This is a genomic window from Stenotrophomonas sp. PD6 (genome assembly GCF_049199305.1).
GTDB lineage: Bacteria > Pseudomonadota > Gammaproteobacteria > Xanthomonadales > Xanthomonadaceae > Stenotrophomonas.
Genome location: NZ_JBLZQD010000007.1, coordinates 88,154 through 194,963 on the forward strand (window position 1 = coordinate 88,154; position 106,810 = coordinate 194,963).

The 106,810-nt window shown below is 67.3% G+C and carries 87 protein-coding genes, 1 tRNA gene and 2 pseudogenes; 20 read left to right on the plus strand and 70 right to left on the minus strand.

Annotation, left to right across the window (positions count from 1 at the left end):
- Nucleotides 1-173 precede the first annotated feature (173 nt).
- Nucleotides 174-2,237, minus strand: a pseudogene (locus tag ACOZHM_RS11900) (ATP-binding protein); the annotation flags it as partial.
- Between the two features lie 107 nt (nucleotides 2,238-2,344).
- On the opposite strand from ACOZHM_RS11900, the gene ACOZHM_RS11905 reads away from it, so the two are divergent.
- Nucleotides 2,345-2,902, plus strand: a complete 558-nt coding sequence (locus ACOZHM_RS11905) for a 1,2-dihydroxy-3-keto-5-methylthiopentene dioxygenase (protein WP_421569470.1) — start codon at nucleotides 2,345-2,347, stop codon at nucleotides 2,900-2,902.
- A 3-nt stretch (nucleotides 2,903-2,905) separates the two neighbouring features.
- Nucleotides 2,906-3,604 (plus strand): acireductone synthase, encoded by a 699-nt coding sequence (gene mtnC / locus ACOZHM_RS11910; RefSeq protein WP_421569471.1) that lies wholly within the window; start codon nucleotides 2,906-2,908, stop codon nucleotides 3,602-3,604.
- A 231-nt stretch (nucleotides 3,605-3,835) separates the two neighbouring features.
- Here the strand turns inward: mtnC and ACOZHM_RS11915 are convergent, their stop codons facing one another.
- From ACOZHM_RS11915 to ACOZHM_RS11940, 6 genes are all read right to left on the minus strand, one after another.
- Nucleotides 3,836-6,463 carry a beta-mannosidase gene (locus tag ACOZHM_RS11915; RefSeq protein WP_421569473.1) on the minus strand — a complete coding sequence of 876 codons (2,628 nt, stop codon included), beginning with the start codon at nucleotides 6,461-6,463 and terminating at the stop codon, nucleotides 3,836-3,838.
- A 25-nt stretch (nucleotides 6,464-6,488) separates the two neighbouring features.
- A complete protein-coding gene (locus ACOZHM_RS11920) occupies nucleotides 6,489-7,682 on the minus strand; it encodes an AGE family epimerase/isomerase (protein ID WP_421569475.1) in 1,194 nt (397 codons plus the stop codon).
- Nucleotides 7,679-8,677, minus strand: coding sequence for a carbohydrate kinase family protein (locus ACOZHM_RS11925; protein ID WP_421569477.1), 999 nt, complete (start codon nucleotides 8,675-8,677; stop codon nucleotides 7,679-7,681). The genes ACOZHM_RS11920 and ACOZHM_RS11925 overlap by 4 nt, the downstream gene beginning before the upstream one ends.
- Nucleotides 8,678-8,684: 7 nt before the next feature.
- Complete coding sequence (gene fucP / locus ACOZHM_RS11930) at nucleotides 8,685-9,995, minus strand: L-fucose:H+ symporter permease (protein WP_421569478.1); 1,311 nt, start codon at nucleotides 9,993-9,995, stop codon at nucleotides 8,685-8,687.
- 44 nt (nucleotides 9,996-10,039) lie between these two features.
- A complete protein-coding gene (locus ACOZHM_RS11935; protein WP_421569480.1) occupies nucleotides 10,040-11,110 on the minus strand; it encodes a LacI family DNA-binding transcriptional regulator in 1,071 nt (356 codons plus the stop codon).
- Between the two features lie 73 nt (nucleotides 11,111-11,183).
- Nucleotides 11,184-13,646, minus strand: coding sequence for a GH92 family glycosyl hydrolase (locus ACOZHM_RS11940; protein ID WP_421569481.1), 2,463 nt, complete (start codon nucleotides 13,644-13,646; stop codon nucleotides 11,184-11,186).
- A gap of 551 nt (nucleotides 13,647-14,197) precedes the next feature.
- Here ACOZHM_RS11940 and ACOZHM_RS11945 point away from each other — a divergent pair.
- On the plus strand, nucleotides 14,198-17,275 hold the full coding sequence (locus ACOZHM_RS11945; RefSeq protein WP_421569483.1) for a TonB-dependent receptor: 3,078 nt from the start codon (nucleotides 14,198-14,200) through the stop codon (nucleotides 17,273-17,275).
- Between the two features lie 80 nt (nucleotides 17,276-17,355).
- Here ACOZHM_RS11945 and ACOZHM_RS11950 read toward each other — a convergent pair whose 3' ends face one another.
- From ACOZHM_RS11950 to hisS, 14 genes are all read right to left on the minus strand, one after another.
- Nucleotides 17,356-18,096 carry a copper homeostasis protein CutC gene (locus ACOZHM_RS11950; protein WP_421569484.1) on the minus strand — a complete coding sequence of 247 codons (741 nt, stop codon included), beginning with the start codon at nucleotides 18,094-18,096 and terminating at the stop codon, nucleotides 17,356-17,358.
- On the minus strand, nucleotides 18,093-19,091 hold the full coding sequence (locus ACOZHM_RS11955) for a N(4)-(beta-N-acetylglucosaminyl)-L-asparaginase (protein ID WP_421569486.1): 999 nt from the start codon (nucleotides 19,089-19,091) through the stop codon (nucleotides 18,093-18,095). Before ACOZHM_RS11955 ends, ACOZHM_RS11950 begins: the two co-directional genes overlap by 4 nt.
- A gap of 58 nt (nucleotides 19,092-19,149) precedes the next feature.
- Nucleotides 19,150-20,154, minus strand: a complete 1,005-nt coding sequence (locus tag ACOZHM_RS11960) for a glucokinase (protein WP_421569631.1) — start codon at nucleotides 20,152-20,154, stop codon at nucleotides 19,150-19,152.
- A 172-nt stretch (nucleotides 20,155-20,326) separates the two neighbouring features.
- A complete protein-coding gene (locus ACOZHM_RS11965) occupies nucleotides 20,327-21,925 on the minus strand; it encodes a calcineurin-like phosphoesterase C-terminal domain-containing protein (RefSeq protein WP_421569488.1) in 1,599 nt (532 codons plus the stop codon).
- 90 nt (nucleotides 21,926-22,015) lie between these two features.
- Nucleotides 22,016-22,639, minus strand: coding sequence for a bifunctional phosphoribosyl-AMP cyclohydrolase/phosphoribosyl-ATP diphosphatase HisIE (hisIE, locus tag ACOZHM_RS11970; protein WP_421569490.1), 624 nt, complete (start codon nucleotides 22,637-22,639; stop codon nucleotides 22,016-22,018).
- On the minus strand, nucleotides 22,629-23,405 hold the full coding sequence (gene hisF, locus ACOZHM_RS11975) for an imidazole glycerol phosphate synthase subunit HisF (protein WP_421569492.1): 777 nt from the start codon (nucleotides 23,403-23,405) through the stop codon (nucleotides 22,629-22,631). Before hisF ends, hisIE begins: the two co-directional genes overlap by 11 nt.
- Nucleotides 23,399-24,133, minus strand: a complete 735-nt coding sequence (hisA, locus tag ACOZHM_RS11980) for a 1-(5-phosphoribosyl)-5-[(5-phosphoribosylamino)methylideneamino]imidazole-4-carboxamide isomerase (protein WP_421569494.1) — start codon at nucleotides 24,131-24,133, stop codon at nucleotides 23,399-23,401. Before hisA ends, hisF begins: the two co-directional genes overlap by 7 nt.
- Complete coding sequence (hisH, locus tag ACOZHM_RS11985; protein WP_421569496.1) at nucleotides 24,130-24,732, minus strand: imidazole glycerol phosphate synthase subunit HisH; 603 nt, start codon at nucleotides 24,730-24,732, stop codon at nucleotides 24,130-24,132. Before hisH ends, hisA begins: the two co-directional genes overlap by 4 nt.
- A complete protein-coding gene (gene hisB, locus ACOZHM_RS11990; protein WP_421569498.1) occupies nucleotides 24,729-25,802 on the minus strand; it encodes a bifunctional histidinol-phosphatase/imidazoleglycerol-phosphate dehydratase HisB in 1,074 nt (357 codons plus the stop codon). Before hisB ends, hisH begins: the two co-directional genes overlap by 4 nt.
- Nucleotides 25,799-26,887 carry a histidinol-phosphate transaminase gene (gene hisC / locus ACOZHM_RS11995; RefSeq protein ID WP_421569499.1) on the minus strand — a complete coding sequence of 363 codons (1,089 nt, stop codon included), beginning with the start codon at nucleotides 26,885-26,887 and terminating at the stop codon, nucleotides 25,799-25,801. The genes hisB and hisC overlap by 4 nt, the downstream gene beginning before the upstream one ends.
- Complete coding sequence (gene hisD, locus ACOZHM_RS12000) at nucleotides 26,884-28,179, minus strand: histidinol dehydrogenase (protein ID WP_421569501.1); 1,296 nt, start codon at nucleotides 28,177-28,179, stop codon at nucleotides 26,884-26,886. Before hisD ends, hisC begins: the two co-directional genes overlap by 4 nt.
- Nucleotides 28,176-29,087 (minus strand): ATP phosphoribosyltransferase, encoded by a 912-nt coding sequence (gene hisG / locus ACOZHM_RS12005; RefSeq protein WP_421569503.1) that lies wholly within the window; start codon nucleotides 29,085-29,087, stop codon nucleotides 28,176-28,178. Before hisG ends, hisD begins: the two co-directional genes overlap by 4 nt.
- Before the next feature lie 11 nt (nucleotides 29,088-29,098).
- Nucleotides 29,099-29,425, minus strand: coding sequence for a YerC/YecD family TrpR-related protein (locus ACOZHM_RS12010; protein WP_421569504.1), 327 nt, complete (start codon nucleotides 29,423-29,425; stop codon nucleotides 29,099-29,101).
- A gap of 991 nt (nucleotides 29,426-30,416) precedes the next feature.
- Nucleotides 30,417-31,814, minus strand: coding sequence for a histidine--tRNA ligase (gene hisS, locus ACOZHM_RS12015; RefSeq protein WP_421569506.1), 1,398 nt, complete (start codon nucleotides 31,812-31,814; stop codon nucleotides 30,417-30,419).
- A 140-nt stretch (nucleotides 31,815-31,954) separates the two neighbouring features.
- Between hisS and ACOZHM_RS12020 the strand changes: the two genes are divergently transcribed.
- The gene (locus tag ACOZHM_RS12020) at nucleotides 31,955-32,698 is read left to right on the plus strand and encodes a Crp/Fnr family transcriptional regulator (RefSeq protein ID WP_421569508.1); all 744 of its coding nucleotides are present in this window, start codon (nucleotides 31,955-31,957) and stop codon (nucleotides 32,696-32,698) included.
- Nucleotides 32,699-32,811: 113 nt separating this feature from the next.
- Here the strand turns inward: ACOZHM_RS12020 and thrC are convergent, their stop codons facing one another.
- From thrC to ACOZHM_RS12045, 5 genes are all read right to left on the minus strand, one after another.
- On the minus strand, nucleotides 32,812-34,101 hold the full coding sequence (thrC, locus tag ACOZHM_RS12025; RefSeq protein WP_421569510.1) for a threonine synthase: 1,290 nt from the start codon (nucleotides 34,099-34,101) through the stop codon (nucleotides 32,812-32,814).
- Nucleotides 34,102-34,133: 32 nt separating this feature from the next.
- A complete protein-coding gene (locus ACOZHM_RS12030) occupies nucleotides 34,134-35,069 on the minus strand; it encodes a homoserine kinase (RefSeq protein WP_421569511.1) in 936 nt (311 codons plus the stop codon).
- Nucleotides 35,066-37,588: a bifunctional aspartate kinase/homoserine dehydrogenase I gene (gene thrA / locus ACOZHM_RS12035; protein ID WP_421569512.1), complete on the minus strand. Its 2,523-nt coding sequence runs from the start codon at nucleotides 37,586-37,588 to the stop codon at nucleotides 35,066-35,068. The genes ACOZHM_RS12030 and thrA overlap by 4 nt, the downstream gene beginning before the upstream one ends.
- Before the next feature lie 351 nt (nucleotides 37,589-37,939).
- Nucleotides 37,940-38,887 carry a DMT family transporter gene (locus ACOZHM_RS12040; RefSeq protein ID WP_421569514.1) on the minus strand — a complete coding sequence of 316 codons (948 nt, stop codon included), beginning with the start codon at nucleotides 38,885-38,887 and terminating at the stop codon, nucleotides 37,940-37,942.
- 69 nt (nucleotides 38,888-38,956) lie between these two features.
- Nucleotides 38,957-39,685, minus strand: a complete 729-nt coding sequence (locus tag ACOZHM_RS12045; protein WP_421569516.1) for an AraC family transcriptional regulator — start codon at nucleotides 39,683-39,685, stop codon at nucleotides 38,957-38,959.
- A gap of 177 nt (nucleotides 39,686-39,862) precedes the next feature.
- Between ACOZHM_RS12045 and ACOZHM_RS12050 the strand changes: the two genes are divergently transcribed.
- Nucleotides 39,863-40,339 carry a GNAT family N-acetyltransferase gene (locus tag ACOZHM_RS12050; protein WP_421569518.1) on the plus strand — a complete coding sequence of 159 codons (477 nt, stop codon included), beginning with the start codon at nucleotides 39,863-39,865 and terminating at the stop codon, nucleotides 40,337-40,339.
- A gap of 15 nt (nucleotides 40,340-40,354) precedes the next feature.
- On the opposite strand, the gene ACOZHM_RS12055 is transcribed toward ACOZHM_RS12050, so the two are convergent.
- From ACOZHM_RS12055 to kdsA, 11 genes are all read right to left on the minus strand, one after another.
- A complete protein-coding gene (locus ACOZHM_RS12055; protein WP_421569520.1) occupies nucleotides 40,355-40,582 on the minus strand; it encodes a hypothetical protein in 228 nt (75 codons plus the stop codon).
- A 216-nt stretch (nucleotides 40,583-40,798) separates the two neighbouring features.
- Nucleotides 40,799-41,248 (minus strand): PA2169 family four-helix-bundle protein, encoded by a 450-nt coding sequence (locus tag ACOZHM_RS12060; RefSeq protein WP_421569522.1) that lies wholly within the window; start codon nucleotides 41,246-41,248, stop codon nucleotides 40,799-40,801.
- Nucleotides 41,249-41,771: 523 nt separating this feature from the next.
- Nucleotides 41,772-42,491 (minus strand): molecular chaperone, encoded by a 720-nt coding sequence (locus ACOZHM_RS12065; protein WP_421569524.1) that lies wholly within the window; start codon nucleotides 42,489-42,491, stop codon nucleotides 41,772-41,774.
- A 5-nt stretch (nucleotides 42,492-42,496) separates the two neighbouring features.
- The gene (locus ACOZHM_RS12070) at nucleotides 42,497-43,849 is read right to left on the minus strand and encodes a fimbrial protein (RefSeq protein ID WP_421569526.1); all 1,353 of its coding nucleotides are present in this window, start codon (nucleotides 43,847-43,849) and stop codon (nucleotides 42,497-42,499) included.
- Nucleotides 43,846-46,455: a fimbria/pilus outer membrane usher protein gene (locus ACOZHM_RS12075; RefSeq protein WP_421569528.1), complete on the minus strand. Its 2,610-nt coding sequence runs from the start codon at nucleotides 46,453-46,455 to the stop codon at nucleotides 43,846-43,848. Before ACOZHM_RS12075 ends, ACOZHM_RS12070 begins: the two co-directional genes overlap by 4 nt.
- Nucleotides 46,439-47,188, minus strand: coding sequence for a molecular chaperone (locus tag ACOZHM_RS12080; RefSeq protein WP_421569529.1), 750 nt, complete (start codon nucleotides 47,186-47,188; stop codon nucleotides 46,439-46,441). The genes ACOZHM_RS12075 and ACOZHM_RS12080 overlap by 17 nt, the downstream gene beginning before the upstream one ends.
- Nucleotides 47,189-47,269: 81 nt before the next feature.
- Nucleotides 47,270-47,806: a fimbrial protein gene (locus ACOZHM_RS12085; RefSeq protein WP_421569531.1), complete on the minus strand. Its 537-nt coding sequence runs from the start codon at nucleotides 47,804-47,806 to the stop codon at nucleotides 47,270-47,272.
- 154 nt (nucleotides 47,807-47,960) lie between these two features.
- Nucleotides 47,961-48,233, minus strand: a complete 273-nt coding sequence (locus ACOZHM_RS12090) for a DUF2845 domain-containing protein (protein WP_421569533.1) — start codon at nucleotides 48,231-48,233, stop codon at nucleotides 47,961-47,963.
- Between the two features lie 302 nt (nucleotides 48,234-48,535).
- Entirely contained in the window at nucleotides 48,536-50,035 is a 1,500-nt protein-coding gene (locus ACOZHM_RS12095; RefSeq protein ID WP_421569535.1) for a KAP family P-loop NTPase fold protein, read from the minus strand.
- 220 nt (nucleotides 50,036-50,255) lie between these two features.
- A tRNA-Arg gene (locus ACOZHM_RS12100) sits at nucleotides 50,256-50,332 on the minus strand.
- 124 nt (nucleotides 50,333-50,456) lie between these two features.
- Nucleotides 50,457-51,302, minus strand: coding sequence for a 3-deoxy-8-phosphooctulonate synthase (gene kdsA / locus ACOZHM_RS12105; RefSeq protein ID WP_421569536.1), 846 nt, complete (start codon nucleotides 51,300-51,302; stop codon nucleotides 50,457-50,459).
- 118 nt (nucleotides 51,303-51,420) lie between these two features.
- On the opposite strand from kdsA, the gene ACOZHM_RS12110 reads away from it, so the two are divergent.
- From ACOZHM_RS12110 to ACOZHM_RS12150, 9 genes are all read left to right on the plus strand, one after another.
- Nucleotides 51,421-52,953, plus strand: a complete 1,533-nt coding sequence (locus tag ACOZHM_RS12110; protein ID WP_421569537.1) for an aldehyde dehydrogenase family protein — start codon at nucleotides 51,421-51,423, stop codon at nucleotides 52,951-52,953.
- The gene (locus tag ACOZHM_RS12115) at nucleotides 52,953-53,777 is read left to right on the plus strand and encodes an SDR family NAD(P)-dependent oxidoreductase (RefSeq protein WP_421569539.1); all 825 of its coding nucleotides are present in this window, start codon (nucleotides 52,953-52,955) and stop codon (nucleotides 53,775-53,777) included. Before ACOZHM_RS12110 ends, ACOZHM_RS12115 begins: the two co-directional genes overlap by 1 nt.
- Before the next feature lie 87 nt (nucleotides 53,778-53,864).
- Nucleotides 53,865-54,149 (plus strand): DUF4190 domain-containing protein, encoded by a 285-nt coding sequence (locus tag ACOZHM_RS12120; RefSeq protein WP_421569541.1) that lies wholly within the window; start codon nucleotides 53,865-53,867, stop codon nucleotides 54,147-54,149.
- A gap of 7 nt (nucleotides 54,150-54,156) precedes the next feature.
- The gene (locus tag ACOZHM_RS12125) at nucleotides 54,157-54,927 is read left to right on the plus strand and encodes a class I SAM-dependent methyltransferase (protein WP_421569543.1); all 771 of its coding nucleotides are present in this window, start codon (nucleotides 54,157-54,159) and stop codon (nucleotides 54,925-54,927) included.
- Nucleotides 54,928-54,936: 9 nt separating this feature from the next.
- Nucleotides 54,937-55,992, plus strand: a complete 1,056-nt coding sequence (locus ACOZHM_RS12130) for a quinone-dependent dihydroorotate dehydrogenase (protein ID WP_421569545.1) — start codon at nucleotides 54,937-54,939, stop codon at nucleotides 55,990-55,992.
- Nucleotides 55,989-57,038, plus strand: a complete 1,050-nt coding sequence (murB, locus tag ACOZHM_RS12135) for a UDP-N-acetylmuramate dehydrogenase (RefSeq protein WP_421569547.1) — start codon at nucleotides 55,989-55,991, stop codon at nucleotides 57,036-57,038. The genes ACOZHM_RS12130 and murB overlap by 4 nt, the downstream gene beginning before the upstream one ends.
- A 32-nt stretch (nucleotides 57,039-57,070) precedes the next feature.
- Nucleotides 57,071-57,958, plus strand: coding sequence for a DMT family transporter (locus ACOZHM_RS12140; RefSeq protein ID WP_421569632.1), 888 nt, complete (start codon nucleotides 57,071-57,073; stop codon nucleotides 57,956-57,958).
- 146 nt (nucleotides 57,959-58,104) lie between these two features.
- Nucleotides 58,105-58,452 (plus strand): helix-turn-helix domain-containing protein, encoded by a 348-nt coding sequence (locus ACOZHM_RS12145; protein WP_421569548.1) that lies wholly within the window; start codon nucleotides 58,105-58,107, stop codon nucleotides 58,450-58,452.
- On the plus strand, nucleotides 58,449-59,756 hold the full coding sequence (locus ACOZHM_RS12150) for a type II toxin-antitoxin system HipA family toxin (RefSeq protein WP_421569550.1): 1,308 nt from the start codon (nucleotides 58,449-58,451) through the stop codon (nucleotides 59,754-59,756). Before ACOZHM_RS12145 ends, ACOZHM_RS12150 begins: the two co-directional genes overlap by 4 nt.
- Nucleotides 59,757-59,763: 7 nt before the next feature.
- Here ACOZHM_RS12150 and ACOZHM_RS12155 read toward each other — a convergent pair whose 3' ends face one another.
- The 6 genes from ACOZHM_RS12155 to ACOZHM_RS12180 form a co-directional block, all read right to left on the minus strand.
- Nucleotides 59,764-60,789: a phosphotransferase enzyme family protein gene (locus ACOZHM_RS12155; protein ID WP_421569552.1), complete on the minus strand. Its 1,026-nt coding sequence runs from the start codon at nucleotides 60,787-60,789 to the stop codon at nucleotides 59,764-59,766.
- Nucleotides 60,790-60,901: 112 nt separating this feature from the next.
- Complete coding sequence (locus ACOZHM_RS12160) at nucleotides 60,902-63,103, minus strand: hypothetical protein (protein WP_421569554.1); 2,202 nt, start codon at nucleotides 63,101-63,103, stop codon at nucleotides 60,902-60,904.
- Nucleotides 63,100-64,311: a helix-turn-helix domain-containing protein gene (locus ACOZHM_RS12165; protein ID WP_421569556.1), complete on the minus strand. Its 1,212-nt coding sequence runs from the start codon at nucleotides 64,309-64,311 to the stop codon at nucleotides 63,100-63,102. The genes ACOZHM_RS12160 and ACOZHM_RS12165 overlap by 4 nt, the downstream gene beginning before the upstream one ends.
- A gap of 92 nt (nucleotides 64,312-64,403) precedes the next feature.
- Nucleotides 64,404-64,928: a hypothetical protein gene (locus tag ACOZHM_RS12170; protein ID WP_421569558.1), complete on the minus strand. Its 525-nt coding sequence runs from the start codon at nucleotides 64,926-64,928 to the stop codon at nucleotides 64,404-64,406.
- A 155-nt stretch (nucleotides 64,929-65,083) separates the two neighbouring features.
- Nucleotides 65,084-65,608 (minus strand): helix-turn-helix transcriptional regulator, encoded by a 525-nt coding sequence (locus tag ACOZHM_RS12175; protein WP_421569560.1) that lies wholly within the window; start codon nucleotides 65,606-65,608, stop codon nucleotides 65,084-65,086.
- Nucleotides 65,609-65,632: 24 nt separating this feature from the next.
- Nucleotides 65,633-65,878, minus strand: coding sequence for a hypothetical protein (locus ACOZHM_RS12180; protein ID WP_421569562.1), 246 nt, complete (start codon nucleotides 65,876-65,878; stop codon nucleotides 65,633-65,635).
- A gap of 250 nt (nucleotides 65,879-66,128) precedes the next feature.
- Here ACOZHM_RS12180 and ACOZHM_RS12185 point away from each other — a divergent pair, with 250 nt between their 5' ends.
- Nucleotides 66,129-69,245, plus strand: coding sequence for a discoidin domain-containing protein (locus ACOZHM_RS12185; RefSeq protein ID WP_421569564.1), 3,117 nt, complete (start codon nucleotides 66,129-66,131; stop codon nucleotides 69,243-69,245).
- Nucleotides 69,246-69,278: 33 nt separating this feature from the next.
- On the opposite strand, the gene ACOZHM_RS12190 is transcribed toward ACOZHM_RS12185, so the two are convergent.
- The 9 genes from ACOZHM_RS12190 to ACOZHM_RS12230 form a co-directional block, all read right to left on the minus strand.
- Nucleotides 69,279-70,247, minus strand: coding sequence for an ABC transporter substrate-binding protein (locus tag ACOZHM_RS12190; protein WP_421569566.1), 969 nt, complete (start codon nucleotides 70,245-70,247; stop codon nucleotides 69,279-69,281).
- Nucleotides 70,248-70,269: 22 nt separating this feature from the next.
- The gene (locus ACOZHM_RS12195) at nucleotides 70,270-72,009 is read right to left on the minus strand and encodes an amino acid ABC transporter permease/ATP-binding protein (protein WP_421569568.1); all 1,740 of its coding nucleotides are present in this window, start codon (nucleotides 72,007-72,009) and stop codon (nucleotides 70,270-70,272) included.
- Complete coding sequence (locus ACOZHM_RS12200; RefSeq protein WP_421569570.1) at nucleotides 72,006-72,551, minus strand: GNAT family N-acetyltransferase; 546 nt, start codon at nucleotides 72,549-72,551, stop codon at nucleotides 72,006-72,008. The genes ACOZHM_RS12195 and ACOZHM_RS12200 overlap by 4 nt, the downstream gene beginning before the upstream one ends.
- Nucleotides 72,548-73,759 carry a M20 aminoacylase family protein gene (locus ACOZHM_RS12205; protein ID WP_421569572.1) on the minus strand — a complete coding sequence of 404 codons (1,212 nt, stop codon included), beginning with the start codon at nucleotides 73,757-73,759 and terminating at the stop codon, nucleotides 72,548-72,550. The genes ACOZHM_RS12200 and ACOZHM_RS12205 overlap by 4 nt, the downstream gene beginning before the upstream one ends.
- A gap of 10 nt (nucleotides 73,760-73,769) precedes the next feature.
- Nucleotides 73,770-75,113 carry an LLM class flavin-dependent oxidoreductase gene (locus ACOZHM_RS12210; protein WP_421569574.1) on the minus strand — a complete coding sequence of 448 codons (1,344 nt, stop codon included), beginning with the start codon at nucleotides 75,111-75,113 and terminating at the stop codon, nucleotides 73,770-73,772.
- An 18-nt stretch (nucleotides 75,114-75,131) separates the two neighbouring features.
- On the minus strand, nucleotides 75,132-76,127 hold the full coding sequence (locus ACOZHM_RS12215; protein ID WP_421569576.1) for an MsnO8 family LLM class oxidoreductase: 996 nt from the start codon (nucleotides 76,125-76,127) through the stop codon (nucleotides 75,132-75,134).
- A gap of 12 nt (nucleotides 76,128-76,139) precedes the next feature.
- Complete coding sequence (locus ACOZHM_RS12220; RefSeq protein ID WP_421569578.1) at nucleotides 76,140-76,502, minus strand: DUF3088 family protein; 363 nt, start codon at nucleotides 76,500-76,502, stop codon at nucleotides 76,140-76,142.
- 160 nt (nucleotides 76,503-76,662) lie between these two features.
- On the minus strand, nucleotides 76,663-77,235 hold the full coding sequence (gene msuE, locus ACOZHM_RS12225) for an FMN reductase (RefSeq protein ID WP_421569580.1): 573 nt from the start codon (nucleotides 77,233-77,235) through the stop codon (nucleotides 76,663-76,665).
- A gap of 11 nt (nucleotides 77,236-77,246) precedes the next feature.
- Nucleotides 77,247-79,802 (minus strand): TonB-dependent receptor plug domain-containing protein, encoded by a 2,556-nt coding sequence (locus tag ACOZHM_RS12230; RefSeq protein ID WP_421569582.1) that lies wholly within the window; start codon nucleotides 79,800-79,802, stop codon nucleotides 77,247-77,249.
- A 169-nt stretch (nucleotides 79,803-79,971) separates the two neighbouring features.
- On the opposite strand from ACOZHM_RS12230, the gene ftrA reads away from it, so the two are divergent.
- The gene (gene ftrA, locus ACOZHM_RS12235) at nucleotides 79,972-80,961 is read left to right on the plus strand and encodes a transcriptional regulator FtrA (protein WP_421569584.1); all 990 of its coding nucleotides are present in this window, start codon (nucleotides 79,972-79,974) and stop codon (nucleotides 80,959-80,961) included.
- A 5-nt stretch (nucleotides 80,962-80,966) separates the two neighbouring features.
- Here ftrA and ACOZHM_RS12240 read toward each other — a convergent pair whose 3' ends face one another.
- The 3 genes from ACOZHM_RS12240 to ACOZHM_RS12250 all read right to left on the minus strand — a co-directional run bounded on the left by ACOZHM_RS12240 (nucleotide 80,967) and on the right by ACOZHM_RS12250 (nucleotide 83,182).
- Nucleotides 80,967-81,467 carry a hypothetical protein gene (locus ACOZHM_RS12240; RefSeq protein ID WP_421569586.1) on the minus strand — a complete coding sequence of 167 codons (501 nt, stop codon included), beginning with the start codon at nucleotides 81,465-81,467 and terminating at the stop codon, nucleotides 80,967-80,969.
- Nucleotides 81,468-81,552: 85 nt separating this feature from the next.
- Nucleotides 81,553-82,140: a TetR/AcrR family transcriptional regulator gene (locus ACOZHM_RS12245; protein ID WP_421569588.1), complete on the minus strand. Its 588-nt coding sequence runs from the start codon at nucleotides 82,138-82,140 to the stop codon at nucleotides 81,553-81,555.
- 88 nt (nucleotides 82,141-82,228) lie between these two features.
- A complete protein-coding gene (locus ACOZHM_RS12250; RefSeq protein ID WP_421569590.1) occupies nucleotides 82,229-83,182 on the minus strand; it encodes an AraC family transcriptional regulator in 954 nt (317 codons plus the stop codon).
- Nucleotides 83,183-83,255: 73 nt separating this feature from the next.
- Here ACOZHM_RS12250 and ACOZHM_RS12255 point away from each other — a divergent pair, with 73 nt between their 5' ends.
- Nucleotides 83,256-84,119 carry an oxidoreductase gene (locus ACOZHM_RS12255; protein ID WP_421569592.1) on the plus strand — a complete coding sequence of 288 codons (864 nt, stop codon included), beginning with the start codon at nucleotides 83,256-83,258 and terminating at the stop codon, nucleotides 84,117-84,119.
- A gap of 86 nt (nucleotides 84,120-84,205) precedes the next feature.
- Here ACOZHM_RS12255 and guaA read toward each other — a convergent pair whose 3' ends face one another.
- From guaA to ndk, 12 genes are all read right to left on the minus strand, one after another.
- Nucleotides 84,206-85,771, minus strand: coding sequence for a glutamine-hydrolyzing GMP synthase (gene guaA, locus ACOZHM_RS12260; RefSeq protein WP_421569594.1), 1,566 nt, complete (start codon nucleotides 85,769-85,771; stop codon nucleotides 84,206-84,208).
- A gap of 111 nt (nucleotides 85,772-85,882) precedes the next feature.
- Nucleotides 85,883-87,340 carry an IMP dehydrogenase gene (guaB, locus tag ACOZHM_RS12265; protein WP_421569633.1) on the minus strand — a complete coding sequence of 486 codons (1,458 nt, stop codon included), beginning with the start codon at nucleotides 87,338-87,340 and terminating at the stop codon, nucleotides 85,883-85,885.
- Between the two features lie 118 nt (nucleotides 87,341-87,458).
- Nucleotides 87,459-88,334, minus strand: coding sequence for a bifunctional methylenetetrahydrofolate dehydrogenase/methenyltetrahydrofolate cyclohydrolase FolD (gene folD, locus ACOZHM_RS12270; RefSeq protein WP_421569596.1), 876 nt, complete (start codon nucleotides 88,332-88,334; stop codon nucleotides 87,459-87,461).
- 166 nt (nucleotides 88,335-88,500) lie between these two features.
- Nucleotides 88,501-90,327, minus strand: a complete 1,827-nt coding sequence (locus ACOZHM_RS12275) for a monovalent cation:proton antiporter-2 (CPA2) family protein (RefSeq protein WP_421569598.1) — start codon at nucleotides 90,325-90,327, stop codon at nucleotides 88,501-88,503.
- Between the two features lie 165 nt (nucleotides 90,328-90,492).
- Complete coding sequence (gene moeB, locus ACOZHM_RS12280) at nucleotides 90,493-91,632, minus strand: molybdopterin-synthase adenylyltransferase MoeB (RefSeq protein WP_421569600.1); 1,140 nt, start codon at nucleotides 91,630-91,632, stop codon at nucleotides 90,493-90,495.
- A gap of 123 nt (nucleotides 91,633-91,755) precedes the next feature.
- Nucleotides 91,756-93,153 carry a ribosome biogenesis GTPase Der gene (der, locus tag ACOZHM_RS12285; RefSeq protein ID WP_421569602.1) on the minus strand — a complete coding sequence of 466 codons (1,398 nt, stop codon included), beginning with the start codon at nucleotides 93,151-93,153 and terminating at the stop codon, nucleotides 91,756-91,758.
- A 12-nt stretch (nucleotides 93,154-93,165) separates the two neighbouring features.
- Entirely contained in the window at nucleotides 93,166-94,374 is a 1,209-nt protein-coding gene (gene bamB / locus ACOZHM_RS12290) for an outer membrane protein assembly factor BamB (RefSeq protein ID WP_421569604.1), read from the minus strand.
- Nucleotides 94,374-95,012 (minus strand): YfgM family protein, encoded by a 639-nt coding sequence (locus tag ACOZHM_RS12295; protein WP_421569606.1) that lies wholly within the window; start codon nucleotides 95,010-95,012, stop codon nucleotides 94,374-94,376. Before ACOZHM_RS12295 ends, bamB begins: the two co-directional genes overlap by 1 nt.
- A 59-nt stretch (nucleotides 95,013-95,071) precedes the next feature.
- Complete coding sequence (locus ACOZHM_RS12300) at nucleotides 95,072-95,938, minus strand: helix-turn-helix domain-containing protein (protein ID WP_421569608.1); 867 nt, start codon at nucleotides 95,936-95,938, stop codon at nucleotides 95,072-95,074.
- Nucleotides 95,939-95,944: 6 nt separating this feature from the next.
- Nucleotides 95,945-96,742: a type IV pilus biogenesis/stability protein PilW gene (gene pilW, locus ACOZHM_RS12305; protein ID WP_421569610.1), complete on the minus strand. Its 798-nt coding sequence runs from the start codon at nucleotides 96,740-96,742 to the stop codon at nucleotides 95,945-95,947.
- On the minus strand, nucleotides 96,729-97,934 hold the full coding sequence (rlmN, locus tag ACOZHM_RS12310; RefSeq protein WP_421569611.1) for a 23S rRNA (adenine(2503)-C(2))-methyltransferase RlmN: 1,206 nt from the start codon (nucleotides 97,932-97,934) through the stop codon (nucleotides 96,729-96,731). Before rlmN ends, pilW begins: the two co-directional genes overlap by 14 nt.
- Before the next feature lie 10 nt (nucleotides 97,935-97,944).
- Nucleotides 97,945-98,370: a nucleoside-diphosphate kinase gene (ndk, locus tag ACOZHM_RS12315; protein ID WP_038688788.1), complete on the minus strand. Its 426-nt coding sequence runs from the start codon at nucleotides 98,368-98,370 to the stop codon at nucleotides 97,945-97,947.
- A 230-nt stretch (nucleotides 98,371-98,600) separates the two neighbouring features.
- Here ndk and ACOZHM_RS12320 point away from each other — a divergent pair, with 230 nt between their 5' ends.
- The 3 genes from ACOZHM_RS12320 (at nucleotide 98,601) to ACOZHM_RS12330 (ending at nucleotide 102,967) form a co-directional block, all read left to right on the plus strand.
- A complete protein-coding gene (locus ACOZHM_RS12320; protein ID WP_421569612.1) occupies nucleotides 98,601-99,266 on the plus strand; it encodes a TetR/AcrR family transcriptional regulator in 666 nt (221 codons plus the stop codon).
- A gap of 100 nt (nucleotides 99,267-99,366) precedes the next feature.
- Nucleotides 99,367-101,739, plus strand: a complete 2,373-nt coding sequence (locus ACOZHM_RS12325; RefSeq protein WP_421569613.1) for a 3-hydroxyacyl-CoA dehydrogenase/enoyl-CoA hydratase family protein — start codon at nucleotides 99,367-99,369, stop codon at nucleotides 101,737-101,739.
- A 19-nt stretch (nucleotides 101,740-101,758) separates the two neighbouring features.
- Nucleotides 101,759-102,967, plus strand: coding sequence for an acetyl-CoA C-acyltransferase (locus ACOZHM_RS12330; RefSeq protein WP_421569614.1), 1,209 nt, complete (start codon nucleotides 101,759-101,761; stop codon nucleotides 102,965-102,967).
- A gap of 132 nt (nucleotides 102,968-103,099) precedes the next feature.
- Here the strand turns inward: ACOZHM_RS12330 and galU are convergent, their stop codons facing one another.
- The 3 genes and pseudogenes from galU to ACOZHM_RS12345 all read right to left on the minus strand — a co-directional run.
- The gene (gene galU / locus ACOZHM_RS12335; RefSeq protein WP_421569615.1) at nucleotides 103,100-103,984 is read right to left on the minus strand and encodes a UTP--glucose-1-phosphate uridylyltransferase GalU; all 885 of its coding nucleotides are present in this window, start codon (nucleotides 103,982-103,984) and stop codon (nucleotides 103,100-103,102) included.
- Nucleotides 103,981-105,888, minus strand: coding sequence for a polysaccharide biosynthesis protein (locus ACOZHM_RS12340; protein ID WP_421569616.1), 1,908 nt, complete (start codon nucleotides 105,886-105,888; stop codon nucleotides 103,981-103,983). The genes galU and ACOZHM_RS12340 overlap by 4 nt, the downstream gene beginning before the upstream one ends.
- 16 nt (nucleotides 105,889-105,904) lie before the next feature.
- Nucleotides 105,905-106,672 (minus strand): annotated as a pseudogene (locus tag ACOZHM_RS12345) (lipopolysaccharide biosynthesis protein); the annotation flags it as partial.
- Between the last annotated feature and the right edge of the window lie 138 nt (nucleotides 106,673-106,810).

Consider the following 106,810-nt stretch of genomic DNA (forward strand, 5'->3'; position numbering starts at 1 on the left):
CCCGCTACTTGTGGGCCCCCCCCCCCCCCCCCGCCCCCGCCGCGGGGGGGGGGCCGTCCGCCGCCTACACCCGCCCCCCGGGGGTTTTCTCCCCCCACGGTTGTAGAGCGGACTGTTAGTCCGCTGGCGTGGCATGCAGCGGACTAACAGTCCGCTCTACCCGTCCGATGACCTTACAGCCGCGCGTCCACCAACACCCGCGCGATCGCCTGCTCCAGCAGGTCGCCGGTGACCGGCTTGCGCAGGAAGCCCTGTATGCCGGCATCGCGCACCTGCTGTTCAACCCCCGGGTCGGTGCGCGCAGTCACGGCAACCAACGGCATCTCATAGCCCTGGTTGCGCAGATGCCCGGCCAGCTCCATCCCGCCCAGCCCCGGCAGGTCCAGGTCCAGCAAGGCCACGTCGAACGGCCCATCGCTCACCTCGCGCAACGCCGCCAGCGCGTGCCCGGCATGCACCACCTGGTGCCCGCGCGCGCCCAGCAGACCCACGATCACGCTCGCGACCGTCGCGTCGTCCTCGACCAGCAGGATGCGCAGCGGCGGCAATGGCTGCCCTTCGGACACGCCGGCCGCGCCCACCGTGTCATCGGCCATCTGCAGCGGCAACGGCAGGGTGACGCTGAAGCGTGTCCCTACCCCCAGCTGGCTTTCCACGCCGATCTGCCCCTGCATCGCCAGCGCCAGCTCGCGGCAGATCGCCAGGCCCAGGCCACTGCCGCCATACTGCGCCGCCGTGCGCGCGCCATCGGCCTGTTCAAACCGGCGGAACAAACGCTGCTGCTGGTCGGCGCTGATGCCCGGCCCGGTGTCGGAGACCTCGAAGTACACCCCGCGGTCCGGCGCCAGCGCACGCACCTTCAGGCGTACCTCGCCATGGCCGGTGAACTTCACCGCGTTGCCCAGCAGGTTGAGCAGGATCTGCCGCACCCGCACCGCATCGCCCACGCTGCAGATGCCCGGCGGCAGCCCATTGTCGACCACGAAACGCAGCTGCTTCTGGCCGGCCAGTGCCGCCATCAGCATGCACACGTCGTCGATCACGCCCTGCAGCGGGAACGGCTGCACCTGCAGCTGCAACCGCCCCGACTCGATCCGCGCCAGGTCCAGCGCATCGTTGACCAGATGCAGCAGGTGCTCGCCGGCGTGCCGGATCGACTCGGTGTAGCCGCGTTGCTCCGGGCTCAGCGGCGAACTCAGCAGCAGTTCGCTCATCCCCAGGACGCCGGTCATCGGCGTGCGTACCTCATGGCCCAGGTTGGCCAGGAAACGGGTCTTGGCGGCCGATGCCTGCTCGGCCAGTTCCTGCTTGTGCACGGCCAGCTGGTAGGCATGCCGGCGCTGCAGGCGACGCCGGTACAACCAGGCGAACAGACTCATCAGCAGCAGCGCAACCGAGGTCAGCACCAGCAGGCCCGACAGGCTGCGCCACCACGGCGGCTGCACACGGAAATCCAGTACCTGCACCCGTGACCAGACCAGGTCGGCCGAGCGCGCCTGCACTTCAAGCCGGTAACGCCCCGGTGGGAGGCGGGAAAACACGCGTTCGCCGCCCGGGCCCACTTCCACCCAGTCCGGGTCGTAACCGGCCAGGCGGTAGCGGTAGCTGTTGGACGACGAATCGGCGAAGGACAACAACCGCGCCACGATGCGCAGGTCGCGATCGGCGTCGGCGATCTCCAGCGGGGCCAGGTGGGTCAGGTCGAGCACGCGTTCGCCACGGCGCACCTCCACCCGCTCGATCACCAGCGGCGCGCGCCGGGTGGCAGGCCGCACCTGGTCCGGGTCGAACAGCACCACGCCGGCCGGCGTACCCCCTGCAATGTGCCCGCTGGCGGTACGCACCAGCGTGTTGCGGCGGAATTCCTGGCTCGGCAGACCGTCGCGCACGCCGTACTGGCGGACGCTGCCCTGCTTGGCATCCACGCGGATCAGGCCGCGCGCGCTGGCGGCCCACACGATGTCCTGTGCGTCCACCACCAGCCCCGTCGCCGACAGTTCCGGGTAGCCGGCCGCTCCACCCACCATGCCCAGCCGTTCCAGCTGGCTGCCATTCCAGCGGTATCGGGTCAGCCGGCCTTCCTCGGAGACCCAGACACTGTCGTCATTGGCGCGCGCCATGGCCAGGACGCTGGTGGCCGTGGCGCCGCGCAACGGCTCGAAGGTCGCACGCGTGGACACCCAGCGCATCAGTCCCTGGCTGGTGGCCAGCCACAGCTGGTCCTGCGGCCCGCACAGCAGGCCCTGCACCAGTTGCCCGGCGGGGGGGGGGGCCGGGGGGGGGGGGGCCGGCCCCCCCCCGCCACTACACACTAGTATCCCCCCTCGCCGTTCAAGCTGCCGCCATGAGCCGACTGCGCATTTACGACCACCATCTTCCCGACGCCCCGCTGCTGGATACCCAGGACGGCGCGCGGATTGCCGATGAACTGCAGAAGATCGGCGTCACCTTCGAGCGCTGGCAGGCTGCCCATGAGGTTGCCCCGGGCGCCAGCCAGGACGAGGTCTTCGCTGCCTATCGCAGCGACATCGACCGCCTGGTCGCCCAGCACGGCTTCAAGAGCGTGGACGTGGCCTCGATCGCCCCGGACAACCCTAACCGCGCCGAGCTGCGCAGGAAATTCCTGGACGAACACTTCCACAAGGAAGACGAAGTCCGCTTCTTCGTCGCCGGCTCCGGCCTGTTCACCCTGCACGTGGACGACAAGGTCTACGAAATCGAGTGCGTCAAGAACGACCTGATCGCCGTGCCGGACGGCACCACCCATTGGTTCGATATGGGCGATGAGCCCAGCTTCGTCGCCATCCGCTTCTTCACCGAGCCGGATGGCTGGGTCGGCCACTTCACCGGCACCGACATCGCGCAGAAATTCCCCCGCTACATTCCGACCAAGGCGTCCTGATCCATGCCCCACCCCACCGTCATCCTCACCGACATCGAAGGCACCACCAGCAGCATCTCGTTCGTCAAGAACGTGCTGTTCCCATATGCGCGCAAGGCGCTGCCGGCGTTCGTCGCCGCGCATGGCCAGCAGCCGCAGGTGCGTCGCTGGTTGGATGCGGTGGCGGTGGAGATCGGCGGCGCCTGCCAGGACAGCCTGATCGTGGAAACCCTGCAGGGCTGGATCGACCAGGACCGCAAGCACACCGCGCTGAAGGCGTTGCAGGGCATGATCTGGGAAGACGGCTACCGCAACGGCGACTACAAAGCGCACTTCTATCCGGAAGTGGCGGCCGTGCTGAGCGGCTGGCATGCCGAAGGCAAGCCGCTGTACGTGTATTCGTCCGGTTCGGTGCCGGCGCAGAAGCAGTTCTTCGGTTTCAGCGAGGCCGGCGACCTGACCGGACTGGTGTCGGGTTGGTTCGACACCGAGATTGGGGGCAAGCGTGAGGCTGACAGCTACCGCAACATCGTCACCGCCATCGGCGTGCCGGCGGGGCAGATCGTGTTCCTGTCGGATGTGGTCGAGGAGCTGGATGCCGCCCGCGAGGCCGGCCTGCAGACCCGTCTGTTGGATCGGTTGGACGATTACCCGCTGCCGCGCACCGGCGAAGCCACGCACGGTCATGATCGGGTGGAGAATTTCCTGCAGATCACGCTGTAAGCGAGTCCGCGCGATCGATATCCGCACCTCGCAGGAACGACATCGGTAGGGTCGGTTCCCAAACGACTGCCGATAGCGGCCGCGACCTCTTTAACGCATGACCTTCGGCGGAGAGGCATCTCCGTTTGAGGTCATGCGTCCCAGCGTCGATCAGCGATGCGTGCAGTCGTTTGGGAACCGACCCACCGATCCCCATCCGGCCCGTCCATGCATCCAGCACCGCGCCGGCGGTTACCGACTTGTCATCGCATCCGCCACCGAGCGGATCCGCAGCGCCTTGCCCAACGTTTCCAGATCGGCATCTGCCTTCACCTTGATCCGCACCGGGTCACCCGGCACCAGATCGATGGCGTTGTCGTCCAGCGTGGCATCCATCCCGTCGAACGCTACCCACACCCCGCGCGCCAGCTGCGCCGCCCTCAGCTCCAACACGGTGTCATCGCCGTCCTGCACCCAGCGGCTGTCGACCTGCACCTTCGGCAGCTGCATGTCCTTGGCCGCCGCAAAATAGACCACCTGCTGCGACAGCACCCGCGTGCCCTCGAGCAGCTCCACCACCGCCACCGTGCGGGTCGGATCGGCGTTGCCCAGCAACTGCGCATCGGTGAAACGCCCAACGTCCAACGCCGCCAGCGCGGGCACCGTCACCGCATGCTGTTGCTTCGATACGAGGCGGCCATCCACATCCATCACGCGCACCCGCCACTGCGCCTTGAGCGGCTGCTGCAGATCGTTCAACAGGCTGATCCGGGTCGTGCCCTCGTCACGCAGTGCCGCTACCGCATGGTCGGCGAAGAAGCGCTTTGCATGGAAATGCAGTGCCTTCCAACGGCCGGCGTAATCGATGCTCGACCACGACGCGCCCGGCCACACATCGTTGAGCTGCCAGTACAGCGAGCCCATCGTGTACGGCCGCGACGCACGGTGGTGCAGCGCCGCCAGCGCGATGCCCTCGGCCTGCATCACCTGGCTCAGATACACGAAATCCGGGAAGTCGCGCGGCGTGCCGAACTCACGCTCCACGTACTGGAGCAGCCGCTGATTGCCCTCGCCCGCCATGAACTTCTGGTGCGCGCGCACGGTGTCGCTGTCCACCCTGAGCTCGTCCGGCGGAATGATGCCCTCCAGCGTGCGCAGCACCGGCCAGGCCTGCAGGCCGTATTCGGACATGAAGCGCGGCGTCTCGCGCAGGTACGCCTGCACCGGCAGCGCAGGATTGCCCCACACCTGCCAGTAGTGCTTGTCGCCGCGCGTGGAATCATTGGCCACCGTATCCAGGTCGTTGCTCGGCGAGCTGGACCAGTACGGCACGCCCAGCCCCTCCTCGGCCACCACCTGGCGCAGATCATTGCCGAACAGGTCCACGTAGCCCTGCCAGACCCGCGCAGCGAAGGCGGGGTCAGCGGCTTTCAGGTCGCGGCCATGGCCCCAGTCCTTCCAGGCCGTCTCTTCCTCGTTGTTGCCGCACCACAGCACCACGCTGGGATGCGCGCGCAGCCGGCGCACATTGTCGCGCGCTTCGGCCACCACATTCGCGCGGAACGCCGGATCGTAGCCGGGCTGCATGCCGCCGCCAAACATGAAGTCCTGCCAGACCAGCAGGCCCAGTTCGTCGGCGATATCGAAGAACACCTGGTCTTCGTAGTAGCCGCCGCCCCAGTTGCGCAGCATGTTCATATTGGCGTCGCGGGCGGCGGTCAGTTCGCGACGGATGCGCGCCGGATCGACCCGCGCGGGGAACATGTCGAACGGGATCACATTCGCGCCCTTGGCGAAGATCGGCACGCCATTGATGACGAAGGCGAAGCCCTGCCCGCCCTTGGCGTCGTTCTCGCGCCGCAGTTCCACCGTGCGCAGGCCCGTGCGCATGCGGTACTCGGACGCTTCCGTTGTACCGGCGTCCACCACCACCTGCACTGTGTAACGCGCCTGCTCGCCGTGGCCCACCGGCCACCAGCGACGCGGGCGGTCCAGCGTGACCGGCACCGACACCACCTGCTGGCCGGCACGCAGCGCGGCCGTCCGTTCCACCGTGGCGGCCACACGCCCGTCAGGATCGATCACGGAGATGCTGAGCGGCACGCTGCGCGCAGCGGCGCTGTCCACGTCCACCTCAACCTTCAGATCCGCACGGCGCGCATCCAGCGTCAGCGTCTGCACGGCAACATCGGTGATCCGCTGCGCGTTCCAGCTCTCCAGCTGCACCGGACGCCAGATCCCGGCCGTCACATAACGCGGGCCCCAGTCCCAGCCGAAGTGATACCCCGGCTTGCGCACGAAGTTGCCGACCATCGCATCGCGCGGCTCATCGCCGTAAGGCGATGGGTAATTGCCGGCGATCTTGTGCGGCATCGCCTGCACGCCGGGCAGCAGCGTGGTGATGGGCGAACGGAACACGATCCGCACCACATTGCCGGTAGCCCGCAACTGCCCATCCACCCGCGCCCGCCAGGTGCGGTGGCTGTTGTCGGCGCGCAGCAGCGCACGGCCGTTGAGGCTGACCTCGGCAAAGGTATCCAGGCCTTCAAAGCTCAGCTCGGCATGGGCATCGGCCAGCGTCGCGGCGTCCACGTCGAAACGGCCCTGGTACTCCCAGTCCGCCAGTCCGATCCACTGCAGCCCGGCCTCCGGCGCGCCAGCGTACGGGTCAGCAATGAGTTTGTTGGCGAGCAGGTCGGTGTGCACCGACCCGGGTACCGAGGCAGGCCGCCATTGGCCCGCCTCGGGGTGTGCCTGCAGCTGCGCGTTGCCCGGCAGCAGCCGGAACGACCACTGCGCCTGCAGCTGCGCCGCACCGGCGGACAGCGCATGAAGCGCAAGCAAGAGAACCAGACCACCACGCCACGCCCAACGCTTCATGCATCGCCTCACTGTAGGGTCGAACTCAACGCACCACGTTGAGCACTTCGTAGCACGCGCCCATGGTGTGGTAGTCGGTCTTGCCGGCCGGGCTCTTCTCGTTGCTGTACTTGCGGTTGTCCGCATCCAGGATGCGGTACCACGCGCCGTACTGGTGGTCGATCATGTGCTGCCAGGCGTACGCCCAGAGCTTGTCGTACCAGTCCCAGTACACCGCGTCACCGGTGCGCGCGGCCAGCAGCGCCGCGGTGGCCAGCGATTCGGCCTGCACCCAGAAGTACTTGTCGTCGTCGCACACGCTGCCGTCCGGCGCGAAGCCGTAGTACAGGCCGCCGCGCGCCTCGTCCCAGCTGCGCGCAACGGCGGTATCGAACAGGTGGCGCGCGGTCGGCACCAGCCAGTCGGCCTGCACGTGGCGGTCCAGGATCAGCAGCAGCTTGGCCCATTCGGTCTGGTGGCCAGGCTGGAACCCCCACGGGCGGAACAGGTGCCTGGGGTTGTCGCGGTTGTAGTCCCAATCGATCTGCCACTGCGGGTCGTAGTGCTCCCACACCAGCCCCTCACCCTGCGCCGCCTGGCGGCGGGTCATGTGGTCGGCCAGCAGCAGGGCACGGTCGCGGTAGCGGGCGTCACCACTGGCCTCGAACGCGGCCAGCATCGCCTCGCACATGTGCATGTTGGCATTCTGGCCGCGGTAATCGCTGAAGTTCCAGTCCGCGTCCGCTTCGTCCTTGTACAGGCCGAACGCCGGTTCCCAGAAGCGCGTTTCCAGCAGTTGCCATGTCTCGTCCATCCACGTCCGTGCTTCAGCGATGCCGGCCTTCAGCGCGCAGCTGTAGGCCAGCAGCACGAACGCCACGCCGTAGCAGTGGTTGGTGGCATCTTCGACCACGCCGTCGCGCAGGGTCCACGCGTAGCCGCCGGTGGCCGGGTTGCGATGCACCTCGCGCAGGTAGCGGATGCCATGCTCGACCGCGGCAAGGTCTTCCGGCTTGCCGAATTCGCGATACGCCATGGCGTGGTTGAACACGAACCGGGTGCTGCTCACCAGGTGGCGGTGGCCGGCGTCGTAGACCGTGCCATCGTCCAGGTAGTAGTGGAAGAAGCCGCCGTTGGGGTCGATCTCGTGCGGCTGGTAGAACGCCATGCTCTGCGCGATGTGCGCGCGCAGGAAATCCGGCGAACGGAAATCGGGCTGGGCGGGAATGGCGGTGGTCATGCGGCGGTTTCCTGTTGTTGCTGCAGCAGTTGCTGGACATCGGCCAGGCTCGGCATCGCGGCGAACGCGCCCTTGCGGGTCACGGCCAGCGCGCCGACGGCGGCACCGAAACGAATGGCGTCCTGCAAGCCGGCGGGATCGCGGCAGAAGTCGACGAACGCCGCGCCATCGGCGCCGCGCTCACCGAGCGCGAACAGCAGCCCGCCCACGAACGCGTCGCCTGCGGCGGTGGTGTCCACGGTGGGCACCTGGAAGCCGGTGACCACGCCGCTGCCGTGGCGGGTATGCCAGCGCATCGGCGCGGCACCATCGGTGACCACCACGGCCTGCGCATGGGCGGCCAGCAGGCGCTGGATGACCACGGCATTGCCGTCGGCGCCCAGCGGCGCGGCAAGGTACTCCAGTTCCTCGCGCGATAGCTTGACCAGGTCGGCCAGCACCAGCGCTTCCCACAGCTGCGCGGTCGGGTCGACATCGGCAGGCCACAGCGCCGGACGCAGGTTGAGGTCCAGGCTTACCATCGCCCCGGCGGCGCGGGCGCGCTGCATGCCCTCCAGCGTGGCCTGGGCGATGGCCGCCTCGGTCAGGCTGTTGGAGCACACGTGGAAGCTGCGGGTGCCCTCGAAACACGCCGGCGTGAAGTGTTCGGCGCGGAACAGCAGGTCCGCGGCCGGCGGCCGGTAGAAGCTGAAGCTGCGCTCGCCGTGCGCGTCGAGCGCCACGAACGCCAGCGCGGTCTTGGCCGCGTCGGTACGCACGATGCAGTCGGTCGCCACGCCCGCGGTGGCCAGGCTGTCGGCGAGGAAGTCGCCGAACATGTCCTGGCCCAGCATGCCGGCGAAATGGGTGTCCGCCCCCAGCCGCGCGGCGGCCACGGCGACGTTGGCCGGGGCGCCCCCGGCGTACTGCAGGAACGCGCGCGGCGTGTCCGGCGTGGCCGGCGGCTGCGCTAGTAGATCGATCAAAATCTCACCGAAACAAACAATTTTGGTCATGACGCGCTCAGCCCCCCTGGCTGAAACCGGCGCGCGGGCGAGAGCCCCACACGCCGTAGAAGAGGATGTAGCCGTAGCACAGCAACGGCAGGATGAAAGACAGGTGCAGCCCGATGCGGTCGGCCAGCAGGCCCTGCAGGAACGGCACGATGGCGCCGCCCACGATCGCCATGATCAGCAGGCTGGAGGCCTTGTTGGTCAGCGCGCCGAGGCGCTCGATGCTGAGCGCGAAGATGGTCGGGAACATGATCGAGTTGAACAGGCCGATGGCCACCAGCGAATACACCGCCACATGCCCTTCGGTACTCAGGGTCAGCGCCAGCAGCGCCACGTTGGCCGAGGCGAACAGGGTGAGCAGCAGGCGCGGCGAGAAGCGCATCATGATCGCCGAGCCGGCGAAGCGCCCGATCATCGCCATGGTCCAGTAAGCCGACACGAACCCGGTGGCCTGCTGTTCGGTGAAGCCACCGATGTTGGGCATGGACAGGTAGTTGACCATGAAGCTGCCAATCGACACTTCGGCACCGACGTAGAAGAAGATGCCCAGTACGCCGAACAGCACATGGCGATGGCGCAGCGCATCCATCAGGGTGTGCTTGGCCGGGTCGGCCTGCTCGGTGGTTTCATTCAACGCCGGCAGACGGAACAGGTAGACGAACACCGCCAGCAGCGCCAGCGCAATCGCCAGGCCCACATAGGGCCCCTGCACCGCCTGCGCTTCCTGGGTGCGGTAAGCCAGCTGTTCGGCGGCGCCCAGCGCGTTCAGTTCGTCGGCGCTCTTGACCGTATTGCCGAGGATCAGCAGGCCACCGAAAATTGGCGCGATCGCGGTACCGAGCGAGTTCAACGCCTGCGCCAGGGTCAGCCGGCTCGACGCGGTCTGCTCCGGACCCAGCAGTGCCACGTACGGGTTGGCCGCCACCTGCAGCACGGTGATGCCGGTGGCCAGCACGAACAGCGCACCAAGGAACGCTTCATAGACGCGCAGTTCGGCGGCCGGCCAGAAGCCCAGCGCGCCCACGGCGGCGATGGCCAGGCCGGCCACGATGCCCTTCTTGTAGCCCAGGTGCGCCACCAGTCGGCCAGCCGGCAGCGACATCAGGAAGTACGCGCCGAAGAAGGTGAACTGCACCAGCATCGCCTTGGCATAGTTCAGTTCGAACACCGCCTTCAGGTGCGGAATCAGGATGTCGTTGAGGCAGGTCAGGAAGCCCCACATGAAGAAGATCGTGGTGGCCACCGCCAACGCCATGCGCGTGTTGACCACGGGTGCGGAGGATGACGAGGTGGGCAGTCGGGGCGTTGGAGAAATGGGCATGCGTAACGCGCCTCAGTGCGCGGGCGGGTGGAGGGGAAGCGCGATCAGCCGACGGCGGGGCCGCTGCTGTCACGAACAACGAGTTGCACCGGTGCCACGGTATGGCGCGGTGCGGCAGTGGGATCGTCCAGCCGCTGCAGCAGCAGCTCGGCCGCCTGGCGGCCGCGCTCGCGCGGATTGACGGTCAGGGTGGTCAGCGGTGGCAACGCCACGGCCGCCTCGGAAATATCATCGAACCCGGTCACCGCGAAATCGCGGCCCGGCTGCACACCGCGCGAGGCCAGGCCCAGCATCAGCCCCAGCGCCACGGTGTCGTTGTAGCAGACCGCCGCAGTGGGCACCTCGCCGGCGAACAGCTCGCCCGACCGTGCCGCGGCTTCAAGCCGGTTGGGCGCCGATTCGATCAGCCAGTCGGCCTGCACGGACAACCCGGCCTCGGCCAACGCCTGTGCATAGCCGGTACGGCGCTGGTGGCAGGAGCTGGACTCGGCATGCCCGCCGAAGAACGCGATGCGGCGGTGGCCCTGCGCGATCAGATGCCGGGTGGCCAGGTAGGCACCCTGCTGGTTGTCCAGCGTGAGGAAATCCCAGTCGCCGCCCTTGAGCTCGCGGTTGAACAACAGCACGTTGGCATTGAAGCCCACCGCCTGGCGCACTTCCGTGGCATCGCTGCCCTCGGCCGGCGACAGGATCAGGCCCGCCGGGGTGTGTTCCATCAGCGTGGTCAGCACCGCCTGCTGCCGCACCGGCGACTCGCCGGTACTGCCGAGCAGGGTCACGAAACCCTTGGCACCCAGCGCCTCGTCGACGCCGGAGGCAAATTCGGCGAAGAACGGGTTGGACAGATCGTTGATCACCAGCGCCACGCTGGTCGAGGTGCGCCGACGCAGGTTGGCCGCCCCCCGGTTGTACACATACCGCTGCCGGCGCAGCTCGGCCTCCACCCGCGCGCGGGTGTCCACGTTGACCAGGGGACTGCCGCGCAGCACCAGCGACACCGTGGCCCGCGACACGCCGATGGCATCGGCGATGTCGGTCACGGTGACCGCGCGTGCGGCGCCGGCACGGGGCGTGCTGGCGCGGGTTCCCTTGGCGGTGGAAGTGTCCTTTTTCATCGTGGCGTCGGCGTCCTCATGAGTCCTGCAAGCCTAAACGATCACATCGGTCAACGGATCGAGGCGCGCGGGCTCATTCCAACGTGGCCCCCGGGGTAGCGCAGTACGACACCGGCAGGGCGTCGACCCGGGTGCCCCAGCCGGCTTCAGGTGCCGTGTCGCCCAGCGTGTAGGCGATGGTGCCGCCCTGCTGCAGCCGGTTCCAGTCGAGCCAGACCGGTGCGTGCGCCTGGCCATCGACCTTCACGCCCTGCACGTACTGCAGCTTGCGGCCGTCGGCGCCGGGCGCCTGCAGGCGCAGCGTGCGGCCTTGACCCAGGTCGACCTCGACCTTGGCAAAGCGCGGGGTGTGCAGCAGGAACTGGCCGCTGCCCGGCACCGCCGGATACAGGCCCAGCGCGCTGAACAGGTACCACGCCGACATGGTGCCCAGGTCGTCGTTGCCGGTGACGCCGTTGGGCGCGTTGGTGAACAGCTGCTGCGCGGCGCGCACCACGGTGGCGGTCTTCCACGGCTGGCCGATCAGCGTGTACATCCACGGGGTGTGCAGGTCCGGCTCGTTGTTGGGGTTGTAGCGGTACTGGTTGTAATAGCTGTACGGACCGACCACCCATTCCTTGCGCGCCGCCTGCAGCGGCGACTGCAGCAGTGCGTCGTAGGCGAAGAACGCATCCAGGCGCTTGCCGGCCAGCTCACGGCCGTGCATGGCCTGGACCAGCCCCGGCATGTCCTGCTGGGCCAGCCACTGGTACTGCCACGCGGTGCCTTCATGGAAGCCGTGGTGCGAACGCGGGCTGTAGTGCCCGTCGGCCGGCACATACCACTTGCCGTCGTCCATGCGCGGACGCGGGAAGCCGCTCATGCCGGTCTCCTCGTCGCGCACGCTCGGATCCCACACCTTCTGCCAGTTGCGGCCGCGCTCGCGCAGGATGCCCGCGTCGTCGGCATGGCCGAGCCCGTCGGCCATCTGCGACAGCGCGCAGTCGGCCAGTGCGTATTCCAGCGTGGCCGAGCCACCGTGGTGCCGATCGACGTCCATGCCCTTGGATGGGAAGGCGCGGTCATAAGCAACGTAGCCGTTCTCGACATAGCCCGGATTGCCCGAGCGGCCGGCATGGCGCGAGTTGATCGGCGGCAGCTCGAACGCATTGCGGCGCAGCGCGGTGTACGCCTCGGCTTCGCGCCCGGCCAGCGCGCCGAAGCGCCACAGGTCGACCATGAACGGGGTGACCGGGTCGCCGGTCATGATGTTGGTTTCAAAATTGGCGTAGCCCCAGCGCGGCAGCCAGCCACCCTGCTCGTTGATGGCCAGCAGGCTGCGGCCGATATCCTTCGTCACCTGCGGGCGGGTCAGCGCCAGCCACTGGTTCTGCGCACGGTAGGTGTCCCACAACGAGAAGTACTCGTAGTAGGTCCAGCCGTCGGCACGGTGGATGTTGTTGTCGTAGCCGCGATAGCGGCCGTCGGCGTCGCTGCCGGTCAGCGGCTGCAGCAGCGCGTGGTACAGCGCGGTGTAAAGCACCGTGCGGTCATCGGCGTGCTTGCTGTCCACGCGCACGGTGGACAGTTCCTTGCGCCACTGCTGCTGGGACAGCGTGCGCATCCGCTCGAAGCCGAGCAGGCGACCGTCCTGCATGCCGTCGCTGCGCAGGTTGGCGCGCGCGCCTTCGGCGTCCACGTGCGAAATGGCACTGACGGCGGTGACCGCGCGGCCCTTGGACAGATCGAAGCTCAGCCATGCGCCGCTGGGCTTGAGCTCGCCTTCCATGCCGTGGCGCGCACCGGGCAGGCCACCGCCCTCGCCCCAGGTGCCGAAGGCCTTGAACGGGCGGTCGAACTCGATGCGGAACCAGGTGGTGTACTGGTGCCCACCGCAGAAGCTCTTGGTGACCAGCTTGCCCTCGACCACGCGGTCGCCCACCACGTCGATCACGCTGCCGATCACCGAATGGCGTTCGTTGGCCTGGCCGACGTTGACCAGCACATGGCCGGTGCCCGCCTCGGCCGGGAAGGTGTAGCGCTCGGCCGCGGCGCGGGTGCGCGCGGTGGCTTCGGCGTCGATGCCGCCGTAGCTGGTCAGCCGCACCTTGTAGTAGCCGGCCTGGCCGACCTCGCCCTCATGGGTGTAGCCGGACGCATAGGTCTTGTGGTCGAAGCTCTTGGCGCTGTCGGTGTCGAAGTCGCCGCCCGGGCCGATGCTGCCGGTCACCGGCAGCACCGAGACCTGGCCGCCCTGCTCCCAGCAGCCGGCGCCGGACAGGAAGGAATGGCCGAACCCGCGGATCTTGGGGTCGTCGTAGCGCCAGCCGGCGTAGTGCTCACCGATCGGGCTGACCTGGACCAGGCCGAACGGCGCCGAGGCACCGGGGAACGTATTGCCGTCATCCTTGCTGCCGATGAAGGTGTTGACCTCGCCTTCCAGCCCGGCCGGGGCGGCCTGCAGCAGCGGCGCGAAGCCCAGCACGGTCAGGCAGGCCAAGCCGACCAGCGGTCGGCGCAGCGATGAAAGAGCGAAGATGGACGACGATCGGCGCATGTAAGGGTTCCTGTGGTCGATGACGGTGCTACGGGACGTCCGGCAAACCTCGCGCTGGCGGGCGTGGTGCCTGCCGCGGATGTCCCCCTTCGCTCCCCTTTGGATCGCTCCAAATTCACGCTGGCATGAATTTAGATCGATTTAAGTAAAGCATGGGGAATTCCGGAGATGCATTCTGCGGCGCAACATGACGGATTCGGCCCTCTCTCGCGCCGGGCCACGCCGAGGGGCTCATCCGACCCGTTCGACGCCTGGCCCCGTCTGCGCGACGTCTGCTCCCCGGGGCGCGCTTCGCACAGTGGACCCCTCGCCGTCCATATTGCGGAGCAGCATGCTTCCCCGCCGCCGTCGTGTTAAAAATTCGCCGCCAGCGGTTTAGATCGATCCAACTTTGAACCGTCATATTGCCGGCTGTGGCGAGCTGGGGGGCTCACCACGCGGGGCAGGCGGCACGCGCACCGGACCCCGTACTCCGGAAAATCCGGCTTCAAAATTTAGATCGATTCAACTACGTGTCAGCCAAACGATTCAATCCAGAGGGAGAGAGTGGAATGAAGCAGATGTCCCGCATGTACGGCCGCGACGCATTGTCGGCCGCCATCACCTTCGCACTGGCCGCGGCGCTCGCGCCGGCCAGCGCGTTTGCCCAACAGGCCGCCGCACCGGCCGAGACCCCCAGCGCGACCACGCTCGACAGCGTGCAGGTCACCGGTTACCGCTTTGCCATCGAAAAGAGCCTGCAGCAGAAGCGCGACGCCAATGCCGTGGTCGAAGTGATCACCGCCGAAGACGTGGGCAAGTTCCCCGACAAGAACGTGGCCGATTCGCTGCAGCGCGTGCCGGGCGTGGTGATCACCCGTGACGGCGGCGAAGGCAAGAGCGTCAGCGTGCGTGGCCTGGACCCGGACCTGACCCTGACCCAGTTGAATGGCAACTACATCGCCACGTCGGAAACCAATGACGAGGCCAGCCGTTCCTTCAACTACACCCTGCTGCCGTCCAACATGCTGTCCAGCGCCGAGCTGTTCAAGTCGCCCGAAGCGCGCATCGACGAAGGCGGTATCGGCGGCACGGTCATTCTGCACACGCGCCGCCCGCTGGAGATGGAATCCAATTCCGGCTACGTGACCCTGGAAGGCACCTCTTCGGACACCAGCCACGACGTCGATCCGCAGGCGTCCGCGCTGTACTCCTGGCACAGCGAAGACGAGCGCTTCGGCGTGCTGGTCGGCGTGACCCAGCAGAAGCGCACCAGCCGCACCATGGAAGCCACCACCGAGAACTACCAGTGGTACGGCACCGACACCACCGCCCGCGATGTGAACGGCAACCCGATGAACCAGGGTGGCGTCAACTACTGGTGGGGCAACTCCGGCTTCAACGACCAGAACGGGCGCAACTACACCGACTTCTTCATGCCCACCTCGGTGAACTTCGCGGTGAAGGAAGAAGAGCGTGAGCGCAAGGGTGGCCAGTTCACCTTCCAGTTCAAGCCGACCGACAACGTCACGTTGACCGCGAACTATTTCCGCTTCGAGCTGCAGGGTGATTACACCCAGAACATGCTGAAGATTCCGGAATGGAACATGGCGCGCTACAACCAGGACGGCAACTGGGCCGGCGGCCGCCTGCTCAACGGGCTGACCATGGATCCCAGCGGCAGCATCGTTACCGGCGCGCAGTTCGAGAAGATTCCGGGCAAGGCCTACTACTGCAGCGAAGACGAAGCCGCAGCGGCCGGCCTGGCCCCGGGTGGCTGGGGGCCGGATGACTGCACCATCCCCACCCCGCAGCTGACCGGCGGCTACAGCCGCGAAAAGGCGCTGTCGCAGACGGCCGACCTGAGCATCGACTGGGACATCAGCCCGCTGTGGAAGGCGTCCTTCAGCGGCGGCCGCACGTGGTCCGAGGGTGGCCCGACGATGAACTTCCGCATGTCGGCCAAGCCGCGCCGTCGCGTGGATGGCGTGTGGCAGACCGGCAACCAGTATTCGGCATGGGACCTGACCGGCACGCCGTCGGCCACGTTCTCGCCCGACCTGCAGCAGCAGCTGATGAACGGCATCGCCGAGGTGGATACCGGCTCGACCGATTCGTCCTGGATGCAGACCGAGGTCAAGCAGAACCACTTCCAGGCCGACTTCACCAAGCTGTTCGAGACCGGCTGGCTGGATTCGTTCCAGTTCGGCGCGAAGTACAGCGATGGCAAGGTCCACCGCAATACGGGCAACACGTACTGGGTCTGCCCGGGCACCGATCCGGCCGACTACGACAACAACCGTTACCAGGCGGGCTGTGACAACACGGCGGGCATCGCGCAGCCGGGCTTCTTCCTGTCCAACCCGATCACGAACATTGCCGGCGGTTTCAATGCCAACGTGTTCCCGGGCATCGATTACCCGGCCTACATCAACTACCTCAACGACCGCTACGGCGGTTCGCACAACCGCACGGAAGACGACTTCGTCTACAACGTCAACGAGAAGGTGTACGCGGGCTACTTCCAGGCCAACTTCCGTACCGAGCGCCTGCGCGGCAACGTGGGTGTGCGCGTGGTGCGTACCGAGCAGTTCGCGCAGTCCAGCGACTCGATCGAACGCTTCAACGATTACTTCCTGGACAACGCGTCCGGCGCGCCGATGTCGTGCAACGACCCGGCGGCGGCGGCGTTCCCGGGCTACGGTTGCGAAAGCGGCTTCATCCGCCTGCCCGACAGCCTGGCCCGCGAGAAGTCGTTCGAGCTGATCGGCACGGACAAGACCTATACGGACTTCCTGCCGAGCTTCAACATCGCCTGGGACATCACGGAGAACCTGGTACTGCGTGGCGCGGCGTCGAAGGTGATTGCCCGCCCGAGCTACACGAGCATCGCGGCACCGGGTGCACTGAGCTACTACAGCGCGGAGTACGTGAATGACCGCCGGGTGGCCGGTGGTGCGCCGCAGGAAGGCTGGCAGGGCCACGGCAGCAACAAGAACCTGCAGCCGTTCGAAGCCACGCAGTTCGATATCGGTCTGGAATGGTACTTCCAGCCGGGCGCGGTGGCGGGCATCGGTCTGTTCCGCAAGAACGTGGACAATTTCACGGTGCCGGTGGTGCGTGATGTGCAGATGGTGATCGGCGGCGAGTCGGTCACGGTGCAGGATTACGAGACGCAGGCCAACGGCCGTGACGGCGTGTCGCAGGGCGTGGAGCTGTACGGCCAGTACACGTTCGACATGGGCTTCGGCGTGCAGGCCAACTACACGTACAACGACACGAACCTGGCATCGATCGTGCTGGACGGTGAAAGCATCGGGTCGTCGCCGCTGGTCGGCAGTGCGAAGAACCAGGCCAACGTGACGGTGTTCTACGAGAACGACAAGTTCCTGGCACGCGCTTCGTACAACCGTCGTGGCCAGGTGGTGGGTGGCCTGAATGGCGGGATGACGGAGTACACGGAGCCGTACGCACAGCTCGATCTGAACGTGGCGTACAACTTCACCGATGCGCTGACCTTCACCGCCTCGGTGTTGAATGCCACCAAGGAAGAACAACGCATCCATCTGGGCAATGACACCAGCGCCCGCCTGATCTCCAGCCTGTACTCCGGCCGCCAGCTGTACTTCGGCGCGACCTACAAGTTCTAAGCCTCAACCCTACCCCGCCTTCGGGCGGGGGAAACGCTCCTCCACGGCAACCGCGCTTTCACAGGTGGTTGCCGTTTTTTTTAAGAGAGCCGGTCCAACGCAGCGCGCAACTCGGCGACGGTGTTGGCGTCGGTCTGGGTCCAGTCGTTGTCCAGACCGCGCAGGTCGGGGTTGCGGTGATGCATGCCCGACACGCGGGTCGCCTTGGCCGAGGCGTGGAGTTCGCGGCAGCCGGTAGTTGTCGCGAGGGTCGCGATGTTGCCCGGCCCAATGCCGGCGCCGGCCATGACTGAAATGCGATCCGCTGCCTGCGCGACCAGCCTGGCCAGCGTTGCGCTGCCTGCTTCTGCGCTGCCGTGGCCACCGGAGCTGAGTACACGCTGGCAGCCCAGGGCGATCACGTGCTCGAGGGCCGCCGGCAGGTCGCGTGCGGCGTCGAAGGCGCGATGGAAGGTGACGCCGAGCGGGCCGGCGGCGGCGATGAGTTCGCGGCACAGGGCCGTGTCGATGTTGCCTTGGGCGTCGAGTGCACCGATGACGACGCCGTCGCAGCCCAGCTGACGGCACTGCGCGATATCGCGCAGCATGAGTTCGGTCTCGAGGGCGTCGTACAGGAAGTCGCCCGAACGCGGGCGGATCAGGACGAACAAGGGAATGCGCAGGCGCTCGCGGGCGACGGCGATGCTGCCGTAGGAAGGCGTGGTGCCGCCCTCGGCGAGGTTGTCGAACAGCTCGATGCGGTCGGCGCCGCCCTGCTGCGCCGCGAGCGCCGAGGCGACGGAATTGGAGGCGATCTCGAGGGTCCGTCGCGGCGTGCTCATGTCTGCTCGCTGGTGTACACGGACGCCGAATCGCGCAGGTCGTCCTGGCGGTCCTTGTCGCACACGGCGTAGACGAAACCGCGATGGAGCGCATACGCGCCTACCTCGCCGTTGCGGTCCAGCGCGAGGAAACATACCTGCAGGGTCTTGCTGGCTTCCGGCCGCTTGCGCACGACGCGCGCGATGGCTTCACGGCAGGCCTCGGCCGGGGAGCGGCCCTGGCGCATGAGTTCGACGACGAGGAAGGAGGCGGCGTTGCGGATCATCTCCTCGCCCACGCCCGAAGCCGTGGCCGCGCCCACTTCGTTGTCCACGTAGAGCCCGGCACCGATGATCGGGCTGTCGCCGACCCGGCCATGCAGCTTCCATGCCATGCCGCTGGTGGTGCAGGCACCGGCCAGCTGGCCCTGCGCGTCGATGGCGAGGATGCCCAGGGTGTCGTGGTTGCTGCTGTCGCCCGGGCGGGTGCGCCGCTCGGCGTTGATCTCGGGGGTGTACTGCGCGGTCTTCAGCCACTCGCGCCACGCCTTTTCGGCGGCGGGCGTGAGCAGTTTCTCGCGCGGGAAGCCCTGCTGCATTGCGAACTGCTGGGCCCCCTCGCCCACCAGCATGACGTGCGGGGTCTGCTCCATCACCCTGCGGGCGACCGATACCGGATGCAGGATGTCGCTCAGCGCCGCCACCGAACCGCAGTGCCCGTCGCCGGCCATGATGCTGGCGTCCAGGCTCAGCACACCGTCGCGGTCCGGGTTGCCGCAGCGCCCTACGGTGGGATTGCACAGTTCGCTTTCTGCCCAGCGTGCGCCGGTCTCCACCGCATCCAGCGCACTGCCACCGGCCGAGAGCACCTTCCACGCGGCCTGGTTGGCGCCCACGCCGAAGTCCCAGGTGGACACCACCCGTGCGCGGGTGCTGGCCTTTGCCTGCATCTGCGGAAATGCCATGACACCGGCGGCAAGCGCACCGGCCTGGAGAAATTGCCTGCGATCCGTCACTCGTTGCGCTCCCACTGCTGTTGACCCGCCCCGGGAGGGCCGGGAAAGAAAAGTAACGTTACGCTGCCGCGCAGCGGTGTTCGGCGTGCCACACGGCGGCGCCGACCACGCCGAGTTCGCCATGTTCGACCCGCCATACCGGCACCTGTTCCAGCACCCGGCGCATCACGCCCTTGGCGAGGAAGCGGCTGCGGAAGTGACCGTCATCAAGGAAGCGCGCGACGTGGCTGGAAATGCCACCGGCCAGGTACACCGAGCGCGCCCCGAAGGTCACCGCAAGGTCACCGGCCAGACTGCCCAGCCAACCGCAGAACACCTCCAGTGTCTCCACCGCCAGCGCATCGTCGCCGGCATGCGCGGCGGCGATCAGCGCTTCCGGCGTCGTCCATTGCGGCGTTGCGCCGCGGATGGCGCACAGGCACGGATAGAGGTTCATGAGGCCACTGCCGGACAGGATGCGTTCGTTGTCCACGTGCTCCCAGCGCTGCAGCATCTGCTGCAGGATCTGCAGCTCCAGGGCGGTGCCCGCGCCCAGCGCCGCATGGCCGGCTTCGCTGGCCAGTACCGCACGCCCACCCGCCTCGAAGCGCAGCGCGCCGCCCAGGCCGGTGCCAGGGCCGAGCACGAGTGCCGGCCAGCGGCTGCCATCGCCGGGCTCGGCATTCAACGCCACCAGCGTCTCTGGCGCCACGTGTGGAATCGCGTAGGCCACCGCTTCGAAATCATTGATCAGATCGAGCGTGGCCAGGCCCGCATCGCGGCGGGTCGCCGCCACCGAGACCGGCCATGGCAGGTTGGTGTTGACCAGGTGGTCGCCCTCGAGCAGGCCCGCAATGGCCACTACCGCCGTCGCGGGCGCCAGATGCTGCGATGCGCGGAACGCCGCCAGGATGGCTGCCAAGCTGGTGAACTCCGCGCATGCATAGCGGCGCAGGTTGCGGATGCGCGGCGGCTGGCCAACCACCACGTCTGCCACCGCCAGGCGCGCATAAGTACCGCCGACATCGGCGACGATCAGGCTGTCGCCCTGGGAACCCGGGCGTGGCAGCGGCGCGCTCGACACATCAGGGTGGGCCGGATGGGCATCCGGCAACGGTGTCGCAACGCTCACGCAAAGGCCTTGGCTGGATTCGGTTTCAATGCCGGGATTTTCGGTGATCGTTCCGGCTTTGCAAAGCAGTGGGTGCCGTACGTGGGCGTATTGCCACCGCCTGCTTGCCGGGCAGAGCCCGGCGCTACGGTTTTGCTACCTGAAGGCGGTAGGTGGTGCTGGCCGTTGCGGTGGGGCCATCGGCGTGGATTGCGCGCACGTCCACCTTGTGGGCGCCAGCGGCAAGATCTGTCGGCAGCGCACCGCGCCACAGGTGCGTCGACGGCGTGGCTTCGGGGGAACGGTCGTAGCCGCGCAGGCGCTCGGCAGTATCGTCGGCGACGTTTTCGACCAACAGGCGTGGATCGGGCTGCTCGACGCGCTTCATGGCCTGCCACGCGCCATCATCCACGCGGTATTCCACCTGCGTGTCGGCCTGCCCCATGAACACGTTTGCGTACACGCCCCACGCCGGATAGGCGCCCTTGCGCAGCACCTTCGGCGCGTGCAGCGCAATCTGGTAATCGTCCGGCGCACGCGCCACGTAGTAGCGCAGGCCGTAGTCGCCACCCGGCTGGACCGAGAGCACGGCATAGCCGTTCGGCGTGCCATCGCTCATGGTCGCGTCCGGAATGCCGCTGCTGTCCTTCACGCCCGACCAGAACGCGCCGCAGGCCGCCCCGACGTTGTACTCGTGCAGCGGACTGCTGCCTTGCCAGCCTTCGGCGGCACCGTGGTAGTAATGCTGCTGGGTGTGGCTGTGGCCACTGAGCACCAGCACGTGCGGGAAGTCCCTGAGCAGCGCGAACAGCCGCGCACGGTCGGCGTGGCGGAAGGTCTCACGACCGGGCGCGGCATCGAACAGCGGGATGTGCATGCCCAGCACCAGCAGGCGGTCGCGCGGCAATGCCTTGAGGTAGTTGGCCAGGAAGGTGAACTGGTCCGGGCGCAGGCCACCTACGTACTTCGGCGTGGCGCTCGGGTCGTACACCACGTCGTCGAGGAAGACGAAGCTGGCGCCGCCCTCCTCCACCGCATACGTGTCGGGGCCGTACACCGCGCGCCAGCTGTCGAGCGAATGACGGTCGTCGCCGGCGTCCATGTCCAGGTCATGGTTGCCCGGTACGTGGAACCATGGCACCTGCAATTGCGAGGTGGCCTTGTTGATGTCCGGATACAGCGACAGGTCGTCGTTGACGATGTCGCCCAGCGTGGTGCCCAGCCGTGCCGGGTGCTTGCCGATGATTGGCTCCACGATGGCGCGCTGGTAGTAGCCCACATCCTGCCGGCTGGCCGTCTGCGAGTCGGTGAACACCAGCATCTCGAAGCCGGCGCGCGCCGCCTCCGCATCCTTGTCCGGTTCCAGCGCGAAATCCCAGTTGCGCGGGTTGCTGCCGGTCGCGGCAATCCCCGCGTACTTCAGCCGCGGCGAGCCTTGCGGCGCGTAATGCCGCCAGTACGCCGGCAGGCCATTGGCCGCGGCGGGGAAGCGGTAGTCGTCGGGTTTGATCACGAATACCGTCTGGCCCTCGCGCACCGGCAGGCTGTAACTGCCGTCGGCGGCGGTGCGCACGATGGCCTCCCCGTTGGAGACCTGCACGCCGGCCAGTCCCGGATCGGTCGGACCGCGGCCGGGCTTGCCGTCGCGTTCCTGGTAAACCTTGCCGGTCACCGTGGCCTCGTTGGCCCAGGCAGGTGCGGACATCAACAGCAGGCAGGCCAGCCAGGCAGCAGTACGGCTCATCGGGGGGTTCCGTTCGGGGTAGGCGATTGTAAAGCCGCACATCATCGCCTGCCGCCCGTTTCAGCGGCGTTAAATCCGTGGCCGCAGCACTCAGCCGGCGTGCCGGGCCGCCAGCACCCCCACCGCATCCTGCAGCGACAAGCCGCGTGCACGCAGCAGCACCGTCAGGTGGAACAGCAGATCGGCCGATTCGCCCAGCAGTGCCGCGTCGTCCTGCACCACGCCTGCGAGCGCGGTCTCCACCCCTTCTTCGCCTACTTTCTGCGCGATGCGGCGGATGCCCTGTTCGAACAGGTGGGTGGTGTAGCTGTTGTCCGGGCGCTGCTGCTCGCGGTCGCGCACCAGCGCATCCAGGCGGCCCAGGAAGTTGCCCGGGGCCTGCGCGAAGCAGCTCTCGCTGCCCGTGTGGCAGGTCGGCCCGGCGGGGCGCGCACTGACCAGCAGGGTGTCGCGGTCGCAGTCGACGCGTACTGACACCACCGCCAGCACGTTGCCGGACGTCTCGCCCTTGGTCCACAGCCGCTGTTTGCTGCGGCTGTAGAATGTCATGTGGCCGCTCTCCAGGGTCAGCGCCAGCGATTCGGCCGAGGCGTAGCCCAGCATCAGCACCGCCAGCGTGTCCATGTCCTGCACCACCACCGGCAGCAGGCCGTCGCCCTTGGCCCAGTCCAGTTGCGCCAGCGCCTCGTGCGATGGGAATACCTCAATAGACATCTCGTACCTCGATCTGCTGCGCACGCAGGAACCGCTTGAGCGCGGGAATGGCGATGGCGCCACTGTGGAAGACACTGGCGGCCAGCGCACCATCGACGTCGGCCTGGTCGAATACATCGGCGAAGTGCTGCATTTCGCCGGCACCGCCGGAGGCGATCAGCGGCACCTGGCACAGGGCGCGCGCCTGCTGCAGCTGGGCCACGTCATAGCCGCGGCGAACGCCGTCGCTGTCCATGCAGTTGAGCACGATCTCGCCCGCGCCCCGGCGCTGCGCCTCGACCAGCCAATCCAGGGTGCGCACCGGCACGGCCTGGGTCTTGTCCGGATCGCCGCTGAAACGGCGCACACGCCATTCGCCATCGGGCTCGCGGACCGAATCGATGCCAACTACCACGCACTGCACGCCGAAGGCATCCGCCAGTTCCTCGATCAATGCCGGGCGCCCAAGCGCCGGCGAATTGATCGAGATCTTGTCGGCGCCGGCATACAGCACACGGCGGGCGGTCTCCACGTCGCTGATGCCACCGGCCACGCAGAACGGAATGTCGATCAGGCGTGCGATGCGCTCGATCCAGCCCACGTCGACCGCGCGGCCCTCCGGGCTGGCGCCGATGTCGTAGAACACCAGTTCGTCGGCGCCGTGGTCACGGTAGCGCAGGGCGAGCTCGGCGATGTCGCCCATGTCCACGTGGTCGCGGAAGCGCACGCCCTTGACCACGCGGCCGTCGCGCACGTCCAGGCAGGGAATCAAGCGGCGGCTCAACATGCCAGCGCCTCCGGCAGGGTCATGCGCCCTTCCAGCAGTGCCTTGCCCAGGATCGCACCACCGCAGCCCACGGCCTTGGCCTCGGCCACGTCGGCGGCGCTGCGTACGCCGCCCGAGGCCTGCACGGCCACGCCCGGCAGCAGTGACGACAGGTGCCGGTACAGATCGATGTTCGGGCCGGACAGCATGCCGTCGCAGGCAATGTCGGTGCACAAAAGATGGCGCATGCCGGCCTGCGCGTAGCGCTGCGCCAGTTCGTCCAGGGTCACGTCGGCGGTCTCGGTCCAGCCATGCACCGGCAACAGCCAGCGGCCGTCGTCGGCCTGGCGCGCATCCAGTGCGATGGTCAGCCGCTCCGGGCCGAACTCGCGCAGCCAGCCGATCACCGTGTCCGGTTCGCGTACCGACACCGAGCCCACCACCACGCGGGCAGCGCCGGCCTCCAGGATGCGCGCGACATCCTCGCGCGAGCGCACGCCGCCGCCGGTCTGTACCTTCAGGCCGGTCTGCGTCGCAATCGCCGAGAGCAGCGGCGCCAGGGTGTAGCCGCCAGCACGGGCGGCGTCGAGGTCGACCAGGTGCATCCAGCTCGCGCCGGCCTCCGCAAACACCTGCGCGCGCGGCAGCGGGTCGTCGCCATAGATGGTCTGCTGGTTGTAATCGCCCTGCAGCAGGCGCACCACGCGGCCGTCGCGGATGTCCAGCGCGGGATAGACGATGAAACTCATGGGGAGGCGTTCTCGATGAAGTTGCGCAGGATCCGGGCGCCGGTGGCGGCCGACCGTTCGGGATGGAACTGCGCGCCGCTGTGGCGGCCGCGCTGGACCACCGCCGCGAACAGGCCGCCGTGGTCGCATGCCGCCACGGTGTGTTCGTTCAACGGCGCGGCGTAGCTGTGCACGAAGTAGGCGCTGGCGCGCTCGGCCACGCCCTCCATCAGCGCCGCATGGCGCAGCGGCAGCAGCCGGTTCCAGCCCATGTGGGGCACCCGGATGCCGGTGGCCGGATGCAGGTGGCGGACCACGCCGGGCAGCAGCCCGAGGCATTCGACATGCCCTTCTTCGGAGCCCTCAAACAGCAGTTGCATGCCCAGGCAGATGCCCAGCAGCGGCACCTCCAGCTCACGCAGGGGTTGCACCAGGTCCTGCGCATGCAGGCGCGCCATGCCGTGCGGTGCAGCGCCCACGCCGGGCAGGATCACCCGCGACGCGCCGCGCAGGCCGGCCGCGTCACGGACCAGCCGAACGCGTGCGCCGAGGCGTTCCAGCGCATAGCGCACCGAACCGAGATTGGCGCCGCCGGCATCGATCAGCGCGACCTCGCTCACAGCGCCCCCTTGGTGCTGGGCAGCGCGGTGCCCTGCCGCGGCAATGCCTGGCGCAGGGCGCGCGCCAGCGCCTTGAAGCAGGCTTCCACCTTGTGGTGGTCGTTGTCGCCGCGCACGCTGAGGTTGAGGTTCAGGCCGGCCGCATCGCACAGCGAGCGGAAGAAATGCGGGACCAGCTCGGTGGGCATGTCGCCCACGCGCTCGCGCTTGAACTCGCCGTCGAACACGAAGTACGGTCGGCCGCTGAAATCCAGCGCGGCGCTGGCCAGCGTCTCGTCCATCGGCAGGGTGAAGCCATAGCGGCCGATGCCGCGTTTGTCGCCCAGCGCCTCGCGCAGGGCCTGGCCCAGCGCAAGCCCGGTGTCTTCGATGGTGTGGTGTTCGTCGATATGCAGGTCGCCCTCGGCCTGCACGCTCAGCGCAAACCCGCCGTGCTTGCCGATCTGCTCCAGCATGTGGTCGAAGAACGGCAGGCCGGTGTGGGTCTGCGGTTCGGCAACGCGGTCCAGGTCCACCTCGACGCGGATGCGGGTTTCCTTGGTATTGCGCTGCACGATCGCCCGGCGCGGCGCATCGGCCAGCTCGTGCGCGATGCCGTTCCAGTCCCACTCGCCGCCGAACTGTTCGGTGCGCAGCTGGAAGCCGCGGATGTTCATGTTCTGCGCGAACTGGATATCGGTGGGGCGGTCGCCGACCATGCCCGAGCGCGCCCAGTCGATGCTGCGGTCCTGCAGGTACGGCAGCATCATGCCGATGCCCGGCTTGCGCGTGGGTGCATTGTCGTGCGGCCAGGTGCCGTCGATCAGCACGTCACGGAACACGATGCCCTGGCTGGCGAAGATCTGCAGCATCAGGTCGTTGGGGCCGTCGAACGCGGCCTGCGGGTAGCCTTCGCTGCCCAGCCCGTCCTGGTTGCTGACGATGACGAACTGGTAGCCGGCATCGCGCAGCTTCAGCATCGCCGGAATCACGTCGCGCACGAAGCGGATCTTCTCGTAGGCGTCGATCTGGAAGTCGGCCGGCTCTTCGATCAGGGTGCCGTCGCGGTCGACAAACAGGATGGGGGTCATGCGGCGGCCCTCCGGGCACTGAGTACCTGCAGCACGCGGTCGTTCTCCGCGGGGCTGCCGATGGTGATGCGCAGTGCATCGTGCAGTTGCGGCGCGGCGCGCTGGTCGCGCACCACCACACCGGCAGCCAGCAGCGCATCGAACACGCCCTGCGCGTCGGCGAACCGCACCAGCAGGTAGTTGCCCTGGGAAGGATAGGCGCGCAGCACGCCGGGCAGCGTCTGCAGTGCCTTCAGCAGGCGACTTCGTTCAGCCTTGATCTCGTCCACGCGACCGGCGGTCACCGCCAGCGCTTCGGGCGCAAGCGCCGCCACCGCCAACGCGGCGCAGGGGGCCGGTACGGGGTACGGCGCCTGGCAACGGCGCAGCAGCTGGATCAGGGCGGGATCGGCGATCAGGCTGCCGATCCGCGCCGCCGCCAATGCGTGTGCCTTGGACAGGGTCCGCAGCACCGCGACGTTGTCACGGTGCGCCAGCAAGGTAGTGGCCGATGGCTGCTCGGCGTACTCGCCGTAGGCCTCATCCACCACCACCAGCGCCCTGCCCTGCAGTGCCCGGGCGACGCGTTCGACGTCTTCCAGCGAGATCGTGCTGCCCGCGGGGTTGGAGGGCGTGCACAGGAACACCAGCTTGGCATTGCCGGCCAGCGCGGCGGCGATGATGGCGTCGATGTCCGCCTCCAGCGCATCGCCGGTGTCGCGCAGCGGCACCTCCAGCAGCGGCGCATTCTGGAGGCGTGCGCACACCGCATACATGCCAAACACCGGCGGCGTCACCAGTACGGCATCGCGGCCCGGCTCGCACAGTGCCCGGACCAGCAGGTCGATGGCTTCGTCACTGCCGCGGCCGATCAGCAACTGATCCGCGCTGCAGCCATACAGGGCGGCCAGCCGGGCGCGCAGCGCCTCCGGCTGCGGCTCGGGATAGCGTCGCGCCGTTCCCTGCGCGTCGGCCGGATTGGCCCAGGCCGATTCGTTGGCATTGAGCCACACGTCGCCGACCAGCGCACTGCTGCGTGCCGAGGAATAACCGGCGAACGCGCGCAGATCCTGGCGGACGAGCGAGAGTACGTTGGCGGCGCTCATGCGAACGCCTCCATGCGGAGTGCAACGGCGTTCTCGTGTGCATCCAGACCCTCGGCGCGGGCCAGCGCGCGGGCACAGTTGCCGATGCCGGCAATGCCCTGAGCGGTGGCGGCCTGCACGCTGATCATGTTCTGGAAACTGGCCACGCTCACGCCACTGTAGGCGCGCGCGGCACCGGCGGTCGGCAGCACGTGGTTGGTGCCGCTGCAGTAATCACCCAGCGCTTCGGGGGTGTAGTCGCCGAGGAACACCGAGCCGGCCGCCTCCACCTGCGCCAACCAGTCGCGCGGCTCGCGCAACGCCAGGATCAGGTGCTCGGGCGCATAGCGGTTGCTGATCTGGAACGCCTCAACCAGCGAATCCACCAGGATCAGACGCGAGGACTGCAGCGCCTGCGCCGCGATCTCCGCGCGCGACAGCCGCGCGAGCTGCGCCTGCACCTGCGCTTCGACCCTGCCCAGCAGGTCGGCGTCATCAGTCAGCAATAGCACCTGCGAGTCGGGGCCGTGCTCGGCCTGCGAGAGCAGGTCGGCGGCAACGAACGCCGGGTTGGCGCCGGCATCGGCGATCACCAGCACTTCGGAAGGACCCGCCGGCATGTCGATGGCCGCCGCGCCGTCCTGCGCGACCTGCTGCTTCGCCTCGGTCACGTAACTGTTGCCCGGGCCATACAGCTTGTCGCAGGCCGGCACGCTGGCCGTGCCATAGGCCATGGCCGCAATCGCCTGGGCGCCCCCCAGCTTGAACACGCGGTGCACGCCGGTCAGGCGCGCGGCCACCAGCACGGCCGGATCGGCGGTGCCATCGCGGCGCGGCGGGGTGCACAGCACTACTTCACGGCAGCCGGCCAGCTGCGCCGGCACGCCCAGCATCAGCGCGGTGGACGGCAGCGGCGCGCTGCCCGCCGGCACGTACAGGCCGACCCGGCCGATCGGCCGCACCATGCGTTCGCAGCGCACGCCCGGCGCGGTATCCACCGCATAGCCCTGGCTCATGCCCGCCTTGTGGAACAGGCGGATGCGCTCGGCGGCCTCGATCATCGCCTGGCGCAGTTCGGCCGGCACGGCGCGTTCGGCGGCGGCGAATTCTTCATCGTTCACTTCAAAGGAGGCTGGCGCCACGCCATCGAAGCGCAGGCTGATCTCGCGCAGCGCGGCATCGCCATCGTCGCGCACTGCGGCGATCAAGGCGGCGACCGATTCACGGGTACGCGCGGCCACCGCCTGCACCGGGCGCTGCAGCGCGTCGGCCTGTTCGGTGTCGCTCAACTGGGACCATTGCAGACGATTCATGCCAGCGACCGCTCCACGCTCAACACCATCAACCCCTGCGCGCCGGCGCGCTCCAGCTCTTCCAGGCGCTGCCAGGTCAACGCGCCGTGGCACATGGTCTGCAGGCGCAGGTGGCCGCCGTCGTCGGGCAGCTGCACGAGCGGATCGGCATCGGGCAGCAGGCGGGTCAATTCGGAGACGCGGTCCAGCGCGGCGCGGAACATCAGCAGTTTGCTGTCCTGCACCTTCACCACGCCATCGAGGCGACGCAGCAGCATCGCCATCAGACCGGCGCGGGCGTCGTCGGGGGTCTTGACCGGCCCCGCCAATACGGCCTCGCTTTCCAGCAGGGTCTCTACCGGCTTGAGCTGGTTCGCCGCCAGGGTGGCGCCGCTGGACACCAGGTCGCAGATCAGGTCGGCAGTGCCCAGGCGCGGGGCGATTTCGACGGAGCCGGACAATTCCACTACCTGCGCATCGACGCCGCGCGCGGCCAGCCAATCGGCCAGGATCGCCGGATAGCTGGTGGCGATCCGCTTGCCGGCCAACTGCTGGACGCCCTGCCAGTCCCATTCCTCGGGCACGGCCAGCATGAGCCGGCACTGGCCGAAGTTCAGCCCGCGCAATGCCTGGTAGGCATCGGGCAAACCGATGCGGCGGCGGGCGGCGCCCTGCTCGTCCAGTTCGTTGCGGCCCACGATGCCGAAGTCGCACACGCCGTCGGCGATCAGGCCGGGGATGTCATCGTCGCGAACGAGCAGCAGATCCACCGGCAGCGATTCGCCGTAGCAGAACAGCTTGTCGCGGCTCTGCCGCCAGCTCAGCCCGCAGGCGGTCAGCAGGCTGCGCGCAGGCTCGGCCAGCCGTCCGTTCTTCTGGATGGCGATACGCAGCCGGTCGCGTGCCGGGGCGGTCTGGGTTGCACTCATGGGGGAGGTCTCTACTCGGATTCTGGGGATGCAGGCGTGGCGGTCGCGGCAATGGCGGCGGCATAGCCGCCGTGGCCATGGTCCAGCGAGCGCGCCACGCGCCCGGTGGTGGTCACGCTGACACCGGTCAATTCATGGATTTCGCGATACGGCACGCCCTGCTTCAGCAGCGGCACGACCTTCCAGCGGTCGGACAGCGCCTCCAGCTCGGCCGGGGTGCACAGGTCGCGCAGGAAGGCGGTCACCTCCCCGACGCTGGACAGGCCGGCAAACGCGCCGGCCAGGCTGTCCAGGTCGGCCTGGGGGTCTTTCTCGCGGGGGACAGGGCGGGTTTTCATCGTATCAATGTAATAGCGTGCTATTACATTAGCGCAAAAGTACCGCGAAGCCAAATGGCTTAGCGCTTTCTGGTTCCTTCGTTCAGGTTCAGGCCCTCGTTGTTACGGAGTCCGCGCATCGCGGCGTGTCGCCGGGCACAGCCCGGCTGGCGTTGGATTTGGGCGAACAGCCGGTAACCGTCGCATGGCCTGAGCTGGGCCGGCGGGTGCGGGTTTGCGGGACACGCTGCAAGTCCCGCTCCGCGGCCCGGCCCAGCCGCCAGCGGCTGGGCGTTCAGTCGCACGCGAGGCAGTGCCTCGCAAGCAGTGCGCCTTCACCCATGTAAGCTCGTTCACGCCATCCATGGCGCTCTACGGTCCCGCAAACCCGCCCCCGCCGACCCTCGACAGTGTGTCGGTTGCCATGGGAGATCAAAGGCCGGCATCGATGTTTTTGATCCGTTACCGGGCGTTGAGTTGTTCAGTGCAGTCGTCTGGTGAGCGACCCTACCGATCCGAATGCCAGTCCCAATGCTGGTGCCAATACCGTCTGTGCCGTAGCAACACCCAGGTTCGCGCCCTTTCCGACATCGGTGTCGATATCGGTGTCGATATCGGCGCCGAAACCCGTGGTAGGGGCGGTCGCCAGACGACTGCCGTGAAACGACCAACATGCGGTAACGCATGACGCCAGAACGAAGATGCTGTTGCTGTTGCTGTTGTTCCTAACCACGGCCACCAACCAACTGTCGAAGGGTCGGCGGCGGTGGGTTTGCGGGGGTATGAGCCGCATGGATGCGGCGACTAAGCCCCCATGGACGGGTTCACGGCGCCCCCCGCAAACCCACCGCCGCCGGCCCAAGCCATGCACGTCCGCAGACCAACGCTGTTCGCCCAAATGCATCAGGCATCGGGCAGCGCCCGGTGCACAGTGAACCCACGCAATCAAAGAGCACAAACAACAACGGCACCCGAAGGTGCCGTTGCATCCATCCAAATAAAGCAGCCAGATTCACGCCATAGCGCGCGTCTGCTCCAGCTCAACCTGCAAAGCACTGGCCAGCTCGTCGCGGGCGACCTCGAACTGCTGTTCGCGCAGCAGGTCCTTCACTGCCACCACGCCGCGTGCCAGTTCGTCTTCACCGGCCAGCACCACGAAGCGGATGCCTGCCTTGGCCGCGTACTGGAACTGCTTGCCGATCTTCTTCGGCTCCATCTGCACTTCCGCGTTGATGCCACCCACGCGCAGGCGACGGGCGATATCCAGCGAATCCGCCAGGCCGTTGTCGTCCATCAGTGCCACCAGCGCATGCACGCTGCTGTCTTCGATGCCGGCGATCAGGCCCGCCTCGCGCAGCTGCCAGAACAGGCGGGTCAGGCCGATCGAAATGCCCACGCCCGGCAGCTTCGACTTGCTGTAGTGGCTGGCCAGGTCTTCGTAGCGGCCGCCCGAACAGATCGAGCCGATCTGCGGATGGTCGGTCAGCGTCGTCTCGTACACCGTGCCGGTGTAGTAATCCAGCCCGCGCGCAATGGAGAAGTTCAGGCAGTACGCGGTTTCCGGCACGCCCAATGCCTTCACCAGCTGCAGCACCTCACGCAGCTCCGCCACGCCAAGCTGCAGCGTCTCGCTTGCCGTGCCGTCCGCTACCAGCGCGTCCAGCTGCGCCAGCGCGTCGGCATGGCTGCTCGAGCGCACCGCCACGAAGGCCAGGATCCGCTCCACCTGCTCCTGCGGAATCGCGAAGCCTTCGCCGGTCAGCGTCTCGCGCACGTAGTCCGGGCCACGCTTGTCGAGCTTGTCCACCTCGCGCAGCACCGCCATCTGGCGCTCACCGTCGGCAACGCCCAGGCTCTCGAAGAACCCGCGCATCAGCTTGCGGTTGTTCAGTTGCACCGAGAAATCGCCGATCCGCAGCTCCGCGAACACCGCGTGGATCACCGCCAGCACTTCCGCGTCGTAACGCGTGCTCAGCGCATCCTTGCCGATCACATCGATGTCGCACTGGTAGAACTCGCGGAAACGACCGCGCTGCGCGCGTTCACCACGGTACACACGCTGCATCTGGTAGCGGCGGAACGGGAACGTCAGATCGTGCTCGTGCTCGGCCACATAGCGCGCCAGCGGCACCGTCAGGTCGAAACGCAGGGCAAGCTCCGGCAGGCCCTTGTCGCCCGCTTCGGCCGCATTGGCCAGCGCGCCGGTCGACTGCACGAAATACACCTGGCGCTCGGTCTCGCCACCGGACTTGGTCAGCAGCACGTCCGACAGCTCGAACACCGGGGTCTCCACCGGCAGGAACCCGAACCGCTCGTAATTGCGGCGGATGACGTCCAGCATGCGCTGAAACGCGATCTGCTCGCGCGGCAGCAATTCCATGATGCCGGGCGGCGTACGGGGCTTGATCACTTGCGGGACTCCTGCGGAACGGGGGGATGAGCGAGCTGCATATTCTAGCCGCAGCCGGGCAACACGGCCGTAATGGACGCTGGAAACCGGCCCGGCGACCGCATGGCGTATCATAGACAGGCCCCGCTTCCTGGTTCGACATGACCCGGCCCCACCCCGTACTCGCTGCCGTAGACGACCCCGCACCCGGGTGTTCGCCGTTGCGCGACTGCCTGCATTGTTCCGTGCGGCACCTGGCCGTTTGCTCGGCGCTGTCGCCCGACGAGGTACAGGTGCTGGAGCGGGTCACCGTCTCCCAGCCGCTGGCGCTGGGCGCCACGCTCGCCCGTGCCGGGGAGCCTCGCCAACATGTCTATACCTTGACCCGCGGCGCCCTGCGCCTGGTCCGTACCCTCGCCGATGGCCGGCGCCAGATCAGCGGCTTCGTGCTCCCGGGCGACTACGTGGGGCTGAGCGGCAGCGACCATCACCGCTACGACATTGAGGCCATTGCCGACAGCCGCGTCTGCCGCGTCGCCCTGGGCCAGATGAAGGACCTGCGCGCCCGCTACCCGCATCTGGAGCGCAAGCTGTTGCAGCGCGCCTGCCAGGCGCTGGATGACGCCGCCGACGCCGCGCTGGCCCTTGGCCGCCTGCAACCGGCCGAGAAGCTGGCCGACTTCCTGTTGCGGCTGGCCCTGCGCGAGGCACGCCTCGGCGGCAACGGCCTGCGCGTGACCCTGCCGATGGGCCGCAGCGACATCGCCGATCACCTTGGCCTGACCATGGAAACCGTCAGCCGCACGTTCACCAAGCTGCGCCAGCAGGGGTTGATCGCCCTGCCCCATCTCAACACGGTCGAGATTCTGGACGAGGCGGGGTTGCAGGCGCTCTGCGGCGCCTGAGGCGCTGCGCGGTCGCCGGGCAGAGCCCGGCGCTACGCATTTTTGCGTTTCGGCGGGCAGAGCCCGGCGCTACGCATTGTTACGTTCGGCGGGCAGAGCCCGGCGCTACGCGTTCAGGTCTGCAGGAATTCCCGCAGCGCCGCGTAGTCGGGCGGGCACGGTTCTGCGTTTGCAGGGCGTTGCAACAGCGCCGCCAGTGCCGGAGGCACCTCGATGGGGCGGCCGATCAGCGGCTCCACCACCGATTCGAATTTCGCCGGATGTGCCGTTGCCGCCACCGCCCAGTGCCCCGTTACGCCTTCGCCACGCAGGCGTTCAAGCAACGCCACCGCCGTGGCGGTGTGGGGGCAGAACACCTCCCCCGCCGCCGCGTAGCGCCGCGCGATGAGCTCGCGGATCGCCGCGTCATCGACGGCCTCGGCGCGGAAGCCCAGGCGCAGTGCGGCCTCGTCATTGGCGTACAGCCAGCGCAGCCGTTCGAAGTTGCTCGGCGCCCCCACGTCCATCGCGTTGGCCAGCGTCGCCACACTCTGCGTGGGCTCGTACGCCTGGCCATGGAAGAAGCGCGGCAGTACGTCATTGGCATTGGTGGCCAGTGCGATCCGCCCAAGTGGCAGGCCCATCGCGCGCGCCAGCACCGCCGCCATCGCATTGCCCAGGTTTCCGGTCGGCACCACCAGGTTGAGCAGTTCGCCGCTGGCCGCGTGGTGAGCCAACGCCGCGTGCGCGTAATAGCTCATCTGCGGCAGCCAACGCCCCAGGCTGATGCTGTTGGCCGAACTCAAGGGCACCTGCGCCTGCAGTTCGCGGTCGCTTAGTGCCTGCTTGACCATCGCCTGGCAGTCATCGAACGAACCGGCCACGCGCAGCGCGTGGATGTTGTCGCCGAAACACCCCAACTGGTGCGCCTGGCGCGGCGATACCCGCCCATCCGGATACAGCACAACCACGCGGATGCCCGGCTGGCGATGGAACGCAGCCGCCACCGCGGCGCCGGTGTCGCCGGAGGTCGCCACCACGATCGTCAGCGACCGTGCGCGGTCGCGTTGCAGCCGGGCCAGGCTGGCTGCCAGGAAGCGTGCACCGAAGTCCTTGAACGCGGCCGTGGGGCCATGGAACAGCTCCAGCACATGGTCGCCGGGCGTGGACAGCGCCCGCAGCGGCGCGGGGAAATTGAACGCCTCCGCACACAGCTCGCCCAGGTACGGGGCCAACGCGTCGCCGGCGAAGAACGGCGCCAGTACCGCCTCGGCGTCGCCGACCAGGCTGCCCCGCCCTGCCCATCGCTGCGGCAGCGGCCGCTTCGCGGGCACATACAGGCCGCCATCGGGCGCCAGGCCGGCGGCGACCGCTGCACTGAGTGACACCGCCGGTGCCGCAAATCGGGTCGAAACGAAATTCATGGAAAGTCCTGGATGGGAAAAGGAAGCGACATTCACAACACGCGCGCGCCCGGCGCATCCAACGGCGACACCCACGCCTGGCTGTCGAAACCCGCCTCGGCGAACGCACGCTGCACGGCGGCCTGCGCGGCCTGCGCCCCGGCCTGCGTGTCGAACCACGCGAACACGCTCGGACCAGCACCGGAAATGCTGGCGCCCATCGCACCGGCCGCGAGCGCGGCATTGCGCGCCGCCTCAAAGCCCACGATCAGCCCAGCGCGGCGCGGTTCCACCAATACGTCGCGCAGGCCGGCGCGCACCAGCGCCGCATCGCCGCTGAAGCAGCCGCTCAGCACCAGTGCCAGGTTCGCGCTTTGTTCGACGAAGGCCGACAACGCATAGCTGCCCTCCAGCGCGGCGCGGGCGCGGCGCGTCTCCAGCACTGCGTCCGGGTGCACCAGCAGGCTGTGCCACGCGGCCGGCACCGGAATGCGCACGAGACGCTCGGCGGTGCTGAGCACCAGCCCGCCCAGCAGCATCGGACCCAGGTTGTCGCCATGGCGGCCACCGCTGGCCACGGCCTCACCGGTCAGCGCGAACGGGTATAGCGCGTCGCGCGGCAGCGGCGTCTCCAGCAGCGCATTGGCCGCGACCAGCGCCGCCACGCAGGACGCCGCCGAACCACCCATGCCCGAGCCCAGTGCAATGCCCTTGTCGATCTCCAGCTCGAAGCCGAACGGCAGCGCCAGCGTCTCGCGCATTGCGATCAGGGCCGCGCCCGCCGTGTTGTCGGCCGCATGCAGCGGCAGATCGACGGTGGTGCCGCGGATCGCGGCGATGCGCACCTGCGGCGCGTCGATACGGCGCACGGTCACCGTGTCGCCGACACCGGCGATGGCGTGCCCCAGGATGTCGAACCCCACGGCGGCATTGCCCACCGACGCGGGCGAGAACGCGCGGGCCTCACCCACGAGAGCGACCACACTCACAGGCGCGCTCCTTCACCGGCCGCCACCCGCAACACGTCGGCGAACACGCCTGCGGCCGTGACCTCCGGGCCCGCACCGGGGCCCTGCACCACCAGCGGATTGTCGCAATAACGGCGCGTGGTGAACTGCACCACGTTGTCGGTCAGGCGCAGGTTGGCGAAGGCATGGTTGGCCGGCAGCTCCACCAGCCCGACCTGCGCCGCATCGGCCGACAGCCGTGCCACGTAACGCAGCACCGCGCCGCGGGCGCGCGCCTGCGCCAGCCGCTCGGCGAACGCCGCATCCACCGCATCGAGCCCGCTCATGAAGTCCTCGACGCTGGCCTGGCGCAGCGCCTCCGGCACCAGGCTCTCCACCGACACCTGCGCCAGGCTCAGCTCGCGCCCGGCCTCGCGCGCCAGGATCACCAGCTTGCGCGCCACGTCCACGCCGGACAGATCGTCGCGCGGGTCCGGCTCGGTGTAGCCCATGCCGCGCGCCTGCGCCACCAGCGCCGAGAACGGCACCTCGCCATCGTATTTATTGAACAGCCAGGCCAGCGTGCCCGAGAAGATGCCATCGATGGCCAGCACCTCGTCACCGGTATCCACCAGGTCGCGCAACGTGGTGATCACCGGCAGCCCCGCGCCCACCGTGGCCTCGTAGCGGAAGCGCGCGCCGCTGGCGGCGGCCGCGTCGCGGATCGCGTGGTAGCGCTCCAGCGGGCCGGCACCGGCCTGCTTGTTCGGGGTAACCACGTGGATACCCGCTGCCAGCCAGCCGGCGTAGCGGTCCGCCACCTCGGCACTGCCGCTGCAATCGATGATCAGGGCGTGCGGCAGATGCGCGGAGAGCAGGTGGTCGGTGAAGGCATCCAGATCGGTCGCCTGCGCCTGTCCGGCGAGTGCGGCACGCCAGTCGCCCTGCACGCCCCGCGCATCCAGCCGCATGCGGCTGCGCGAAGCCACCGCGCGCAGCCGCAGGTCCACGTTGGCGCGCGTCAGCAGCGTGGGCTGTGCGGCCAGCAGCTGGTCCAGCAGTGCCGCCCCGACATTGCCGGGCCCGATCACCCCCACCGAGAACGTCTGCGGCGACAGCCAGAACCCGGCGTGCGCGGCGCGCAGTGCCTTGGTGGCGTGGCCGCTGTCCACCGCCACCGAGATGTTGCGTTCCGACGAGCCCTGCGCGATTGCCAGGATATTCACCTGTGCGCGCCCCAGCGATTCGAACAGGCGCGCGGCCACGCCGGGCTGCCCGGCCATGCCGTCGCCCACGGCGGCCAGCACGCTCACGTTGTCGGTGAGCTGCACGCGCTGCACCTGGCCAAGGCCCAACTCATGCGCGAAGGCCTGCAGCAGTGCATCGCGCGCCTGCTGTGCCACGACCTGCGGCACCACGCAGCAGATCGAGTGTTCGGACGAGCCCTGCGAGATCATCACCACCGACACATGCGCGTTGCGCAGCGCCGCGAACACGCGTTCGGCGGTGCCCGGCACGCCGATCAGGCCGGTGCCTTCGAGGTTCAGCAGTGCGAGTCCCGGGCTCAAGGTGAGGCCCTTGATGGGACCGGATGCGGTCCGTTCCGCCGTGATACGCGTGCCGGGATGGTCGGGACGGAAGGTGTTGCGGATGATGATCGGCAGGCCACGCTCGATGGCCGGCGACATGGTCTGCGGGTGCACCACCTTGGCCCCGAAGTACGCCAGTTCGCAGGCCTCGTCGTAGCTGAGCGCCTCCAGCTGCACCGCCTCGGGCACTACCCGCGGGTCGGCCGAGAGCACTCCGTCCACATCGGTCCAGATATGCAGTTCATCGGCGTTGAACAGCGCGGCGAAGATCGCACCGGAATAGTCGCTGCCATTGCGGCCCAGCGTGGTCACCCGGTTGCGGCGGTCGCGGGCGACGAAGCCGGTGGCCACCACGCGCGGCTGCGGGTTGCTCTCCCGCCACCCCGCCAGCCGCTGCGCGCTCTGCGCCCAGTCGACGTCCACGCCCAGCTCGCCCCGGTCCACCACGAGGACGTCGCGCGCGTCGAGCACCGCGCAATCGTCGCCCAGCGTCTGCAGGTACTGCCCCAGCAGCTGCGCCGAGTAGACCTCGCCCAGCCCCTGCACGCGATCGAGCACCTCGCGCGGCAGTTCGCCGATCACCGCCAGGGCTGCGAGCACATCCGCCAGCTGATCGAAACGCGCATCCAGCCATTCGACGGTGGCGCCGGCATGCTCGCCCAGCAGCGCCACCGCGGCGCCGCGATGCCGCGCCCGCAGTGCGTGCCAGTCGTCGCGCCACTGCGGCGCGTCCAGCGAGGCGCACTCGGCCAGCGCGATCAAGGCGTCGGTCACGCCCTTCATCGCCGACACCACGGTGACCTGGACGGCTTCGTCGCGGGCCAGCAGCAGCTGCCCTACGTGCCGGTAGCGATCGGCATCCGCAACGGAGGTACCACCGAACTTGTGCACGACCGTGGCCGTGGCGGCGCGCAGCGGCGAGGAGGAACCGGGCGATGCGGCGGCATCGGATGAAGCGGCGACAGAAGACATGCTGACCTCGATTGGAGGCCCCGCGTCGGTCAGCTGGAAGGATGTTCCCCGCCACCTGATCTGGTGCGGGGCCGTTGTTTTCGGAAATTACGCGAAGACGACGGGCCGCACCAGGCGAGTGGTGGCGGTGGTAATGGTGGTGGTACCGGTGCCAAGACCGGACACGTGCATGCCGCCCAGGGAGGCGGTGGTGTGCAACGTGGCGGTGGCGGCGGCAAGGACCATGGGTCAAGAAAACTACGCCGCCCCCCTGCTTGTCAAGTGCTGCAATGCAAGATCGTGCAGGTCACGATCAGCGCGGATCGTCGGCCAAAAAGTTGCGAATGTGACCATCCAGGCGCCACAACGCCATCAGCCGGCATGCTCGGCCACCGCACGCGGCGGTCGATGCGCATGTGCGCACAGCAGCACCCCGGAGACCAGGCAGACGACCGCCAGAAGTTCCATCTGCGTCGGCCAGCGGCGCTGCCAGGCGAAGCCGTACAGGAGCGCGAACAGCGTCTCGAACACGATCATCTGGCCGGTCAGGGTCAGCGGCAGGTTGCGGCTCGCGCGGTTCCAGCACGCGTTGCCCAGCACCGAGGCCACTACCGCCACACCGGCACTGATGGCCCAGAACCACATCCAGTCCACGCGCGGATGCACCGCGTTGGACAGCACGAATGCGCTGGGCACCAGCAACAGCGCCAGCGCGCCGGTGGTCACCCCCGTGAGCAGCGACCAGTCGTGCGCGCTCAGGTCCGGTCGCCGCGCCAACCAGCGGCTGTTGCCGATGGAGTACAGCGCCCAGGAAAACAGTGCGCCGAACGCGCAGGCCAGGCCCAGCACGCGGCGATTCGCCTCGCCCTGCGCGTGGCCGGTCTGCAGTGCCTCGTAACCCACCAGACCCACGCCCAACAGGCACAGCACCAGCGCCGGTGTCAGCTGCCGCAACGGCACCGCACCCTGCTCGCGCGCGCCAGCCACCGTGACCACCACCGGGATGAGCCCCACGATCAGCGCGGCGGCCGCCCCACCCGCCCATTGCACCGCGCAGGCAAGCAACACGAAATACACCAGGTTGCCGGCCAGGCTGAGCCACAGCAGCCCGCGCCATTCCGCACCGCCAATGCGCTGGCGCAGTTCGCGCCAGCGCGGCGCCAGCAGCACCACCGCAATCAAGCCATAGACCAGGTAGCGGCCGGCCGACAGCTGCACGGCGCTGAACTGGCCGAGCATCGCCGGGGCCAGGAACACGACGCCCCACAACGCACCGGCGGCGATCCCGTTGGCGATACCGACACCCATCGAACGCTTCATCTACGTACACGCATCTGCAAAAAGACGGCGCCAGTGTAGGCGCGTGCGCGCGGCCGATCTTGACCCAGGCTACTGCGCGGGCCGGTGCCGACGCCGGTATTCGGCGGGGGTCATGGCCCATTCGCGGCGCAGGGCCCGGGTCAATGCGCTCTGTTCGGAATATCCCGCGTGCTGGGCGATGTCGGCAATGGCCAGGTCGGTCTCCGCCAGCTGGCTCCGGGCCCAGCGCAATCGGCTGGCGCTCAGCCAACCCTGCGGGCTGAGCGCGAAGGCCTCCCGGAACAGGACGTGCAGCCGGCTGCTGCTCACCCCTACCTCGACAGCAATGCGCTCGACCGGCCACGGCTGGCCCGGTGACTGCGCAATGCGTGCGCACACCGCCTGCAGGCGCGTGGCGCTACCGGCCAGCGAAAACGCCTGCAGCACCGCCGGCAGTTCACGCTGTACGACCTCGGCGGCGATGCGGTCCGGGCCGATGCGCGCCACGGCCTGCGCCATCGCGCGCACCCCGGCCGGCAGCGCGAGCACGGGCTGTCGCTGCAGGCGCGCCAGCGTGTCGTCGTCAATCAGCGATGCTGGGCAGTCGACGATCAGGAAGCGGTCATCATCGCCGGCGCATTGCGCATGCCCGGCGTCGGGCGCCACGAAGGCCCCCTGCAGGCCGTCCAGGCGCGCGCCGCGCCCTTCCAGTTCAAACGCCAGCTCGCCGCGCACGGGGATCACCCATTGCGCGAAGTCATGGCGGTCCACACCCGACGACGGGCCGTAGCGACGCAGGTTGAAGGCAGGTGAGCTCATGTGGTGCCCATGGTAGCCGGTGCTATAGTCGGGCGTGTCCTGTAAGCAAGGAGTGCAGACTGTGACGTACATCAATAAAGGCCTGGGCCACCGCTGCAATATCCCGACGGTGTACCCCGCCCCCTGATCCGCGCACGCGCCGCGGGTCACTGTGCTGTTCGGACATCAGGAGCCGACATGCAGTTCATTTCACTCAGTGAAGCGCCCCACCTGTTGCCACAGGTGGCGCACTGGTACTTCGACACGTGGGGTCGACATGTGCCCGGGATGAGCCTGGACGATGAGCAGATTCGGCTGGAAGTATTCCTCCAGCAGGACGAGCTGCCTTTGCTGCTGCTGGCGATGCAGGACCAGCGGCTGGTCGCGGCGGCCCAGCTGAAATTCCATGAGCGCACCGAGCGTCCCGAGCGCCTGCATTGGCTGGGCGGGGTGTACGTATGCGAATCACAGCGCGGCCACGGGCTGGCGGCGCGGCTGATCGAAGAAGTGATGACGCGTGGGCGCGGGTTTGGCGTGCGCGACGTCTATCTGCAGACCGAGCGCGACGACGGCGGCCTGTACCGACGGCTCGGCTGGAAACCACTGGAGATGCAGGTGCACGCCAGTGGCGTGCCGGTGCGGATCATGCAGCGGAGCGTGTCCGCAACCGAATGAGCCCGGCGCCCGCGCTCAGCGGAAGCGCACCGGCTGCGGCGCGGGGCGGTCGGCCAGTGAGCCGAGGGTGAAGGTGTAGCCCGCTTCCTCAAGCAGCTTGCGCATGCGCAGTTCGGCACGCTTGGGGTACGCCAGCGAAGTGGGCGCATGCAGCGCGTAGGAAGTCGAGTGCCCTGCCTGGTTGTCGCGTGTGACCGACGACTGGTTGGTCTCGCACGCATTCGACCACAGGTCCAACAGCACTTTCGGTCCTATGGACTGGTTATTGCCAAGACGAAGCGTAAGCCACCGCATGTGTTCCATGACGAATTCCAATCCTACCTGTGACCGAGTATGCACCATATCCCGGCGCGCCGTACGCGGGGGTCTGGAATCCCGTCAAGCCCTGATACGCAAACGCCCCGGCTGAACCGGGGCGCTCGCAACGTCACCTGGGCGGCGCCTGCGCCGCCAGGATGATCAATGCTTCAGCGCATGCTTGCGGGTACGCATCACTTCATGCGTTTCCTGCACCAGCGGCAGAAGACGGGTCACTTCCTGGCGCGCGGCCGGCGGGGTGTCGCTGTCATTGAGGGTGTCCTTGAAGGCCTTCAGCAGGCGATCCTCGGATTCTTCAAGTTCGGCCACATAGCCGTACTGCGTATCGCCCAGGGTGGCGCGGACCTTGCCGTAGAACTGCTGCATGGAACCCACCACCGTGCCATGGTCGGCCGGCTTTCCGCCGGCAGCCAGCACGGTGCTGCTCAGCGAATTGACGATGTCGGCCTTGACGCCGGCGATGCGGGTGAACAGGGCGGAGAGCTCTGCATCCTTCACCTTGCCAGCCGCTTCGGTGTAGAAGTCCTTGCCGTCGCGGGCGATCTCGATCAGGTCATTGAGGGTGTGGGCGGTATTCGATTCGGTGCTCACTGGTATCTACTCCTGGAAATTCATTTGGATGACCCGTGCTTGGGTGACCCCACCTTTCAGCATCTGCAATGAAGTCCGCGTGACCTTCAAAACGAAGGGTTAAGCGATGTGTGAGCAGTGAAAACACCGCGTCTGCAACACGTGTTGCTGATGTCACGGCGTGCTCGCGCCGGGATCGCGCCACGTGAACAGCGGGTGCTCAGCATCCCGCTGAAGCGCTCACTGCTGCACGGGTTTACCGGGTGGGACGGGCGCCTCAAGCGGTGGCTCCGCCGGCGGCGGATCGCGCTCGGGCGGCACCTCTCCGGGCGGATCCTGCACGGGAGGATCCTGTGCGGGCGGTGCTTCAACCGGCGTGGGCGGCGTTTCGGGTACCGGGGCTGGCGCGGGCACCTGCCCTGCTGCAGGCGCTGCGGATGCGTCGCGTGAATGAATGACTGACATGCATAGGCTCCTGTGTATGTGACACCGCACCGTCGCACGCGCCAGGTAAACAGGCAGCGACGGCGGCGTGCGGCCCCGATCAGGGCCGCACGCCCTGCAACTGGCCACTCCCCTGCTGGATGTTTCCATCCTCATCAATCCAGGTGAAGCGCACCGCTTGGGTGCTGCGTTCGCAGTTCGATGGGGGCAGCGCGACCAGAACCTGCGCAAAGGGCAGTACCAGCGCTCCTTCCCCCCAGCCTTCCTGCGAGTCGCTGCACAGGCTGATGCCGGACAATGTCATCACATACGGCGTAGGGTTGTGCACCGCCAACCGCCCTTCTTCGACACGGAATTCCATCCGCGCGGCTGCGCGTTGCGGTGTCATCGACAAGCCCTTGGGACGGTAAATGACCTTCATCTGGGTGCGGAGGGTTACGGTCAGGCGCGACGACGGATCCTCCGCCACGCGCGGCGCGTCAGGCGGAATCTCATACAGGTTCAGCCAGTACAGCGACTCGCGGTCGCTCGGCAGCGTGGCGCCCACCGACACCAATCGCAGGCTGCGCTGCTCACCCGGCTCCAAGCGGAACACCGGCGGCAGCGGAATGATCGGCGCCTCGGCGGTATCCGGCGTCGATTCCGGGTCGCCATCGTCGATCCAGGCCTGCACCACGACCGGATAGGGGTTCTGGTTCACTACCCGCAGCGCTGTCTCGGCATCGCCCGCATTGAAGATCACCCGGGTACGTTCGGCGGTGACGCCCGCCCGTGCCGTGACGCAGGCCAGCAGCAGCACGACGATCAGAAGAATGCGCATGGCGTTCATTGCACCCGGATGATGATCTGCGCGGTGGCTTCCACGCGCCCGGCCGACACCTCGGGCCGCGTGCCTGCGTCGATCTTCTCCATGCGTGCACCGAAGGTTTCGCTGTACTGGGTGACCCCGGCGCTGCTCGACACCGCGTTGGATGACGCGCCCACCGCCGGGTACCAGCCGTGCGCCTGCGCATTCACGCCGGCCGAGGAATTCTCGTCGCCCAACAGGTTGATGGTGCTGCCGCCGCGAAGGATGCGGATGCCGACGCCCTTCGCCATGCCGGCCTCGCCGTAGCGGTCCGACAGCAGATGCGACACCCCGCCGTTGGCATTGACCAGGCCCAATGACGCCGCCGCCGCCCGCGCGCCGGCCGAGACCTTGACGCCCAGCGAGGTCCCATTGACGGCCGTGCTGCTGGTCGTACCCGTCTGGCATTTGAAGCCCACCTGGAAAGACGCCTCGCGCGATGCGCCCGCGTTGAGTTCGGCAATGGACATCGAAGGAAATACCACCTGCGGGGTGACGTTGAGGATGGCGCAGGTAGGCTGCCGCTTCAGCGTCACGTTGCCATACAGGCTGATGGCGGCGGGCCAATAGGCGTACCACCCACTGTAGTTCCCATAGTGGGTCTGGCCGACCGTGGGATAGCTCAGCCCGGGCCCCTTGATCGCGATGTAGGCCGCTGGCTGGGTATAGCCGTACAACTGCGATGCCACGGGTGCGTAGTAATAGGTCGACTCCGACGGCGCACTGAACAGTTCGGCACGCACCGCGCTCAAGTTCTTGGCCTTGACCAGTTTGAAGCCGCGCGAATCGGTATCCAGACCGCTCAGCAATCGCTCGCCCCACACATCGGTGAAGTAGCGTCCGGATTCCACATGGGTAAGCCGCAGCAGCACATTCGGCCAGGCGGTCCGGTAAGCGGCCTGCAGGCCCACCGAGTTGCCGACGCTGTCGCCGCCGTTGTACCAGCCACTGAACAGATTGTCGGCGTTGGTCGAGTACATCTCATAGACCGGATCCGCCGCCGCGCAGCGGAACAGCACCCGCTCCGCGTCGTAGCCGGCTGGCGACGAGTACCGGGTGGCCGGCACCACGGCGCTGGCCAGCAGCGCCGGATAGGGCTGGAAGCCGGGATCGCTCACGTTGACCACGCTGGGCAGCCCGAGCGAACCACTGCAGGTGTCGCACGCGCCGTCCCAGAACGCCGCCGTCCCTTCGCCGGGACGGATCTGGTCCAGCGCGGTGGTGGTCGCCGTACCGACCGCGACCACCTTGTAGCAGGTCGCCCACGCCGGTGACGCGAGCAGCAACAGCAGCAACAGCAGCAGCTGCAGCATCGGAAGACAATGCTTCATCGAGGTTCTCCGTGTTCGTCGGTGATGCCCACGCACGTGCCCTGCAGAATCACCAGCCCATGCCCGGCGGCGTCCGCGCCATCCATCGCATACGGCAGGCGGCAGCTTTCATCCGCACCGCGCCCCCACGTCACCTGCAGCAGCCCGCGTGACGCCGGGGCGCGCGCATAGACCTGCCCCGCCTGGCCGACCATGCCGATGGCCACGCCCTGCTCATCCAACACGCTCGCACCCAGCGGAATCGGCACGCCATCGGCCCGGGTTGCGCGGATCACCATCGGGCGCCCGCCCAGCGTCTTGAACTCGACGCGCACTGCCGCGCCGGCGTACGGGGCGACCTTTCGTTCCGTCTCCACCAGCTCGGCGTCCGCGGCAATCCCCTGCGGGTCCAAACCGATCGCATTGTTGCGGTAGGGAGAGAGCGAGGGGACCAACGCGAAGCCGTTGCGGTTCACCCGCGCCCCCTGCCCGCCGCGCACGCTGGAACCCGCCGCGCCTTCTGCCTTGAGCAGGGCAAACGTATCGCCCACGTAGGGGCCCAGGGTCACGCCTTCGCGATGCACAACCACGGCGCCGCGCATGCCCACGTTGGCTTGGCGGTAGTCGGCGCTGCCGGCAATGCCGGCACTCAGGCTGGCAACCGGGGTCTGGGTCTGCACGCTGCCGCTCCATTGCCCGCCTTCGCCCGCACCACCGGCGCCGCCCGCGATCGAATAGCTGGTCGCGCGCGCCTCTCCCAGCGTGCCGCTCAGCACCGACTGGTAGCGGTCCCCGCCCCGGTTCCCGGGCGTGCTTGAGGCAACGGCGCTCGCAACCGGAGCGCGCGGCGACACGCCGAGCGGCAGCGACACGCTCAAGCCCAGGGTGTTGCGCCCCGGGCATCGCTCGACCCGCCCGTGCTCAGCTGGCAGCGAGGGCGCGAAGGCGGGGCCCTGCTGCATTCCCGCGCAGTCGCGCTGCCTGGACATGGACAGGCTGTAGCTGAGCCTGCGCCAGGTGTTCGAGTAGCCCAGCTGGAACTGCGCGTCGCGTTGACCGCCGTCGAAGTAGTCCGCGGCCGAGCCTGCCACGTACAGGCTGCCGTAGTTGCCGAGGCGCTGGTTGGCCAGCACATGGAATTGATTGCGCTGGTTGCGCGTGCCGCCCGTGGCTGCCTCGCCTGGCACCGCGATGCCCGCAGGGCCGACCACGTCGGCCAGATCCCGGTAGCCCTGCGAAGAATAGCGATAGCCCGCCAGCGTCACGGTGGTGTCGGTGGCTTGGAAGGTCTTGCTGTAGTTCAGCTCCAGCCGGTACCCCTGCAGCGGACTGGCCGCGTCCTGCGCGACACGCGAGAAGATGGCGTTGCTCCCGAACGCACCGTAGCGCGTGGCCACTACCCCGCCGACGAGCAGTCCCTGGTAGTCCTCGGCCACCCGGGCGCCGAGATTGGCGGTGAGCAGATTGCTCACCCCACGCTGATAGGTAAGCTCGGCAAACGCGCGCCGCGCATCGCCGTAGGCGAGTGCTTCGCCCACCGTGGCGCTGTAGCGGGAGTATCCGGGCCGAACCGACTCGGGCACGGCCGAGAACGGTACGGCGAAACTGGACACGCTGCCGTCAACGCCAATCACCTGCACCTCGAGATCGCCACCGTAGGACGCGCCGTAAATGTCATCGATGACGAAGGGGCCGGGTGCGACCATCGTCTCCTGCAGCTTGCGACCGTTCTGGCTGATCACCACGCGCGACTTGCCGGGCGCCATGCCCTGCACGCGCGGCGCATAATTGCGCTGCGAATCTGGAATCATCCTGTCGTCGCTGGCCAGGCGTGCACCGAGATAGCCGATGCTGCCGAACAGGTTTCCTTCGGTTGTCTGGTTGCCGATGGCAAGAGTGCTGCGCCAGCGCGCAATCGGGCGCTCCGCATAGGTGCGGATGCTGTTCCACTCGTCGCTCGTGTGCCCCTGCGAGCGTGAGTAGGTCGCATTGGATTGATGGCGCACGCGCCACAGCCCCAGGTTCAGCCCGGCGTTGATGCCCAGCGATGCGTAATCCGAGCCCGCACCGCCGCTGACGCTGGAATGACTGGCATTGAGGTCGTAGTTGGCGAAGGCCATGGTTTCGCCGGGATCCCAGCGATCGGCATCGACATGATCATGCGATGCACGGTTCAGCAGCGCCTGCGGCAGCCACAGGTCCAGGCGCAGGCGCGCGGCGTCGAACGTGAACTGCACGCCCGGCAGCCGCGCAGCAAGCGCCTGGCAGCCGTCCCCGGTCTCGCCGGCGCGCGCACGGTCCGGCGGCCGCACCTGCAGCGTCTGCTGGAGGTAGGCTTCGCCCAGGCACGGCGCCACACCGTCGGCCGACGCGCGGAATTCCACCTCGCTGCGGCCGACGTAGACGTCATTGGCGTACACGTCGACCAGGTAGGTACCAGGGTCCACCTGGTTGGCGCGGTTGAAGCGCTCCAGGCTGCCGCCGGCCAGACCGGATCCGATCAGCAGGCGGTCGTCGAAGCGGTAGCTGCTTTCCTCTGCCTGTGTGAGTCCCGCCGTTGCCATCAGCACCGTACCGACCATCCACAGACCAGGACCGGCAGCGGTGCGTTCAGCGGGCCAGTACATGGCGAAGGTCCAGACGCGCGCCGTAATCGTTGATCAGCTGCGCCTGGAGGACGGGTTCGCCTCCCGGAAGCGCGGACGGCGACTGCGGCAGCCACTGCATGCTGCTCTTCGGCGCCACCATGGCGGCCTTCAAGGTCCACTGCTGTCCCCCAATGCTCAGCGTGGCGCCACCGAAGGACGCGTGGAACCCGGTGGGATTGTCCACGCGCACGTGCCACTGCTCCCCGGACGGGACCAGCGTGAACTGCAGGCGCTCAGCCAGCTGCTCCGGGCCGCCGATGTCGCGCGGTCGATAGAACAGCTTCAGGCGATTACGCATCAGCAGCAGCACCTGGTTCCGATCGGCCGTGCCGGCGTTCATCGGCGGAATCTGCAGCACGTTGAGATGGAACAGCGATTCACGATCCTGCGGCAGCGCTGCGCCCGTGAACATGATCCGCAACTGCTGGCCGCTGTTCGGCGCCAACCGCGAGATCGCCGGATTGACCACAAACGGCGCGTCCGCGTCCACGGGGCTGGACGCCGGATCATCGATATCGATCCAGGCCTGCACCGCGTTGGGGAAGCGGTCCTGGTTGGTGAGTCGCACGGTCACTTCACGTGCGTCGGACGGGTAGATCACCCGGGTACCGGTGACGACGACGCTGGCCTGTACCGAAGTGGCGCACAGCGACGCAAGCACGGCCAGCAAGGCCGTCGCAGCGACCCGCGGGCATCGTTGGAGGATGCTCATATGGTTACCTCTGGCGACGCAGCGGCACGCAAGGGGGCAGCGCGCTGCACTGCCCCTGCCACGTTCAATCGTCGCGGACGGTCATTCGTAACGGATGGTGTAGGTCACCGAGCCCAGCACCGGACCCGGGGTCACGGTGGCGGCTTCGGAGATGTACTGCACGGCGTAGTCGTGGCTGGCGCTGGTCTGCGCGGCGGTCAGCACGATGTCACCCGCGCTCACGGCGGCACCACCGGCGAGGTTGACCGGCGTACCGGCCACACCGTCCAGCAGCTGCAACGCAACGCCGCTCGCGCCCGATGCAGCAGTGTTGGTCAGGTTGCCGCCTGCGGTCGGGTTGGTCGCCTGGAACAGGGTCGTGAAGTGTTCATCGACGACGGAGGCCGCGCAGCCGGTCAGGGTCAGCGTGAACGCGCTTTCGCCAGCGGATTTGCCGACGGCACCGTTCAGGTCGGTCAGCGGAACGCTGTCGAGCACCACGACAGGATCCGTGCCGCCGTTGACGACGGCCGCACAGGTCTGGTCGGTGACTTCGCCGCTGAAGGTGATGGTGTTTGCCGCGAAGGCCGGAGCACTGAGTACCGATGCCAGGACGACGCCGAGGAGGCTCAACTGCATTTTCACGATCTACTCTCGATGGTTGGGGGAACGGCGGCATTCTGCCGACGAACCCCTTCCCCGTATCTCAGGCAATCCTTAAAAGATACAACAACTGGTACTTATCACCTGCGTCACTTTGTCGCCCCGTGGAAAGGCGCGCCCTGCGGCCTGCTCAATTGAAGAGCTCGCGCACGTCGGTGACCCTGCCATCACGGAACGTCACCTGGATGGTCTTGCGCGGCTGGTAATACTCCCAGCGCTCGCCGATATTCCCGCTGTACTCGCTTTCCAGCTGAATGACGCGATCCGGCGTGCCGGCCACCTGCGTGACTTTGCCCGCCGAGTCGCCCGAATTCACCAGCTGGTTGCCGAACCGCACGCTGCCGCCGGCCATCGCCGTACTGGCGGCCAGGCAAAGCACCAACGCCGACAAAATCCTGTTCATCGCCCTCTCCTTCACCATGGGTGGGTGTGCTGCCCTGCGACTTTGCCACAGGGTGCTGGTCCGGCGCATGTGAAGGGGAAGCCTGGCACTAGAAGCGAAGTGGGACTTCTTCCAATATTGGCCGCCGCTTCGCCTGGTAGATCGTGCATCCTCCAATGTGGAGGTCGCAGGCGCCTTTACGGACCCTGACAGGTTTAGGTCCAGATCACTAATTTCACCGCTCCATCGAACGCTCCCGTCGCCTATGTCTTCGCGCGGGCACTGAAGGCATGCACATGGAGCATGGGTGTTCCGCGGCCCATCTAAGCTGTTTGCGCAGCAACTTTTGCATAAACAGGTGGGCTGAGCCTGATGAACTCTCTAACGTATGCCCAAGGATCACTAATATTGCCCAGCCGCATCCGTATACTCAGGTGCGCTTTATTCAGAAGTGAGTCTGAACTGATGACGTCTTTGCTCAGGCTGTTCTGAAGTTCCTGCCAAGCTGGAAGAGAACTCCTCGGCCTTGCGTAGCCTCCAAGCATGATCATTGGCTCCTTCCTGTTCAGGAAGGCACCGATTGCGTCCCACTGCGGTGTTGTTGCCAACTTCTGGTAGAGGTCCAGTTCCTCTTTCGGCGCCCCTGGACCGGGACTGTGCAGTATCGAGCTATCGATAAGTAACTTGAACGCACGGGGGTCAGCAAACCTTAGGCACGCAATGAAGCAATCCACAACCGGGATGCAGGCCCGATCGTGGGAGCGTGTATTTACGAAGGCCAGAACTATTGTCAGGGCTTGCGAAATGTCGCGCAAGCTGAGACTTAGAGCATCCGCAATTGAAGGGAAGTGCACCAGGTACTCGATTTTGTCAGCAGTCTCTGCATCCCAGGCTTCGAAACGGCTTGAGACAGTCTCCCAGTACCCGTGATGGTCTCTGCCAAAGATATGCTTTGGAATATCTTGTATTTGAGGGTGAAGATGCTCTTGGATCAGATGCTTGGCAAAGACTTGTCGACTTGGTGGCTGAAGGTGGAACTCGTAGTCGAAAAATTTCCGAAGGTACTCCTCGCCATTTACATGCGCCCCGTAAACTGTCTGGACAGCCGAAGGGAGATTCCCTCTGTCGCTCGCGATCAGGAATGTAATTCCAGGCACATCAAAATAATGCTTGATCCTCTCCAGCATGCGGATCGCATAATCTGGACGGCAGCGATCAAGCTCGTCAATTACGAGGAGAATAGGCTTGACGGGTCGATCCATAGCGCGCTTAGTAAGTTGATCTCGCGCGCGCTGTAGCGCATCTTTGAAGCTGATCTCGGCATCTCGACGGGATTTTTGATCACGGAGGAGCCTCTCGCCTAATGTACCGGCCGCCTGCAGGACATTACCGGAAGCGGGGGCTACAAGATTAAGCGCGATGGATGCTACCGGCAAAAGCAGTTTCGAGCCCTGCTCGGCTAAAACTGAGATCGTCTTGCCTGCAGGGCTGCGTTTCTTCGTCGGCAACCTTGCCTCTATCGCCAATGTAAGCTCGGCAATGATTGCTTCCAGCGGATCGTGGGAGTGATCTGTTTTCCAAGCGTCGATAACGATGCACGGGATTGATTGTTCGTGCTCAATATGAGCCGACAATCTATTCAGAAAAGTGGTCTTGCCAGTACCCCAAGGCGACTGAAGAGAAATCACAATCGGATCAGACGTGCTCGTCGAAATCAGCCGACATAGCATCTCTGCGTCTCGTTTCCTCTCGAAAGGATCGTTCCCGAATGCGTCCTTGCGGGAGACCAAAGGCTTGCCGATTTTGGTCAACAGTGCAGTCATTGCGTTCCTGCGAATGAGACTGGGTTCTGGATGGCGTCTTCCAATGATTGGGTGACGCTTTGCTGAGCGAACACATTTAATGCGCGGAGCTTAGCACTCAACGGCGGATCTCTAGGCTAACAGCGCCCTGCGGGCGAGTATCTCACAGCCTCTACTGCAGGGTCCGCACAACAAAATATGGCGTAGTTCCCGCCTGATCCTCACGCAAATCGACGTGAGATGGTGACCCCGGCCCGATTCGAACGGGCGACCTTCCCCTTAGGAGGGGGACGCTCTATCCAGCTGAGCTACGGGGCCATGTTGGAAGCCGGCGTCTCGCCGGGTCCCTAGCCGCACCCACATTGCATGGGAGCAGCCGTGAAGGATACCTACATTCGGCGGGCGGACCAAGGCCGATTCCGCCGCTGCGGGGCGTGCCGGCTCAGCGGATGTCCAGTTCCGGGAAGCCCTTAACCAGCTCGTCCAGCGCCTTGATCTGGGTCAGGAACGGCTCCAGCGCGCTCAGCGGCAGGGCGCTGGGGCCATCGCAGCGGGCGTGGTCCGGGTCGCGGTGCGCTTCCAGGAACAGGCCGGCCAGGCCCAGGGCCATGCCCGAGCGGGCCAGTTCGGCCACCTGGCGGCGACGGCCACCGGACGCCTCGCTGCCCGCGTCGCGGCGCTGCAGGCTGTGGGTGACGTCGAAGATCGCCGGCAGACCGCCGGTGGATTCGATCATCTCGCGGAAGCCCAGCATGTCCACGACCAGGTTGTCGTAGCCGAACTGCGCGCCGCGCTCGCAGAGGATGATGTTCTCGTTGCCCGCTTCGCGGATCTTGGACACGATGTGCGTGATCTGCGTGGGGCTGAGGAACTGCGGCTTCTTGATGTTGACCGCGCGGCCGGTCTGCGCGATTGCCACCACCAGGTCGGTCTGGCGGGCCAGGAAGGCCGGAATCTGCAGCACGTCGACCACTTCGGCCACCGGTGCGGCCTGGGCCACCTCGTGCACGTCGGTGATCACCGGCACGCCGAAGCGGCGCTTGACCTCCTCGAAGATGCGCAACCCCTCGTCCAGGCCAACGCCACGGAAGGACTTGATCGAGGAGCGGTTGGCCTTGTCGAACGAGGCCTTGAACACGTACGGGATGCCCAGCTTGGCGGTCACCGTGGTGAAGTGCTCGGCCGCATGCAGGGTCGAGTCCAGGTCTTCGAGCACGTTCAGGCCGCCAAACAGCACGAACGGGAGACGGTTCCCGACGACTACACCTTCTGCAACGGTAACGTTCATTCAGATTCCTGGGGGCGAACAATGCCGCCCATTCTACCGGGTTAGAATAAGCGTTCTGCACGCCGCCCCCCACCCTGCCAGCGGCTGCGCCCTTTTTTGATTCGCAACAGGAGTTTGCATGTCCTCTGACCTGCTCAAGGCGCTCGGCCTCGACGCGACCAACGCTGGCACCTACCTCGGCAACGGCGAGTGGTCCACCGCCACCGACGCCGGCGTGATCACCCCGGTCAACCCGACCACGGGTGAGCCGATCGCCCAGGTGTATGCCACCACCGACGCCGACTACGAAACCATCGTTGCCCGTGCCCAGGAGGCCTTCAAGGTCTGGCGCACCACCCCGGCTCCGCGCCGCGGCGAAGCGGTGCGCCTGTGCGGCGAAGCGCTGCGCGCCAACAAGGATGCACTGGGTTCGCTGGTCGCCCTGGAAATGGGCAAGAGCAAGCCCGAGGGCGATGGCGAAGTGCAGGAGATGATCGACATCGCCGACTTCGCCGTGGGCCAGAGCCGCATGCTCTACGGCTACACCATGCACTCCGAGCGCCCCGGCCACCGCATGTACGAGCAGTACCAGCCGCTGGGCCTGGTCGGCATCATCAGCGCGTTCAACTTCCCGGTCGCGGTGTGGGCGTGGAATTCGTTCCTGGCCGCGATCTGCGGCGATGTGTGCCTGTGGAAGCCGTCCAACAAGACCCCGCTGACCGCCATCGCGTCGATGAAGATCTGCAACGACGCCCTGCGCGATGCCGGCTTCCCGGACATCTTCTTCCTGATCAACGACGCCGGCACCGATCTGTCGCAGAAGATGGTGGCCGACAAGCGCGTGCCGCTGATCAGCTTCACCGGTTCGACCCAGGTCGGCCGCCAGGTCGCTGAAAAGGTTGCCCACCGCCTGGGCCGCTGCCTGCTGGAGCTGGGCGGCAACAACGCGATCATCCTGGATGAGACCGCCGACCTGAAGCTTGCCGTTCCGGGCATCGTGTTCGGTGCGGTCGGCACCGCTGGCCAGCGCTGCACCACCACGCGCCGGCTGATCGTGCACGCCTCGGTCTACGACGACGTGCTGGCCACGCTGATCAAGGCGTACAAGCAGGTGGAAGGCAAGATCGGCGATCCGACCGACCCGGCCAACCTGATGGGCCCGCTCAACAGCGACGGCGCCGTGCAGCAGTTCCTGGCCTCCATCGAGAAGGCCAAGGCCAGCGGCGGCACCATCGAAACCGGCGGTACCCGCATCGACCGCGCCGGCAACTTCGTGCTGCCGGCGATCGTGACCGGCCTGAAGAACAGCGACGAAGTCGTGCAGCACGAAACCTTCGCGCCGATCCTGTACGTCATGAAGTACAGCACGCTGGACGAAGCCATCGACATGCAGAACGGCGTGCCGCAGGGCCTTTCCTCGTCGATCTTCACCACCAACCTGAAGACCGCCGAGCGCTTCCTGTCGGCGGCCGGTTCGGACTGCGGCATCGCCAACGTCAACATCGGCACCTCCGGCGCGGAGATCGGCGGTGCGTTCGGTGGCGAGAAGGACACCGGCGGTGGTCGCGAGTCCGGTTCGGACGCATGGAAGGTCTACATGCGCCGCCAGACCAACACCATCAACTACTCCGATTCGCTGCCGCTGGCCCAGGGCATCAAGTTCGACCTGTGATGGTCGAACCGGGCGAAGGCGTGCCGGCCCACGGTCGGCAACCATCCGGTGAGGCGGCGTTGCGCCGCCCCACCCTCGATTTCAGCGGCCGCCGGGTGCTGGTGGCCGGTGGCAGCAAGGGCATTGGCCGGGCCATGGCGCTCGCCTTTGCTGCTGCGGGTGCCCGGGTCTCGGTCTGCGCACGCGGCGAAGCCGGCCTGGCCGCACTGGGCGATGACGCCGCTGCACAAGGGCTGTCGCTGCACACCTGCGTTGCCGACCTGTCGCACCTGGACGATATCGACCAGTGGTTGACCCAGGCGGCCGACGCGCTGGGCGGCATCGATGTGCTGATCAACAACGCCACCGGCTACGGCATGACCGACGATGAGGCCGGCTGGGAAGCCAGCCTGGGCGTCGACCTGATGTCAGCGGTGCGCGCTTCCCGGCTGGCCCTGCCCTGGCTGAAACAGTCGGAGGATGCCTGCATCCTCAACCTGGCCTCGATCGCCGCCCAGCAACCGCGCCCCGGCGCCGCCCCCTACGGCGCGGCCAAGGCGGCGCTGATGCACTACACCACCTCGCAGGCACTGGCACTGGCTCCCCACCGGATCCGGGTGAACGCCATCGCCCCTGGCTCGATCGAGTTCGAGGACGGGCTGTGGGCACGCCGGCGCGAGCAGGACCCGGCGCTGTATCACGGGACGCTGGCCAAAATCCCGTTCGGCCGCTTCGGGCACCCGCAGGAAATCGCCGATGCCGCCCTGTTCCTGTGCTCGCCGCTGGCCCGTTGGATCACTGGGCACACCTTGAACGTGGATGGCGGCCAGGTGCTGATGGGATGAGTGCAGGGTAGGTTTGATCGCCGGAAGGGCCGCTGGGCCAAACCGGCGTATACGCTCTATCATGAGCAGCCCGCAACGGAGGACCCGATGAACCAGCCCCCCCGTCAAACCAGCACCATGGCGCTGATCAGTCTGATCGCCGGCATCCTCGGCTGGACCGCGCTGCCGTTCCTGGGCAGCATCGTGGCCATCTTCACCGGGCACATGGCCCGCGCCGAGATCCGCCGCCGCCCGCTGGAACTGGAGGGCGACGGCCTGGCATTGGCCGGCCTGATCATGGGCTGGGTGGTAGTGATCGGCAGCCTGCTGGCGCTGCTGGCCATCGTGCTGTTCTTCGGGGGACTGGCCTGGTTCGTCTCCCTGCAATCGTGAGGTGCCCATGAGCGGATCGGACGCAACCGAACGTTTCAGCAACCGCGTGGCGGACTACGTACGCTACCGCCCCGACTATCCGCCGGCGCTGCTGGACTGGCTGCACCATGAGATCGGCGTGCCGACCGAAACGCTGGTGGCCGACATCGGCGCCGGCACCGGCATTTCCACGCGGCTGTTCCTGGCCACGGGCCATCCGGTGATCGCAGTGGAGCCCAACGCGCCCATGCGCGAAGCGGCCGAGGCGTTGCTGGCCCCGCAGTACCTGCGCCTGAAGCTGGTGGACGGTACGGCCGAGGCCACCACGCTGGCCGATGACAGCGTGGGCCTGGTCGCCGCCGCACAGGCATTCCACTGGTTCGACACTGCCGCCGTGCGCCGTGAATGGGCGCGCATCCTGCACCCGGGCGGACTGGCCCTGGTGTTCTGGAATTCGCGCCTGCTCGATGCCTCACCGTTCCTGATCGGCTATGAGCAGCTGCTGCTGGAATTCGGCACCGACTACACCGAAGTGGCCGAGCGCTACCAGGACGACGATGCCATGCGCGCCTGGTTCGGCGCCGGCCTGCGTGGCATCGCGCAGTTCCCCAACACCCAGTGGATGGACGCCGACGGCCTGCGCGGCCGGCTGCTGTCGTCCTCGTACGCACCGCCGCCGGGCCACCCGCGCCACGCACCGATGCTGGAGGCGCTGCAGCAGCTGTTCGACGCGCATGCGGTGGACGGCAGGATCGCCTTCGAATACCAAACCCGTGCCTTCGTCGGCACGCTGGACTGACCGGACCCCATGTACTCGCTTGCACGACCCTTCCTGTTTTCCCTGGATGCCGAGCGCGCCCATGGCCTGGGCCTGAGCGCCCTGGATCTCGCCTACCGCACCGGCACCACCCCGCTGGTGGCGCGCCGCCCGGCGCCGCTGCCCACCAATGCGTTCGGCCTGAGCTTCCCCAATCCCGTCGGCCTGGCCGCCGGGCTGGACAAGAACGGCGAGCACATCGATGCGCTGTTCGCGCTGGGCTTCGGCTTCGTCGAGATCGGCACCGTCACCCCGCGCCCGCAGGAAGGCAATCCCAGGCCGCGCCTGTTCCGCTTGCCCGCGCACCAGGCCATCATCAACCGCATGGGCTTCAACAACCTCGGCGTGGATGCGCTGGTGCGCAATGTCGAACGCGCCCGGCGCAACGGCGGGCTGCTCGGCATCAACATCGGCAAGAACAAGGACACCCCCAACGAGCAGGCGTTCGACGATTACCAGCAATGCCTGCAGAAGGTGTATCCGCTGGCCGATTACATCACCGTCAACATTTCCTCGCCCAACACCGCCGGCCTGCGCGAGCTGCAGGAAGAAACCGCGCTGCGGCAACTGGTCTCGCAACTGCGCGAAAGTCAGGAGGCGCTTGCGGCCCGGCATGGCAAGCGCGTGCCGATGCTGGTGAAGGTGGCGCCGGACCTGAGCGACCGCGACATCGATGCGGCCGCGCGCGTGCTTGGCGAGCTGAAGGTGGACGGCGTGATCGCCACCAACACCACCATCGACCGCAGTGCGGTCGCCAGCGATCGGCTGGCCAGCGAAGCTGGCGGGCTGTCCGGCGCGCCGCTGCTGGGCCAGTCCACCCTGGTGCTGCGCCGCCTGCGCGCGCGCCTGCCCGAATCCATGCCGTTGATTGGCGTGGGCGGCATCCAGTCCGGTGCCGACGCTGTCGCCAAGATGGCGGCCGGCGCGGCACTGGTGCAGTGCTACAGCGGCCTGATCTTCCGTGGCCCGGCCCTGGTGCATGACTGCGTCGAAGCGATCCGTCGACGTCGGGAAGCACCCAGCCGCGGCGCGGTGGCCCCCCTATGAGTAATGCAATGCCCGCCTGGATACTGACGGAAAACGCCTCGCTGAAGGAGCTCAACACCTTCCACGTGGACGCCACTGCCGCACAGCTGCTCGAACTGCACGACCCCAGCCTGCTGCCCGACGTGCTGGCCCTGCCCCACGTCGCCGGCGGCCCGCTGCTGGTGCTGGGCAGCGGCAGCAACGTGCTGATTGCCGACGACGTGCCCGGCACCGTGCTGGTGTTCGCCAACCGCGAGATCGAGGAACTCGAGCACCGCGCCGACCACACCGTCGTACGCGCCGGTGCCGGCGTGAGCTGGCATGGCCTGGTGATGTGGTCGTTGCAGAACGGCCTGTCTGGCCTGGAAAACCTGGCCCTGATTCCCGGCACTGCAGGTGCGGCGCCCATCCAGAACATCGGCGCCTACGGGGTCCAGGTCGACGAGTTCATCCAGGCGGTGGATGCGTGGGACCGCGACGCCGGTGAATGGGTGCGTTTCGACGCCGAGGGCTGTGCATTCGGCTACCGCGACAGCGTGTTCAAGCATGCCGCGGACCGCTACCTGATCACGGCCATCGAACTGCGCCTGCCGCTGCTGCATGACCTGCGGCTGGGGTATGCGGGCATCGCCGAGGAAATGCAGGCGATGGGCGTGGAGCTGCCGGTGGCCGCCGACGTGGCCAACGCGGTGATCGCCATCCGCCGGCGCAAACTGCCGGATCCGGACGTGCTCGGCAACGCCGGCAGCTTCTTCAAGAACCCGGTGCTGCCGCTGGAACAGGTGGAGGTGCTGCTGCAGCAGTTCCCTGAGCTGCCGGTGTATCCGGCCGACAAGGACAGCCACCGCAAGCTGTCGGCCGCATGGATGATTGAAGCCTGCGGCTGGAAGGGCTACCGCGACGGCGACGCCGGCGTGGCCCCCAGCCACGCGCTGGTGCTGGTCAACCATGGCAATGCCAGCGGCGCCGAACTGCTGGCATTGGCACGCCGCATCTCGGCCTCCGTGCTGGAAAAATTCGGTGTGCCGATCGAACCGGAGCCGCGCCTGATCGGCGCGCAGTGGTGAACCCACCGCTCGCGTTGCCCGCGCCGACGCCGATGCGCGCGGCGCTGCTGATGCTGGGCAGCACCCTGGCGTTCGGGTTGATGGCCGTGGCCATCCGCTATGCCACGCGCTACGTGCCGACCCAGGAAGTGGCCTTCTTCCGCAACGCGTTCGGACTGCTGGCGCTGCTCCCGGTGCTGTTCCGCCCGGGCAGTACGCCCTTCCGCACCCGGCAATTGCCGCGATACTTCGTGCGCAGCCTGATCGGCCTGGCCTCGATGCTGTGTGCGTTCTGGGCGATCGGCCACCTGCCGATGTCGCAGGCGATCTCACTGTCGTACTCCACGCCGCTGTTCGTCACCATCGCCGCCGTGCTGTTCCTCGGCGAAACGGTGCGCGCGCGCCGTTGGGCCGCGGTGGTGTGCGGCTTCGTCGGCGTGCTGATCATCGTGCGGCCCGGCGCGGACTCGTTTACGCCCGGCGTGCTGGTCGCCGTGCTGGCGGCGGTGCTCAGTTCGCTGGTGGCCATCCAGATCAAGCAGCTCACCCGGGTGGACGGTGCCGACACCGTGGTGTTCTACACCTACGTGTTCTGGGTACCCCTGTCGTTGTTCCCCGCCCTGGTCGGCTGGATCCAGCCCAGCGGCATGGCCTGGATATGGCTGGCAGCCACCGGCGTGCTGGGCACGCTGGGCCAGCTGCTGTGGACGCGTGCGCTGCGCCTGGGCGAAGTCTCCGCGCTGACCCCGATCAGCTTCATGCAGCTGCCGCTGGTCAGCCTGATGGGCTGGCTGCTGTTCGACGAACGGCTGGACCGCTGGACCGTGATCGGCGCCAGCATCATCCTGGCGGCCAACGCCTACATTGCGCATCGGGAGGCCGTGCTGGTGCGCCGTGCTGCTTCTGAAGCCGCTACCGCTGGCGCAAAGCCGGGCGAATAAGCGCCAGTATTGGCCATTTATACGCGCAATTGTCGCCTAACGCGCCAATATTGTCGCTTTGTGGCGTAACTTTATTAACGCCATAACGCGCCAGTGTTGACACCTTGCGGCCACCATGAGACATAAGGCGCCAGGAGGGTCGCCTTATGAACATTTCAAACCTGAGTTCCGATGAAGCCGTGCTGGGTGAACTCGGCCAGCGCCTGGCCCGTCTTCGGTTGTCACGCGGCACCACCCAGGAACAGCTGGCCGAAGCGGCGGGTGTTTCCAAGCGCACCGTGCAGCGCCTGGAGGACGGCACCCCGGGGCAGTTGACCAACCTGATCCGCTGTCTACGCGCGCTCGAGCGCCTGGATGCCCTGGACGTGCTGCTGCCCTCCGACACCCCAAGCCCGATCGATCTGCTCGAACGCCGCGGCCAGCCGCGCCAGCGCGCGCGCCCCGGCGTTGCCGAACCCGGCATGCGCCCGTGGACCTGGGGCGATGAGAAGTGAACACCACCGCGGAAGTGCGCCTGTGGGGCAGTCGCATCGGCGCGGTCAATCTGGCCGACGGCGATCGGGTGGCCAACTTCGCCTATGACGCCGACTTCGCCCGTTCCGGCATCGAACTGGCGCCGCTGGCGATGCCGCTGGCCGTGGGCCAGGTCTTCAGCTTCCCGGCACTCAACCCGGCCAGCTTCCATGGCCTGCCCGGGCTGCTGGCCGACGCACTCCCGGACAAGTACGGCAACACGCTGATCAACGCCTGGCTGGCCACCCAAGGCCGCAGCCCGGAAAGTTTCAACGCGGTCGAGCGCCTGTGTTACACCGGCAGCCGTGGCATGGGCGCGCTGGAGTTCGCGCCCGTGCATGGCCCGCGCGTGCGCACGGCGCACAAGATCCAGATCGATGCCCTGGTGGCGTTGGCCAGCGAGGTGCTCAGCCATCGCGACAACCTGCGCGGTTCGTTCGGCGACGAGGCCCGCGCCGACGCCCTGCGGGACATCCTGCGGGTGGGCACCTCGGCTGGCGGCGCGCGGGCCAAGGCAGTCATCGCCTGGAATGAGGACACTGGGGAGGTTCGCTCGGGCCAGGCAACCGCAGACCCGGGCTTCGGCTACTGGCTGCTCAAGTTCGATGGCGTGCGCAACAACCGCGACAAGGAACTGGCCGACCCCAAGGGCTATGGCGCGGTCGAGTACGCCTACTTCCAGATGGCACGCGCGGCCGGCATCACCATCAGCGATTGCCGGTTGCTCGAAGAAGGCGGCCGACGCCATTTCATGACCCGGCGCTTCGACCGCGATGCGCAGGGCGGCAAACTGCACATGCAGTCGCTGGCGGCGATGGCGCACTTCGATTTCAACCTCCCCGACGCGTGGTCCTACGAACAGGCCCTGCTGGTGATGCGCCAACTGCGCCTGCCCATGGCGCAGCTGGAGGAGCAGTACCGGCGGATGGTGTTCAACGTGATCGGACGCAACCAGGATGACCACGTCAAGAACATCGCCTACCTGATGGACCGCCAGGGCCGCTGGTCGTTGTCGCCTGCATTCGACATCACCTGGGCCTACAACCCGGACGGCGATTGGACCGCGCGCCACCAGATGTCCATCAACGGCAAACGCGAGGGCATTGAGCTGGTGGACCTGGCGGCCTGTGCCGCCACGGCGTCGATCAACGCCAGCCGCGCGCGCGACATCATCGAGCAGGTGCGCGCCAGCGTGCTGCTGTGGCCACAGGTGGCCGACAGCGCCGGCGTCGACGCCGCCTGGCGCGACCAGATCGGCGCCACCTTGCGCACCGATCTGCGTTGAGCAGCGGTCAGGCCAGCGCGGCCCAACTGCGGGCGGCGGCATCGACCACGTTGCCGGGCGCGAACTGCTCATCCATGTAGCGCAGCGCCTGCCGCCGCTGGCTGGGCGGTCGCGCCGCCGCACCGGGTTCAAGCAGCAGGTCGTGGAACTCCTGCAGGTCATGCAGGATGCGCCAGTGACGGTAGTACGCCAGGCGGGCGGTGTCGGTCGCCACCGGCCCGTAGCCATCCTGGAAGCCGGGCGGTTCGTCGCGCCCCCAGCGCCCACCCACGGCGGCACCGATGAACATCAGGTCACGCTCGCGTGGCGCCAGCAACATGCTGTCCCAGTCGATCAGGCATACACCGCCATCGTCGCGCAGCAGCAGGTTGCCTGCATGCAGGTCGCCGTGGCACAGCACACGCGACCAGCGCTGCCCGGACAGCCGCTCACGAAGCGCCACACAGCGCTGCACTACCTCGGCGATGCGCGGCCGGTGCTGGCGCCATGCCCGCAGATGCTCTTCGGCCAGCGCGTCCGGCATGGGCCAGTGACTGTCGCCGCGCTGCAACCACGCCCCTACCCGCTCCACTGCGGTGTCATCGTCGAACACCGGCTGCGCAAGGCCCTTGGCCAGGCTCTGCGGCAGCACCGTTTCATGCACGCGGCGCAGTACCTGTCCCAGCCGGCACCACTGCGCCTGCGACAACGCGGCCTCGAAACCGGATTGACCTTCGATGTAGGCGAACAGCGTCCACTGCAAGCCGCCGGCAAGCACGGCCGGGGCACCGTCGCGGGCGGACTGCGGTGCCGCCACCTCGACCAGGCCCAACGACCCACGCAGGTGCTGAAGTACCTGCCAGACCGCATCGCCTACGGCGTAACGCCGGCACTTCAGCCACCAGCGCGCGCCGTCCTCGGCGGTGACCTGGTACACCGTGGCGCCGGCATCGGCGCCGGCCGGTCGTTGCACCACGTGGCTGGCATGCACGCCATAGGCCTGGGCCAGCACTGCGCCAATCTGTGCGGAAGACAATTCCTGAGGATGCAGCATGACTCCGCCGTGGCAAACGAACACCGCATCACTATCTCAGAATCGCATGCATGCACACAGGGAAGCGCGTCACGAAGATGCGCACCTGACACGTTCAATCATTCCGCTTACGTCAGTGGATGGGGGGCGCGGCCAATGCCTGCAACTCACGCTGCAGCAGCGCCTGCACTTCCTCCAGCTGGAACTGCGTGGTGAAGACCGGCACCGCGAACACGTAGGGCAACCCGTCGGCGTCGCGGCGTACGACATACGCCAACTGCAACCGGGCCAGCGCGCGCCGCAGCTGCTCCGGGTCCAGCGCGACGCCCGCCGCATCGAAGCCGGCCAGCAGCTCCACCAGTGCAATGCCGCGCTCGCCGCTGCCGCGCAGCTGCGCGCACGCCACCTGGTACACCACGATGCGGTCGATCCGGCACGCCAGCGGGTCGGGACTGAGCCGGGCCCAGCCGGCAAGCGCGTCGAACACCGGCTCCGACACCAGCGCGGCGTGCACCTGGGTCGCGTCGATCACCCGCTGGCCACGTCCCAGCTGCGTCAGCAACTGCTGGCACACGATCGCCACCAGGTTGGCACGCCGGCCACAGGCCGCCACCAGCCGCTGCGGAAGGTCGGGGCTGGCGAAGTGCACGCCGAGCCGCGCCATCGGCTCGGTCGCCAGCGCCTGGCAGGCGTCTTCTTCCAACCCGCCCACATGGATGACCTCGCCGAAGTTGCGCAGCGGCGAGGCGAAATCGAGGGTGACCGCCTCATACAGGTCCCAGAACCCGGCCAGCATGAAGTGGCAGCGGCCCTCTTCGCTCAGCGCGCGCAACGCGCCCAGCTGCGGGTAGCCCTGTGCCGCCTCCGCGCGCAGGAACAGGTCGGTCTCGTCGATCAGCAGCAGCACGCGGCGCCCGTCCGCGCGTGCCGACAGCGCCGCCACCAGGCCATCGATGCCGGTGTCCTCGGCCAGGCCCAGCTCCAGCGCCAGGCGTACCGTCAGGCGATGGTCGCGCAGCGACAGGTACGCACAGTGCACGCGGGGATGACCCGCGAAGCGGCGCTCGATCGCCTTCATCAGGCTGGTCTTGCCGAGCTGCCGCCCCCCCACCAGCAGGTAGTTGCCCGGCTCGCGATTGAGCACGCGCGCCAGCAGCGCTTCGCGCCCGAAGAACGCCGCCGGCCGGGTGATGCCGCCATGGGTCTGGTAGGGCGAAATGCGGGTTACCTTCAACTGCCGCGCCAACAACCCGACCAGGCCCTCCAGCGCACCAGGCTGCACCAGCCAGCGGGTCTGCGCCACATGGTCCAGGCACACGCACAGGTTGGCCGGGTCATCGGCGTAGGCCATCAGCGCCGGTTCGACCGCCAGCGACGGGCTGACCACCAGCACCACGTCCTGTCCGTTTGGCATGCCACGCAGCTGTTGCACGATGGCATCGCCGCTCAGCGCCGGGTCCGGTTGATACAGCCAGAGTCGTTCCAGTGCCAGTGGCAGGTTGCCCGGCAGCGTCCATTCGCGTACCAGCCCGGTCAGCGCCCACTCCGCCGCAGGTGCATCCACCGCCCCGATGCGCGCGGCCAGCTGCAACGCACGCGTGGTCGGTGTGGCCTGCAGATGGCGCAGCGCATCGCGCCAGCGCACCGTCGCCACGCCGGCGCCCCCCAGCACCCGCTCACGCAGGCGCAACCAGCCCAGCTGCCGGTCGATCGCAGACAGGTTCTGCAGCGGCTGGTCGAGCAGCTGTCGTGGGTCGCGCACGATTTCGGCCACCGCCGGTCGCAGCCGGTACCAGAGCAGCCCAAGCCCGGCGAGCAGCAGCGCCGATACGCCCAAGAGCATCGACAGCCATTGCACCAGCGTCCACGGCGCCTGTGCATGGCAGTTGGCCGGCAACCAGCGCGCCGGCGGCGCGGGCTCGCCGGGCCGACACCGCCAATGCTGGGTGCGCGGCTCCAGGGTCTGCTCGATCACGGTTCCACGCAGCCCGCTGCTGGCCGGGAAGCGGTCGGTGAAGCGCAGGCGAAGCACGTGCGGCGCAGGCAGTTCGGCCTCCACCAGCGTCTCGGCCGGGTCGTGCACACCGGGCACGCTCACCTGTTGTGGCCAGGACTCGTGCTGCAACCAGTACGACAGGGCTTCCTCGCGCAGGAGCATCATGTCGATGTTGGCGCTCTGCATGAGCATCATGCTTTCGCCATCGCGCTTCATCCGCCACAGCTGCACCGGATTGAGCCACGGCACGAAAAAGAAGCTGCCCACGAACCAGGCAATGCCGGCCACGAGCAGCAGCTGCCAGCCAAGTCGCGCGGACGAGCGGGCCGGCCTGCTCATGCGGGCAGCGCTTCCAGGCCGTCGATCACCTGGCGCACCGCACGCCGGATCGCTTCGCAGCGCCATTCCAGCCCTGCCCCCTGCTCACCCGCGCGCGAGGTCAGCAGGTTGCTCCAGTACAACTGACGCAGCAGGGGGTCCATCAGGTAGGGGCGCGCGGGCGCGACCGGCGAACGCGCCAGCCAGCCGCGCACCGCGTCCCGCGCGGTCACGTCACGCAGCATCGGCAGCAGCGATTCCCACAGCCGCGGATGGGTCGACAACGCGTCGATCACCGCCTCATCGTCCAGCGCGGTGTCGGCCAGCAGCAGCACCGCCGCTTGGGCCAGCAGGGGGTGGCCACCAGAAAGCTGCAGTGCGCGCGACAGCGTGGCGTCGGCAACGCCGGCGGCACTGCGGCGCAGGTCGTCCACACCCAGCTCCGGCCAGCTTTCCGTCGCCGCGATGTTGAGCAGCGACAGGTCGCCGCCTTGATACTTCAGGTCCGCCAGCGCCGCGCCGCCACAGATCAGCAGGTGCAGCTTGCCGCTGTACATCTCGCTGAGGCTGCGCAGGATGCCGGCCAGTACATCACGCGGCCCGGGCGCTCCCTGCTCGAACCGGCTGACCAGGCAGAACAGCGCGCCGGACTGCTGCAGCCGCCGCGCCAGCGCCATCTCGAAACCCGCATCCGAGGTCACGCCGTCCAACCCGCATTGCGCGGCCAGCAGCGCGAAGTAGTCCTGGTCGCCCTCGCCTGCGCGGAACGGCGGCTGCAGGTGCAGCACCCGCTCCTGGCCGTAGCGTGCCGCAGCCTCGGCCAGGATCGCCGCCCGTTCGGGCGGCTGCCCCCAATGGGCCTGGGTCAGCAGCAGGCTGACCGGGTACGGCCGCAACTGCTGCAGGCGGTCGAACAGGCGCGTGACGGTCGCCGGCACGGTTCCGGCGACGGTGTCGACAACAGGCAGGGCGCTGGCAGGTTCCACCGGAAACTCCGGCTCGAAGCCCACCGACTGCAGCAACGCGTTGCATTCGGCTTCAGTCAACCGCAGATAGTTGGCGCACGCCAGCACCCGGTCCCGGTGCCGCCGGCTGGGTCGCGAGGTTCCCGCCCGCCAGTTGTTGACGGCCTCGCGACTGATCCCGATTTCAGCGGCCACCCCGCCCGCGCTGGCGCGGATCCGCCGCATGTGTCGAGACAGCAGGTCGGCGAACTCCGGGGCAGGCATGGGAAACGACCAGAACGGAAGAGAGTCGCACACCCTACCGTGGCCGGATGGACTGTCAACCTCGTCCTCGGACTGCATGCCGGCCGCCCCGCTCAGGCCGCAGGTACGGCGGGGGTCTGCCGCACGAACAGCTTGCGGGTCAGCAGCAGGTGCACCACGAAGGCCAGGATCGCCAGCATGCCCAGCGCCACCACCATCCGGCCCAGCACGGCGCCCAGACCCTTCTGGCCTTCCAGTCGTTCCAGGCGCTCGAACTGCGACGGGTCGGTGCGGGAATAGGCCACGGCTACGTGCGGCTCCTCACCCAGGTAAGGGGTGGCGTTGTCTTCGGACGTGGAGAACTCGCCCTTGTGCGCCACGCCATTGACCTCGAAGTCGTAGCGGAAATGGTACTGGTAGGAGACCCGTCCCTTGCGGCGTTTTTCTTCGATATGGTCGACCTGCACCGGCGCCTGCACGGTCACCGCATCCTTGAGGATGGCTTCGGCCTGGCGGTGGCCGCTGAGCGCCGACGACGCGAAGAGCACGGCGAGCACGGCATAGCCGATGCAGCACACCCAGCGCGAAGCGCGGGACAGGCGGGCGTGCGATGTGTCTGAAACAGGAATGCTGATCATGTGCTGGTTTTCCCCGATGTTGATTTGCAGTGGTCAACGGCAGGAGCGCCGCGACCTCGGAAACCAGTGTGGGGAAAGCGCGAAGTACCTTGAACCGGCAGCCCGTCAAGTCGCGCAGTGCGACGGTTGACGATGCGTCAACCAGCATCGGTGCCTCAGCCGGTGGCTTGCCTGGTCCTGTCCAGTGCCCCCGGCAGCAGGCGCTGACCTTCTTTGGCCACATTCACCTGCAACGCCGCGCGTGCGACCTCCAGCAGGTCGCCGGCCAATGCGTAACCGCCCTTGGCCTGCAGCCACGCCAGCACGTCGGCGAGATGCCAGATGGAGGTGCTGCCTTCATGGACCGGGGCAGGAAAGCTGCCTGCATGGGCGAGCATCAGCTGCCGCATGTTCTGCCGTGAGACACCGACCAGCTCGGCCACGTCGGTCAGGCCCACCAGATCGGGCGTCACTTCGATCAGGGTCGCCGCCGGCACCGCGCGGCGTACATCGGCCAACGCGCTGCACACGGCCGCGTCGGCGCTGTCGGCTTCACGGGTGAACTCCAGCGCAAGCCGACCGGGCAGGCCGACACCCACCAGCGCGTCATCGCACCCTTCTTCGCCAAGGCGCTCAACCAGCGCCTTCGGGTCGCTCTGCGCGTCTGCCAACTGGTACTTCAGAGTGAAGGTGTATTCCATGGCTCAACCCTTGTTGGCTTGCGGTTACTTGCGGTGTTCACTGCAGTTGTCGACAACACGGCGCAGCGCATTTGCGTGGTTGGTCGGATTCTTCGGCGTACTCCACACACTGGAAATGCAGAATTCTCCACAACGGCAGTCCCTCGTGTTGTAGGGACAATAGATGCGGCCCCAGGCATGACTGCCGCCTACCACGACCCGCCACCCTTGCGACTCTGCATGCTGAAGAGCTGCTTCAACATCTGGCTTCGGATGTTTGGACCGTCCCATCAGCTGACCCCAGTGTGGGGATGCAGCGCCACATTGTCAAATGACAATATTTTCATATGCCGACTCCCGGTGCAGTCCGCCGATCCTGCGCTGCGCGTGACTGCGTCGGCCACCGCCACGTGAAGGATCTGTGAGCCATTTCGGACTTCCTGCGCGCACCGATATTGCGACGCGTCATGGAACCGGTTACATCCCCTGCTAGCGTGTGCGCCGCCTCAATGGAGAGGTGGTAAGCAGTGAGAAAGCATCGATGGTCTCCAAGGTTGATCGCCCTTCGGTTTCGCGCCGCCGCCGTCGCACGGCGCTTGTACTGCTCCTGCCCGCGCTGACCCTGGCCGCCGGTTGCTTCGCCCAGCAGCTGCCGCCCCGCAGCCAGTGGCAGGCCAGCAGCTCGTCGCAGCAGGTGCCGGCCATGGCGGTCAGCCACCTCATCGATGGCGACACCAAGACCGTAACCGGCGGCGCCTTCAGCCCGGGCCACTGGTTCCAGATCGACCTGCGGAGCGCCACCACGCTGACCGGCGCGCGCCTGACCTGGGACGTCTCCAACCCGGAGGGATACAGCCTGCAGACCTCGCTGGACGGCACCCGCTGGCAGACCGCGTACACCATGAGCGACTCCCTCGGCGGCATCGAGACCGTGTACTTCGCGCCCCGCCAGGCGCGCTACCTGCGCCTGGCAAGTCCCGACCGCACCTCGGACTGGGGCGTGTCCATCTTCGAACTGGAGCCGTTGGACAGCCGCGCAGGTACACGCATTTCCGGGCTGGATGCGACACAGGCCGCGTCGCTCTGGCAAGGTGGCAGCGCGGTCGCCATTCCCGCCGGCGGCGGCTCCACCCATACGCTCGATATCGCCCTGCTGCGTCCCCTGCCCACCACCGGGCTCGCCGTGGACTGGGCGGGCGGGCATGGCGCGGCCCGGCTGCAGGTACAGGATGCACAGGGCCGCTGGAGCGACCTGGCACATGACCCACAGGCCGGCAGCCGCAACCAGAGCTGGCTGGCCGGCACCGCGCCGGTGACCGCGCACGCGCTGCGGCTGACCGTCGAGGGTGGCAACCCGAAGGTCGCCCGCCTGCGCCTGCTCGGCCCTGCCACCGTCATGACGCCGATGAAGCGCTACCAGATCGCCGCCAGCGGCGCGCAGCGCGCCCTGTTCCCGGCTTCGCTGCACATGCAACAGACCTACTGGACGGCCGTGGGTGTGCATGGCGGCCTGCAGAAATCCATCTTCGACGAGTACGGCAACATCGAAGCCTTCAAGGGCGCACCGCTGGTCCAGCCGATCTGGCGCAATGCCGACGGCACCACGGCTGCCGCTGCCGACAAGCCGGTTCGCCACGCACTGCGTGATGGCTGGAAGCCAATGCCCTCCGCCACGTGGTCGCCGCAGCCGGGACTGGAACTGGAGAGCACCGCCTTCGCAGTGGAGCTCGATGGCCAGCCGGTAACCCTGGTTCGCCACCGCCTGCGCAACACCGGCACCACGCCGGTGGACGGCGCGCTCACCCTCGCGGTGCGACCGATGCAGATGAATCCGCCGTGGCAGAACGGCGGCCTGTCGCCGATCCGCGCGGTGGAGGTCGCGGGTCGTTCGGTGCGCGTCAATGGACGCGCCCTGCTGCAGTCGCTGACCCCCGTCGATGCCTCCGGCGCCGCGCCCTTCGGCGCCGACGGCAGCAGCGAGATCACTGCTGCGATCGCCACGGGCGTGCTGCCTGCCGCACAGCAGGCCGAAGACACGGACGGCATGGCGGCCGCCGCGCTGGCCTACCGTGTGCAGCTTGCGCCGGGTGCCAGCCGTTCGGTGGTAATCGCCTTCCCGCTCGGCACCGCCGCGGCGGATGCGCATGGGGTATTGCCGGAGGCACCACCGCTCGCGCTGGGCAACACCGCGCGGGACCCGGATGCCACGTTTGATGCATTGGCCACGCGTGTCTCCAATGACTGGCAGCAAAGGCTGGGCCAGGTTGGTCTGCGCCTTCCTGATCCGTCGCTGGTGGACATGCTGCGCGCGCAGGCGGCGTACATGCTGATCAACCAGACCGGTCCGGCGATGCAGCCGGGCCCGCGCAACTACAACCGCTCCTTCATCCGCGATGGCATGGCCACCTCGGCGGTGCTGCTGCGCATGGGCGAATCCCGGATCGCGCGCGACTACCTGGCGTGGTACAGCGAACACGGCGTGCACGACAACGGGCTGGTCTCGCCCATCCTCAACAACGACGGCAGCGTCAACACCGGGTTCGGTTCAGACATCGAGTACGACAGCCAGGGCCAGTACATCGCCCTGGTCGCCGATGTCGCGCGGCTGGATGGCGGTCCGGAATCGGTACGCGCCTACCTGCCCAAGGTGAAGGCCGCCATGCAGTTCCTGCAGCAGCTGCGCGAGCGCACGCTGGTGCCGGGCTATATGGCCGACCAGCCGGCGCCGGAACGGTTCGCCGGCATTCTTGCGCCGTCGATCAGCCACGAAGGCTATCCCGCGCCCACCCACAGCTACTGGGACGACTACTGGGGACTGAAGGGCTGGCACGACGGCGCCTGGCTGGCCGAATCGCTCGGCGATCATGAAACTGCCGCGTGGGCACGCGAACAGTACCGCGCCCTGCACGACGCGCTCGGCGCGTCGATCCGCGCCACCATGGCCTGGAAGGGCATCGACTTCATCCCGTCGTCGGCCGACCTCGGCGATGGCGACCCCACCGGCGTGTCCATCGCGCTGGACCCGACCGGCGCGCAGGACGTGCTGCCGCCGGAGGCGCTGCGCACCACCTTCGCGCGCTATCTGGACAACGTGCGCAAGCGCAACCAACCGGGCGACCTGTACGCCTATACGCCCTACGAAATCCGCAACGTGCTCAGCTACGTCCACCTGGACCAACCCGAGGCGGCCGACGAACTGCTGCAGGGCCTGCTGAAGGACCGTCGCCCCCTCGAGTGGCAGGTGCTGGCAGAAGTGGTGCATTCGCGGCTGCGCTTCCCCCGCTACCTGGGCGACATGCCGCACACCTGGATCGGTGCGGAGTATGGTCGCACCCTGTTCGGCATGCTGATGCGCGAGGACGATGACGCGCTGTCGCTGCTGCCCGGCACACCGCCGTCCTGGCTCAGTGGCGACGGCCTGGCGGTGGAGCGCCTGCCGACGGCATTTGGCACGCTGAAGATGGACGCAGTACAGCGTGGCAACACCCTGAAGGTGACGCTGGGCACGGGGCTGCGCAAGGATGCGGCCGTTCGGGTGTGGTGGCCTTCGCGTACGCGGCCCAGCCAGGTGCGTGTGGATGGACGTGCCGTGCAGGATTTCGATGCGCAGGGCGTGCTGCTGGGCAAGCCATTCCACACGCTTGAAGCGGCATGGTGAAAACGCGGTAGAGCCGGGCCATGCCCGGCTGCATTACAGGGCCGACAGACCCGGCGGATTGGTCTCGGAACGCGCCACCGCCTCCTCACCCACGTTCCATCGCTTCAGCGCCTGCGCGTAGGTGCCGGAGGCAATCTGCGTGTTGAGCGCCTGGGTGATCGGCTCGGCCAACCCACTGCCCTTGCGCGTGGTCACCGAAATCGCCGCGGCATTCGGCCAGCCGCCGGGGAACAGCCCCACCCGCCGCACCTTGCCATCGCGCGCGGAGTACGCGCCGGTGGCGTTCGGCTCGAAGGACACGTCCGCGCGCCCGGTGATCACCGCCAGGCGGCCGACCACCGCATCGTCGAAGTACTGGTATTCCACCGGCTTCAGCCCGGCGGCGATGTTCTGCCGGTCCCACTGGCGCAGGATCTGGTCCTGGTTGGTGCTGGCACCGAGCACCACCTTCAGGCCCGCGACGTCCGCCGGCGTCTCGATCTTCCGGATCGGTCCGTCGGTGCGGGTGTAGATGCCCAGCAGGTCGAAGCGGTAGCTGGAGAAGTCGAACTTCTTCTTGCGCTCCTCGGTCACCGTGACATTGGAAAGCACCGCGTCGTACTTGCCCGATTCCAGCCCCAGCGGCCAATCCGCCCAGGCCACCGGCACCAGCACCAGCTTCAGGCCCAGGCCATCGGCGATGAGCTTGGCGATATCCGGCTCCACGCCGATGATCTGTTCGTTGTCCGCACCGTAATCCGCCAAGGGCAGCTGCCCCGGATGGGTGGCCACGGTCAGCGTGCCCGGGGTGACGAACGCATAGTTAGCCGGAATGAGCGCCTGCGCCTTCGGGTCGGGCGTACCGACCAAGGCGGCCACGTCGGCCGGACGCGATGCGGCGGCGGCGGCAGGTTCAGGCGCGGCGGTCACGCGCGAATAGACGATGCCGCCGACACCGGCGATCAATGCAGTGGCGATGAAAACGGTGCCGAGGGGAAGACGGCGCGTGCGGGAGCGGCTCATGGCGTTACCTGGAAGTGAGTGGTTACAGCGTCTTGGCCAGGAACTCGGCGGTGCGCTGCTGGCGCGGCCGGTCGAACACCTGCTCCGGCGGTCCCTGCTCGATCACCCGTCCCTGGTCCATCATCACCACGTGGTCGGCCACCCGCCGCGCGAAGCCCAGCTCATGGGTGACGATGACCAGCGTGGTGCCCGATTGCGAAAGCTCTTCGATCACCCCGAGGACCTCGGCGACCAGCTCCGGGTCCAGCGCCGACGTCGGCTCGTCGAACAGCAGCACCTTGGGCTGCAGCGCCAGTGCACGCGCGATGGCGACGCGCTGCTGCTGCCCGCCGGAGAGCTGGCGCGGATAGGCGTTGGCCTTCTCGGTCAACCCGACGCGATCGAGCAGGTCGTGCGCCTGCTGCTCGGCCTGCGCACGCGCCACACCACGCACCGCCATCGGCGCTTCGATGATGTTCTCCAGCACGGTCAGGTGCGGGAACAGGTTGAACGCCTGGAACACCATGCCCACCTCCGCGCGGCGGCGGCGGATCTCGGCTTCGGGCAGTTCGTACAGCGTGTCGCCGTCGCGGCGGTAGCCGACCAGTTGACCGCCCACGGTGATGAAGCCGCCGTCGGCGCGTTCCAGGTGGTTGATCAGCCGCAGCAGCGTGGACTTGCCGGCGCCCGAGGGGCCGACCAGCACGGTGACGCTGCCGGCCTTGAGCTCCAGTCGCACGTCGTCGAGCACAGTGGTGTCACCAAAGTGCTTGGACACGCCCTGCAGCGACACTGCCGCGCCCTGCCCCGCCGCCACGGGCACGGCACGCTCGTTCCGGGTGGCGATGCGTGCGTTCGCGCGGGGCGTGCTGCGCGGCCGCGATACCACCCGTGACACGCTGCGCTCGCGCTGCAGCTGGCCGCGTGCGAAGCGTCGTTCAATCCGATGCTGGGCCAGCGACAGCGCGGTCAGGATCACCAGGTACCACACCGTCGCCACCATCAGCAGCGGCACCACCTCCAGATTCCGCCGGTAGATCACCTGCACGGTGTAGAACAGTTCGGGAAGCGCCAGCACGTAGACCACCGACGTGCTCTTGGCCAGCCCGATCACATCGTTGAACGCAGCCGGCAGGATCGAGCGCATCGCCTGCGGCAGGATGATGCGGCGGATCTGGCGGCCACGCGGCAGGCCCAGCGCCGCCGCCGCTTCATACTGCCCATGGTCGACCGACAGGATGCCGCCCCGGATGACTTCGGCAGAGAACGCGGCCTGGTTCAACGTTAGCCCCAGCACCGCGGCCGTAAACACGCCGATCAGTTGCGTGGTGGGATACGAAAACAGCGTGATGCCGGTGAGCGGTACGTCCAGTGCGATGGTGCTGTAGAGGTAGCCCAGGTTGTTGAGCAGCAGCAACAGCACCAGCAGCGGGATCGAGCGGAACAGCCACACATAGCCCCACGACACCGCCGCCAGCAAGGGCGAACCGGACACGCGTGCCAACGCCAACAGCGTCCCCAGCGCGAACCCGAACGCGGTGCCCAGCGCGGTCAGCCACAGCGTGCGTGCAAGGCCCTCCAGCACCGGCCGCGCGAAGAACCATTCGGCGAACGTGCCCCAGCCCCAGCGCGGGTTGCCCAGCACCGACTGCACCGCCAGCAGGATCAGCGCCAGCGCCAGCAGCGTCCCGAACAGCTGCAGCGGGTGCCTGGCCGGCACGACGCGGAGTGCACGCGGTGCTGCGGGGGCAACGCCTTCCAGTGTGGATGCGGGCGTACTCATGCAGGTACTCCCTGGCGCGGCGCGTGTTCGGCGGCGGCGATGGGCGGCGCGGCGCCCAGATACTTCTCGAACGGGAGGTGGGCCACCGTTTCCGGGTCTGCCTGCAGGTCGAACAAGGCGGTGTAGCCGTGCGTCAGGTACAACCCGACCGCTTCAGGCTGGCGGAAGCCTGTGGTCAGGAACACGCGGCGGTAGCCCTGGCGCCGCGCCTGCGCTTCGAGTTCCTGCAGCACCCGGCGGGCGATACCCTGGCGTCGCAAGCCCGGCAGCGTCCAGATCCGCTTGAACTCGGCCGTGTCGGGATCACGGTGCGGCATGAAGGCGCCACCGGAGATGGCGTGGCCATCGCGCAGCAGCAACACGAACGCACCAACCGGTGCGGCGAACGCCTCGGCCGGATAGCGCTGCAGTTCCTCGCGGGCGGTACCGCCAATACGGCGCTGCACGTCGGCGTAGCGGTGTTCGTACTCCTGCTCCAGCCCATCGAACAGGGGCCGCGCCAGCGGGTCGTTCACCGAGGTGTACAGGAAGCGCTCGCTCATGTCGTGGACTCCACCAGGTAGTGTTCGGCCAGCCGCGCCCAGAGGCTGGCGGCCGGCGCGATCGCCGCATCGTTGAACACATAGCGCGGGCTGTGCAGGGGCGCACTGTCGCCGTTGCCGACGAACACGAAACTGCCGGGCCGCGCCTGCAGCAGGAAGGCGAAATCCTCGCTCGCGGTGCGCGGCGCGAAATGCTCCACCACGTGTTGGCGGCCGAAAGCGGCCTGCGCGACCTCGCGCACCAGCGCTGTCTGCTCGGGATGGTTGATGACGCTGGGGAAGCCACGCGGAAAGGATATCTCCGCGCGCGCACCGAACGCGGCCGCGGTGTGCTCGGCGATCTCAATCACCCGCCGGCGCAAGGTGTCGCGCACCTCGGGCAGGTAGGCGCGCACGGTCAGGGTCAACTCGACCACATCGGGAATCACGTTGGCGGCCTTGCCGCCATGGATCGAGCCCACCGTGACCACGCCCATCTGGCGCGGGTCCACGTTGCGCGACACCACGCTCTGCAGGGCAGTCACGATATGCGCGGCCGCCAGGATCGGATCCACCGCATGCTGCGGCTCGGCGCCATGCCCGCCGTTGCCGATCACCCGCAGCTGCGCCCAGTCTACCGAGGCCATTGCCGGTCCATCGACGAAACCAAAGTGTCCGGCCGGCACGCCCGGCCAGTTGTGCAGGCCGTAGATCGCATCCACCGGAAAACGCTCGAACAGCCCGTCGGCGATCATCTTCGTTGCGCCCGAACCGGTTTCCTCAGCGGGCTGGAACACCAGTTGCAGCGTGCCGTCGAAGCGGCCGTGGTGTGCAAGATAGTGCGCGGCGGAGAGAAGGATGGCGGTGTGCCCGTCGTGACCGCAGGCGTGCATCACCCCATCGCGCTGGCTGGCATAGGCCAGGCCGGAGTCCTCTTGGATGGGCAGCGCATCCATGTCCGCGCGCAGTCCCAGGCGGCGCGTGCCCTGCCCGCGCTGCAGCGTGCCGACCACACCGGTGCCGCCGACACCCGTCGTGACCGCATAGCCCCACTGTTGCAGCAACTCGGCTATCCGCGCGCTGGTGCGGTGTTCCTCGAACGCCAGCTCGGGGTGCTGGTGCAGGTCGTGGCGGATGGCGATGGCATCGTCGATGCGCGCCGCGATCTGCGGCAGTACGCCCACGGTAGCCGGGGACAGATTCAGCGGCGGATGGTGCAGGACGGTCATTGCGTTCTCCTCAGCCGACCTTGCGCGCGGGTACGGCCTCGGCCGCGTAACGGCTGGCCTTGTGCGGCAGGCCGAGGTGATCGCGCAGCGTGGTGCCCGCCAGCGCACCCCGGTGATAGCCGCGTGCCTCCAGGATCGGCAGCACCAGGCCCACGAAATCATCCAGCCCCTCGCGCTGCGCGGAGAAGCCCAGGATGAAGCCGTCGCTGGCACCCGCCTCGAACCAGCGGATCAGTTCGTCTGCCACCTGCTCCGGCGTGCCGATGAAGTTCGGCCGCGGGCTGACCGCCTGCAGCGCCACCTGGCGCAGGGTGAGACCCTGCTCGTGCGCATCCTGCTTGATCTTGTCCGTGGTGGAGCGGAACGAATTGCTGCCGATGTCACCCAGCGCCGGGAACGGGGCATCGGGGTCGTATTGAGTGAAGTCATGATGGTCGAAGAAGCGTCCCAGGTAGGCCAGCGCATCATCGAGGGTGGCCAGCGCGGCAATCGCCTGGTACTTCGCTTCCGCCTCCTCGGCAGTGTGGCCGACGATCGGGCCGATACCGGGGAATATCTTCACGTCGGCAGCGCTGCGGCCGTGCGCAATCGCGGCGTTCTTCACTTTATGGGTGAACGTGCGTGTTTCCTCCAGCGAGGGCGCGTGGGTGAACACCGCATCGGCGTACTTGCCCGCCAGCGCGATGCCATCGTCGGAGGCACCGGCCTGGAAGATCACCGGCTGGCCCTGCGGCGAGCGCTGGATGTTGAGGGGCCCTTCGACCTGGAAGAACTTTCCCTTGTGGTCGAGGCGGCGGAATTTTTCCGGGTCGAAGAAGGTGCCGCTGTCGCGGTCGCGCACGAAGGAATCGTCGTCCCACGAATCCCATAGGCCCTGCACCACCTCCAGGTACTCGTCGGCGATCTGGTAGCGCAGCGCGTGCTCAGGATGCGCGCGGCCATAGTTGCGCCCGGAGCCCTCCAGTGGCGAGGTCACCACGTTCCAGCCGGCACGCCCGCCGCTGATCAGGTCCAGCGACGCGAACTGGCGCGCCACCGTGAATGGATCGCTATAGGACGTGGAGAGCGTGCCGGCCAGCCCGATCTTCGAAGTGGCCGCGGCCAACGCTGACAGCAGCGTGAGCGGCTCGAATCGGTTGAGGAAGTGCGGAATGGATTTTTCGTTGATGTACAGCCCATCGGCGACGAAGCCGAACGCGATGCCGTGGTTCTCGGCGGTGCGCACCACGTCGATGTAGAACGCCAGGTTGACGCTGGCATCGGCCACGTTGGACGGATGCTTCCAGGCATGCATGTGGCTGCCGGGCCCCTGCAGCATGATGCCGAAGGGAATGGGTCGCGGGGTCTTGCTCATGGCGGCGCTCCTGCGGGATCAGGCCACCGCCGCGCGGGGCGCGGGCGACAGCAGTTCAAGGGAGGTGAGGCGTGCATCGACATCGGCGACCGGCGCGTCGAGGATGAATTCGCCGACGCCGAAGCGCTGGTGCAGTTCGTCCAGCGCACGGCGCACCTGATGGCCATCGCCGGACAGCACGCTGGGGTGGGTTTCCTCGATGCGGTAGTCCATCACGCCGACCTGGCGCGCGTACTCGGCGGCGGCGTCGGCGCTGGGCAGGTTCACGGTCTGCCCGGGGCCCAGGTGCAGTTTGTAGATACGCAGCGCACCCAGCTGTGCGGCCGCGGCGTCGGCACTGCGCGCGGCGAAGGCCACCGTCGCCAGCAGCGGCGCCTGCGATGACACCTCGCGGTACGCATTGAACGCCGTTTCGATGCTGCGCGGATCGCCGTCGAAGTGGGCCGCGTACACGAACCCCCACCCCAACTCACCGGCCAGGCGCGCGCTCTGCGCGCTGGCACCCAGCAGGAACCGCGCCGGCGCGGTCTGCGGCACGGGGCGTGCCTGCACGCCCGCGTGCGGATGGTCCGCGGCCAGGCTGCCGGACAGGAAGCCTTCCAGATCGTGCAGCTGCTGCTCGAACGCCGCTGGCGGTGCGCGGCCGGCAGCGAGTGCCGCCGTCGATCCGGGCAGCCCGCCGGGCGCCTTGCCCACGCCAAGGTCCACCCGGCCCGGCGCCAGGCTGGCCAACAAATTGAAGGTTTCGGCCACCTTGTACGGTGCGTAGTGGCGCAGCATCACCCCGCCGGTACCGACCCGGATCCGCCGCGTCTGCGCCAACACCCACGCCGCCAGCACTTCCGGCGCCGGACTGGCCAGCTGCGGCGCAGCGTGGTGTTCGGCGAACCAGTAGCGGTGGTAACCCAGGTGCTCGGCATGCAGCGCCAGCCGCAGGCTGTCGCGCAGTGCCTGCTCGGCGCTACCGCCTTCACGTACCGGGCTCTTGTCGAGCACGCTGATCAGATAGCTCATCGCATCGTCCTCTCAAGGATGGGCCACGGGAATGCCGAGCAGCCCGTTGAGCGCGGCCAGGATCGGCTCGGCCCCGGACACCACCTGGCGCTCGTCGTACGTGCCGGTGGCATGCGCGGACTGCACGCCCTGCGGCAGCACCAGTTTTGGCAGTGACTGGTCCTGCTCGCCGATCTCGGCGATCACCTCGCGCCGCGGCCGTGCGAAGCCGATGCGACGCACATCCAGTTGGGTATCCAGTCCGTCGATGCTCGACAGCGCCCCCTCGAGCAGCAGGCTGTGCCGGCAGAAGAAGCGCTGCCCGGGCAGCTGGCCATCTTCGAATTCACGATCCAGCAGGAACAGGATCGGCTTGTGGGTGGGGTGTGCAGACACGAAACGCTCCTCGATCTGGCCGGCACCGCGGCGCCGTTGGACTATCGATGCTAGAGAAGGACCGGCGCGGGGCTGCGCCGCAATTCGACAATCGGCGGTCGGATCCGGCCACGCAAATGCGCGTTGGCCATAACCAGACTGCCGCTGGTTATGGCCGTGCCTACGCGATGCGCCGCAGTACCAGCGGGGGTGCCGCCTGCAAGTGGCGGGCCGCCCGTTCCGCCGCCAGCGCGATGCGCGCCTGCAGCGCGACGCTGCGTATTTCCATCTCCTCGAAATCGGCGGGCGTGGCATACACCCCGATCGGCAGCGTGTGCGCCTGCAGGAAGCTGAACAACGGCCGCAACTGGTGGTCGATGACCAGCGCGTGGCGCTCGCTGCCGCCGGTGGCGGCCAGCAGCACCGGCGTATCCACCAGCGCGTCCAACCCGATGAAGTCGACCAGGTGCTTGAAAAGACCGGGGTAAGAACCGCGATACACCGGTGCGGCGGCGATCAGCAGGTCGGCCGATTCGATCCGGCTCAACGCCTGCTCGATGCGCGGCTCCACTTCGTCGCGGGTCAGCGCCTGGCCAAGCGAGCGTGCTATCGGGGCCAGTTCGATCAGCTGCACGTCCATGTGCAACCGAAGCCGAAGCTGGGTGAGGAGGTGCTGCACCAGCAGCAGCGTGCGCGAGGTGGCCGAGGAGGTCGGCGAACCGACCAGGGCAACGACGTTCAAGGCGGTGGACATGCAGCTCTCCCTCAGAAGCGATAGTGGACGCGGCCGTACCAGAACGCGCCGATGGTGCTCAGCACGTCGCCGGTGTCCCAGGTGGTTTCGATGCTGGCCACGTCGGTGGCGCTGCGCGCGTACTCGGGCACCTTGCGGGTGCGCTCGTCGAACAGGTTGTTGATGCCCAGCGTCGCGCTCCAGCCCGCGCCGAGTTCCACCCCGCCCGACAGGTGGGTGACCAGCACCGGCGGCTGCCGGTACTCGACGCCGTTGTTGAGCCGCTTGATCGGGCCGTAGTAGGTGAAATCGAGGTTGGAGCGCCAGCGCCCCTGCTGCCAGCCCAGCCCCGCCACCTGCGTATACGACGGCGTGCGGAAGCGCAGCGCGTACTCACTCGACTTCGTCAGCAGGTTGATGTTGGGCAGGCCCTGCAGTACCACCGGAATGTCGCGCACCTTCTGGATCGTGGTGCGCCCCACGTTGGCTGCGTAGCTCCAGCGCAACTTGCCCCAGTTCGTTTCCTGGTTCGCTTCCAGGGTCAGTTCCACCCCGCGCGTGCGGGTGTCGCCTACGTTGGTGAAGTAGCTCGCGTAGAACGCATCGCCCGGCAGGATGCTGATGCCGGCGCTGGCCAGCAGCGTATCGATGGTGTTTACCTGCGCGGGCGTGAGCACCGTGCCGCTGTTGTCGGTGATGCGGTTGGGGTCCTGCGCGTTGTAGCCGATCTGGCTGGACTGCCCGAGCTGGCCACGGATGTCGATCTGGTACGCATCCACGGCCAGGTGCACCGTCGGGGTCGGATCCCAGGTCACGCCGAGGCTGTAGTTGTTGGCCTTTTCCGGCTGCAGCGGCGTGGCACCGAGTGCAACCGCGGCCGGCGAAGCAACCTGCGCCACCAGCGTCGTACCGCAGGGGCAGCTGCCGGTGGCCTGGTAGTACTGCGCGCCCAGGCTGGGGGCATGGAAGCCGTTGCTCACCGTGGCGCGCACGCCGAACCCATCAGTGAAATCAAAGCGCGTGGTGAGCCGCCCGGTCGATACACTGCCGAAGTCCGAGTGATCTTCCCAGCGCGCCGCCGCGTCCAGGTACCAGCGTGAGGTGACATTGGCGGCCGCACCGACATACACCGCCTTGCTGTTGCGGGTGGCCTGCACCGCATCGGCGGTGGAATAGCCGACGAACGCGGCCGCGCCGAAGCCGGTGTACGACTCCCACTGTCCTGCCCCGCGTTCGTACTTCTCGTGCTGATACTCGGCGCCGGCGCTTACCTGCAGCGGGGAGGCGAACGCGGCCACGTCGAAGCCCCGGCGCAGGTCCAGGTTGGCGATACGCTGCTGGTAGTCCAGCCGGCCCACGTAGAAGTCGGTGGGCGCGCCGGGGTAGATCAACGAGAAGTTGGCCGAGTCGCGCGTATAGGTGCGCACCGTGCTGCGGTTGGCGGTGAGGCTGGTGTCGTATTCCCATCCTGCCCAGCTGCCCTTCACCCCGGCGGTGCCGGTGGTCTGCTTTTCCTTGGTCTGCAGGATCGGCAGGAAGCCATCCGGCCAGACATTCAGCACCGTGGGCGCCTTGTAGGTGCCGAAGATCGTCGCCGGCAGGCGGAAGTTCTGGATGGCCTGCGCGGTGCGGTTGCTGGCGGTGGCGGTGGCATAGAACTGCGCGTCGTCGCCTAATCCGTGGCCGACGTTGGCGGCCAGCGCCTTGAGCGTGTACGACGGCGAACTCAAGATGGTGTTGGCTTCCGGATTGCGGGTCGCCTCGGCCGGGTTCTCGGTGGCATTCGGCGGCAGGCGGTTGTTCGGGCGCAGCGCCACCAGGTTGCCGTTCGCGTCGACTGCCGGGTAGCTCAGGTAGTCATCGACATAGCGGCGCGGGCGGATCGCGTGGTGCTGGCGGGTGTATTCGCCGGAGAGGTTCACGAAGCCGTCGGCGCCCCACGGCAGCCCGACATTCGCGCGCACGCTGGTGCGGGTGCCATCGCCGTCGATGCTCTGACCGCTTTCCACCGACACATCGCCGCCCTGCGCCTGCGACTTGAGGATCACGTTGATGACGCCGGTGATCGCATCGGAGCCGTACAGCGCGGACGCGCCGTCGCGAAGGACTTCGATATGGTCGACCGCCGCCACCGGGATCAGCGCCAGATCGGTCCAGGCATGCCCCGGAAAGCCGCCGCCGTTGGCCCCGCTGACGTAGGCGCTGGCATTGCGGCGTTTGCCATTGACCAGCACCAGCGTGTAACCCGGCGACAGGTTGCGCAGCTGGTAGCCGCGAATCAGGCTTTCCTGGTCGCTCTGGTAGCCGCCGATCTGGCTCAGCGACGGCAGGCTGCGCTGCAGCGCCTCCAGCAGGTTCGCCTGCCCGGTGTTGACCAGGTCCTCGGCCGAGATCACATCGATCGGCGTCGAGCTGTTCTTGACCGTGCGGTTGCTGGTGCGCGAACCGGTCACCACCACCGCATCCAGCGTGGAGGCAGCCGCCATCGACGAGGTCGCCACGGCGTCGGGCGGCGCGTCGGGACCGGCGGCCACGGCGGGGGCAGCAAGCACGAAGGCGATCATCACGGAGAGCGGACGCAGCAGCATGTCGGGACCTGATCGAGGACAGGCCCCCATTCAACAAACTGCGCTGACCGCGCAACAGCCACCAACGCGCCACGCACACCCCACATCCCGCCACCCACATGACGCGCAGTTATAAACTCAGTAGAGCCACGCCCTGCGTGGCTGCGCGGACCCGGCTAGCATCCTGACCATGGCCACCCACCCGCCCCCCACCATCGCCATCGTCGCCGCCCACGGCCAAGGCCTCTTCGAATTCGGCTGCGCGGTGGGCCTGTTCGCGCCCATCCGCCCGGAGCTGGACGTCCCCTGGTACACCACCCAGCTATGCGCGGCCGAACCCGGCGCATTACGCATGCTGGGCAGCACCCAGGTACAGCTCCCACACGGCCTGGAAGCACTCGACCACGCAGACACCATCATCGTCCCCGGCTGGCGCGACCCTGCCGAACGTCCGCCGCAGGACCTGTTGGATGCGCTGACGCGCGCCCACAAGCGCGGGGCGCGCATCGCCTCCATTTGCTCCGGTGCATTCGTGCTCGCCTGGGCAGGCCTGCTCGACGGCCGCAGCGCGACCACGCATTGGCGCCTGACGGAAACACTCGCGCGCGCCTTCCCCGCGATCACCGTGCGCGAGGATGTGCTTTACGTAGACGCCGGCAGCATCATCACCTCGGCGGGTTCGGCCACCGGCATGGACATGATGCTGCACCTGGTCCGCAAGGATTACGGCGCACACGTCGCCAATCGCGTCGCCGAGCGATTGGTACTCGCCCCCTGGCGCGACGCAGAGCGCAGCCAGCGCGTCGTGCGCTCGATTCCCAACGGCGAGCCGACGCGGCTGGCGCGCCTGATGGAATGGATGCGCCGCAACCTGCGCGAAGACCACTCGCTGCGCAGCCTCGCCGAACATGCGGCGCTCAGCCAGCGCACGCTGCAGCGTCAGTTCCTGGAAGCCACCGGCCTGTCACCGATCGACTGGCTGATCCGCGAGCGCGTGGCCTTCGCACGCGAACTGTTGGAGACCACCGAGCGTCCGCTGCACTGGGTGGCCGAACAGGCCGGCTTCGGCTCGCAGGAATCGTTCCGCCGGCATTTCCGTGGGCAGACCGAGCTCAGCCCGACCACCTATCGCGAACAACATCGCGGTAGCACCAACGCCTATGCGCTGACCGGATGCTGACGACGTCAGTGCTGCACGCGTTTGTTGCGCGTATGGATCATCCAACCCTGCGCAGCGACACCGATGAGGAACACGACGAAGCAGCCCAGCAGGGTCTGCAGCACCACCGGTGCCATCGGGGCAGGCGCCAGCGGATGCGAGACCGGAAGGCGGGTCAGCGACTCATTCACTGCGGGCACCAGACCCAGCAGGAAACTGAAGGAAAGCGCAAACGCGGAGAGGTACGGCCGGAGTCGCCCAAGGAAGCCGAGCCTGTTTACCAGCACCCCACCAAACGCCACCAGCAGCACCACGATGCCGAAGGCATGGCCAGGGTTGAGGCCGCCAGTGCTGGAGACGGTGAACGAGGTGGCCACCGCGAGGATCAGGCCGACCAGATACAGCTTGCCGGCGCCGGTGGCGGGATCGATCTTCCTGTAACGCACGAATCCGTAAAGACCCGCGATCACGGGAACGAGGCTGATGGCGGTGTGCACTACGCCGAGTATTGAGAGTGGGTGTGGCATTGGATGGATCCTCATTTGAACCTACTAGTAGGTAGGCTTGGCGGTCATGAAGAAGCCCGCGCAACGCGGGCTTACGAAAAACGATTCAACGCGGTGCAGTCACCCGGGCTACCGACAGCCGCGCAAGGGCCACGAACGTCTGCGCATCACCAAAGCCGCGCGCCGCCAGCATGGCCCCATGCACCGACGCCATGAAGGCCTTCGCCTCGTCCGACGCTGCGCCCTGCAGCTGGAACTGCCCCTGTGCGACGCCTTTCTCCAACGTGGCGGTCAACCAGCCACTGAGATCCTCGAAGTGCCCACGCACCTCGTCGGCAATCTCTGCCGGAATCATTGGCGACTCTGCCGCCAGCATGGCGCAGATGCAGAACGACGCCGTGCCACCGGTGATGCAGCTGGACCAGTAGTCGACATAGGCATTGAGTTCCTTCAGCGGGTCACCCAGCTGCCTGTCCAGCATCGCCAGGCCCTCGCGGGCTTCAGCGCGGTACAGCGCCACCACCGTGCGCACCAGCTCGGCTTTGCTCGGAAAGTGATGGTGGATGCTGGCCTTGCTGATGTTCACCCTGGCCGAGATATCGGCATAGCTGAAGCCGTTGTAGCCGCCTCGTTCAAGCAACGACCGGGCTTCCGCAACAATCTCGGCGGCCTTCGGCGAAAGGGCTTCAATCATGAGCATGTTCAAGAGCGACCTGGCGGCACAGTGCCAATATCACCATCCTACTAGTTGGTAGGCTCGCAGTCAACCTCACGGCCTGGCCTCAGTGCGAGGACACATACCCTGACCCCGGGAACGCGGGCGGCAGGCTGAAGCTCTGGCGCATGCGCCGCGCTTCACCGGCCGGGGTCAAACCGAAGAGGCGCTTGAACTCGCGATTGAACTGCGACGGGCTGGCGTAGCCAACCGCGTACCCGGCCGCCTCCGCACTTACGCCTTGGCGCACCATCAACAATCGCGCCTGGTGCAGGCGGGTGGACTTGAGGTATTGGATGGGCGTGGTGCGGGTAACAGCCTTGAAGTGAACGTGGAAGGTGGGCACGCTCATGCCCGCCTCGCCGGCCAGCTCCGCCAGGTCAAGCGGCAGCGCGTAGTCGGCGTGGATGCGGCGCAGCGCCCTGCCGATCCTGCCGAAGTGACCCCGCATCGCCAACGCGGCACGGAGAGTTGCCCCCTGTGGGCCGGACAACACACGGAAATACAGTTCACGTACCAGTCCCGGCCCAAGGATGGCCGCTTCCACCGGCTGCTGCATCGCTTCAAGAAAACGCAGCACCGTGGTCCGCAGCGCGGGATCCATCCGGCTGGACACCATGCTCTCCGGGGCCGGCTGATCGGCAACCCCTGCCGCATCCAGGGCGAGCGCCAACTCGGTGGCAAGTGCAAAGTCCAGGTGCAGGTAGATCGCCAGCAGCGGACGCTGCGGTGTGGCGTCGGTTTCCATGGTGAACGGTACCGGCACCGACACGGCGAGGTAATGCTGCTCGTCGTACAGGTACATCTGCCCGCCGAAATAGCCGCGCTTGACCCCCTGGCAGACGATGACGATACCCGGGTCGTACAGCACCGGCGTGCGCGCCAGCGGACGGTCCGAGCGCAGGACGCGTACCTGCGGCAGCGCGGTCAGGGTGTACCCCTCCGTGGGAGCGAGCGCCTCAAGCAGCTCCACCATCCGCCGCTGCTGCGCGTGGTCCTCATTGCCATGGTCGACGGTCACGGCGGCGTACTCATACGAATAGGCAAGATTTCACCAAGACTAGCCCTGCCCCGCGGTCGGCTCAATACCTATCGTGCTGGTTCACGCCCACTGGACCCCACCCATGACATCCCCCAAGCGCCTCCTCATCACCGGCGTCAGCAGCGGTTTCGGGCGTGCGCTCGCCCGCGAGGCACTCCTTGCCGGCCACAGCGTCGTCGGCACCGTACGCAGCCCACAGGCCCTGCACGATTTCGAACAGCTTCATCCCCACCATGCGACCGGGCGCATCCTGGATGTCACCGACTTCGACGCCATCGACGATGTGGTGGCGGACATCGAACAGAACCTCGGGCCTCTGGATGTGCTGGTCAACAACGCCGGCTACGGGCACGAGGGCATCCTGGAAGAATCATCCCTGGACGATATGCGCCGCCAGTTCGACGTGAACGTATTCGGCGCGGTCGCCATGATCAAGGCCACCCTTCCCTATATGCGTGCGCGCCGGCGCGGCCACATCCTCAACATCACCTCGATGGGCGGTTTCATCACGATGCCGGGCATTGCGTACTACTGCGGCAGCAAGTTCGCGCTGGAGGGTATCTCCGAAGCGTTGGGCAAGGAAGTGGAGCCGTTCGGGATCCACGTCACGGCGGTCGCACCGGGCTCGTTCCGCACCGACTGGGCCGGTCGTTCGATGTCGCGCGCGCCGCGTTCAATCGCCGACTACGATCTGTTGTTCGATCCCATCCGCAAGGCGCGGGAGGAGAAGAGCGGCCACCAGCTTGGCGATCCGGCCAAGGCCGCACGCGCGATGCTGGCCGTGATGGAAAGCGATGCGCCGCCCGCTCACCTGCTGTTGGGCAGCGATGCGTTGCAACTGGTGCGAAACAAGCTGGATACGATGGCGGTTGAAGCAACCGCCTGGGAAGCGCTCACGCGGTCGACGGACGGCTGAATCGGCGACGAAATGAACAAGGGCGCCTTTCGGCGCCCTTGTCGGCCAGCATCAGCGGGGCAGAGCCCCGCTCTACCGGGTGGGATTCACTCCCACTCGATCGTCGCCGGCGGCTTTCCCGAGATGTCGTAGACCACCCGCGAAACGCCACGCAGCTCATTGATGATCCGGTTGCTCACCGTGCCCAGGAAGTCATACGGCAGGTGCGCCCAGTGCGCGGTCATGAAGTCGATGGTTTCCACCGCGCGCAGCGCGATCACCCACTCGTACGCACGTGCGTCGCCTACCACGCCCACCGACTTCACCGGCAGGAACACCGCGAAGGCCTGGCTGGTCTTGTCGTACAGGTCGGCCTTGCGCAGTTCGTCGATGAAGATCGCGTCGGCCTTGGCCAGCAGTTCGGCGTATTCGCGCTTCACTTCGCCGAGGATGCGCACGCCCAGGCCCGGGCCCGGGAACGGGTGGCGGTAGACCATGCTGCGCGGCAGGCCGAGCTCGACGCCGAGGCGGCGCACTTCATCCTTGAACAGTTCGCGCAGCGGCTCGACCAGGCCCAGCTTCATGTGCTCGGGCAGGCCGCCGACGTTGTGGTGGCTCTTGATCACGTGGGCCTTGCCGGTCTTGCTGCCGGCCGACTCGATCACGTCGGGGTAGATGGTGCCCTGCGCCAGCCACTTGGCGTTCTTCAGCTTGTTGGACTCTTCGTCGAAGATGTCCACGAACAGGTTGCCGATGATCTTGCGCTTGGCTTCCGGGTCGCTCACGCCTTCCAGCTTGCTGAAGTAGCGGTCCGCGGCATTCACGCGGATGACCTTGACGCCCATGTGCTCGGCGAACATCGCCATCACCTGGTCGCCTTCCTGCCAGCGCAGCAGGCCGGTGTCGACGAACACGCAGGTCAGCTTGTCGCCGATCGCCTTGTGCAGTAGCGCGGCAACCACCGACGAATCCACGCCACCGGACAGGCCCAGGATCACTTCGTCATCGCCCACCAGCTCGCGCACGCGGGCGATCTGGTCGTCGATGATGTTGGCGGCGGTCCACAGGGTCTGGCAGCCGCACACGTCCACCACGAAGCGGCGCAGCAGCGCCTGGCCCTGCAGGGTGTGGGTCACTTCCGGGTGGAACTGCACGCCGTACCAGCGCTTCTCTTCGTTGGCCATCGCGGCAACGGGAATGCGGTCGGTGGTGGCGGTGATGGTGAAGCCCGGCGGCGCCACGGACACGTGGTCACCGTGACTCATCCAGACATTCAAGCGCGGCTCGCCGCCGTGGTCGCTCAGGCCCTTGAACAGCGCGTCGGGGTGAACCACGTTGACTTCGGCATGGCCGAATTCGCGCTGGTCGGCGGCTTCGGTGGCACCACCGAGCTGCGCGGCCAGGGTCTGCATGCCGTAGCAGATGCCGAACACCGGCAGGCCGCTGTCGAACACTTCCTGCGGCGCGGCGGGCGCGCCCGGCAGCGTGGTCGATTCGGGGCCGCCGGACAGGATGATGCCCTTGGCGCCGAACGCCGCGATCTCGGCCGGGTTGTGGTCCCACGCCCAGATTTCGCAGTACACGCCGAGCTCGCGGATGCGGCGCGCGATCAGCTGGGTGTACTGCGCGCCGAAATCGAGGATGAGGATCTTGTCGTTATGGATGTTGGTCATGGCGCCCGGGCGATGCTGGAATGAAAACGAAAATCGGGAAAACGAAACCGGCGGCAGATAGAGAAAGAGGAACGGGAATCAGCTTCCTCGTTCCTCTTTGCTCATGCCGCATCAGGCGCGGTAGTTCGGCGGCTCTTTGGTGATCTGCACGTCATGGACGTGGCTCTCACGCTGGCCGGCGCCGCTGATCTTGACGAACTTCGGCTTGCTGCGCATGTCTTCGATGGTGCCGCAGCCCACGTAGCCCATGGTGGCGCGCAGGCCGCCCATCAGCTGGTGGATGATGCCGCCGACCGGGCCGCGATACGGCACGCGGCCTTCGATGCCTTCGGGCACCAGCTTGTCGGCGCTGGAGGCGTCCTGGAAGTAGCGGTCCTTGGACCCCTTCTCCATCGCCGCCAGCGAGCCCATGCCACGGTAGCTCTTGTAGGAGCGGCCCTGGAACAGCTCGGTTTCACCGGGCGATTCCTCGGTACCGGCCAGCAGGCCGCCGATCATGATGGTGGACGCACCGGCGGCGAGCGCCTTGCCGATGTCACCCGAGTAGCGGATGCCACCGTCGGCGATCAGCGGGATGCGGTCCTGCAGCGCCTCGGCGACGAGGTCGATGGCGGTGATCTGCGGCACGCCGACACCGGCGACCACACGGGTGGTGCAGATCGAGCCCGGGCCGATGCCGACCTTGACCGCGTCCGCGCCGCTGTCCAGCAGCGCCAGTGCGGCTTCGCCGGTGCAGATGTTGCCACCCACGACCTGCACCTGCGGGAAGTGCTTCTTGACCCAGCTGACGCGGTCCAGCACGCCCTGCGAGTGGCCATGCGCGGTGTCGACCACCAGCACGTCCACGCCGGCAGCGACCAGCGCTTCGACGCGGCGATCGGTGTCGCCACCAACGCCCACCGCGGCACCGACCAGCAGGCGGGTCGAGATGTCCTTGGCGGCGTTCGGGTAATCGGTGTTCTTCTGGATGTCCTTCACGGTGATCAGGCCACGCAGGGCGAAATCATCGTTGACCACCAGGATCTTCTCGATGCGGTTGCGGTGCAGCAGCTGCAGCACCTCGTCCGATGCGGCGCCTTCCTTGACCGTGATCAGGCGATCCTTCTTGGTCATGATGTGGCGGACCGGATCGTCCAGCTCGGTTTCGAAGCGCATGTCACGGTGGGTGACGATGCCGACCAGCTGGCCACCGCCGTCCACCACCGGCACGCCGGAGATGTTGCGCGCCTGGGTCAGTGCCAGCACGTCGCGGATGGTGGTTTCCGGGCCGACCGTGATCGGGTCGCGGATGACGCCGGCCTCGAACTTCTTGACCTTGGCCACTTCGGCGGCCTGCTGGTCCACGCTCAGGTTCTTGTGGATGATGCCCATGCCGCCGAGCTGGGCCATGGCGATGGCCAGGCGTGCTTCGGTGACGGTATCCATGGCAGCCGACAGGATCGGAAGCTTCAGCCGCAGGTCGCGCGTCAGGCGCGTTTCCAGGGTGACATCCTTGGGCAGGATGATGGAATGGGCGGGGACGAGCGAGACGTCGTCGTAAGTCAGTGCTTCAGCCTGGATGCGCAGCATCGGCATACCCGAGATGTGGGGAAGCGCGACATTTTACCCTGATTCCGGCCCGATGGGCAGGGGGCAGATGCGACGCTGTGTCACGCCGGCGCGCCGCGTTCATGCGGCGGTTCGGCGGTCAGAACGCTTCCGCGGCCTCGATCGTGTTCTGCATCAGCGTGGCCACGGTCATCGGCCCTACCCCGCCCGGCACCGGGGTGATCCAGCTGGCGCGTTCGGCGGCGGCCTCGAAGCCCACGTCGCCGACCAGGCGGCCGTCGTCCAGGCGGTTGATGCCCACGTCGATGACCACGGCGCCGGGCTTGACCCATTCGCCCGGCACGATACCGGGGCGGCCCACGGCCACCACCAGGATGTCGGCATTGCGCACCGACTGCTCCAGCACGTCCTTGGGGGTGAACTTGTGGCAGCTGGTGACGGTGCAGCCGGCAATCAGCAGTTCCAGGCCCATCGGCCGGCCCACATGGTTGCTGACCCCGACGATGGTGGCGTTGCGGCCGCGCACCGGCTGGTCGGTATGCCCCAGCAGCGTGGTGATGCCGCGCGGGGTGCACGGGCGCAGGCCGAATTCACGCAGGGCCAGATGGCCCACGTTCTCCGGGTGGAAGCCGTCCACGTCCTTGCGCGGGTCGATGCGATGAATAAGCCGGCTGGCGTCCGGGATGCCGGGCAGCGGCAGCTGCACCAGAATGCCGTGGATCTTCGGATCGGCGTTGAGCTGGTCGATCAGGTCCAGCAGCTGGGCCTCGTTGGTCCCGGCCGGCAGGTCGTAGTCGAAGGCTTCGATGCCCACCTTCTCGGCGGCGCGGCGCTTGTTGCGCACGTAAACGGTCGAGGCCGGGTCGCCCCCCACCAGCACCACGGCCAACCCCGGTCGGCTGCCACCGGCGGCCAGGCGGGCATCAACGCGAACCTTCAGGCTGTCCAGCAGGTCTTCGGCGATGCGGCGTCCGTCCAGGATGCGGGCGGATTGGGGGGCGGTCGAATCGTTCATCGAATGGGGGCGTGGGGGGCGTCGGGGACGGTATTGTCCCCGATTAACGGCCCCGAATGCACCCGGAGTACAGCCCCCTGAGTCAGGGGGCGGCCGCAAAACGGGGTGCGGCGAATGGCGTCGCCGGGCAGAGCCCGGCGCTACGCTAAGGGCGCGCGTTCGCGCGTCATTCTTCTTCGGGCACTTCGTCGGCGTTGAGGGTGCGTGCCTTGCGCTTGGGGGCGGTGAACGGGGTTGGCGTGGGTACGCCGGGCAGCGCGGTGCCGAACACCATGTGCGCGCCGGCACGCAGGTCGCCGCCGGCCATTTCCAGCTCGAAGCGCTCGGCATCGCGCTCGCGGATCTGTTCGGCGATATCGCGCGCATCGTCTTCGTCAGCGCCCAGCTCGACCAGGGCGGCCTGGCCGAACAGCAGCGCCGACTCGAACGTCTCGCGGATCTGGTAATCCACGCCCGCGTGGATCAGCCGCAGCGAATGCTCGCGGTCGAACGAGCGCACCAGCAGCTTGGCCTGCGGGAATTCATGCGCGACCAGTTCGACGATGCGGTCGGCATCCTGCGCGTTGTTCACGCAGACCGCGATCGCCCGCGCGGTAGCCGCGCCGGAGGCGTGCAGCACATCCAGCCGCGTGCCGTCGCCGTAGTAGATCTTGAACCCGAAGCGTTCGGCGTTGTGGATCATGTCCACGTCGTTGTCGATGATGGTTACGTCCACGTCGCGCGCCAGCAGCGACTGGCTGGCGACCTGGCCAAACCGGCCGAAGCCGATCAACAGCACGCTGCCGGACATGCCCTCGGCGGTGTCCACGCCTTCCAGCGAGACTTCGCGTGCCGGCATCAGTTTGTCGTGCAGCAGCACGAACAGCGGGGTGAGCGCCATCGACAACACCACGATCGCCGTCAGATTGGCGTTGACCTCCACGCCGATCACACCGGCGGTGGCCGCAGCCGAGAACAGCACGAAGGCGAACTCGCCGCCCTGCGCCATCACCACACCGCGATCCAGCGCCTGGCGATGGTCGCTGCCCAGGATGCGCGCGACGGTGTAGATGCACACCGCCTTGGCCAGCATCAGTGCGAACACGCCGGAGACGATCAGCGGCCAGTTGTTGGCGACCACGGTCAGGTCCAGCGCCATGCCCACGCTGAGGAAGAACAGCCCCAGCAGGATGCCGCGGAACGGTTCGATGTCCGCTTCGATCTGATGCCGGAAGGTGGACTCGCTGAGCAGCACGCCGGCCAGGAATGCGCCCATCGCCATCGACAGCCCGCCCAGCTGCATCAGCAGCGCCGCGCCCAATACCACCAGCAATGCGGCGGCGGTCATCACTTCGCGCGCCTTCGCGGCGGCCAGGATGCGGAACAACGGGTTGAGCAGGAACCGCCCGACCAGCACCAGGCCGATGATCGCACCGGCGGCGATGCCAATGCTCACCCAGCGCGAGCTGGCATCCGCGTCGGCATGGACGGGCGCCATGAAGGCCACCACGGCCAGCAGTGGCACGATCAGCAGGTCTTCGAACAGCAGGATGGACACGATCTTCTGGCCCGACGGCAACGCGATGTCGCCCCGCTCGGCCAGCAACTGCATCACCACCGCAGTGGAGGTCAGCACGAATCCGGCGGCGCCGATGAAGGCCACCGGTAGCGGAAACCCGAACAACATGCACACGCCGGTCAACACGGCCCCACAGACCACGATCTGCAGCGTGCCCAGCCCGAAGATCTCGTTGCGCAGGCCCCACAGATGCGAGGGCCGCATTTCCAGGCCGATGACGAACAGGAACATGACCACGCCCAGCTCGGCCACGTGCAGGATGGCCTGCGGATTGGAGAACCAGGCGAACCCGAACGGACCAATCGCCAGGCCGGCCGCGAAGTAGCCCAGCACCGAGCCCAGTCCCAGCCGCCGGAACAACGGCACCATCACCACGGCCGCACCCAGCAGCGCTACCCCTTTCGCCAGATCACTGGCCCCTGCTTCCACCGCCATGCGGTCTGTTCCTTGCAACTCGAATCAGCCCTCACGATAGGGCAAGTTGATGCAGGGAAATAGCACGGAGGGTGCGGATGTTCGTGCCGCCAATGGAACGACCGGCGATTAAACCACCACATCATTCCATGCGCGCGTAGAGCCGGGCTCTGCCCGGCTACTCGATCACCCCTGGCTGCAGAACGCCGCGTAGTCGATATACCCGGGGAACGCGCTTCCAGGCGCACACAGCGGGCAGGTCGGATCGGGCCGGAGCCGGATCTCGCGGAAGCGCGTGCCCAGCGCGTCGAAGGTCAGCAGGCGCCCCACCAGCGGCTCGCCGATGCCCAGCAGCAGCTTCAGTGCTTCAGTGGCCTGCAACAGGCCGACCATGCCGGGCAGCACACCCAGCACGCCTGCCTCGGCGCAGTTGGGGGCGAACTCCGGCGGCGGCGGCTCGGGGAACAGGCAGCGGTAGCAGGGCGCATGTCCGCGCTGCCGGCCGGCGTCGAACACGCTCACCTGGCCGGTGAAGCGCTCCACCGCGCCGTACACCAACGGGATGCCGTGCTGGAGGCAGGCATCGTTGAGCAGGTAGCGGAGCGGGAAGTTGTCCGAGCCGTCCAGCACCACGTCCACGCCCTCCAGCAGCGCGTCGATGTTGGACGAGGTCACCCGCGCCTGCACCGCGTCCACGTCGAGGCGCGGATTGAGCGCCAACAGGCGCTCCCGGGCGGAGTGCACCTTGGGCGTCCCCACACTGGCATCGGTGTGCAGGATCTGGCGGTGCAGGTTGCTGCGGTCCACCACATCGTCGTCGACGATGCGCAGGTGCCCTACCCCGGCGGCGGCCAGGTAGAACGCCGCCGGTGAACCCAGGCCGCCGGCGCCGAGCAGGAGCACACGTGCGTTGAGAAGCCGCTGTTGACCGGCAACACCCACCTGCGGCAGCAGCAGGTGGCGCGAGTAGCGTTCGTTGAAGTCGCGCTCGTCGTCGCTCTGGATCGGCCGGACCAGCGGGAGCCCGGTGCTGCGCCAGGCGGTGGTGCCGCCCTGGACGGAGGCGATGTGGGTGTAGCCGAGGTCGATGAGCGCAAGCGCTGCCTGCATGGAGCGCTTGCCGCTTTGGCAGATCAGGATGAGCTCGCGGTCCGGCGACGGTACGTGCGCGGCCGGGTCTGCCTGGAGGTCGCCTTTCGCGATGCCGAGGGCACCCTCGGCCATGCCGGTTGCGCGCTCGTGCGCTTCGCGCACATCAATGAGCAACGCGCCGTGGGTAAGGCGCTGGCGGGCCTGTTCCGGGGTGATTTCGGGGATGGCGGTCATGGCCGCATTATCGCGCAGCCGGCAGCCACCCATGGGGTGGCTCTACGCTGGGGATCGTTGCCGTGCAGCCACGCAGGGCGTGGCTCTACGTTGCCGACCCGCATTGCGGGGCGGCGCCGTTTTTCAGCGGCCCTTTACGTGCTTGATCAGGCGCTTCTTCTTGGCGATCTGGCGGTCGGTCAGCACGTTCTTCTTGCCTTCGTACGGGTTGGCACCCTCACGGAAGATGAACTGCACCGGCGTGCCCACCAGCTTGAAGCGCTTGCGGAAGAAGTTCTCCAGGTAGCGCTTGTACGACTCCGGCAGATCCTTCAGGCGCGTACCGTGCACGATGAAGGTCGGCGGATTGGAGCCGCCCGGATGCACGTAACGCAGCTTGGAGACATGCCCGCGGATCGCCGGCGGCGGGTTGGTCTCATAGGCCACTTCCAGCGCCTTGTTGACTTCGCTGGTGCTGAACTCGTGCGTCGCCGAGGCATGCGCCGCGTGAACCGCACGGAACAGCTCGCGCAGGCCCGAGCCATGCTTGGCCGAGATGCGCACCACTTCGGCCCACGGCACGAAGCCCAGCTTGCGCGCCACCAGCGCCTCGGCCTGTTCGCGCTGGTAGTCGGTCAACCCGTCCCACTTGTTGATCGCCACGACCAATGCGCGGCCGGCATCCAGCACCGCACCCAGCACGCTGGCGTCCTGGTCGGTCACGCCTTCGCCGGCGTCCAGCATCAGCACCGCCACCTGGCACTGCTCGATGGCCTGCAGGGTCTTGATGACGCTGAACTTCTCGACCACCTCTTCCACCCTGCCCTTGCGGCGCAGACCGGCGGTGTCGATCAGGCGGTATTCGCGCCCGTCACGCTCCAGGTCCACCGCGATCGAGTCGCGGGTGGTGCCGGGCACTTCGGAGGCGATCATCCGCTCCTCGCCAAGGATGCGGTTGACCAGCGTCGACTTGCCCACGTTGGGGCGGCCGACGAAGGCAATGCGCATCCGGTTCGGATCGTTATCCATCTCCTCGGCGCTGCCCTCTTCAGGCAGGCGCTGCACCACTTCCTCGAGCAGGTCGTCCAGACCCTGACGATGCGCGGCGGACATGGTGAGCGTTTCGCTGAAGCCGTAGCGGGCGAACTCCGCAAGCACGGTGTCTTCGTGCGTGCCGTCGATCTTGTTGATCAGCAGCAGCGTCGGCCGCGACAGCTTGCGCAGCCAGGCCAGGATCTCGTCATCCAGCGCGGACGTGCCATCACGGGCATCGACCACGAACACGATGAGGTCGGCTTCGCCAGCGGCAGCGCGGGCCTGGTCGGCGGTAGCGCCGGCCAGACCTTCCTCATCCTCCGAGATACCGCCCGTGTCGACGACGAGGAAAGGGTTGTCCTCGTCAAGACGGCAAACACCATAGTTGCGGTCCCGGGTGACGCCGGGCTGGTCATGGACCAGGGCGTCACGGGTACGGGTCAGCGCATTGAAAATGGTGGACTTGCCGACATTCGGCCGTCCAACCAGGGCGACCAAGGGCAGCATCGCGGTAACTCCTTATTGTGCCAACCGGAATGCGGTCAGCTTTCCATCAACGTTCTGCACCAGCAGAATCCCATCGGCGACCACCGGCTGCGCCAGCAGGGCGTCGCCGCCACTCTTGGCGCGCGCGGCCAGTTCACCATTATCCGTCCGCAGCCAGTGGAGGTATCCCTTGTAGTCACCGACTACAACGTAATCCCCCTGGATGGCCGGACCGGTCAGCGAGCGCCGGGCCAGGCCGGTCTGCGACCACATGGCGGTGCCGCTGGCCTTGTCCAGGCCGAACACGCCGCCCTTGTTATCGGTCACGAACACATTGCCCGAGGTCAGGGCCAGGCCACCGCCGCCGCCATGATCGCGCGCCCACAGCGGACGGCCGGTCGGGCCCTCGATCGCCATGGTCTGGCTCTTGAAGCTGCTCACGAACAGGGTGTTGCCTTCCAGCACCGGCGCGCCGTCGATGTCGGACATGCGCTCCAGCTCGGTGCGGCCTTCGCCGTTGGCGACCATCTGGTCCCAGATGGTGCGGCCGTCCTGCATGGCCAGCGCGGCCACGCTGCCGTCATCGTTGCCGATGAACAGCACGCCCGGGCCCACCACCACCGGCGCGTTGCCGCGCACGGTCAGCGCGGGAAGCTCACGCGGGTTGAACCACTTCTGGGTGCCGTTGCTCGCATCGAAGGCGGTCACCCGGCCGTCGTTGCTGCGCACGAACACGATGCCCTGACCCACAGCCGGCGCACTGATCACTTCGCCGGGCACCTTGGCCCGCCACTTCTCGGAACCGTCGTTGGCATCCAGGGCAATGACCTGGCCGTCGAGCGTGCCGATCACCACCAGGCCTTCGCCAACGCCCGGGCCGCCGGACAGGCGCAGCTTGTCCTGCTTCTTGACCTTGGCCGGCTGGTAGGTCCAGATCGTCTTGCCGGTCTGCAGATCCAGCGCATGCACGCCGCCGTAGATCGCCGCCGCGTAGACGCGGCCATCAGCAACCACCGGGCCCTGGCGCACGCCGATGCGGCCTTCGCCCTTGCCGACGTTGGCGCTCCAGATCCGGTCGACCTTGGCGGTCGGCTCGAACTTCACCAGCTCGGCCGGCTCCTGCGCCTTCTTGGCTTCCGCGTCCTTGCCGGCGAACCAGCCCTTCACGGTGGTGCAGCCGGACAACGCCACGCCCATCAGGACGAGGGTGGCTACGCGCTTGATCATGACCATCTGGTTCATTACACCGACTCCGCAGGATCGGTGACGGTGCCACCGGCATCCATCACTTTGGTTTCCAGCAGGCGCCGCTGCGGCGCTGCCACGTCCAGCGTCTTGAGCGCCTTCTCATACTGCCCGCGGGCTTCATCACGCTTGCCCGCCGCCATCAACGCGTCGCCATGGATTTCCAGGCTGGCACTGTCGCTGGCGCTGCCGAGCTGCTTGATCGCCTCATCGGTCTTGCCGGTGGCGATCAGCAGGCGCGCGATGCGCTGGTCGATCGCCGGCTTGAATTCGGGGTCGGCCTTGATCGCGCGCAGGGTCGCCAGCGCGTCTTCGTTCTTGCCCGCGTCCACCTGGGCCTTGGCCAGCTGCAGCGAGGCCAGATCGGCGTAGATGCTCGCCTTGCCGCCTTCCAGGGCCTTCACGCCCTTGGCCGCCTCGTCCAGTTTCTTGTCCTGGAGGTGCTTGAGCACGGTCTGGTACTGGGCGTTGGCGCCGGTCAGATCGTTGCCCTGCTCCTTCTGCCACCACTGCCAGCCGGCAATGCCGCCGATGGCAATCGCCACGCCGGCGATGATGCTCACACCATTGTTCCGCAGCCAGCTGCGGACGCGTTCACTTTGTTCGTGCTCGTCGAGCAGGTCGTCGATCGCCATGCGTACTCTCGCCCCTGCCTGTCAGGAGGGACTGTTTGAATTGAATTGGGAAACGCGGCTCAGTGTGAAACCGGAGCCACGGAGCCGTCAGAGGATACCGTAAAGCGTGCCACGTTGGCTCGCTGGTACGGCGAAAGGTCGACGATAGTGCCGGCCTGCTGAACCTCCACCGCAGACGCATTGCCCAGCGTCATCCGGCCGACCTGGCCCGGAGTAAACCTGCGCGTCTCGCCGGATGTGATCAGCGCCTTCTCGACGGTGCTGCCATCGGGGGCGGCGATGTCCACCCAGCTGTCGCCCTTGAACTGAAGTTCCAGCGCCCCGGTTGGCGCAGACACAGCGGAGGCGGTACGCGGCACCGGGGTCAGCGAGGCCAGGTACGGCGCCGACGGCGCGGCAGGCGCCGCCGCGGGTGCGGCAGCAGGCGCGTTCGTGGAGGCCGGTTCGGCAGAGCCGACCACCGGGACCGCTGCCGGAATCACATCCAGCGAGGCGGTGCTGGGACCGCTGGACGCGCTGTCGAAATGGCCGCGGGTGGCAAACCAGACCGGCACCGCCAGCACGGCGGTGATCCCGACGTACAACACGCGGCGCCCCAGGCTCTCGGCGATGCGGCGCGCACGCGGGGTATGGGTATGGCTGACCAGCTGCGGCGGCACCACCGGCCCGATCCGGGACTGCTCCAGCACATCGCCCAGGTCGACCTTGAGCAGACGCGCATAACTGCGCAGCTGGCCGCGGACGAACACGGGCGCACCGAGGCGCTCCCATTGCTCGGCCTCCAGCGACTTCACCACCTGCACCGGCATGCGCAACTGCTGCCCTACCGTCTCGAGCGTCAGTCCTGCCGCTTCCCGCGCCTCACGGAGGCGTGCCCCGCATCCGGCGGCAGTATCAAAAGCATTCACAGTCTGGTCATCAATCACAATGCTTCAACCCCGGGAATTAGGAGCCGCATCCTGCGGAAATTCGTCGCGAATTCGCTGCAGATAGCGACCGGATGCCACTGTGTCACCTAACTGCGCCTCGATTTGAGAGGCAAGTTGTAACACGGAACGTGTTGCCGGTGCAGCCGCAAGACGCCGCTGCACGAAGGCCCTGGCCTCGAAAAAGCGGCCCTGGGCGAACTCGTTGCGGGCCAGCGACTCGAGCGCGTAGGCATTGGTCGGGTCCAGAGACAGCGCCTTGCGCAGGTCCCGCGCGGCCCGCTCGGGCTGGTTGGCCTCGAGCGCGCAGCCGCCTGCGTTGGCCAGCGCTGCGGCCGGGGTGGCATAGCCCGGCGTCGCCAGTGCCCGGTCGAACCAGGCCAATGCCTCGCTGGCACGGCCATGCGTGCACAGCCAGGCGCCATAGTTGTTGAGGACTTCACCACTGTTGGGGGCCAGCTCGGCCGCCTTCAGGTACAGGGTGCCCGCCTCGGCGTCGGCGCCCCGTTGGCTGGCCAGCGTGGCCAGCATCATGTAGGCATCGGGACGATTGGCGTCGAGCTTGAGCGCCGAACGTGCCCGCTTTTCGGCAACGTCCATCGCACCGGCGCGGTACGCCTCGGCCGACAGGGTCACCTGGTCCTGGTAACTCACCCGACGCCGGGTATCGGCGTTGTCGCGGGCCACATACTCGGGCGCAACACCCAAGGGTGCGCTGATGGGTTTGACGCCTTTGTTGCCACACCCGGCCAATGCCAGCGCGACGAAAACAACGGCTGGCAATCGGAGGTCAGGCAGCGGCATCCCGGCTTTTCCCATCCTGGAGTGTCTTGTTGAACTCGGCCTGGCGGCGCGTGCGATCCATGACCTGGCCCTTGAGCTGGCCACAGGCGGCATCGATGTCGTCGCCACGCGTGCGGCGCACCATGGTCAGCACCTGCGCATCCAGCAGGATCTTCTGGAACGCCCGGATCTCGGTGTCCCCCGAACGCTCGTAGCGGGTGCCCGGGAACGGATTGAAGGGAATCAGGTTGACCTTGCCCGCGTGCGAGGTCTGCACGGCGTTGTCGAACTGGCGCATCAGCCGCGCCAACTGACGGGCATGCTCGGGCTGGTCGTTGATGCCCTTCATCAGGGTGTATTCAAAGGTGACCGATTCGCGGCGCTTGTTGGCGCGCAGGTAGCGTGCGCACGAGGCCATCAGCTCCACGATCGGGTACTTCTTGTTGAGCGGCACCAGCGTCTCGCGCAGCGCGTCGTTCGGCGCGTGCAGCGACACCGCCAGCGACACGTCGCTCTCGGCGGACAACCGGTCAATCTGCGGCACCAGGCCGGAGGTGGACAGGGTCACGCGCTTGTTCGCCAGGCCGTAGCCCAGGTCGTCGCGCATCACGCTCATGGCGCGCACGACGTTCTCGAAATTCATCAACGGCTCGCCCATGCCCATCATCACCACGTTGGTGAGGCGACGCTGCTTGTGCGGGATGTTGCCCAGGTGGCGCGCGGCAACCCACACCTGGCCGATGATCTCGGCGGTGGAGAGGTTGCGGTTGAAGCCCTGGGTGGCGGTCGAACAGAACGTGCAGTTCAGCGCGCAGCCGACCTGCGAGGACACGCACAGCGTGCCGCGGTTCTTGTCCGGGATGTAGACCGCTTCGATTGCGTTCTTGCCATCGGTGCCCATGGCCAGCAGCCACTTGTGGGTGCCGTCGGCCGAAGGCTTGTCGAACACGATGTTGGGAACGCGGACCTCGGCATGCTGCTGCAGCTTGGCGCGCAGCGCCTTGCCCAGGTCGGTCATCTGGTCGAAATCGGTCACGTAGTGGTGGTGGATCCACTTCATCACCTGGTGGGCACGGTAGCGCGCTTCGCCGAGTTTCTCGGCGAAGAAGCGCTCCAAACCCTCGCGATCGAGGTCGAGCAGGTTCTGCTTGGCCACCGGCGCGCCCTGATCGAGCACGACGGGGATGGCGGTTGTCTGTACGACCTCGTTCACGGCATTACTCTCAGCGCGAGACCACTTCGGTCGCGGCGAAGAAGTACGCGATTTCAATCGCGGCATTCTCGACCGAGTCCGAGCCGTGGGCGGCATTGGCATCGATGGATTCGGCGAAGTCGGCGCGGATGGTACCCGCGGCAGCTTCCTTCGGATTGGTTGCACCCAGCAGGTCGCGGTGGGCCAGGACGGCGTTGTCGCCTTCCAGCGCCTGGATCATCACCGGGCCGGAGATCATGAACTCGACCAGCGCGTTGAAGAACGGACGCTCGCGGTGCACGGCGTAGAAGCCCTCGGCTTCGCGGCGCGACAGCTGCTTGTACTTCGCAGCCACGACCTTCAGGCCAGCCTTCTCGAAGCGGGCGTAGATTTCACCGATGACGTTCTTGGCGACGGCGTCCGGCTTGATGATGGAAAGGGTGCGCTCCAGCGCCATGGGAAATTCTCCGTTGGGCGGGCCACTGATCGGCCCGAGAGTAACATGAAAAAAACCCGCGTCAAAACGCGGGCTTAGCCTATATACGTGGCGTAATTCTACAACCTCTGGCGTCGCCGTGCCACGCCCGGGTTGATGAACGATCCCCCTCCCCTGCTGCGCCGCAGCATGCCAACCCACCCGGCCGGGTCTAATATCAAACAATCGTTTGATTGAACCCTGTCCCGCCCATGGCCAAGCCCGCTCACTTCTCCACCAAGGACCGCATTCTCGGCGCCGCCGAGGAGCTGTTCGCCCAGCACGGGTTCGCCGGCACCTCGCTGCGCCAGGTGACCAGCCAGGCCGATGTGAACATCGCGGCGGTGAACTACCACTTCGGCTCCAAGGAAAACCTGGTCAATGAGGTGTTCCGCCGGCGCATGGACGAGATGACCGCCGCCCGCCTCGCCCAGCTGGAGGCGGCCCGCCGCGAGCACCCCGGCCAGCTGCGTCCGGTATTGGCCGCATTCGTCGAACCGGCCCTGGCCATGGCCCAGGACCGCCAGAGCGGCGGCGCCTTCGTGCGGGTGATCGCCCGGGCCTACGCGGAAAAGAACGACAACCTGCGCAAGTTCCTCTCCGACCACTACGGCCACGTGCTGCGCGAATTCGGCAAGGCCATTGCCGCCTGCGTGCCCGGGCTGAGCAAGGAAGAGCTGTATTGGCGCCTGGACTTCCTGGCCGGCTCGCTGACCTATGCGATGGCCGACTTCGGCCTGATCAAGCGACCCGCCGGTGTCACCGAAGCGGCGCATCGTGCCCATGCCGCCCACGAACTGATCCATTTCGTCGAAGCCGGGTTCCGCGCCAGCGCGGCCCCCACGCCCACGGCGACGGCTTCCCTTTCCACCCCGTAACGCCGGAATTTTTCCACCCGTAGAGCCGGGCTCTGCCCGGCCGGTTCAACCCGAAGAGCCGGACTCTGCCCGGCTGCCAGACCAACAAAGGCTTATCGACATGTCCAATTCCCTGCTAGTCCGCCGCGCCGCCGTGCTGGGTGCCGGCGTCATGGGTGCCCAGATCGCGGCCCACCTGACCAACGCCGGCGTCGACACCGTGCTGTTCGACCTGCCCGCCAAGGAAGGTCCGGCCGACGGCATCGTGCTCAAGGCCATCGCCAACCTGGGCAAGCTCAGCCCTGCCCCGCTCGCCAGCAAGTCCTACGCCGAAGCGATCACCCCGGCGAACTACGAGACGGGCCTGGAACAGCTCAAGGACTGCGACCTGATCATCGAAGCCATCGCCGAACGGATGGACTGGAAGCAGGACCTGTACAAGAAGATCGCGCCGTTCGTGGCCGACCACGCCGTGCTGGCCTCCAACACCTCGGGCCTGGGCATCAACAAGCTCGCCGACGTGCTGCCCGAGCAGCTGCGCCACCGCTTCTGCGGCGTGCATTTCTTCAACCCGCCGCGCTACATGCACCTGGCCGAGCTGATCCCGGCCACCACCACCGATGCCGCCGTGCTGGAGGGCCTGGAAGCCTTCCTGGTCACGACCCTGGGCAAGGGCGTGGTGTACGCCAAGGACACCCCGAACTTCATCGGCAACCGCATCGGCGTGTTCTCGATCCTGTCCACGATCTTCCACACCCAGCAGTTCGGCCTGGGCTTCGATGAAGTCGATGGCCTGACCGGCCCGCTGGTCGGCCGCCCGAAGTCGGCGACCTACCGCACCTCCGACGTGGTCGGCCTGGACACCATGGCGCACGTCATCAAGACCATGGGCGACACCCTGCCCAACGATCCGTGGCATCAGTACTTCGCCTCGCCGAAGTGGCTGGACGCGCTGATCTCCAAGGGTGCGCTGGGCCAGAAGACCGGCGCGGGCATCTTCCGCAAGGTCGGCAAGGACATCGTCGTGCTGGACCTGGAGAAGCAGGACTACCGTCCGGCCGACCGTAGCGCCGCGCCGGAAGTGGTCGACATCCTCAAGATCAAGAACCCGGCCGAAAAGTTCGCCAAGCTGCGCGAAAGCCAGCACCCGCAGGCACAGTTCCTATGGGCGACCTTCCGCGACCTGTTCCACTACAGCGCCTACCACCTGGCCGACATTGCCGAGACCGCGCGCGACGTCGACCTGGCCATCCGCTGGGGCTACGGCTGGTCGCTCGGCCCGTTCGAAACCTGGCAGGCCGCCGGCTGGAAGCAGGTCGCGCAATGGATCGCCGATGACATCGTCGCCGGCAAGAGCATGAGCAATGCGCCGTTGCCGGATTGGGTGTTCGATGGCCGCGACGGCGTGCACGCCGCCGAGGGCAGCTACAGCCCGTCGCGCAACGCCAAGCTGCCGCGCTCGTCGCTGCCGGTGTACCAGCGCCAGCGCTTCCCGGATCCGCTGCTGGGTGAAACCTTCAGCCCGGGCGAGACCGTGTTCGAGAACGACGGCGTGCGGATGTGGCACGACGGCGACGGCATCGCAGTGGTCAGCTTCAAGACCAAGATGAACACCGTTTCCGACCACGTGCTCAACGGCCTGCAGGAAGCGATCAAGCGCGCCGAGCAGGGCTTCAAGGGCCTGGTGATCTGGCAGCAGAAGGAACCCTTCTCCGCCGGTGCGGACCTGGCCGGCGCGCTGGGCCTGCTGCAGGCCGGCAAGGTCGACCAGTTCGAAGAGATGGTGCACAACTTCCAGCGCACCAGCCAGGCGATCAAGTATTCGCTGGTTCCGGTGGTCACCGCCGTGCGCGGCCTGGCCCTGGGCGGCGGTTGCGAATTCCAGATGCACAGCGCCAAGAGCGTTGCCGCACTGGAAAGCTATATCGGCCTGGTGGAAGCCGGCGTGGGCCTGCTGCCGGCCGGTGGCGGCCTGAAGGAACTGGCGGTGCGCGCGTCGCAGGCGGCCGGTCCGGGCGGCGACGTGTTCGCCGAACTGAAGAAGACCTTCGAGACCGTCGCGATGGCCAAGGTCTCCAACTCCGCGGTCAATGCACAGGAGCTGGGCCTGATGCGCGCGACCGACAAGGTCGTGTTCAACAGCTTCGAGGCGCTGTACATCGCCAAGACCGAGGTCCAGGCGCTGGCCGAAGGCGGCTACCGTCCGCCGATGCCGGCCCGCCGCATCCAGGTCGCCGGCGACGTCGGCATCGCCACCTTCAAGATGATGCTGGTCAACATGCTGGAAGGCCGTTTCATCAGCCCGTACGACTATGAGATCGCCGTGCGCATCGCCACCGTGCTGTGCGGCGGCGAAGTGGACCGCGGCACGCTGGTGGACGAGGAATGGCTGCTCACGCTGGAGCGCAAGCACTTCGTCGAACTGGCCCAGCAGGAAAAGACCCAGGCGCGCATCGCGCACATGCTCAAGACCGGCAAGCCGCTGCGCAACTGACCTATAAGAGATCACCACAATGACCAAGCAAATCCAGGACGCCTACATCGTCGCCGCCACCCGTACCCCGGTCGGCAAGGCGCCCAAGGGCGTGTTCCGCAACACCCGCCCCGATGACATGCTCGCCCACGTGCTCAAGTCCGTGGTCGCACAGGCCCCGGGCATCGACGTCAACCGCATCGACGACGCCATCATCGGCTGCGCCATGCCGGAAGCCGAGCAGGGCATGAACGTGGCGCGCATCGGCGTGCTGCTGGCCGGCCTGCCGGACACCATCGCCGCGCAGACGGTCAACCGCTTCTGCTCCTCCGGCCTGCAGGCCGTGGCCATGGCGGCCGACCAGATCCGCCTGGGCAACGCCGACCTGATGCTGGCCGGCGGTACCGAGTCGATGTCGATGGTGCCGATGATGGGCAACAAGATCGCGATGGCACCGAGCGTGTTCGACAACGACCACGTCGCCATCGCCTACGGCATGGGCATCACCGCCGAGAAGGTCGCCGAAGAGTGGAAGGTCTCGCGCGAAGAGCAGGACGCCTTCGCCCTCGCCTCGCACCAGAAGGCCATCGCTGCGATCCAGAACGGTGACTTCAAGGACGAAATCAGCCCGTACGACGTGCGTACCCGCCAGCCCGACCTGGCCGACGGCCGTCGCATCATCACCCGTGACCGCATCATCGACACCGACGAAGGCCCGCGCCTGGATTCGTCCGCCGAAGGCCTGGCGAAACTGCGCCCTGTGTTCCGCAACGGCCAGTTTGGTGGCACGGTCACCGCCGGCAACTCCTCGCAGATGAGCGATGGCGCCGGCGCGGTGCTGCTGGCCTCGGAGCAGGCGGTCAAGGACTATGGCCTGACCCCGCTGGCCCGCTTCGTCAGCTTCTCGGTCGCCGGCGTGCGCCCGGAAGTCATGGGCATCGGCCCGATTGCCGCGATTCCGAAGGCGCTCAAGCAGGCCGGCCTGACCCAGGACCAGTTGGACTGGATCGAGCTCAACGAAGCCTTCGCCGCGCAGTCGCTGGCGGTGATCCGCGATTGCGGCCTGGACCCGTCCAAGGTCAACCCGCTGGGCGGCGCCATCGCCCTGGGCCACCCGCTCGGTGCCACCGGCGCCATCCGTACCGCCACCCTGCTGCACGGCCTGCGCCGTCGCCAGCAGAAGTACGGCATGGTCACCATGTGCATCGGCACCGGCATGGGCGCGGCGGGTATTTTCGAATCGCTGTAAGGGGCCACGTGGGTACCGACCAACGGTCGGTACCTGCCGGCGATGGAGAAATCGGCTTTGACCGGTTCCCCAAAACAAAACGGGCGGCCCTTGGGCCGCCCGTTTTGTTTTATTTGATTGATCGCGTCGCGATCAGTCTTCAGCCAGCATCTGCGTCAGCTTCTCGCGCGCCGGCTTGGCCAGCTTGTGGTTCTCCAGCGCGAAGCGAATGGTCGCCTCGACCAAGCCAAGATGGGTGCCGCAGTCGAAGCGGGTGCCTTCGAAGCGATAGGCATCGACCTCGTCGGTCTTCAGCAGCGCGGCAATGGCGTCGGTCAGCTGGATCTCGCCGCCGGCACCCTTGCCCGTGGCTTCGAGCAGCTCGAAGATCTTCGGGCTGAGCACGTAGCGTCCCACCACCGCCAGATCGCTCGGCGCGTCTTCGGGCTTGGGCTTCTCCACGATCTGCGCGATCCGGCCCTTGCGGCCATCGAAGGCCTCGGTGGCCACGATGCCGTAGCTGGCGGTGTTCTCATGCGGCACGTCTTCAACCGCGATCACGCTGGCACCGGTGGACGCATTGAGGTCCGCCATCTGCTTCAGGGCGCCGTCGCCGCGATTCCAGATCAGATCGTCCGGGAGCAGGACCGCGAACGGTTCGTCGCCGACCACCGACTTGGCGCACAGTACCGCATGCCCCAGGCCCAGCGCTTCGGTCTGGGTCACGAAGACCGCGCGGACGCCTTCCGGCAGCACGTTGCGCACCAGTTCCAGCAATTCGGTCTTGCCGGCGCGCTCGAGCTTCTGCTCCAGCTCGTAGGCCTTGTCGAAGTAGTCGGCAACGGCATGCTTGTAGCGATTGGTGACGAAGATCAGGGTGTCGCACCCCGCCTCGATCGCCTCATCGACGGCGTACTGGATCAGCGGCCGATCGATGATCGGCAGCATCTCCTTCGGTACCGTCTTGGTTGCGGGGAGGAACCGGGTCCCCAGCCCCGCCACCGGAAATACTGCCTTGCGAATGCGCTTGCTCGTCACAGCCTGTTGGCCTCTCGTGCCGGAAAGGGAAGGACTTTAGCCGACTCTACGTGATCGTCCTGTTGCAGCGGCGCAAATTCCGGCATCGTCGCGAACAGGATGCTGTTGATCGCGTCGGTATCGTAGTTGGCGATCGCCTCACGCAGGCGCGGCACGTTGCCCAGCACCTGCTCACGGGCGAAGGTGCGCACGCCCGCCTCCAGGATCTTGGGATGCGAGGTGGGGCGGTAGTCTTCGTCGGAATAGAACAGCGTCTCGTGCAGCTTCTCGCCCGGACGCAGCCCGGTGTAGATGATCGCGATGTCCTTGTACGGCTGCTTGCCGGCCAGCCGGATCATCTGTTCGGCCAGCACCCGGATCGGCACCGGCTCGCCCATGTCCAGGGTATAGATCGCGCCATGCGACGCCGACGCGGCGGCCTGCAGGATCAGCTGGCACGCCTCGGGAATGGTCATGAAGTAACGGGTCACTTCCGGGTCGGTGACCGTGACCGGGCCGCCCTTGAGGATCTGCTCGCGGAACACCGGCACCACGCTGCCCGCCGAGGCCAGCACGTTGCCGAAGCGCACGGTGACGAAGCGGGTGTGGCTGGTCTTCTGGTCCAGGCTCTGGCAGATCATCTCGGCGTAGCGCTTGCTGGCGCCGAGCGCGTTGACCGGATCCACCGCCTTGTCGGTCGAGATGAACACGAAATGCTCGATCCGCGCCTCGACGCAGGCCCGCGCCACCGTCTCGGTGGACAGGATGTTGTTGCGCACCGCCTCGCGCAGTTGCCGCTCCAACACTGGCACCTGCTTGTAGGCGGCCGCATGGAACACGGCGTCCACCTGCGACAGCGACAGCGCGTGGCGGATCACCGCCGGGTCGCCGCAGTCGCCCAGCACCGCTTCCACGACCAGGTCGGGGAAGCTGCGCTTGAGCTCGGCTTCGATGGTGAGCAGCAGCAGCTCGCTCATTTCCAGCAGGACGATCCGCCCTGCCCCATGGCGTGCGCACTGGCGGCACAGTTCCGACCCGATCGAGCCACCGGCGCCGGTCACCAGCACGGTGCGCCCGCCCAGCCAGCCGCGGATCAACGACCAGTCCGGCAGGATCGGCTTGCGCCCGAGCAGGTCCTCGATCGCCACTTCCTTCAGCTCGCCGGGCAACGAATGGCCCAGCAGCACGTCATTGAGCTTGGGCACCATCCGGAACGGCACGCCGGTGCTTTCGCAGATGGCCACCACGCGCTGCATGCCCGCCGCGTCGAGCGACGGGATGGCGATGACCAGCAGCTTGGCGGCGGTTTCGCGTACCACGGAGGCGGCATCGTCCAGCGTGCCCAGGATCGGCAGGCCCTGCAGCTTGGCGCCCTGCAGGTGCGGCGCATCGTCCAGCAGGCCCACCGGCTCGAAGTCGCCGGAGCGGCGCAGGTCGCGGACCAGCGCCTCGGCGGCCTGGCCGGCGCCCAGGATCAGCACCCGGCGCGCGGTCGCGTCGGACTGCAGCGCCTGGTAGTCCTTCCATGCCCGGTACAGCAGGCGCGGCGCGCCCAGCAGCGCCGACAGCGCGAACGGATAAATGACCAGCACCGACATCGGCACGCCGTTGAAGCGCTTGTAGGCCAGCACCACCACGATGGCGAGCAGCCCGATGAAGCTGGATTTGAAGATGTGCAGCAGGTCGGCGACGCTGGCGAACCGCCAGAGGCCGCGGTACAGACCCACCCGCCAGAACACCACGGCCTGGATCACCAGCACCAGCGAGGTGTCGATGTTCCAGAGCGGCAGCGAGGGGGCATCGGCCAGCATCGAATAGCGGCCAGCATGCAGCAACTGCCAGCACGCCCAGACCATGAACAGGTCGTGGACCACAATGGCGGCACGGGGAAGCAGACTCGTGAAGCGGTCCTGCCAAGGCGTCATAAAACAAGCAATCCTTCTAGTTGCGCATTCCCTTGCGCAGGAGTAGCCAAAGACCGGTCGCGAGGGCTATCCACGCTAGGGCCACGGCAGCCTCCCACCTCGGCTGCAAATTCTTGCAAGCATTAAACACTGTAATACTGAACAAACCAAAAACAAAATACATTCCGGTAATCGAAGTGTGCCCTGCACCACCTTTGACGGCACGCTGATACAGATGTTGGGTGTGGGCCTCCATCCATCGTTGTCCGGACAGGATGCGCGAAAGCAGTGTGAAGCCCGCGTCCACGAGGAAGGCCGTCAGCGGCACCAGCAGCAGCAGCCAGGACACCGTGGTGGCCACGCTGGCCAGGCAGACCAGACCCGCCACGGCATAGCCCAGCGCGCCACTGCCGACGTCGCCCATGAAGATCCGCGCACGCGGGAAATTGAACGGCAGGAAGCCCAGGCAGGCCAGCGCCAGCACAATACCGGCAAGGGCCAGCGGACCGGGCAGGACCAAGGCGAACGCGACACCGGCGAGGACGGCCTGGCTGGTGGCAATGCCGTTGATGCCATCCATGAAATTCCAGATGTTGATCAACGAGGTCGTAAACAGCAGGGCCAGCAGGGCCTGCCAGGGATTGCCGGTCGCCTGCCAGACCAGCCCGGCGAGCAGCGCCGCGGCGACCAGGTGCACCAGCAGCCGGCGCACCGCCGGCAGCGGCCGATGGTCGTCCCACCAGCCGATCCCGGCGACCAGCACCAACCCCAGCCCGAACACCAGCAGCGGGACCCTGGCGGCGGGCGCCCCCCCCGCCCCCCCCCCGCCCCCCCCCCCCGGGGGGGGCGGGGGGGGGGGCCCCCCCCCCCCGGGGCGGGGGCCCCCCGTGGGTGGGACCCGGCCCCGGTGTTAGTCCAAGTTTGCGGGCCCCGCCGATTTGGG

What these genes read in the sequence shown, in the direction of transcription:
- ACOZHM_RS11905 (WP_421569470.1), top strand. Translation starts at nt 2,345, where the DNA reads ATGAGCCGACTGCGCATTTACGACCACCATCTTCCCGACGCCCCGCTG.
- mtnC (WP_421569471.1), top strand. Translation starts at nt 2,906, where the DNA reads ATGCCCCACCCCACCGTCATCCTCACCGACATCGAAGGCACCACCAGC.
- ACOZHM_RS11915 (WP_421569473.1), bottom strand. Translation starts at nt 6,463, where the DNA reads ATGAAGCGTTGGGCGTGGCGTGGTGGTCTGGTTCTCTTGCTTGCGCTT.
- ACOZHM_RS11920 (WP_421569475.1), bottom strand. Translation starts at nt 7,682, where the DNA reads ATGACCACCGCCATTCCCGCCCAGCCCGATTTCCGTTCGCCGGATTTC.
- ACOZHM_RS11925 (WP_421569477.1), bottom strand. Translation starts at nt 8,677, where the DNA reads ATGACCAAAATTGTTTGTTTCGGTGAGATTTTGATCGATCTACTAGCG.
- fucP (WP_421569478.1), bottom strand. Translation starts at nt 9,995, where the DNA reads ATGCCCATTTCTCCAACGCCCCGACTGCCCACCTCGTCATCCTCCGCA.
- ACOZHM_RS11935 (WP_421569480.1), bottom strand. Translation starts at nt 11,110, where the DNA reads ATGAAAAAGGACACTTCCACCGCCAAGGGAACCCGCGCCAGCACGCCC.
- ACOZHM_RS11940 (WP_421569481.1), bottom strand. Translation starts at nt 13,646, where the DNA reads ATGCGCCGATCGTCGTCCATCTTCGCTCTTTCATCGCTGCGCCGACCG.
- ACOZHM_RS11945 (WP_421569483.1), top strand. Translation starts at nt 14,198, where the DNA reads ATGAAGCAGATGTCCCGCATGTACGGCCGCGACGCATTGTCGGCCGCC.
- ACOZHM_RS11950 (WP_421569484.1), bottom strand. Translation starts at nt 18,096, where the DNA reads ATGAGCACGCCGCGACGGACCCTCGAGATCGCCTCCAATTCCGTCGCC.
- ACOZHM_RS11965 (WP_421569488.1), bottom strand. Translation starts at nt 21,925, where the DNA reads ATGAGCCGTACTGCTGCCTGGCTGGCCTGCCTGCTGTTGATGTCCGCA.
- hisIE (WP_421569490.1), bottom strand. Translation starts at nt 22,639, where the DNA reads ATGTCTATTGAGGTATTCCCATCGCACGAGGCGCTGGCGCAACTGGAC.
- hisF (WP_421569492.1), bottom strand. Translation starts at nt 23,405, where the DNA reads ATGTTGAGCCGCCGCTTGATTCCCTGCCTGGACGTGCGCGACGGCCGC.
- hisA (WP_421569494.1), bottom strand. Translation starts at nt 24,133, where the DNA reads ATGAGTTTCATCGTCTATCCCGCGCTGGACATCCGCGACGGCCGCGTG.
- hisB (WP_421569498.1), bottom strand. Translation starts at nt 25,802, where the DNA reads ATGACCCCCATCCTGTTTGTCGACCGCGACGGCACCCTGATCGAAGAG.
- hisC (WP_421569499.1), bottom strand. Translation starts at nt 26,887, where the DNA reads ATGAGCGCCGCCAACGTACTCTCGCTCGTCCGCCAGGATCTGCGCGCG.
- hisD (WP_421569501.1), bottom strand. Translation starts at nt 28,179, where the DNA reads ATGAATCGTCTGCAATGGTCCCAGTTGAGCGACACCGAACAGGCCGAC.
- hisG (WP_421569503.1), bottom strand. Translation starts at nt 29,087, where the DNA reads ATGAGTGCAACCCAGACCGCCCCGGCACGCGACCGGCTGCGTATCGCC.
- ACOZHM_RS12010 (WP_421569504.1), bottom strand. Translation starts at nt 29,425, where the DNA reads ATGAAAACCCGCCCTGTCCCCCGCGAGAAAGACCCCCAGGCCGACCTG.
- ACOZHM_RS12020 (WP_421569508.1), top strand. Translation starts at nt 31,955, where the DNA reads ATGACCCGGCCCCACCCCGTACTCGCTGCCGTAGACGACCCCGCACCC.
- thrC (WP_421569510.1), bottom strand. Translation starts at nt 34,101, where the DNA reads ATGAATTTCGTTTCGACCCGATTTGCGGCACCGGCGGTGTCACTCAGT.
- thrA (WP_421569512.1), bottom strand. Translation starts at nt 37,588, where the DNA reads ATGTCTTCTGTCGCCGCTTCATCCGATGCCGCCGCATCGCCCGGTTCC.
- ACOZHM_RS12040 (WP_421569514.1), bottom strand. Translation starts at nt 38,887, where the DNA reads ATGAAGCGTTCGATGGGTGTCGGTATCGCCAACGGGATCGCCGCCGGT.
- ACOZHM_RS12045 (WP_421569516.1), bottom strand. Translation starts at nt 39,685, where the DNA reads ATGAGCTCACCTGCCTTCAACCTGCGTCGCTACGGCCCGTCGTCGGGT.
- ACOZHM_RS12050 (WP_421569518.1), top strand. Translation starts at nt 39,863, where the DNA reads ATGCAGTTCATTTCACTCAGTGAAGCGCCCCACCTGTTGCCACAGGTG.
- ACOZHM_RS12065 (WP_421569524.1), bottom strand. Translation starts at nt 42,491, where the DNA reads ATGCGCATTCTTCTGATCGTCGTGCTGCTGCTGGCCTGCGTCACGGCA.
- ACOZHM_RS12070 (WP_421569526.1), bottom strand. Translation starts at nt 43,849, where the DNA reads ATGAAGCATTGTCTTCCGATGCTGCAGCTGCTGCTGTTGCTGCTGTTG.
- ACOZHM_RS12075 (WP_421569528.1), bottom strand. Translation starts at nt 46,455, where the DNA reads ATGTACTGGCCCGCTGAACGCACCGCTGCCGGTCCTGGTCTGTGGATG.
- ACOZHM_RS12080 (WP_421569529.1), bottom strand. Translation starts at nt 47,188, where the DNA reads ATGAGCATCCTCCAACGATGCCCGCGGGTCGCTGCGACGGCCTTGCTG.
- ACOZHM_RS12085 (WP_421569531.1), bottom strand. Translation starts at nt 47,806, where the DNA reads ATGCAGTTGAGCCTCCTCGGCGTCGTCCTGGCATCGGTACTCAGTGCT.
- ACOZHM_RS12090 (WP_421569533.1), bottom strand. Translation starts at nt 48,233, where the DNA reads ATGAACAGGATTTTGTCGGCGTTGGTGCTTTGCCTGGCCGCCAGTACG.
- ACOZHM_RS12095 (WP_421569535.1), bottom strand. Translation starts at nt 50,035, where the DNA reads ATGACTGCACTGTTGACCAAAATCGGCAAGCCTTTGGTCTCCCGCAAG.
- kdsA (WP_421569536.1), bottom strand. Translation starts at nt 51,302, where the DNA reads ATGAACGTTACCGTTGCAGAAGGTGTAGTCGTCGGGAACCGTCTCCCG.
- ACOZHM_RS12110 (WP_421569537.1), top strand. Translation starts at nt 51,421, where the DNA reads ATGTCCTCTGACCTGCTCAAGGCGCTCGGCCTCGACGCGACCAACGCT.
- ACOZHM_RS12115 (WP_421569539.1), top strand. Translation starts at nt 52,953, where the DNA reads ATGGTCGAACCGGGCGAAGGCGTGCCGGCCCACGGTCGGCAACCATCC.
- ACOZHM_RS12120 (WP_421569541.1), top strand. Translation starts at nt 53,865, where the DNA reads ATGAACCAGCCCCCCCGTCAAACCAGCACCATGGCGCTGATCAGTCTG.
- ACOZHM_RS12125 (WP_421569543.1), top strand. Translation starts at nt 54,157, where the DNA reads ATGAGCGGATCGGACGCAACCGAACGTTTCAGCAACCGCGTGGCGGAC.
- ACOZHM_RS12130 (WP_421569545.1), top strand. Translation starts at nt 54,937, where the DNA reads ATGTACTCGCTTGCACGACCCTTCCTGTTTTCCCTGGATGCCGAGCGC.
- murB (WP_421569547.1), top strand. Translation starts at nt 55,989, where the DNA reads ATGAGTAATGCAATGCCCGCCTGGATACTGACGGAAAACGCCTCGCTG.
- ACOZHM_RS12140 (WP_421569632.1), top strand. Translation starts at nt 57,071, where the DNA reads ATGCGCGCGGCGCTGCTGATGCTGGGCAGCACCCTGGCGTTCGGGTTG.
- ACOZHM_RS12145 (WP_421569548.1), top strand. Translation starts at nt 58,105, where the DNA reads ATGAACATTTCAAACCTGAGTTCCGATGAAGCCGTGCTGGGTGAACTC.
- ACOZHM_RS12155 (WP_421569552.1), bottom strand. Translation starts at nt 60,789, where the DNA reads ATGCTGCATCCTCAGGAATTGTCTTCCGCACAGATTGGCGCAGTGCTG.
- ACOZHM_RS12160 (WP_421569554.1), bottom strand. Translation starts at nt 63,103, where the DNA reads ATGAGCAGGCCGGCCCGCTCGTCCGCGCGACTTGGCTGGCAGCTGCTG.
- ACOZHM_RS12165 (WP_421569556.1), bottom strand. Translation starts at nt 64,311, where the DNA reads ATGCCTGCCCCGGAGTTCGCCGACCTGCTGTCTCGACACATGCGGCGG.
- ACOZHM_RS12170 (WP_421569558.1), bottom strand. Translation starts at nt 64,928, where the DNA reads ATGATCAGCATTCCTGTTTCAGACACATCGCACGCCCGCCTGTCCCGC.
- ACOZHM_RS12175 (WP_421569560.1), bottom strand. Translation starts at nt 65,608, where the DNA reads ATGGAATACACCTTCACTCTGAAGTACCAGTTGGCAGACGCGCAGAGC.
- ACOZHM_RS12180 (WP_421569562.1), bottom strand. Translation starts at nt 65,878, where the DNA reads ATGGGACGGTCCAAACATCCGAAGCCAGATGTTGAAGCAGCTCTTCAG.
- ACOZHM_RS12185 (WP_421569564.1), top strand. Translation starts at nt 66,129, where the DNA reads ATGGTCTCCAAGGTTGATCGCCCTTCGGTTTCGCGCCGCCGCCGTCGC.
- ACOZHM_RS12190 (WP_421569566.1), bottom strand. Translation starts at nt 70,247, where the DNA reads ATGAGCCGCTCCCGCACGCGCCGTCTTCCCCTCGGCACCGTTTTCATC.
- ACOZHM_RS12195 (WP_421569568.1), bottom strand. Translation starts at nt 72,009, where the DNA reads ATGAGTACGCCCGCATCCACACTGGAAGGCGTTGCCCCCGCAGCACCG.
- ACOZHM_RS12200 (WP_421569570.1), bottom strand. Translation starts at nt 72,551, where the DNA reads ATGAGCGAGCGCTTCCTGTACACCTCGGTGAACGACCCGCTGGCGCGG.
- ACOZHM_RS12205 (WP_421569572.1), bottom strand. Translation starts at nt 73,759, where the DNA reads ATGACCGTCCTGCACCATCCGCCGCTGAATCTGTCCCCGGCTACCGTG.
- ACOZHM_RS12210 (WP_421569574.1), bottom strand. Translation starts at nt 75,113, where the DNA reads ATGAGCAAGACCCCGCGACCCATTCCCTTCGGCATCATGCTGCAGGGG.
- ACOZHM_RS12215 (WP_421569576.1), bottom strand. Translation starts at nt 76,127, where the DNA reads ATGAGCTATCTGATCAGCGTGCTCGACAAGAGCCCGGTACGTGAAGGC.
- msuE (WP_421569580.1), bottom strand. Translation starts at nt 77,235, where the DNA reads ATGTCCACCGCCTTGAACGTCGTTGCCCTGGTCGGTTCGCCGACCTCC.
- ACOZHM_RS12230 (WP_421569582.1), bottom strand. Translation starts at nt 79,802, where the DNA reads ATGCTGCTGCGTCCGCTCTCCGTGATGATCGCCTTCGTGCTTGCTGCC.
- ftrA (WP_421569584.1), top strand. Translation starts at nt 79,972, where the DNA reads ATGGCCACCCACCCGCCCCCCACCATCGCCATCGTCGCCGCCCACGGC.
- ACOZHM_RS12240 (WP_421569586.1), bottom strand. Translation starts at nt 81,467, where the DNA reads ATGCCACACCCACTCTCAATACTCGGCGTAGTGCACACCGCCATCAGC.
- ACOZHM_RS12245 (WP_421569588.1), bottom strand. Translation starts at nt 82,140, where the DNA reads ATGATTGAAGCCCTTTCGCCGAAGGCCGCCGAGATTGTTGCGGAAGCC.
- guaA (WP_421569594.1), bottom strand. Translation starts at nt 85,771, where the DNA reads ATGACCAACATCCATAACGACAAGATCCTCATCCTCGATTTCGGCGCG.
- guaB (WP_421569633.1), bottom strand. Translation starts at nt 87,340, where the DNA reads ATGCTGCGCATCCAGGCTGAAGCACTGACTTACGACGACGTCTCGCTC.
- folD (WP_421569596.1), bottom strand. Translation starts at nt 88,334, where the DNA reads ATGAACGATTCGACCGCCCCCCAATCCGCCCGCATCCTGGACGGACGC.
- ACOZHM_RS12275 (WP_421569598.1), bottom strand. Translation starts at nt 90,327, where the DNA reads ATGGCGGTGGAAGCAGGGGCCAGTGATCTGGCGAAAGGGGTAGCGCTG.
- moeB (WP_421569600.1), bottom strand. Translation starts at nt 91,632, where the DNA reads ATGACCGCCATCCCCGAAATCACCCCGGAACAGGCCCGCCAGCGCCTT.
- der (WP_421569602.1), bottom strand. Translation starts at nt 93,153, where the DNA reads ATGCTGCCCTTGGTCGCCCTGGTTGGACGGCCGAATGTCGGCAAGTCC.
- bamB (WP_421569604.1), bottom strand. Translation starts at nt 94,374, where the DNA reads ATGAACCAGATGGTCATGATCAAGCGCGTAGCCACCCTCGTCCTGATG.
- ACOZHM_RS12295 (WP_421569606.1), bottom strand. Translation starts at nt 95,012, where the DNA reads ATGGCGATCGACGACCTGCTCGACGAGCACGAACAAAGTGAACGCGTC.
- pilW (WP_421569610.1), bottom strand. Translation starts at nt 96,742, where the DNA reads ATGCCGCTGCCTGACCTCCGATTGCCAGCCGTTGTTTTCGTCGCGCTG.
- ndk (WP_038688788.1), bottom strand. Translation starts at nt 98,370, where the DNA reads ATGGCGCTGGAGCGCACCCTTTCCATCATCAAGCCGGACGCCGTCGCC.
- ACOZHM_RS12320 (WP_421569612.1), top strand. Translation starts at nt 98,601, where the DNA reads ATGGCCAAGCCCGCTCACTTCTCCACCAAGGACCGCATTCTCGGCGCC.
- ACOZHM_RS12325 (WP_421569613.1), top strand. Translation starts at nt 99,367, where the DNA reads ATGTCCAATTCCCTGCTAGTCCGCCGCGCCGCCGTGCTGGGTGCCGGC.
- ACOZHM_RS12330 (WP_421569614.1), top strand. Translation starts at nt 101,759, where the DNA reads ATGACCAAGCAAATCCAGGACGCCTACATCGTCGCCGCCACCCGTACC.
- ACOZHM_RS12340 (WP_421569616.1), bottom strand. Translation starts at nt 105,888, where the DNA reads ATGACGCCTTGGCAGGACCGCTTCACGAGTCTGCTTCCCCGTGCCGCC.